The organism is Sphingomonadaceae bacterium OTU29LAMAA1 (genome assembly GCA_024072375.1).
Lineage (GTDB): Bacteria > Pseudomonadota > Alphaproteobacteria > Sphingomonadales > Sphingomonadaceae > Sphingomonas.
On record CP099617.1, the window covers coordinates 3077214 to 3192556 of the forward strand.

The window sequence follows — 115343 nt, forward strand, 5'->3', positions numbered from 1 at the left end:
CCGATCTTACGCCCAACGTCGCCATACAGCGCGACAATGCGCCGGCTGCCGGCGGCGGCCTGCAGATCACGATCCGTGGCGTGACCAGCACGGATGCCACCGAGAAGGGGGATCTCTCCGCAGCCTTCCTGCGCGATGGCATCTATATCGCACGTCCGCAGGCGCAGGACGTTTCGTTCTTCGACCTTGCGCGCGTCGAGGTGCTGCGCGGCCCGCAAGGCACGTTATACGGCCGGAATACGACGGCAGGCGTCGTTAACGTCATCTCCGCCCGACCCGCCCAACGCTTCGAAGTGTCTGGCCTGGTCGGCTATGGCAGCTTCGGCAGCCTTCAGGCGACCGGCGTCGTCAATCTGCCTTTATCCGATTGGCTCGCCGTCCGGGCTGCGGTCAATCTGGAACGGCGTGACAACGTCGTCGAGACATCCGTCAGCCGGATCGATATCGATCCGTCGCGAAACAATCGGTCGATCCGTCTCTCGGCGCTGGCCGACCTGGCGTCCAACGTCTCCTTGTACCTGCAAGCCGATTATTCGGTAATCAAGGGATCACCATTTGCGGTGGTGCCGGTGACCAACTTCTTCCGCGGTCCGTTCACCGCCGATACGACACCGATCTATTTCGACTCCTCGACACGGGCGCAGCGCACGACCAGCCGGATCATCCCCTGGCGGGAATATCGCGACAATCGCGATCGCGGTGTCATGGCCGAATTCAACTGGGATTTCGGCCCGGCCAAGCTGACATGGCTCGCATCCTATCGCGAATTCGAACGCGACGAGCGGCGGCACGCAGGCCCGACGGCGTCGTTCCGCAGCACGTTCGACGGCACGTACCGGCAGCATTCCGAAGAGGCGCGGCTCGCCTTCGGCGGCAGCGGGTGGTGGCGCGCTCAAGTGGGCGCCTTCTACTTCCGGGAAACATCGAAGATCGACACGACCGTGATCGAAGCCAACCGTCGGTTCGTCCAGAATCCCACGGTGTCGGAGAGCAAGGCCGCGTTCGGACAGACCACGCTGACCCTTGCCGAAGGACTGAACCTGACCGGCGGCGTCCGCTACTCTCACGACGACAAATCCCGCACGGGCGCGATCACGGCCGATACCCCCGTCAGAACGATTGTTCAGGTCAATGATGCGAAACGATCGTTCAGCCGGGTGACGTGGCGCGGCGGCGTCGACTATGATGTTCGTGATCTGGGCCTCGTCTACGGCAGCATGTCCACCGGGTACAAGGCGGGCGGCTTCAACGACGGCTGTCAGGTTGGCTCAGGCCCCACCTGCACGCTGTCGGAACAGCAGCTTTACTACGAGCCCGAAACGCTGACGGCCTATGAAGTGGGTTTCAAATGGCGGCTGGGCGGTCGTGCCCTTCGGCTGAATGGTGCGGCGTTCCATTACGATTACAACAACCTGCAGCTCAGTCAGGCGAGCTTTTGCGCAGGAATCAACTGTTCGATCACATCCAATGCCGCCCGCGCCAAGATCGATGGCGTCGAACTCGAGGCAATCATCCGACCAGCCGATGCGCATCAGGTCGATCTGGGTCTCAACTGGCTCGATGCCCGGTATGCCGACTTCATGCCGACCGCCACCGTCAGCTTCGCCGGACAGGCGTTGTCGCGTGCCCCACGCTGGTCATGGTTCGCCGGCTATACATACACGCGGGTGCTTGGAGGCGGACAGCAACTCTCGGCCAATGTCCGCACACGCTTTTCCGATCGGTATGACCTGACGGATCTGGCGACACGGATTCACTTCTATCAGCCGAGCTTCACCAAGACCGACGCGACGATCACGTTCGCGCCCGCGGACGAAGCGTGGAACCTGCAACTGTTCGCCAAGAATCTGGAGAACGCGATGGTGCTCACCTTCGCCCGCAACTCGGCGGGAGCCGAGGCGGCGTTCGAGGATCCGCGCACGCTTGGCGTGCGCGCGACGTTCAAGTTCTGATCGGGGCCATGCGCGGCGTGGTGACGTCGAACGCTGGTGGAGAGGCGAGATGATCCGGGAAACTGTCGGCGCTGCGTTGCTGCTGGCCACGACGGGCGCCAGCGCGGCGGCCGACAGGCGTGGCGACGACTGGCCGCGCGCGACCGAAGCCGCCATGACGGACGCAGAGCGCGTCGTCCTGACGAGCAGCATGATGCCGCTGCCCGATGGTCCGCTCGGCGACCAGATTCCGGAAGGCGCGGTGAAGGGCGCCGGCTATGTCGCGCCTATTCCCCGTCTGGGTATCCCCGCGCTGACCATCAGCGACGCCAGCCTGGGCGTGTCATGGGCACTGGGCGCCCGTGGATCGCAGGGTGCGACGCCGCTGCCCTCCGGCACCGCAATGGCCGCAACCTGGAATGCCGTCCTCGTCCGCAAGGCCGGTGCGATGATCGGTGCGGAGGCGCGTGCGAAAGGATTCAACGTACTGCTGGCAGGGGGCATCAATCTGATACGCGATCCACGCGGTGGCAGGAGCTTCGAGTATCTGAGCGAGGATCCGCTGCTGTCGGGCGTTCTGGGCGGTGAGGCGATCGCCGGCGTCCAGTCGAACGCGATCATGTCCACGGTCAAGCACTTCGCCTTCAACAATCAGGAAACCGGGCGTCACTTCGCGAACGTACGGATCAGCGAGGCCGCAGCGCGCGAAAGCGAATTGCTCGCATTTCAGATCGCGATCGAGCGCGGCAAGCCGGGCGCCGTCATGTGCGCCTATAACCGGGTCAACGGGCCATATGCCTGCGGAAGCGACTGGCTGCTCAACACGGTGCTGAAGCAGGACTGGAAATATCCCGGCTTCGTCATGTCCGACTGGAATGCGGTCCATTCGGTGGAATATGCCATGCATGGTCTGGATCAGCAGTCGGCTGGCGAGCTCGACGCCCAACGCTACTTTCAAACGCCGTTGCAACAGGCGGCCGCACGGGATGCTGCCTATCGCGCGCGGCTCGCGGACATGAACCGTCGCGTGCTTTACGCGATCGACGCGAATGGCCTGCGCAGCCGGCCCGTACGACCCGGCGGTTCCATCGACAAGGCCGCCAATGCGGCGATCGCGGAGGAGGTGGAGCGTCAGGCGATCGTCCTGCTGCGCAACCGCGGGCATGTGTTGCCGCTGGCGTCGAAAGTGGCGTCGATCGCGGTCATCGGCGGCTATGCGGACGTCGGCGTGCTCTCGGGCGGGGGGTCGAGTCAGGTTCACGTCGATGGCGGTCCAGCCGCAGCTCTCCCCGGTGGCGGCAAGGGCCTGTTCAACGGTTATGAACAATATCAGCGCGTAACCCCGCCGTTGGCGGCAATTCGAAGCCGGGCGGGAGAGAAGGTGTCGGTGACCTTCCGCACCGGCGCGTATGTCGGCCAGGCAGTCGCCGCTGCGCGCAAGGCCGACGTCGCGATCGTGTTCGCCAATCAATGGCAGACGGAAGGGTTCGACCAGCCCGATCTGTCATTGCCCCGCGGTCAGGACGCTCTCATCGAGGCTGTCGCTGCCGCCAATCCCAACACCATCGTCGTGCTCCAGACCGGCAGCGCCGTGGCCATGCCCTGGCTGGATCGCACGGCGGCGGTGATCGAGGCCTGGTATCCCGGCGCTCGCGGAGGCGAGGCTATCGTCGCCGTATTGTTCGGCGATGTGAACCCCTCCGGACGATTGCCCGTGACCTTCCCGGCAGACACGGCGCAGCTGGCACGCCCGCTGATCGACGGCAGCGATACGCTCGAACCGCTCGACGCCGGCAAGCCGCAGCCCGGCAAGTCCATGACCATCGACTATAGCGTCGATGGCGCCGATGTCGGTTATCGCTGGTTTGCGCGCATGGGCCACAAGCCCTTGTTCCCCTTCGGGTTCGGCCTGTCCTACACCGGCTTTTCGACATCGCGGACGGTCGTTCGGAACGAGACCGCGGAAGTCACCGTTCGGAACACGGGCTCCCGGTCCGGCGCTACCGTCGTGCAACTCTATCTCATCCGTCGCGCCGGTGTGCCGATGCGCCGGCTGATCGGCTTCCAGCGCGTGAATCTCAAGCCCGACGAGCAACGTCGCGTCGTCGTGCCGCTGGATCGCCGCGTCATGGCGGATTGGCGGCAGGGCGCATGGCACTTGCCGGCGGGCCGCTACGAAATCGCGGCGGGTGATAATGCCGAGGCGCTGGGCGACAGATACACGCTCGATCTTCCTGCGCGATCATGGTCGGTCGGCCATTGAAGAGCTGAACTGGCTTGAACATGCCGGGGGCGTGAGGCGGTGGAGTGCCTTGCTGAAGTTGAGATATAGGTGTCGACGTAGCGGATTTGCGCCTTGTTAGCCTAGGGTCCGGACTTATCGGTTATAGCCAGACGACGACGGTGGCTGCGAGCGCGACGATGGCTAGGCAATGCCGAACGCCAGGAGATCGGACGCTTGGCCAACAATCGGTGGAGAATTCTCATCTGCCGTTCTGACGACGAGAGCGGTCGATGCTTCGCTTCAGACAATTGAAGACGCTACAGAAGTTCGCCTTCGTACACGCCAACATCCACAATAACTTCAGTCTGAAGCGCCGTCTCACCGATCGACAGGCCTGCGGGAAACGACGCCCCGCGGCTTGGCGGCGTGGCAGATCCTTGCGAGCCAGGCCGCCAGCGTCAAGGAACCAAGTGCATCATGTGGAGAGTGGTTCGTGTTGGACTGACAGCATTTTACCGAGGACAGGCGATCGTTGGCCAACGCCGCGTCGTCAGAGACAGGCAGACAGCGCCGTCACTGCATCTCCGCTGGTCGTGGTAACATTGAAACGCATATAGGACTGCGCGTTCTGCAAAGGCGTGAAATGCTTCGCCGGTGCCGTGAGAAACCCTCGCACTGACATGCGCGTGCCCACGGCGGCCGCTTCGACGTTTTCCCCGAGCGGGAGCCACAGGAACATGCCTGGCCGGCTGGGGGGGAGGGGCAGCCCGATCGACGCGATATGCTGCCGCAGCGCGACCATCTGGCACGCCAGGCTAGCCCGGATGCGCTCGCACCGCCGTCGATACGACCCCTCGTTTAACAAGCGATACACGGTCCGTTCGGCGACGATCATGTTACCCAGGCCCGCTACGGGGCGATAGGCACGGATATAGCGCATGTGCGCCTCGCCAGCGACGACATATCCGGAGCCGATCGCCGGTGAGACGGTGCGCGAAAAACCAGTGATGTGGATTACCCAGCGCAGCCGATCGAGCAGGATCAACGGCACCATCGACTGGTTTTCAGTTCGGGGCAGCAAGTCGGCGTAGCTGCAGTCGTCAATGAGCACCATTCCGAATTCGGCGGCCATCTCGATCAGCGTCTGTGCTTTATGCAACGTGATCGTGGTGCCAGTAGGATTGTGCAGCAGCGAACTCAGGACGAACAGCTTTGGACGGTATCGTTCGCACAGTTCGCGCAGGACATCCATGTCCGGTCCATCCACGAGCCGGGGTACGCGGCGGATCTCTGCGCCTTGTGCCATCAGCGTGTTCATGTGGATGAACGAACAGGGGTCTTCGACCAGTGCTACACTCCCTGCCCGTAACAGCGCCCGTACTACCAGACTGATCCCGGCAGTAGCGCCGGGAACGGTGACGATATTGTCGATCGCAAAATCGACGCCGCCTTGTCGTAGCGCGCTCTGGAGCTGTTGGCGCAGAGGCAGATAGCCCAGCGGATCGCCATAGCCGCTATCGAGGCCAAAACCATTAGCCACGACACTGCGCAGCACACGGGCGACCTCCACCTGTGCAGCGCCTCCATGACGAAGGATGCCGCTGCCCGGTTGATGATCGAGCGAGAATTCCGAGTGCAGGAGCCACGTCGGATCCTGGGGATGCCGCTCGTCGATCGATCCAATGGAGGATGGGGACGGATCCAGTTCCGCCACGAAATACCCCGACCCCCGAACCACATGCGCACGCCCGCTGGACACAAGCCGGTCATAGGCACGAAGAACGGTATCGCGACTGACACTACGGCGCTGTGCCATATCGCGAACCGACGGCAGTCGCTGACCGACCGCGAACGAACCGTCGATGATCATCCCCGCCACATCCCTGTAAAGACGGTCGGACAGAGTCATTGTCGTATTGTTGCGCAATAGACCGTTCAAACAACTGTCAGGCTCAGTAGAGTGGAACGGGTCGGTCATATTATTGCAAATTGTACTGGCGCCTTTGTGATAGCAATAGGTCATGAGATCATCATGACGGTTCGATGGCGCCTATTATTCACTGTCTCGATGCTGATCGGATCGGCTGCGGCTCCTGCATGGTCGCAGCAGACCCGGCCGGCTTTGAACGGTGGAAACGCCGGCATCATTCCCGTCGGAGTGCAACGCGCGACGACCTTCACCCTGCTCAATGGGTTGAAGGTCGTCGTCCAGCCCGACCGTCGGCTGCCCATCGTCACCGCGATCGTGATTTACGACGTCGGAGCGAAGGACGAGAAGCCCGGCCAGTACGGCTATGCCCATCTGTTCGAACACCTCATGCTCGGCGGCAGCCGACATTGGGATGAGGATGCGGTGCGTGCGCTGACCGGCTTGGGTGCGTCGGAACTGAACGCCACGACGACAGAGGACCGGACGATCTTCTACGAAACCGTGCCGCGTGCCGCGCTGGAACGGACGCTGTTCCTGGAAGCCGACCGCATGGGCTATCTGGCCGCGGCGCTGACCCCGGCCAAGGTGGCGCGCGAAGTGAATGTCGTGCTGAACGAGAAGCGGCAGCGCGGGGGTGCTCCTTATGGCACCGACTGGATCGCGATCGCGGCGGATATGTATCCGGTAGACCATCCGTATCACCACGGCGTGATCGGCAGCGAGGCCGATCTGCGCGCGATTACGGTGAAGGACGCGAGCGACTGGTTCGACGTCTATTACGGCCCTGCCAACGCATCCCTGATCCTGACCGGCGACATCGCGCCGGACGAAGCCCGTGCGCTGGTCGAGAGATATTTCGGCAGCCTGTCGCCGCGCGCGCCGCTGAATCGCGTGCTGACGCGCGTCTCACCCTTGCCGGGCGCATTGCGCCGAGAGACGTTCGAGGCGGTGCCGGGGGCCAGGATCTATGCGACCTATGCCGCACCGCCCGCCGGCACGCCCGATATCGCGAACCTCGACCTTATCGCGCAGATCATGGCCAATGGTGCGACATCGCGATTGAACCATCGGCTGGTCGACGAGCTGGGCATCGCAACGGTTGCGATGGTCACGTTCGACGAACGGCGGCTGTCGAGTCAGATGGGTTTCGTCGTCGAGGTGAAATCGCCCGACCAAGTCCGGCGCGCGGAGGCCGAACTCGAATCCGCAATCGCCCGGTTCGTCGCCGACGGCCCGACGCTCGAGGAACTGACGCGGGCCCGCGATGCGCGGATCGGCTATGTCCGCCGGTCGCAGGACAGCACGTTCGGCAAGGCATTCCTGCTGATGCGCGGCGCGTCGATGACCGACGATCCCGATTATGCAGCCACCTATGTGCGCCAGTTGCGCGCGGCAACGCCGGAGAGCGTGCGACGGACGGCGGCGGCGGTCTATGGGCGGCCGGGTCACCGCCTGATCGTCCGGCCGCTGCCGGGTTGGAAGGCGACGGCCGGCGGCTACGACCTGGCGCAGGGCCCACCGGCGATGGGTCCGATGGTGCCGATCGCCTTCCCGAAGGTGGAACGCGCCCGGCTATCGAATGGGCTTGAGGTCGTGCTCGTGCCGCGACCCGGCACCGCGATGGCGGAAATGTTGCTGCGGTTCGATGCCGGTGCGGCGAGCGCGCCGGGTCCGGTGGACCGCATGGCCATGGCGATGTTGGCGGACGCCACCGGACCGCTGGCACCACGGGTCGAGGCGCTGGGTGGTAACCTGCGTACCAACGTTCGGCTCGACGACTCCGACGTGTCGCTGTCGATGGATACGGCGAAACTGGCGTCGGGTGTCGCGCTTTTGGGAGATATCGCTCGCCAGCCGAGCCTGACTGCCACCGCGCTGGCCAGGGTCCGGGACACTGCGCTGGCTGAGGCCCGCGCGGAAATGCTCGGTAGGCCATCGGCCCAGCGGATGGTGCGCAACGCCATCTACGGAGCGGCGCATCCCTATGGCGCGAACGCTGACGCCGCGGCTGACATTCCGGCGATCACGGCGGTCGATCTGTCGGCGGTCCACGGTTGGCTGCGCGGGCATGTGCGACCCGATCGGGCCCGGCTGTATATCGCGGGTGATACCAGCATGGCCGTACTGCGCCCTTTACTGGAAACGGCACTGGGTGGGTGGACAGGCGTCGGGCTCGCAGCGACCGACCCGCCGATCCCGACGGCGGTCGCGACGGTAGCGCCCCGCCTGATCGTCATCGACAAGCCTGGCGCCGTCCAGTCCTACATTCAGGTCGCACGGACGATCTCGCCGACGTCGGCCGACGACGATCTGGCGCTCGATGGTGCGAACGAAGTCTATGGCGGCACGTCCAGCGCGCGGATCGGCACGACGCTGCGCCAGGACAAGGGCTGGACCTATGGCATCGGGTCGGGGACCGGCGACGCGCGGGGGCAGCGGATCTGGGAGATTGCCGGGTCGGTAGACCGCGACCACACCGGCGAAACGATCGCCGAGCTGATCCGCGAGATGCGCGCAATGACCGGCGACGCACCGCCCACCCAGGCTGAGCTCGACCGTATCGCCAATGCCAGCATCAACCGCATCGCCGCGCGCCTGGAAGGCAATGCCGACGTGCTGACGGCGATGGCAGACAGCGAAACCTATGGCCGGCCCCATGACGCGATCATCCGCGATCCGATGAAATTGCGCGCGCTGACCGTCGCGGGCGTGCGCCAAGCCGCGGTCGACCTGCTCGATCCGGGCAGCATGCACTGGGTGGTGGTGGGCGACTGGGACCGGATCAAGGGGCAGTTTGGCGGGCTGGGATTGGGAGAACCACTCGTCCGTCGCGCACCGGACTAGCCCGGAATTCGATGTTCAAGATTTAAAAGGGGGAACGACAACCATGAACTACCGGGTTTCACCACTGGTGCACGCCGCGGCTATCGCCTTGACGTCGTCGGCGGCAGCGTTCGCATCGCCGGGCGTCGTGCAGGCGCAGACCGCCGCGCTCTCGCTGCCCGCCATGCCGCTCGACCAGGCGCTGCAACGGATCACTTCCTGGTCGGGGCAGTCGCTCAACATCGATCCCGACGCCGTGCGGACCCTGACGTCCAAGCCGGTCGTGGATGCGAAGTCCGCCGAGGATGCCGTCCGCCAAGCGACCGACGGGCTGCCGATCGCACGGCAGCGTGGGGACGACGGCAGCCTGACGATCGCCAACGACATCGTCGTCATCGCCTCTCGTGACGAAGCAGAAACGAACGTCCTCGTTCGCGGGGCCACCACCTCATCGCGGCTGGGCCAGTCGCTGCGCGATCAGGCACGCAATACCCAGGTCATCTCGTCCAAGCTGCTCGAACAGCAGCAGGCGCGAACCCTATCGGAAGCGCTCGCCAACGCCGGCGGCGTCACCGTCAATGCGACGACGATCCAGAGCGGCGTCAGCTATACGATCCGCGGCTTCAGCTCGAATGGATCAGTCAACGGCTTGCCAACCCCGTCGGGCAGCAGCTTTGCCGCCGGCACGAGCCAGCCAATGGCCAATATCGAGCGGCTGGAGGTGCTGAAGGGGCCGGATGCGATCCTGCTCGGTGGCGACAATCTGGGCGGCACCGTCAACATCGTCACGAAGCGTCCGAGTGCGGACGAGCGGCTGTACGTGTCCGCTGAAACCGGATCGTTCGGGATGGTGCGTGGCACAGTGGACGCCAATCGCGCGATCAGCGCTGACAAGCGCTGGAGCGCGCGCATCGTCGCGACCGCCGCGACGGCCAGCCGCAATTTCGGGGGCTATCGCGGCAACGAGGATTATCTGTTCGCCCCGTCGCTGCGCTTCAAGAACGGCGACACCGATGCGGTCGTGTCGGCGACGATCGGCAACCAGATCTTCGGTTCCGTGCCCTACGCCATCATCAATCCTGCGACGAAGCGGCCGTTTGCCCTGCCGACCGGTCGGCCCGTCATCGGCCCGAAGAACCAGTTCGTCCAGATCGAAGCGACACAGTTCAGTGGCGAGGTGACGCAGAATGTAACCGACTGGCTGACCGTCGTAGTCCGCGGGCAGCACCAGGAAACCAGTTTCGGCCTGACGCAATATTCGCCGTTCGTGTTGCTGGCCCCGACCGGCCTGTTGCTGGTGTCGTCGCAGGGCGTGCGTCAGAAATCAAATGTCGACGCGATAGACGCGTACGCGCGTGCAACGTTTCAGACGGGGCCGCTGTCGCACAAGATCGTCGCGGGCCATTCTCGAATGTATGAAAATATCGTGGCGCAGAACGGCCAGAACGGCGGCTTCCGTCCGTACAACCTGTTTACCGGCGCGCCACCGTTACCCACGCTGGCGAGCGTCTACAGCTTCTCCAACGCGCTCGATAACGAACGAATGGGATATTACGCCCAGTATCTGCTCGGCTTCGGGCGGCTGCACCTGCTGGCCGGTGTCCGGCACAACCGGACTCGTATCAGGTCGGAAGTTTTCCGTGCCGGCAAGACCGACGATCGCTCCAATGCCACGACACCCAATTACGGCGCGGTGGTCGACGTGACGAAGACCCTGTCGGTGTTCGGGACGCTGGCCTACGGCTTCCTGCCGACGTTCAACCTCGACCGGGCGGGCAATCGCCTGCCCGATGTCAAGACACGCAATGCCGAGGCGGGCATCAAATGGGATCTGTTCGGCGAGCGCGCATTGCTCAACGCGTCGTGGTTCAACATCCGCGAAAGCAACCGCATCGTGTCCGATCCGACCAACCAGCAATTCCAGATCGCACTGCCGGGCCAGCAGGGTCGCGGCATCGACATCAACCTGAGCGGCGAGCCGTTGCGCGGGCTGTCGGTCGTCGCCGCCTATACCCGGACCAATTATCGCTATCTCCGCCCGGTCGCCACGCTAGGCAATATCGTCAACGGCCAGCCGCGCGACGTCTACAGCCTCTATACCTCGTATCGGCAAACGCTGGCGCCGGAGGTTACCGCAGGTCTGGGCGCCGGGGTCAGCGGTCGGTCGCGATCGGCGATCGACCGAAGCGGCATCCTCTACGTCCCGGCATCGGTCCAGGCCGACCTTAATGCCTTCGCGACGGCGGGCAAGTTCGACATCAACCTGGGCGTGCGGAACCTGTTCGACCGCAACAACCTGTTGCCGACGATCGCCAGTTCCTTCGTGCCGATCGGCGAGCCGCGCAACTGGCGGTTGACCGTCGGTTACAAGTTCCGCTGACGGCACGGCCTGGTCGACAGATGATTCCGCAACCCACCCAAAGCGGGGAGGTCCGCCGCGAGGCGGGCCTCGCCGACCCGCAGCCGGCGGGCCTGCGCTGGCGTCACGCCTGGCGGCTGGCCAGCAGCTACTGGGCGTCGAAGGACTGGAAGTTTGCCTGGTTCGCGCTGCTGACGCTGCTCGTCCTCCAGTTCGGCACCGCCTATATCCTGGTCTCGGCCAACAGGTGGGAGCGGAGTTTCTTCGACAGCATCGAACAGCGCAATGTCGCGGTGTTCGGGTCGCTGATCTTCGTGTTTTTGGGCATCCTGGCGATGCAGGTCGGCCTGATCCTGGTGGAGGGGTTCGTCGAGCGGCTGCTGTCGATCCGCTGGCGCACCTATCTGACCGAACGTTACGTCGATCGCTGGATGGCCCATAACCGCTATGCCGAGATCGAGCGGCTGCGGATCATCGACAACCCCGACCAGCGTATCGCCGACGATCTGGAGCGGATCACCAGTTCCTCGGCCGGCGTGCTCAGCATCTCGCTGCGCATGGTCGGATCGATCGTGACCGGCATCAGCTTCGCGATGATCCTGCTGGAGACCGCTGCACCAATCCGGTTCACCGCATTCGGTATCGCGGTGGCGATCCCCGGCAGCACGGTCTGGTACGCTGTCACCTTCGTGCTGATCAGCTCATGGCTGACCGCCAAGATCGGATCGCCCTTCATCCGGGCATCGATGCGGCAACAGCACCGTGAGGCGGATTTTCGATCCGGCCTGATCCACGTCCGGCGGAACGCGCCTCAGATCGGGCTGGCCGGCGCGGTGTCGGTCGAACGCGAATCGCTGCGCCAGTCGTTCGATGCGGTGCGGCGCAACTTCCGGACCGTGATCTATACCTCGCTGGGCATCACCGCGACGCAGAGCGTGTACGAGCGGCTGGTTACCGTCCTGCCGCTGTTCCTGCTGTTGCCGCGCTATTTCGCCGGTGCATTCAGTTTCGGTCAGCTGATGGGCGCGCGCGATGCGTTCCAGCGGCTGGCATTCGCGCTGGGATACTTCATCCAGGCGTTCGAACGGATCGGCCTGCAGGTCAGTTATTTCAACCGCGTCAAGGGCTTGGACGACGCGATCGAGACCGAGCGGCCTGCCGGCATCACTGTCGGCATCGGTTCGGCAGCGGGCGTCGCGGTCGCCGCGACCGGCCTTATCCTGCGCCGGCCGCACGGCGAACATCTGGTCGAGGTCGGCGACTGGACCGCGCGCACCGGTGAACGTTGGGCGCTGCGCGGCGTGTCGGGTGCGGGCAAATCGATCCTCGTCCGCGCGCTCGCCGGCTTATGGCCCGATGGCCACGGTCACGTGGCCGTGGCAGGGAACACCCAGGCGATGTTCGTGCCGCAGCGGCTGTACCTGCCGCTCGGCGCGCTGAAGGCCGCGATCTGTTTCCCCGACCGGTCCGAGGCGCACGGCGACGCCGCGATCCTCGCACTGCTCGATCGCGTGCGGCTCGAACATCTGGCCGACGACCTCCACGCCGTGCGGATGTGGCAGGAGGAATTGTCGCCGGGCGAACAGCAACGAGTGGCGCTGGCCCGCATCCTGCTGCACCGACCGGCGTTGCTGGTGCTCGACGAGGCGACGAGCGCGCTCGATGGCGACAACGCCCGTCACTTCTACGACTGCATCCGCGAAACGCTGCCCGATGCGACGATCCTCAGCGTGATCCATGATGCGACGTTGATCGATCGTCACACCCACGTGCTGACCATCGCCGAAGGAGTCGCCGTGGCGGCCGTGGTTTCCGGAGATCGGCCAAACCGCTGATCGTCGCCTTGCCCCCAACTTCGAAGATACAGGACGGGCAGCGCCGCATGCCCGCGAGAGAGGACGTGCCATGACGAAAATCACCGATGTGACCGCCGCGACGTTCGATACAGCGGTCGCCGCCCGGGCCGGGCTGGTTCTGATCGACCTGTGGTCGCCGGGATGCGTACCCTGCCGGGCGCTGGCCCCGATCGTCGACGATCTGGCCGCGGACTTCGTCGGCCAGGTCGCGGTGTGCAAGATCGACGTCGATGCCGAACCGTCCCTGTCCGAGCGGCTGGCCGTCCGCGGCGTGCCGACGCTGGCGCTCTATCGCGACGGCAGGGAAATCGATCGCGTGCTGGGCATCCGTACGCGTTCGCATCTGTCGCAGTGGATCGAGGAGCATCTGTGATCCGCGCCTTTCATGGCGACCCGGCGATCCGGTCCGACGTGATCGCCCGGCTGGAACGGCATGCCGATGCGGGGACGCTGTCGTTCGGTGCCAGCCACTGGGACGGCACATCCGGCACCCCCCTGGGCGTCGCGGCGGAAAGCGCTGCGACCGAGGATTATGCCGCGCGGTTTGGCTATCCGCTGGCGCTGGCCGGGCTGCTCGACCCGATCGCTGCAAGCGTTCCTGCCTCCGCCTGCGACACCGCGATTGCGTGGCACCGCTGCGTAAGGCCGGGGACCGATCTGTCAGATGTCCCGCTGCGCATCCTGATTGATTTGCTGGAGCGGCTCGGCGCACCCGATCTGGCGCCGCGCCGCTTCGCCGTGGTGGTCGCCCAGCACCGTCGCGAGGCAGCCGGCTATATCGCGGATCGCGCCACCTGGACGCCGCTGCGCACCGCGATCGAGACTGAGGAAGCCGCCGCCGATGACGCTATTCGGGCGGCATTGCGAGCCTGCGCGCTGGCCTGTTGGCCGTTGGCGACCAGTCGTTCGGTTCTGGTCGGTCTGATCCACGACTGGGCGACCGCCATCCCCGTAGTGCCGGACCCCGATTTCGACGCTGTCCAGAAACAGGCGGCCGATGCGGCCCTCCACGCGCTGTGGGAGGAAACCCAGCCGCAGCGCGACTCTGGCGATGCAGTCCACCTTCCCGACCTGTTCCGCACCCGCCATCCCGAGCTGGCCCGGCGGTTCGAGGCTAATCTGTCATCGACCAACGCCGCCTATGCGGCGCGCGCCACCCAGCTGCCGACCATGATCCTGGCACACCTCGCCGCCGCCAGCGCGGCCTGATACAGCAATCCGCGTCTTCGAAGGACCATCATGACAGACCTGCTCTGCGACGTCACACGGTTGCCGCCCTTTGCCGCCATCGTGCCCGATGCGATTGCGCCCGCGCTCGACGCCGTGCTGCGCGCGCATGAGGCGACGGTCGCCCGGCTCAAACAGGCGCAGCCCACCGCCTTTGCCGACGCATGGCTGCCGCTGGAGCGCAGCACTACCGCGATCCAGGCGTTATGGTCGTCGGTCTCGCACCTCCACGCCGTCGCCGACACCGCCGAGCTGCGCGCTGCCCATGCCGCGGGAGAGGCGCGGCTGGTCGCGGCGACAATGGCCGTGCAGCAGGATCGCGCGCTATACGACGTACTCGCCGTACTGGCCGCCAGCGCCGATTTCGCGACACTTCCGCTTGCCGACCGCGGAGCGGTGGAGCACGCGATCCGTGACTTCACTCTCTCGGGGGTCGCGCTGGAACCGGATGCGCGTGCACGCTTCTCCACTATCTCGGTCGAGCTGTCCGAATTGTCGAACGGCTTTGCCAGCGCGGTGCTCGACGCGACGGAGGCCTGGACCGAGCACGTCACCGACGCGGGGCTGCTCGCCGGCCTGTCCGAGGCCGACCGCGCGATGCTGGCCGCCGCTGCCCGCGCGCGGGGGCTGGACGGCTGGGTCGTGACGCTCCACCAGCCGAGCGTGGCGGCGGTGCTGACCTTCGCCGAGGATCGCGGTTTGCGCGCCCGCGTCTACGAAGCGTTCGGCACGCGCGCGTCGGATCGCGGGCCCGATGCCGGACGGTTCGACAATTCGGATCGGATCGCCCGCATCGTGGCGCTGCGGCGCGAGGCGGCGGGGCTGCTCGGCTTCGCCGACCCGGTCGAATGGTCGCTGGCGACGAAGATGGCCCCCAATGCCGGCGAAGTGCTGGCGTTCCTGCGCAATCTGGCGGGGCGTGCGCGGGCCCCGGCGGAACGCGAAATGGCGGACCTGCGCGCTTTCGCCGCCGCCGATCTGGGCATCGACGACCTCCAGCCCTGGGACGTCGGTTTCGCGTCGGACCGGCTGCGCCGAGCCCGGCACGCGATCGACGAGGCGGAAGTGCGCGGATATTTCCCGGTCGATCGGGTCATGGCCGGCTGGCATAGTCTGCTGGAACGCCTCTACGGCATCCGTTTCGTCGCGCGCGACGACGTGGATCTGTGGCATCCCGATGCCAGATATTTCGACGCGATCGATGCCGACGGCACGGTCTTTGCCGGCCTCTACCTCGATCTCTACGCCCGACCGGGCAAGCGAGGCGGGGCGTGGGTGGCGAACGCGCGCCCGCGGCTGGACGATGGAGCGGCGCAGAGCCTGCCGGTCGCCTATCTGGTGTGCAACTTCGCTCCGCCCAGCGATACGACGCCGGCGCTGCTGTCGCACCGCGAGGTCGTGACGCTACTCCACGAAACCGGTCATTGCCTGCACAATATCTTCACGCGCGTCGATCGGCCGAGCATCGGCGGGATAAACGGCGTCGAATGGGACGCGGTCGAGCTCCCCAGCCAGCTTATGGAGGATTTCGCATGGGATCGCGGTGTCCTGACCGGCATGTCGGGGCATCACCCGACGAGTGCGCCGCTGCCACCCGACCTGTTCGATCGGATGATCGCAGCGCGTCATTTCCAGTCGGGCATGATGCTGCTTCGCCAGGTAGAGTTTGCGCTTTTCGACCTGTTATTTCATCTTGGCACGCTGGGCCACGATCCGATCACCGTGTTGGAAACGGTGCGAGACGAGATCGCTGTCGTCCGCCCTCCGGAATGGCATCGTTTTCCACATGCCTTCACCCATATCTTCGCTGGCGGCTATGCGTCGGGTTATTACAGCTACCTCTGGGCGGAAGTGCTGTCAGCCGATGGTTTTGGCCGGTTCACCGAGGCAGGACTTGTTGATCGCCTCACCGGCGAAGCGTTCCGGGACGAGGTACTGGCTCGCGGTGCGACCCGGTCCTCGGCCGACAATTTTCACGCTTTCCGGCGACGGGGCCCCGATTTGGGTGCCCTGTTGGCGAGGCACGGGCTGGCGTGATGGCGAACGACCGTCTCCATTGCCCGGGCGGGATACGGCGGATCGAGCCCGATTGTACCCGCAGCGCCGACACCCATTCAATGAGATTGCAGCTACCACGGTATCCGGGCACTACCCCCGCACTTGAAGGATAAACGCCTTGATCCGACGAGCAGCCTCAAGCTAGCCTGGCGCGACCGTTCTCTCTGTAAGCATTTCGCAAAACCGCATTGGCTCCGATGCCGTGGTGATCGAGGCGTCATCGGGATCGACGGCGGTGCCGGAGGCATATTTTCCCGGATACCGGGTTTGCGCTTCGTCGCGGTAGTACCGGCTCCCTGCGAGGCCGCAACTCGACGCGATCCGCTCTTATAGTGGCGGCACTCATGTGGCCGACGATCTGCGTACCGTCGAACATGCAGCCGTATGTTTGGCCGATACTGGATGCCTGTCTCTGGCGAATCATCGTGGCAATGTCCGCCGGAGCGGGCGATACACCACGCTCAACGTCGGACGACGCTCAAGCTTGGCCGAAGGCTTGAAACGGGGCTTCGCGGGCAATACTCACAACACAGACGCACCTGCTCATCTTGAGCGCCGCGCATCAAAGATAGTGCAGATCTGAACTGCTACGACTTGCACATCGGCCGCCCGTCGGATGCAAGGCGTGGTGTCATCGCTCCCCTCTGTCGGCGTTCCCATAACAGATACTGGCAACCGGTTCCGGGGTCTCGCCAAACGCGAACTTCCTCGCCGCCGGCTCTTTCGCCGCGAACCTTGCCCTCAACGGTGGTCGCGTTGATCGGCGCCGACTCCAACCTGTCACATGCGGCCACGCCAACCGCACCGAGGATACAGAATGCCAGCGCTGATCTCTGCACGTCCAAGGCTCCCATCGACTTGATCCGGGTGAGCCTAAGATACACGTCCCATTATGCAAGCGCTACGCTCTTCCGCCGATCCGCACGTGGTGATGACGATTGTTGTCCACCAGCTTTCCGGCAGGGCATAGGCCGTTTCGAGCGTCAGCTTGAAAGTCTTCGCATCGCGGCTGACGGGGCGACGAACGCTCAATTCGCGCGTTGGCCCATCGGCTCGCCCAGGCGTACGGTCCGTTCTGGCGCCCAGTCTTCGTCGAACGCGATGGCCCCCTGTTTCCACAGCATCACGATCGTCGAGCCGAGCAGAAATCGGCCCATTTCCTCCCCCTTCTTCAGCACGATATTCCGGTCGGCATAGGTCCACTCCGACGTCCTGTTGGTGCGCTTCGGATTGACCACACCGTGCCATACGGTCGCCATGCTTCCGACGATGGTGGCGCCGACCAGCACCATGACGAACGGGCCATGCTCCACCGAGTCGAAGGCGCAAATTACGCGTTCGTTGCGCGCAAACAGGTTCGGCACACCGCGCGCCGTGACAGGGTTCACCGAGAAGAGCGTCCCCGGCACATAGATCATGCGCGTGAGCTTGCCATCACAGGGCATGTGCAGGCGGTGGTAATCCCTGGGGGAGAGGTACAGGTTTGCGAAGCTGCCGTGGCGAAACTGATCGGCCAGTGCAGCGTCGCCGCCAACGAGCTGCGTCGTGGTGAAACGATGCCCCTTCGCTTGCAGGATGTGATGATCATCGATCGAGCCGAACTGGCTGATCGCGCCGTCGACCGGACAGACGAAGTCGGCAGCCGCGACCGCGCGCGAACCCGCTTTGAGGGGACGGGTGAAGAAGTCGTTGAAGCTCTTGTAGCTGCCGATGTCGGCATCCGCGGCTTCGCTCATGTCGACGGAATATTTGCCGACGAACCAGCGGATGAGCTGCGTTGTCATCGCACCCCCATGCGCCCTCGCGACGCGACCTGCGAACGTGGTGAGAAGCTGCTTGGGCAGCATATATTGAAGCAGGACCGGCAGGCGATCGGACATTGGAACCTCGAGACGTCGATACCATCCCTTTAGGGCATGAACCGTCAGGTCGACCTATGGAATGCGTGCTGGATGATGACGGGCGATCGATTGGGGGTCTTCGCGACGCGTATTGCGCCGACAAGCGTCGGTGTGCGGGAAGCAGCGCGTATGTCAGCCTAACGTGCCGCCCACCGAATAGCGTTGGTGAGAATGAGCCGGTAATTCGGGTCTTTATACGCATCCGATGTGTGGCCGAGCGCCGAATACAAGACGCGGCCTTTGGTTGATGGATTGGCCCAGACGATCGGATGCACGCCCATCGTCAGTTTCACGCCGGGACGGTAACTTGCCTCGTCGATCCTCGCGAGAACGGTCATTCCACGAGCTGCGGGATTCACATCGAACGAATACCACTCGTCTACGGGCGACCAGGGCAGCGTCACGCCAGCCATGACAGGATGATCGGGTTGTTCGACGACGATCCGGGCCGGCTGCAGCTGATCGGTGCCGCCGGGATGGCCGATGAACGTGGTGCCGATCACCGTGTTCTTGTACCAGGACGCGGTGTGACTGTTGTCGCCGGCCGCGTGTAACGCCACGACGCCACCGCCCCGCGCGACGAAGCGGGCGAATGCGGCGCGCTGATCGTCCGTAAGGAAGTCGCCACTGGCGCTATTGAGGACAACAACGGAAAAGCGGCGCAGTTGATCGTCGTTGAAGATCGCGGCGTTTTCGGTGGTGTAGCTCGCGCGGCCCAGACGTTTTGCGATATCGGCAAGTATGGCGCTCGAACTCGGGATATGCTCGATGTGCCGCCAGCCATTGGTCTTCGACACGATCAAAACCGCACCACGCAAGCCCTTCGGGAGCTCGGGTACAGCGGTATCGTACGTGGCCGTCGGCCGATGGGGATCAGGCGCTGCCTGAGCCATGGTCAACAGGGCCACCAACGCCAGCATTTTGTACATCACACGATCTCCCGCGCCGAAAGATGGCCGTTGCATCAGCGCCGCGAGCATACACCTGCGAAGTTGATCAATTAAAAGCAAAATCGGAAGCGGCAGAACCGCCGCGTGAACCGGCGGCCGGTGGCGATAATGCGGAAACCTGTGGTGAATGATCGGTAGGGGGTCGATCGTCACGGACGTGGTTGGACGGGTCGACCTTGACGTTGGGCGTGCAGCTCTTGCCATGTCAGATCGAATTGCTGCAGATACTTGTGCAGGCGATCGGCATCGTTGGACGACACGCGCTTTGGCCAGTGACGCTGCGAACAGCGAGCGGCTGCAGCGGCAGGTATTCACGATCTGGGAGAATTGGACGCGGTCGAACAGGTCAAGCGCGGCGACGCGGTCCGGCGGCACGAGGCCGCCAGCCGTCGTCCGCCGCCGGTCCTGCGTCGGTGAGCTCGCTTTGCTTGTGCCCGGGACGGAGGCACTTGCCCTAATCTGCCGCATGGGTGGACCACCGGAGGCGCGGCAAGGCGCTGTTATGGTGGTCTGGATGTCACGTGAGCGGCGATCGATCCTGCCGCGGCCTGCGTGGCGAGAAGCCCCTATCGAGCAGCGTGCAACGTCGGCGCGTGACTGGAAGGTGGCGCCTGGACCGGCAGGTTGCCGATGATCCGCGCCGCCATCGCGCGACCGTTGTCCGAGAACCACACCGCCGGGTCCTCCTGGCTCACCGCCTGATCGTCGCTCAGTCGGTCGCTGAGGATCACATCCTCATAGTCGACGAAATGCGATCCGACGGTGGCGTAGAAGGCGCGCACGACTGGCAGGCGGTCGGCGTGCGCGGACGGCAAAACGATGGCGAGGCGGTTGGAGCGCAGGCGCAGCAGCTTGCCGGGTGGAAACACCGCGATGCTGCGCATGAACCGGAACAGCAGGTCCTGATCGAAATGCCCATCCAGACCGGCCATCTCGGTGATCGCATCGATCGGCGACATGCCTTTCTTGTATGGGCGGTCCGAGGTCATCGCATCATAGACGTCGCAGATCGCCGCCATTCTGGCAGCGGGCGTGATCTGGTCGCCGGAAAGCCCGAAGGGATAGCCCGAGCCATCGACCCGTTCGTGATGATGCAGGCAGATATCGAGCGCGACGGCGGGCAGGCCGGTTTCCGCCGACAGGATCGCGTGGCCGAGTTCGGGATGCAGGGCGATGTGCGCACGTTCCGCATCGGTCAGGGGGCCTACCTTTTGCAGGACGGCATCGTCGATCTGCAGCTTGCCGATATCGTGCAGCAGGCCTGCGATACCATAATCCTGCACCGCTTCCGGCGATGCTCCAATCTCCCGCGCCAGGCTGATGAGCAGCGCACAGACGGCAACGGAATGCGTGTAGGTGCCATCGTCCTTTGCCTTCAACCGGGTGACGCTGGCGAAGGCTGCGCTGTTCTGTTCGAGCGTATCGGCGATGTCGCGGACGACGCCGATGATCTGGGGCGCCGCGATCTCCCGGCCCAGGCGGCAATCCTCGAACAGTGCCTTCACCACCTTCGTCGATCGCTGCGCCAGCGCCGCTGCCCGCGCCTTGTCGGCCTTGCCGAAAGCGGCCGGCGGGACGATGCGCCTTGGCGCGGGTCGCGGTGGCAGGGGCTTCGTCGGCACGGAAGAGATGTCGTGCCATCGCGAAGACGTTTTGGGGCCGATCGTGGCTACGGCCTGCCGCCTATCAAGTGCCTGGTCGCCGGCGATGACCGGGGTCAAACCGCGTGCGGGATCGATCACGATACTGGCGCGACTGTGTCGTATCTTCACCAGTTCGTCCTGCGTGGTGACGACGAAATTCGCGCGCCAGAACGGGTGGGACAGCCAGTTCCCTTCAAAGCCGCACACGTACATTCCCAGGCAGGCGTCTTCAGGCTTTACGATCATATGCAGGCCCACTCAATTTCCTCGACCGGCACGCTTCCTGCCGGCTCATGAAACCGTTATGGACATAAATTGCTAACATAAGTTGCATCCAATGTGGCTTTTTTTCAAAGCTTTCTCCGATGATGAGGCGACCATGCTGCCTTGCTCCGGTATCGCTGCTCTTACGAAGACAGCGCCCACGCCTTCAGGTTTGCGTGAGAGTTTCAGCAAATCCATTCCGCCTGGATGAGCAGCGGGAATACATTGCCAGAATGATCTGGCTCACCCGGTTACGGCGCCATAACTCCTTGTAACCGGGTGGGACTATAGAAGAGCTTATCCGTCGCAAAGTTTCACTACAGTATATCGCCATGATCGGTGTTACCGCGCCGGCGGTGGATGACGATCACTATCGTGTCGGAATCCCTGGCTAGCGTGACTGGCCGACGATATGGACGCCGAGGAGATCACCACAATTACGAAGGGCTGAGCAGGCGGGTGGCTGATTCGGGTAAGGTAAAGCCGACTGATCGACTCGCCGAGCTGGTACGCAATCATCGATCGCTGCTGGCGCGTTTTTTCGCGCGTCATGCTCCGGATCAAAGCGAAGTGCCCGACCTCGTTCAGGATGTTTTCCTGAAGCTGAGCAAGTCCGTCGTTCCCGCAACCCTCGAAAGCCCCAAAGGATATGTGATTTCGGTCGCCCGGTCGGTGTTGATCGATCATCATCGGCGTCGCGGCGTACGGCACGTCTCCGATCATGCCGATCTGGACGATATCGAATTGGAAAGCACAGAATTATCGGTAGACCGGGTGCTCGACAGCAAGGCCATGGCCGCGCGGATGGAAGAGGCGCTGCTCCAACTGCCGGAACGCACGCGGGACGTGTTCGCGTTGAAGACTCTGCGAGGAATGAAGATGGCCGAAGTCGCCCGGACGATGCAGATATCGCTGAGTTCGGTAGAGAAGCATCATGCGCGCGCGTTGAGCCATCTTGCCACCCGGCTCGCGGAGTTCCGTTGATGACCCGGGAGCAACTGGAGCAAGCCGCGTGGTGGCACGCCCGATTGAACGATGTGGCCGACGGCCCCGCCCGCGCGGCCGCGGATGCCGGATTCGGGGCGTGGTACAGCGCTGGCGACGCCCATCAGCAGGCCTATGCCGCGATCGTCGAGGCAGACGGCATCGCCCGAGCCTGTTCCGCGGAACAGGTGTCGCAGGATCTGGGCGATGCCGCGCTTTGGCGTGCCGCCAACCGTCGCCGTCGTCGCCGTCACGTCGCGATCGCCGGACTGTGCGGTGCGATCGTGGTGATGCCCGTCGCGGCACTGACGATACGTCACTTCACGCAGCCGGCACCCGTAGTAGTCGCCGCACCGCCGCGCGTGTTCTCGACCGCAACAGGCGAGCGCAAAACGTTCGCCATCGACGCGCCTGTGGATGTGATGCTGGATACGGCGAGCCGGGTCACGGTCGAGGGAACGACGTTGACGATCCAGGGGCAAGCGTATGTCAGCACGACGGGCAAGCCGATCCGGCTAAGGGTTCCGGGTGGCGTCATCCGGCTGCGGTCGGGCGGGCTGAATGTGAGGAAGACGGCAACCGGGGTCACGGTCTTTGCCGATGACGCCTCTCTGAACGCCGACTATGATCCGGACACGGCGGCTTCCGTACGACTGCAACCCGGTCGTTTGCTGACGCTGGCGAACGATCGGGTGCGCATCACCGTGCCTGCGGATGCCGGGGCGATCGTCGGATGGCGCGATGGCTGGCTGTTGTTCGACGACGTTCCGCTCGCCCGCGCGGTCGCCGAGGTCAATCGCTATCGGCGGGTTCCGATCCGCATCTCGCCCGATGTAAGCGACTGGCGGATCAGCGGATCGTTCCGCGCAGACCAGAGCGCCAGCTTCCTCGACGCCGTCGCCAGTTCCCTGCCCGCGGCGCTCGTCCGACCGGGCGATGCGCCGTCGATTTCGGTCCGTCACACAAAACACTAAAATAAGTTAGTCCTACTATTACGGGTTTCAGCGCCCGCCACGTCTTCACTCATACTCGGCTCGGCACAGATCGGAGCGGAGCATGGGAGCAGGGAGGGTGACGCGCCTGATGGGCAAGCTGCTGGGCATGACGGGTCTACTGACGGTCGCGGCCGTCGATAAGGCAACGGCCCAGCGTGCGTCGCAGGCCTTGCCGCAGCCGTCCTCACGCGTCCGGCAGCTTCCGCGGTTGCTCCGCATTCCGCAAACGAACCTGGTCGATGCCTTGCGGACGTTCTCGCGCCAGACCGGGCGCTCGGTCGGCTTTGCCCCGAAACTGGTTCGCAACAAGCTGGGAACGGCACTCGACGGCCGGTTCGATCCCGATCTGGGCCTTGCCCGCCTGCTGACGGGCACCGGGCTGACATTCCGGGCGATCGACGGGGGCTATGTGCTGGCCGCGGCGTCCGCGGACAGGCCGGTGCCGATCGTCGCACGCGCGCTGGTCGCGCACAACGACACCGTCGATATCGTCATTGTCGGGACGCGCCTCGACCAGGGCGAGGCGACCGAGGTCAAGCGCCGGTCGCTGCAATCGGTCAGCGGCCTCAGCGACGCAGACATTCGCAAGGTCGCCGACACGTCGCTGGCCGACGTGTTGCGGCGCGTCCCAGGGGTGCAATCGTCCGTGCGTGCCGCGGGCGCTCTGATCACGGTCAGGGGTCTGAGCCAGACGGAATATCGTCTCAACGGCCGCAATCTGACGAGCACGTTGTTCCGCGGCTTCGACATCGCGGCCCTGCCATCCGACATCGTCTCCAGCATCGATGTCTACAAGACGCCATCTGCCAGCCAGATCGAGGGCGGGATCGGCGGCGTTGTCGATTTCCACACGCGTCGCCCGTTCGACGCCGCGACGCCGGAGGCGACGGCGACCGTCAAGGGCGTGTACGGCGATCTGGACGGCCGGGTCCGCCCCTATGTTTCGGGACATGTCAGCGGGCGGTGGACAACGAGCGCGGGCGAGATCGGTCTGTTGATCGGTGCCAGCCACCAGTCCCAGGATGTCGCGGGCGACATCTTCCGCATCGACACCAACGCGTTGCGGCCGATCGAAACCGGTCAAATCGTCGATGCGCCGGTCGACGCGATCAAGCGATATCTCCGCGGCACGAAGACCCTGGATGCAGTCTATGCGTCGGCGCAATGGCGACCGGCGACGACATTCGAGATCACCGGCGACGTTCTCTACAATCGCAGCACGCTGGACTTCACGACGACATCGCTGCTGGCGTCGCTGGTTGATGGCGTGGCGAGCGGCCCCTTCGATCTGCATCCCGATACGATGGCGGTGCGGAGCGGCCGCTGGACTGCAGTGCCGCTGGAGTCGAGTACGACCTATGGGCAAGGTTATTTCGAAACCCGCCAATATGGCCTGAGCGGGCGCTACGAACACGGTCCGCTCAGCCTGCTGGTCAATGTTGCGAACACGGCGACCCGCTTTCGATATCGCGCGCCCACCGCCACGCTGGGCGCCTCGGCGCCGCAGCTCGACTATGGCATCGATCGCGACCTGCCGCGATTCACGGTGTCGGGTATCGATCCGACCGCGACCGACACCTGGCGCCTCGCCGCCTACAGCGAATTCGATGTTGGTGACAATAATCGGGAAACGAACGTTCGGCTGGACGGCGTCCACGCGTTCGACGGGACGATGAAGGCGCTGAAATTCGGCGGACGCTTCGCCCGGCGGAACGTCGATCGTAATTCAGGCCTGACGCTGGCGGACGTATCCGGCGGTACGGTTACGATGGCCGGCGACAATTTCACCGGGACCGGGCTCGATCGATTGTTCACGTCGGCCTATCCGCAGGCGCAGTGGATCGCCCCCACCAGGCAGGCACTTGCGGTCGAACGGCTGGGCACATTGCGCAGCGTGTTCGGGCTTCAGTCCGGCGCGCCAGCGTTCGATCCCGAATCGGGCTTTCGGGCGCGGGAGACGATCACCAACGCCTATGTCGAGGCGACCTTCGGCATGGCTGCGGGAGGCATGCCGATCGATGGCAATGCGGGGCTTCGCTATGCCGCCACGCATCTGTCGATCGGCAGCCCACCGATGGTGTCGGGCGCCATCCGGGACTTCGATCGCTCGTATGACCATTGGTTACCCAGCATCAACCTGCGGGCGGAGCTCGATCGCCGCCTTTATTTGCGTCTGGCGTGGTCGCGGCAGATCACGCGCCCGTCGTTCACGCTGCTGTCGCCGACTGTAATACTCGACTTCGTGAATGCCGTCGGAGACGCCGGTAATCCGCGCCTCGATGCACTGCGCGCATCGCAATATGACGCGGCGCTGGAATGGTATTCCGCCAACGGCGGCAACGTGTACGCCGCAGCCTTCTACAAGCAGGTGCAGGGCTTCATTCGCACGCAGGCGGCAGCGGAGCAGATCGACGGACGATCATTCCTCATCAGCCGGCCCGTGAACTTGGATAGCGGCTGGATCGGCGGCGTCGAGCTTGGTTTTACGCAAGCCTTGCGCTTCATGCCCGGGCTGCTGGCCGGACTGGGATTACAGGCGGGCTATACCCGCATCGGCAGCTTCACGCAGGACAATGGCGCAGGCTTTCGCGTGCCGCTGGAGCAGATGTCGCGCCACAATCACATGATCGGCGTGACTTACGATCGCGCTGGCGTTTCGGCCGGCGTGACCTGGATCTGGCGCAGTCGCATCGTGGAGCTGTCGCGCGGCGATGCGCTCGGCCGGCCACTTTTCCGCAACCCTTACGGGCAGCTGGACGCCACCTTCGCCGTGCCCGTGACGGCGCGGATCAGCCTGACCGCGAGCGCACTCAACGTGCTGCAACGACGGACGCAGGAGTATTTCCAGGATCGCCGGTTCATCAATCAGACGTTCGACGAAAGCCGACGATTTTTCGTCGGTGCCAGCGTCGGGTTGGGAAAGCGACGATGACCGCCATGCGCCATGATCGCGAGCCACATCCTGCCTGAGCGGCGGGGGGGGGCGATCACCGCCAGATACGAAGAACATAACACGATGCGCAGCATCGAAGGGGAGGGCTTTATGAAAACGAATCGCTATAATCACTGGCTTTACAATGGCCTGATGATGTCCGCCGCCGGTCTGGCCGCTATCGGCAGCGCGCAGGCGCAAACGACCGGCGCGGAGAAGAAGGACGAGCCGGTCGCACAGAGCGAACCGGCGGTTCCCGCGGAATCGGACGTCGCGGATATCGTCGTCACCGGCCAGCGACTGGGCTTCAGCACGACCAGCCAGATCAAGCGCGATGCGCCACAGTCCGTCAGCGTGCTGACGACGAGCGACCTGCGCAACATTCCCGATACCATTCTGATCGACATCGTCCGGCGTGTACCGGGCATGCAGGTGTCACAGGGCGGCGGCGGCGGCATCGTATCGATCCGCGGTCTCAGCCAGACGGAAAATCGCCTGAACGGCCGCAATTTTCCGAGCGGTATCGGTCGTAATTTCGATATCGCCACCCTTCCCGGTGATCTGGTGTCCGGCGTCGCGGTCTACAAGACGCCGACGGCCGATCAGATCGAGGGCGGCATCGCCGGCATCGTCGACTTCCGCAGCCGCCGTCCGTTCGACTTCGACGGGTTCGCCGCATCCGCTACGGTCAAGGGCGTTCATACCAATCTGGACGGCAAGATCGATCCGATCGTGTCGGGCTATGCGTCCAATCGCTGGGATACCGGCATGGGCGACATCGGCATCCTGGTCGGCGGCAGTTTCCAGCGGCAGCGCAATGCGCTCGATCTGCTGACCACCAACGGCAACAGGCTCCAGACCGGCCCGGGCGGCACCAACATCGATGCGCCCACATCGGTCTACAAGCGATACTTCTTCAATAACAAGGAGCTGGCGACGGGGTACGGTTCGCTGCAGTGGCGGCCGAACGATGCGCTCGAAATGGTGGTCGACGTGTTGTACAATAGCACGTCGAACGTCGGCGGTTTGCAGAACCTCAGCGTCGCGCTGACGCAGCCGACCCGCGATCCGGTAACCGGGGTCACCCCGGCGGGTGCAACGGCAACGGGACCGTTCAGCCTCTATCCCAACAGCAACATCTTCCGTTCCGGCAACTATCGCGACGTACCGATCGAGTCGGGGCTCGACCTGTTCGGTGGCAAGCTGGCTGCGTTCCAGGCAGGCTATAACGCCACGTACAAGCAGGAGGCTGCAACGATCAGCTTCGATGCGGCCTATACCCGTTCCACGTTCAGGGGGCCGGGCGGCGGCATTGCGATGACCTCCACTGCGCCGACCGTGGCATATAACGCCGACGTGACATATCCGTCCTTCGTGATCGGTGGTGTCGATCAGGCCAACCAGAACAGCTACAAGTTCTCGAACTTCTTCGAGTACATCAACCGTGACGAGAGCGACGACATCGCGCTGCGGCTCGACGGCAAGTACGATTTCGACGGAACGCTGCGCAATATTCAGGTCGGTCTGCGCTACGACAGCCGGACCATCGGTCACAGCGGCGGTTCGCGCAACGGACTTGTCCCGGCAACGATCGGCAGCGTGGCATCAAGCCAGCTGAGCGAATTGACCGCCAACGACCTGTACGACAACACCCCGGTCACCCAGCGTCAATGGGCCAGTTTCGGCCCACGTGTGCTGACACGCTATGTCGACCGGACCCGTGGTTTCTTCGGAGTCAGCGGAGACGTTCCCGACAGCCCTGCATCGGCATACAGCGGCAAGGAAAAGGTGATCTCCGCTTACGGCATGGCATCGTTCGCGGTGCCGATCCTGGGCATTCCGGTGGACGGCAACGTCGGCCTTCGCGTGACGCAGACCGATTTCACGCTGAACGGCACGCAGGCGAACACCACGCTGATCGGCGGTGTGCCGACGACCACGCTGGTGCCGCAGACGTCCGGCAGCAACTACGTCAACGTCCTGCCCAGCGCCAACATGCGCCTGACGCTGGCCCAAAATCTGTTCCTGCGTCTCAGCTATTCCAAGCAGGTATCGCGGCCCGGATTCGCGCAGCTGGCCCCGGTAACCACGCTCAACTTCCAGGATCGTATCGGCTCGTCGGGCAATCCCAACCTGAAGCCGCTGCGCGCCGATCAGCTGGATGCGTCGCTGGAATATTATTTCGGATCGGACAACAGCGTCTACGCCGCCGGCTTCTACAAGGACGTGAGCGGCTTTATCCGGAACGAGACGATCGGCACCGCGGTCGCAGGCTTTCAGGTTACCCGACCGGCCAACGCGATCGATGGATACGTGGCTGGCGCGGAAGTCGGCTACCGGCAAAGCTTCAGCTTCCTGCCGGGACCGTTGTCGGGCCTCGGCGTGCAGGGAAGCTATACATATGTCGATGGCTCCAGGTCGCCGAACGACGCCGGTTACATCGTGCCGTACGAGCAGATCACGCGGCACAATTACCAATTGTCCGGCACCTATCGGAAGTACGGGATCAGCGCGAACGTCAACTGGGTCTGGCGCAGCCTGCTGCTGGAAGCGACCAGCAACGATCCGCGCGGCCGGCCTGATTACCGGACGCCGTTCGGCCAGCTCGATGCCAACCTGACCTATGCATTGACCCCGCGGGTCAACCTGATCGTCAGCGGCGTCAACCTGACGCAGTCGCTGATCCGCCGTTCGTTCGAGGACGACCGCTTCTTCGCGCAGGATGCTCTGGAGAACCGCCGCATCTACGCCGGCTTCCAGATCAAGCTGGGCGGCGGCCTCTAACCGCCGGGGCCACCCGGTCGTTCGCGTCCGGGTGGCCATTTGAAGGACTAGACAGGAATGCGCATGACCGACGACAGCATTGTTTCGCGCCGAACCCTGTTGGCGGGCGCTGCGGCGGCGGGTGGTACAGCGGTGCTGGCCCCCGGGGCGGCTGCAGCGCAGGCATCTGGCGCCAATCCCGCGGGGCTGCGCCTGCTGACATCCGTCGACGGGATCAACACACCGCCGCGCGGGCCGGGGGTGATGAAGTTCAGCTTTGCCAACCCGGAGCCGTCCGTGGCGTTCGGCAATCTGCTGTTCGGCTTTGAAATCATCACGTTCGAGAACAATTACGGCATCGATCCGACGAGGGTGTCGGTCGAGCGAAGCAGCGATACGCTGCGCCTGACCGCGACGGGCCTGACATGGGCCGGGGGACAGCGACGCCGCGAGGGAAAGCTCGTCGCCGCATTGACCCGCGCCGCCGACGGCGCGATCGAATGGACCGTATCCGCCGGCATGGATATTCCGATCAAGGCGGTGAAGACGATCGTGCGTGGATTGCCGCGCGGGCGCGTATCCATGACCGCGGACGACTGGCAGGATCTCGGCGAGGCCGAGCGGGTGTTCGAATATCCCATGCTGACGGGGGGAATGGCGACGCCCTTCATGGCGATCGAGGGCCGCGATGGCCGGGTCTGGGGCTTGTCCGCACTCCAGAAAGAGGTGCGGCCGGCGCGTTTTGCGTTCCTGCCGGGTGCCGACGGGTACAAGATCGAACTGTTGTACGAACAGGCCGGCTGGGACCGGCGCGGAGACGTCACCACTTGCGGCTGGCGTATCGCGCCGGATGCCGACATCGCGACCGCGGCACGGCGACATTTCACCTCGGTCGAACAAGCGTGGTCGATCCCCGATCTTGCGAGCAGAACCGATGCGCCCGACTGGATGAAACACATCGCCTGTGTCATCGCGCTGCACGGCGAACACTGGACCGGCTACGTCTTCAACGACTTTGCGCAGCAGCTCGAAATCCTCCGGTGGATCGCGCGCCAGATCGATCCCGCAACCGTGATGGTCTTCCTGACCGGCTGGGATGCCCGATATTACTGGGACTATCCCGCCTTTGCGACCGGTGCGAAGCCCGGTGGGCAGGCCGGACTGGACCGGCTGGTCACGGAAGGGCGCAAGCTCGGGTTCCGCTTCGCGCTCATGTTCGGCTCGAACGTCGCCAATCCTGCATCGCCGTCCTTCGCCGCGGTTGCCGATGCCCGGCTGGACGATGTCTACGGCGCACCGTTCCCGGCGAATTACGTGGATTGGGACGGCGATCGCAAGGGTGACGGGTCCATGGTCTTCATGAACCTCGCGGTGAAAAGCTGGCGCGACCATCTGGCAGGCCGCATTTCGACGATGATCGACCGGCTGAAGGTCGACGCGTATTTCCTCGATATCTGCGGCTTGTGGGAAAACAATACGCAGGGCGACATGCTGGTCGGCACGCGCGATCTGGTGGATCAGCTCGCCCATCGCCATCCCGGCATCCCCGCCGTCGCCGAGATGCAATATGATGCGCTGATGGGATTCATCCCGATGAACCACGTCGCTCGTTACGCACTCTACCCCCGCGCCAACGATGACAAGGTCGCATCCTTCCATCATCTCAGCTGGCCGGCAGCGGGCCGTGGATCGACGGGCGTCCACGAATATGGCTTCAACACCTATCGTCCGGTGACCATCGAGCAGCGGCAGATTCCCACCATCACCTTCGTCGACGACACGTTCGCGACGCAGCGCGATGCCGTGGCGAAGGACATCGCCACCGCGCGTGCCAGATACGCCAGGCGAGGCAATCGAACGTGACGGTGAGGCAGCCTACCACAGTCGGCGATGACGACCTCGCGCCGGATGGCGCCGAGGCCGGCGACCCGGCAGTCATCCCCGAAGCACGCGGCACGGGACGGCGGTTACGCGGAGCCGTCGCCTATCATCTGGGTACCGCGATCGTGTCGGGCGATCATGCCCCGGGCGATGTGCTGATGAGCGAGGCGGACGGATCGGTAGCCCTGAACGTGTCGCGCGGGGTCTATCGGGAGGCGATCCGGACGCTGGTCGCGAAAGGGCTGGTCGCAAGCCGCCCGCGCACCGGAACGGTGGTGCAGCCGCGCCATCGCTGGAACCTGCTCGATCCGGATGTCCTCACCTGGACCTTTTCCGGTCAGCCCGACATGGCGGTCGTGCGCAGCCTGTTCGAATTGCGGGTCATGGTGGAACCATGGGCGGCATCGATGGCGGCGGAGCGCCGCACGCGTGCCGACATCAAGGCGATGCGGACGGCCCTTGCGGCCATGGCCCGCCACGGGCTCGATCATCTCGCCGGGCAGGCAGCGGATTGCGCGTTCCACGACGCGATCCTGCGGGCGACGGGCAACGATTACCTCGCCGTGCTGACTACCAGCATCGGCACGGCGGTGACCATGACGACACAGTTCAAGCAGCGATCGCGCGCATTGCCGCGCGATCCGATCCCCGAACATCGCCGCGTGCTCGATGCGATCGTCGCAGGGGATGGCGTCGCAGCGGCGGCGGCAATGCACGTTCTGGTCGACAAGGCATTGGAAGACACACGACAGGCGATGGAATGACGGCGATCCCCGGCGGGGGACTGCCCGCCGATCGAGAATATTGGTGCAAACAGCCAAAGGCCGGACATCCGGCAGGAGAGAATGCGATGAGCGATTATCACGACAGCACCACCTGCAGCCATCACTGCGACCCTGCCGCCCAGACCGGGCCGAGCCGTCGCAACCTGCTGCTCGGCGGGGCAGGGGTGGGCGCCCTCGCACTCATTCCCGGGCGTGCCATCGCCGGGAGCGGTGCCATCGATCTCGCGCCCGTCGCGGTGCCCACCGCGTCGACAGTGGGCGAGGACCCGCGCCTGCTGACGCTGTTCGACACCCGGCTGCCCTCCGCCTCCACGGACACGTTGAAGGGTGCGTGGAGCAGCTGGCCGCATCGCGATATGCAGTGGATCGACCTGCGCTGGTCCGAACCGGTCACCGCGTCCCGGGTCGAGGTGTACTGGGCTATCGACGGAAGCGAGGTGTTGTTGCCGCGTAGCGCCAGATTGCTGCGCTGGGACGGCGGCAAGTATGTTCCCGTCACGCTGCGTACGTCGCCGACGCTGGGCAAGGACATGTTCGACGGGTTCGACTTCGCGCCCCTCAGCACCGACCGCCTCCGGCTGGAGGTCGAGCCCGCGGCGGGCAAGTCCGCCGGCGTGTTGCGCTGGCGGGTGCTGAGCGCCGGCGCGTTGCCGTCGCTGGCTCCCGCGATCGCCGCGGGGATCGACCGCAGCGTGATCGTCGGTGGCAAGACCTATCTTACCGCCGACGCGCGCTGGGTAAGCCGGGCGCCGGGCGACAGCCTGCGCTGGACCAAGGCGAGCGGGCCGGGCACCGTCAGCTTCGCCGATCCCACCGCATCGGACACGCTGGCGGGGTTTTCGGCGCCGGGCGACTATGTGTTGCGGCTGACCGGTAATGCGGGTGCCAAGAACGGTGCATCGACGCTGCACGTCCGCGCCGTCGCGCCGCCGCCTGCCCAGCGTCTCGACGTCGTCTACACCACGCCATGGTCGGTCGATAATCCGATGTGGAACGCGCGGGTGAAGTCGCTGATCGTCAACTGGATCCCCCATTGCGTCGCCTATTGCGAGCGGACCGACCTGCCGACGGGGCAGGGCGGGATCGACAATTTCATCGAGGCGGCCAAGGCACTGCGCGGCGAAGCGCACGGTACGCACAAGGGCTATGTCTTCTCCAACGCATGGATTTACCAGACCGTCGAGTCGATGTGCCTCGCGCTGATGGTGGATGCGGCCGGCGATAAGGAGATCACACAGGCGCAGGACAAGATGCGCGCGACGCTGGATCGCTGGATCCCGATCATCCTCGCCGCGCAGGAGAGCGATGGTTATCTCCAGACCGCATTCACGCTTGCCGATCGCAAGGAATGGCCACGCCGCTGGTCGCCCGCGCAGCGCGGCAATCACGAAGGTTATGTGGCCGGTTACTTCCTGGAATCGGCGATCAATCACCACACGCTGACGGGCGGCAAGGACCTGCGGCTGTATAATGCCGCCAAGAAGCTGGCGGATTGCTGGGTGGCACATATCGGACCGGACAAGCAGGCCTGGTTCGACGGGCATCAGGAGATGGAGCAGGCGCTGGTCCGCTTTGGCCGGTTCGTCAACGATGTCGAGGGCGGCAAGCGCGGCGACGCCTATGTCCGCCTAGCGCGCTTTCTGCTCGACTCTCGGGAGGGCGGGTCGGAGTACGACCAGAGCCACGTGCCGCCGGTTCGCCAGTATGAAGCGGTCGGCCACGCGGTGCGTGCCGTGTATTTCTATTCCGGCATGGCGGACGTCGCCGCCGAGACCGGCGACATCGATTACCAGAGCGCGGTGATGTCGCTCTGGGACAATATGGTGAACCGCAAATATTACGTCACCGGCGGCGTCGGCAGCGGCGACACCGCGGAAGGGTTCGGGGTCGATTACGCGCTGAAGAACGATGCCTATTGCGAGTCATGCTCCAGCTGCGGCCTCATCTTCTTCCAGTACAAGATGAACCTCGCCTATCACGACGCCAAATACGCCGATCTTCTCGAAGAGACGATGTACAACGCGCTGCTCGGATCGGTCGACATCACGGGCAAGAGCTTCTGCTACACCAATCCGCTCGACGGGACGGAGCGGGCGAAGTGGCATTCGTGCCCGTGCTGCGTCGGCAACATCCCCCGCACGCTGCTGATGGCGCCGACCTGGGCCTACGCCAAGGCCAGCGACGCCCTGTTCGTGAACCTGTTCATCGGCAGCCGCGTCAATGTCGGCAAGGTGGCGGGCACCGAGGTCGAGATGGTGCAGCAGACGGATTATCCGTGGAAGGAAGCCGTGGCGATCACCGTCAACCCGGCGGTACCCAGCCGTTTCGCCGTGCACGTCCGCGTGCCGGACCGCGCGACCAGCACCCTGTACGCGGCGAGCCCGGCCGTGGCCGGCATCAAGCGGCTGTTGGTGAACGGTCAGTCGACCCCGATCCTGATGGAGAATGGCTATGCGGTCATCCGTCGGGAGTGGAAGGCAGGCGATCGCATCAGCTTCGATGTCCCGCTGGCGGTGCAACGCATCGTGGCAAGCGACAAGATCGCGGTCACCCGCGGGCATGAGGCGTTCCGATACGGTCCGCTCGTCTATGCCGTCGAAAGCATCGACCAGCCCAATATCGATCGACCCGTCGCCGGCTTACCGGTGCCATCATGGCAGCCCGGCCTGTTGGGTGGCATCGTTACGCTGGACGGCAAATGGCAGGATGGCAGCAAGCTGCGCGCCGTGCCCTATTATCAACGGGCCAACCGCAACGGTGGTCCCATCCCCGAATTCCCGCTGGCGGATGGCTCGGTAAGCTATGCGCCGGGTGGATCGTCGCTGGTCGCCACGTCGGTCGTCACCGACGCCCCTGCGCAGACATCGCGCGTGTGGATAACGTCACGACAGAAAACCTGAGCGTAGACGTCGTTGCCGGATGGCCGTCGAACCCATGTGGCAAGCAGCATGCCTTGGGGAGACGTGCCATTCGGATACCGCAGTCGAAACACGATCCGCCGCCGGTTTCAGTCGATCCGACCGCTTCCCCGATGCAGCGCGCGGATCGGCCTCGTGCTGGTCATGACCGCATCAGCACGATCGATGGGGTTGTCGCAGGCGCAATCACGCGTGCGACGACAGGATGACCTGCATGTCATCCCTATCCTGCGCCCCGTGTCCTGTGCCCCGTGTCCTGCGCCCCGTGTCCTGCGCCCCGTGTCCTGCGCCCCGTGTCCTGCGGACGTGGCGGCGGGACAAGGCGGCGACATCGTTGATCCCCGCCAGTGTCAGGGTCCGCTCGAATTCCGTGCGCAACAGTGTCAGGAGATGATCGACGCCGGGCTCGCCGCCTGCGGCCAGGCCATACAGATAGGGTCGTCCGATCGAGCAGGCGGTGGCGCCCAGGGCGATGGCCTTCACGACGTCCGAGCCGCGTCTGATGCCACCGTCGCAGATCACATCCGGTGCATCGCCGACGGCATTCCGTACCGCTTCGATCTGGTCGATAGGGGCGGGGGCACCGTCCAGCTGACGGCCGCCATGGTTGGAGATCATGACGCCGGTCGCTCCGGATGCGATCGAGCGGCGTGCGTCCTCGGGGGTCATCACGCCCTTGATCGCGAGCGGGCCGTTCCATTCGCGCGCGAGCCATTCGACGTCGCGCCAACCGACCGACCGATCGAACTGACCGCCGATATAATCGAACAGGCTCATCGGCCCCGATGCCAGCGCGTCGATCCTGTGGCTGACGTTGGCAAGATCGAACCTGGAGCCGGTCAACGCCGGCAGCGACCATGAGGGATGGAGCGCGAAGCTGAGCAGCGACCGCAGCGTCAGCTTCGGCGGCAGGGACAGGCCGCTGACCCTGTCGCGTTCGCGATTGCCGGCCACGGGCGTGTCGACCGTCAGCGCAAGGCCATGATACCCTGACTCCCGACAGCGTGCCACGAACTCGGCGGTAAGGCCGCGATCCTTGAAGATGTAGATCTGGAACACCTTCGGGCCGGCAAATGCCTGCGCCAGATCCTCCAGCCGCGTCGTACCCATGGTCGACAGGCTGTAGAGCAGCCCGTGCCGCGCCGCCGCGCGGGCGACGGCGAGTTCGGCCTGTCCGTGGAACATCCGCGTGAGGCCGGTCGGCGACAGCATGAGCGGCCAGCGCGACGACTGCCCGAAGATCCTGGTCTCTGTCTTGATGTGCGACACGTCGTTGAGGACGTCGGGAACGATCTCGTAGTCCGCGAATGCGGTGACGTTCCGACGCAGCGACACCTCGTCGTCGGCGCCGCCATCGATATAGTCGAAGATCGGTCGCGGCAGCCGGCGGCGCGCGATCAGGCGCAGGTCGGCAACGTTGTTCGCACGGCCCAGTGGCGTCATGTCGAAGTCCGGCTCCCCGCCTCGACCGCACTTAGCGGTCCGCATTCTCGTAGAACATGTCGCTGATCGTCTGATCGAAATGCGCATCCATCAATCGCGCCGCGGCGGCGGGATCGCGATCGGCGATGGCATTGGCGAGATCGCGATGCACCGCGATCACGGCATCGCGCTGGACCGATGTTTCCCGCGTATGCCACGCGCTCGGCACCGCCACCCGCATCAGCTGTTCGAAGGATCGCACGATCTGGTGGAACAGGACGTTGCCACCGGCATGGGCGATCGCCTGATGAAAGGCGATGTCGTGGCCGATGAGGGTGCCGAGGTCGTTCTGATGCGTCGCCATGCCTTGTGCGTGGTTCAGGATGACGCGGGCGTCCCCATCGCTGCGATGGTCGGCCGCGAGCGCCGCGGTGCGCAATTCCAGCGTGCGACGGACGTCCCAGACCTGTGCCGTTGTGATTTGCGCGGTGGCGACGGCGTGATCGATCGAGGCGGCCATCACCGATCCGTCGATCGCGCCCACGCGCGCCTTGCGGCCGTTGCCGACGTCGATCACCCGCAGTGCGGCCAGCGCGCCGAACGCCTCGCGCATCACCGCGCGGCTGACGCCCATCTGGGTAGCGAAATGTCCTTCGCCGGGCAGGGTGTCGCCGACCTTCAGGTCCGAATCGCGGATATGGTCGCGGATGCGTCGTACGGCGTGATCGACCAGCGAGCCGGAAATCTGGCCGGATAGAGGAGCGGTCATGCCGCGATCTGCCGGCTGCGAAATTGCGTCGGCGCCTGACCGAAGCGGCGTGAGAAGGCGCGGGTGAAGCTGGCGTTGTTGAGATAGCCGCAGCGATAGCCGATTGACGATACCGGCAGATCGGTCGCCAGCAGCAGATCGCGCGCGCCGCCCAGCCGGCGGTCGGCGATCGCGTCGGCGACGCTCATGGCGAACACCGAACGGAACCCGCGGGTCAGCTTGGCGCGATTGAGGCCGCAGGCACGCGAGATCGAATCGAGCGTCAGCTTTTCGTGCCAGCGTTCGTCGATCAGACGGCGGGCGTCGGCGATCCGCTGCGCCTCGGCCGCGGACAAGGCGCCGGCGCCGTCGGCGGGGATCAGGGTGGCGTCGCCGAGCCGCTCGAAGGTCACGCAGAGCAATTCGATGCATTTGGCGACGCGCAGGGTCGTGGCGGCGTTGCCCGGGAGGCGCGCCTGCTGGATCGCCAGCGCGATGGCGCGCAGATCGCTGGGAAGATGCCACGCACCGGCATGGTCGGGCGCACCGCCGAAGATACGCCCGCACGCCTGCGCGGTGACGACGAAGACGATGTCGGCCGGGACCAGTTCCACAGTCCGCGGTTCGGGATGAAAGGCGAAGGTCGCCGGTGCGAAGCGATAGCCGAAGGCGACCGCATCGGCTGGCCATTCCCCAGCGGGTAACGGACCGTCACCGGTGAAGGCCAGCATTTCCGGCGATACGTCGATCCGCGCTTTCATCCGTCCTCACCTTTATATCGTTGCAGGCAAGATGAACCTGTCCGATAGCTTATGCAAGAGCTTTCAGATAGGTTCTGCCAGAGCGGATGACGGCGCGCGGCGCATCGCGAAGAAGAAGGCGATCAACGAGAGTGCGCTGGTGACGGCCCCGACCGTGGCAAGCCCCTGATCAAGGTGCGATTCGCCGCCGAACAGGCTGCTCGCCGCGGCGACCAGGGTCGGCGCGAGGCCGAAGCCGATCAGCCCGGCGATGGCGATGAACGCGCCGATGCACAGCCCGCGAAGCTCGTTGGGGATCAGCACGGTGAGCGCGACCGAGGTGACGACACCGGTGATCGAGCCGCAAAGAATCAGCGTGCCGAGCGCGACGGCGAAGACCGGCACCGATGGCGCGATCGGGAACAGCGCGGCGGGGATGCCGATCGCGGCGGCGACCACCGCGCCGATCAGCAGGCCGCCCTGACGACCGCTCTTCTGCCCCCAATCGGCGGAGAAGCCACCGACGATCGCGCCGAGCAGGCCGGCGACGAAGATCAGCGGTCCCATCCAGCCGGCGAATTGATCGGGCTGCAATCCGAAGCTGCGCGACAGCACCGGCGCGGCCCAGATCGCTGCGGCGGCATCGGCCATGACCACGCTGACCTGGCCCATGAACAGCGGGATCAGGAAGGCGCGTCGTGCCCAGAGTTCGGCGGTGACGATGCGGAAAGGTGCATGTGTGCTTGCCGCGACTTCGCGGCGGGCGGGTTCGCGAAGAAGGAAAAGCGGGATCACGAATATTGCACCGAGGATCGCGAGCGCGAGGTGGGCGCTGCGCCACGGTGTCGCCTGCCAGAACCAGTCGGGCGCGCCGCCATGCACGAAGATGCCGAACAACGCGCCGGTGAGGCCGAAGGCGAGCGCCTGACCCAGCGACTTGCCGAGGTTGACGATCAGCAACGCCCGTCCGCGCTGCGCCGGCGCGCACAGGTCGGCGCAGAGTGAGAGGGCGGCGGTGAGCGCGCCAGTGGTGCCGATCCCGGTCAGCATGCGCGCGACGAACAGCAGCAAGACGCTTTGCGCAAATGCGGTGAGCAATGTGCCGAGGACGAACGTCGCGACCAGCAGCAGCATGATGCGGACGCGATTGTGGCGATCGACCCAGATGCCAATCGGGATCGAAAATAGCGCGAGCGGCAAGGCGGCGCTGAGGCCCTGGATCAAGCTGAGGGTATAGTCGCTGAGGTGCAGTTCGGCCTTCGCGCCTTCCTGCACGGTGCCGAACGACGCCATCATGGTGAAGCCGATCGCCATCGCCAGCGCGAGCGCGAGCAGCGGCGGGAGCGAGCGGGCGAAGGGACGGGTGTCGGACATGATGGTTCCTCGTGGGGGAGGGGGGCGGAAAGATCGCGTGTCGTCCTCACCCTCCCGCGGCTACGCCGCTCCTTCCCTCTCCCGACGGGAGAGGGAGAGACGCCGAAGGCGGCGAAGGGTGAGGGCAGGGCAGGCCGGCGTTACAGGCTGAAGATCTTGCCGGGGTTGAACAGGTCTTTCGGGTCCATCGCCCGCTTCAGCGTGCGCATCACGTCGACGGCGTCGCCGAGTTCCTCGACCAGCCATTCCTGCTTACCAATACCGATCCCGTGTTCGCCGGTGCAGGTGCCGTCCATCGCCAGCGCACGGGCGACGAGGCGGCGGTTGATCGCCTGTACCTCCGCTAGTTCGTCCGCCGAGGCCGGGTCCATCGCGAAGATGACGTGGAAATTGCCGTCGCCGACATGGCCGAGGATCGTCGCGGGGACGCTCGCGGTCGCAAGGTCCGCCTTGGTCGCGGTGATGCATTCGGGTAGGCGGCTGATCGGCACGCAGACGTCGGTCGCCCAGCCGACCGCACCGGGGCGCAACGCGACGGCGGCATAATAGGCCTCATGCCGCGCCTTCCACAGCTTGGCGCGCTCTTCGGGCCGGTTGGACCAATCGAAGGTGCCGCCGCCGTTCTCTGCGGCCAGCATGCTGACCATCTCGACCTGTTCGGCGACGCTGCCGGGTGATCCGTGAAATTCGAAAAACAGCGTCGTCACCTCCGGCAGCGCGAGCTTCGACCATGCGTTCACGGCCCGGATCTGCATGTCGTCGAGGATTTCCACGCGCGCGAGCGGCACGCCCGACTGGATCGACTGGACGACGGTGTTGACCGCGCCTTCCAGTGTTTCGAACCCGCAGACGGCCGCGGAGATCGTCTCGGGGATCGGATGCAGCCGCAGCGTCACTTCGGTGATGATGCCGAGCGTCCCCTCGCTGCCGACGTAGAGGCGGGTCAGGTCGTAGCCCGCCGCCGATTTGCGCGCGCGGCGGGCGGTGGTGATGACGGTGCCGTCGGGGGTGACGACCTTCAGGCTCAGCACCGCCTCGCGCATCGTACCGTAACGGACCGCGTTGGTGCCGCTGGCGCGGGTCGAGGCCATGCCGCCGATCGTCGCGTTGGCGCCGGGATCGATCGGAAAGAACAGGCCGGTGTCGCGCAGATGCTCGTTCAGTTGCTCGCGCCGGCACCCGGCCTGAACGACGCAGTCGAAATCCTCCGGGTTGACCGCGACGATCTGGTCCATCTGGCCGAGGTTGACGCTGACCCCGCCGCGCACCGGCACCGCGTTGCCCTCGATCGAGGTGCCGGCGCCGAAGGGTACGATCGGCACGTTGGCGGCGACGCACAGCTTCACGAGATCGACGACGTCCTCCGTCGACCGTGCGAACACGACCGCGTCGGGCAGCACGACGTCGAAATGCGCCTCGTTCGACCCGTGCTGTTCCAGCATCGATGCCGACATGTTGAGGCTGGCGCCGAACCGTTCGCGAAGCCGTCCGACGAACGCCGGGTCCAGTTCCGCACGGATGAAGGACGTCTCGATATGCATGGGATCAGAACCTGAAGCCGAGGCGGGCGCCGATGCGGCGCCGATCGCCGATGATGCCGAGGTCGGACGCGGGCAGCCCGGCGAGCTGCAACGTCGTCTTTTCGATGTAAGCGTCGAAATAATCCTTCTGGAGCAGGTTGTTGGCGAAGATCGCCAGCTCCAGCGGGCCGCTGCGGTACGTGATCGCGGTGTTGACCAGCGCATAGCCTTTCAGGATCGTCGGCGTCGTCTCGTTGAGCGTGCCGGCAAGGCGGCTGCCCTTGAAGGTGACGCCGCCGGTCAGCATCAGGCTGTCGGTGTTGCCGATCGGGATGGTGTAATCGCTGTACAGATTGCCGGACCAGTCGGGCTGGAAGGTCAGCCGATCCGACGACAGCCGGCGTCCCGTCACCAGCGTGTAGGGCGAGGAATCGGTCAGGCGGGCGTGGACGTAGGTGACGCTGCCGTTGATCGACCAGTTGCTGACCGGGCGGAGCGTCGCTTCCAGTTCGGCGCCATAGCTTTCGACATCGCCGGAATTGAGGTCGACGGTGACGAGGCCGCCACCCGCTGCGGGAGCGATCGAGTTGAGGCCGATATAGTCGCTATAATCGTTGTAGAAGACGTCGCCTGACAGGCTGAACTTGCGATCGGGCGAGACGTATTTGCTGCCGACCTCGTACGTCCAGGCACTGTCGCCCTTGTACTGGCGGATCGGTGCGGTCGGCGCGTTGAAGCCGCCGCCGCGATAGCCGCGCGCGACCGAGGCATAGGTCATCAGCTGGCTCGACCAGTGCCGGGTGACCGACAGGCGGGGCTGGACCTGATCGGACTTCAGCTGCGCGGTGGTGACGGTGGTCGGCAGCGACGCCGCGCCGACGCTGATCGAAACGTTGCCGTTGGCGCGGCGATCCTCGTGATCGTACCGCAGGCCCAGCGCGACCTCCCATGCGGTGCTCGGCTTCCAGAACAGCGTGCCGAACGCGGCATATGTGTCCGCCTTGGTCGCATTGTTGGTCAACCGCGTCAGGTTGGCGGGAAGAATGCGGGTGCGATCGAACGCGCCGGTTTCCTCGCGGCTGTAGAACAGGCCGATCAGCGAGCTGAGCGTGGTGCCGATCTCGGTATCGAGCCGGGTCTCGACGGTCTTGGTGCGGAGCATGTCGGTGCCGTTCGCGCGCGCGAGATCAACGGGGCCGAAGTCGGCGTCGGTGTTGGGCGACACCCCGTTGCGCGCGTCATACGACCCGACGAGCGTGAACTTGGAGTTGATCGCGTCGATCGGTGTTTCCAGCCGGGCGTTGACGCCGCGATAGCGATATTCGACGCGGCTTGGCACGTTGAACTGGACGCTGCGCGAATAATTGGTCGGCCCGGTGACGCGGGCATAGGGCGTGTTCGCGCCCTTCACCCAGTCGTAATAGCCGTTGATCGTCAGCACGACATCGCCGGTCGGCACGAAGCGGATCGTGCCGTTCAGGGAGTCGGTCTTGAACGGGCTGGCGTCGATGCCGAGCAGGGTGTTGCGGAGGAACCCGTCCTGCTGACGGTGGCCGGCGGCGAGGCGGACCTGAAGCACGTCCTTGATGATCGGACCGCTGACCGAGGCGGAGGCGAGGAAGCTGTCGTCCGGGCCGGCGAAGCTGAAGTTGCCGCGCGCCTCGACCTCGTTCGAGGGCTGGCGAGTGATGACGTTGATCGCACCGCCCAGGGTATTCTTGCCATAGAGCGTACCCTGCGGCCCGCGCAGGACCTCGATCCGGTCGATGTCGAGCAGCGGGTTGTTCAAATAGGACGTGTTCGGCTGGTAGATGCCGTTGATGAACAGGCCGACGCCGGGCTGCACCGACTGGACCAACGTGACGCCGACGCCGCGGATCGAGACGAAGGCGCGGCCCGACCCGTCGCTGGTAATATTGAGGCCGGGCGTGAGGGTGGCGGCTTCGCGTACCGAATTGATGCCGCGCTCGGTCAGCGTATTGCCGCTGATTGCGGTGGCGGCGATCGGCACGTCGAGCAGGGTTTCGGCGCGCTTGCGGGCGGTGACGACGATCTCCTGATCGCCGGTCTGCGGGGCGGGGCCGGTGGCCTTGCCGGGTGCGGTATCGGTGGCGTCGGGGGCTTCGGCGACCTGCGCATGGGTAACGGCAGGCAGGGCCAAAGCCAGCGCGGTGGAGGCGGCAAACAGGGTACGAAGGCGCATCTTTAATCCTCTCTACAGCCGGTGAGTCTTCGCCCACCTGTCAGAAAGGTTGTGCGCCCCTTTGAACCTATCGGAAAGGTTCGGCGGCTGTGCCGATCGGCATTTCGAGTGTACCGATCACCAGCAGGTATAGCCGCCGTCCGCGAGTACGATGCTGCCGGTCATCAGGCTGGCCGCGTCGGAGCTGAGGAAGTGGACGATCGACGCGACCTCTTCGGGTTCACCGAGCCGGCCCTGCGGGGTGCCATCGATCCAGCGCCTGTACATCTCGCCGCTCTTGTCGGCGAAGGCGTTGAGTGGGGTGCCGATATAGGTCGGCGCGACGGCGTTGACGCGCACGCCGCGCGGTGCCCATTCGGCGGCGAGGCTTCTGGTCAACTGGTGCACCGCGGCCTTGCTGGCGTTGTAATAGCTCTGTGGCTGCGGGCGGTTGACGATGACGCCGGACATGGAACCGATGTTGACGATGCTGCCTCGGCCGCGCGCGAGCATGTGACGGCCGAAGGCGCGGGCGCACCAGAAGGTGCCGTTCAGATTGACGTCGAGGACGTTGAGCCAATGCTCGTCCGCGATATCCTCGGCCGCGGTTTCGCTGCGCGCGATGCCGGCGTTATTAACCAATATGTCGACCACGCCGGCGGCATCTGCAACCTGCGTCACGCGGGCGCTGTCGGTGACGTCGAGGATGACGCCATCGACGTGATGCCCCTTCACCTTCAGCGATTCCATCGCCTGGCCGATCGCGTCGGAATCACGGTCGGCGATGGTGACGTGCGCGCCGGCCTCGGCCAGTGCATCGGCGCAGGCATATCCGATGCCCTGCGCGCCGCCGGTGACGAAGGCGGTGCGCCCGTCGAGACGCAGGCGGTCGAAATACATAGTCGGTTCCGATTCAGGGAAGGAAGGCGGCGGCAGGCATCTTCGGTTCGGCCACCGCTTCGCCGGCGGCAAGCCTGTAGACGGTGCGCGTCTCGCGATCGAACGGCGCCCATGGCAGCGATCCGTCGCGGGCGAACTGCACCCAGATCGCGTGGATGCGGGTGGCGAGCTCCTGCGGCGGGGCGGTGCCGCACAGGCCCTCTTCGCCTGTACAGGTGGCGAGGCTGTCGAAGACGAACGGCAGCTCCATGCCGTGCGACGCGCCGAGTTGGCCATCGTAGCGCGGCGATCGCCATTCGAATTCGTACATATGCGTGCGGCCGCGATGTTCCTCGGCGAAGCGGCGGGCGGGCCAGCGGAAGACGAGGTCGGACATCGCATCGGTCAGCGCCTGACCCGCGCTTTTGCCGCGACCCATGCCATATGCCTTGAGCACTGCCCATGCCCGCGGCTGCGATTTGCGGAGCACGAACCACGCGAGCAGCTTGCCCAGCTTGTCGCGCACACCGCTGGGGATGAGGTAGAGGTTCATCTCCTCGGCATTGCTGCCGATCAGCAGTTGCACCTCGGCGCCGGCTCCCTGTTTCAGCGCCTCGAGCGGTTCCAGCGGCAGCACGTCGTCGCCGTGCACGGGGACGAAACGGCTGATCCCGAATACCGGTTCGCGGCCGTCGGCCCCGCGCAGGTCGAGCCGCGTGGTGGGGAGCGACACCTGTTCCACCGCATCCAGCAAGGCATCGCCCGGCAGCACGCTGTCGTAGCCGGCGCGGTCGGGGGTGATATCGAGCAGCTTGGCGAGTTTGCGGACGAGCCGCTGCGCGACGCCTACGTCGCGCGTCATGCCGCCATGGCCGCTCTGGACGATAGCCCGCGCGAACAGGCCCTTTGCAAGCGGCGAGGCGATCAGGTCCGCGATCGCCATTGCGCCTGCGCTTTCGCCGAAGACGGTGACGTTGCGGGGATCGCCGCCGAATGCCGCGATCTCGTCGCGCACCCATTGCAGCCCCGCGATCATGTCGCGCAGGCCGAGGTTGGTCGGCACGCCGGGGATCGGCAGAAAGCCGTCGACGCCCATGCGATAGTTGATTGCGACATACAGGATGCCGTCGCGGGCAAAGGTCGCGCCGTCCTGCACCGCTGCGTTCTTGCTGCCGACGACGAAACCGCCGCCGTGGATGAAGACCATCACCGGCAATCCGGTCCGTTCGCCTGCCGGTTGCCAGATGTCCAGTGCGAGATAGTCGTCACCCTTCGCCCAGCCGCGGCCGATCAGTGGTGCGGCATCGAGGCCGGGTACGACCCGCGTGCGCTGCGGCACATTCGGCCCCGGCTCGACCGCTTCCCGGATCCCGTCCCACGATTCGGCCGGCGCAGGCGCGGCGAAACGCCGTCGGCCGACCGGGGCCGCGGCATAGGGAATGCCCCGATAGACGGTGAGATCACCGACCCTGTGCCCCCGCAGCCTGCCTGCCCGGACTGCGACCAATTCCGATTGCGACGATTCCATGCGGTATCATTGCTGATGTCGGGTGCGACCGTAACCGGTCACGCTTTGCCCGGCGGATCACATGCCATGCCGATGGCGCATCGCGCGGTCCGGTCACGTCGACCGGCAATCCGCCGCCGGCCACCCGAAATCGTGGTTGGTGCCGTCGATCGAGATCCGTCAATACCGCACGTGCGCTCGCAAATTCCGGTCATCGGTTAGGACTGGATCACAGTGTGCACTGCCCTTTATGCAGGGGGCATGAAAACCGAGGCCGCCGGGATAGTATGACTGCGCCGGATATCGCTGTCCGGCGGATCGGTCGCGAGGGCCAGCCGATCGCGATCATCGACGCGTTCCACCCCGATCCCGACACGCTGAGGCGACTGGCGGCGGCGACGGCGTTCCGGCCGGGCGTCCACCATTATCCGGGGATCCGCGCCGATCTGCCGGCGGATTATCTCACGGATGTCGCGCCGGTGCTGGAGACGGCGCTGGCCGACGCGTTCGGTCACGACGACGGGATGGCGTGGATAGACGCCAGTTATTCGATCGTGACGACGCTGCCCGATCGCCTGACCCTGCCGCAGCGATTGCCGCATATGGATGCGGTCGATCTTCGCCGGATCGCGCTGGTCCATTATCTGTCGCCGGAGGATCGCGACGGCACCGCCTTTTTCCGCCATCGTTCGACCGGGTTCGAAACGGTCGATCAGGCGCGCTCGCCGATCTATTTCGGGCAGCTCAACGCCGAATTGCGTCATGGCGGGGCACCGGACCCCGGCTATGTCGCCGGATCGACGCGATTGTTCGAGGAGATCGACCGGATCGACGCACGCTACAATCGCGCCTTGGTCTATCGTAGCGCGCTGCTGCACAGCGGCGCGATCGCGCCGGATGCGGTGCTGAGCGCCGATCCCGTGCGCGGTCGACTGACGGTGACCGCCTTCCTCTCACTGACGTAGCACCTCACCGACCTTATCCGGCGCTTGCGGGAACGGACGACATCGTTACGTCGATATCCGGGAAGAAAATGCCGGGAGAGCAAGAGGATGGCATATCCATCGCACGACATGCAGCCGGATCGCCGCACGGTGTTGGGCGGACTGGCGGCGGCGACCGTGGGACTGGCCGGGATCGGTGAGGCGGACGCCGCGACGGCATCGGAACCCGATCTGGGACCCAATGTGCTGGTGTTCGATCCTGCGATGTCCGCCGCCGCGATCCAGGCGAAGCTCGACACGGTGTTCCGTGCACAGGAGCGTGCGCATTTCACCGACGCACGCCATGCCATCCTGTTCAAGCCCGGCCGCTATGCCGTCGACGTCAACGTCGGCTTCTTCACGCAGGTCGCGGGCCTTGGCATCCGTCCCGACGACGTGACGATTGAGGGCCATATCCATGCCGAGGCGGATTGGGCGGACGGCATGGCGCTGGTCAACTTCTGGCGCAGCGTCGAGAATTGCGCGGTCCGGCCGCCCGACGGGCGCGATCGCTGGGCGGTGTCGCAGGCCGCGCCATATCGCCGCATGCACCTGTACGGCGACCTCGCACTCGACGACGGCGGCTGGTCGAGCGGCGGGTTCATGGCCGACTGCCGGATCGATGGCACCGTACGGTCGGGCAGCCAGCAGCAATGGTTCACCCGCAACAGCCATCTGGGGGCATGGGTGGGATCGAACTGGAACATGATGTTCATGGGTGTCGCGGGTGCGCCGCCATCGCGCTTTCCGGAACCGCCGCACACGACACTGCCGACCGTGCCGTTGATCCGCGAGAAGCCGTTCCTCGCGATCGACGCGGCGGGATCGTGGCAGGTCATGGTCCCCCGGCTGCGCCACGATGCGACCGGGGTAAGCTGGGACGCATCCGATGGCACGCCGGACGCCGTGCCGCTGTCGCGTTTCCTGATCGCGCGGGCCGGCATGCCAACCGCGACGATCAACGCCGCGCTCGCCGCCGGCCGGCACGTGCTGTTCACCCCGGGCATCTACCGGCTTCGCGAGCCGATCCGTGTCGTTCGTCCCGGCACGATCCTGCTCGGCCTTGGCCTCGCGACGCTGCTGGCCGAAGGGGGTACGCAGGCGATCCGGGTCGCCGACGTCGGCGGGGTCACGATCGCCGGCCTGCTGATCGACGCGGGTCCGACAATGTCGCCGGTGCTGGTCGAGATCGGCCCGCGCGGATCGGCGCGCGATCACCGCGTCGCGCCGACATTGCTCGCCGACCTGTTCTTCCGCGTCGGTGGCGCTTCCGTGGGCAATGCCGACACCTGTCTGGAGATCAACAGCCACCATGTCATTGGCGACCACCTGTGGATCTGGCGTGCGGACCACGGCGATCGGGCGGGCGGGCGCGTTCACGTCGGCTGGTCGGAGAGCGTCGGCAACCAGGGACTGGTGGTGAACGGCAGCGACGTTACACTCTACGGCCTGTTCGTCGAGCATTTCCGCCGGTACCAGACGATATGGAACGGCGAGCGGGGGCGCACCTATTTCTACCAGAACGAACTCCCCTACGATCCGCCCAATCAGGCCGCCTATATGGCCGGCAGAACGCGCGGCTGGGCGGCGTACAAGGTGGCCGACACGGTACGGACGCATCAGGCGACGGGGATGGGCATCTACGCCAATTTCACGGCCGACCCGGGCATCGTGCTGGAGAGCGCGGTCGAGGTGCCCCATACGCCCGGCGTACGGATCGCGAATGTCACCACCATCTCGCTCGGCGGCGGCAAGGGGACCATCGCGCATCTGGTCAATGACGCGGGTGCCGCGGCGCGACCGGGCGCGATCCGCCAGACGCTGACGCATTATCCTGCCACCACGCAGGCGCCGTGATGCTGCTGTTCGCCCTTGCCGCGCAGTTGGCGCAGCCCGCGCCGCAGACACTCGGCGCGTCCGACCATCACGTCGACGTGCCGATGACGCAACCCGCCGTGCGTCCGAGCTTTGCGGACGAGTTCGACGGCGTGCGCGTCGACCGCTCGCAATGGACGTTCGACCGATCGCGTAACGCAGCAGGCTGGTACAATCACGAGCGGCAATATTACGGGCCGGACAACGCGAGGGTCGCCGGCGGATCGCTGGTGATCGAGGCGCGCAAGGAAACCCTGTCGAGGGCGCGCGCGGCGGATTGGAGCGGCCAGAGCTATACCTCGGCCAAGCTCGTCAGCCGCAAGGCCTTCGGCTACGGTTTCTACGCGATCCGTGCGCGCCTGCCCTGTGGGCGCGGGACATGGCCGGCGATCTGGCTGCTGCCGTCCAGCGGTGTATGGCCTGCGGCGGGCGAGATCGACATCATGGAGATGGTCGGATGGGACCCGAACGTCGTCCATGCGACGCTGCACAGCGAAGCCTACAATCACGCCAAGGGCACGCAGCGCGGTGCGCAGGTGAGGGTGTCGACGGCCTGTACCGCCTTCCACACCTATCAGCTCGACTGGCGGCGCGATGCGATCCTGATCGGCGTCGACGGACGCGGCTACATGCGTGTGGTCAACGATCGGCCGGGTGGCACCGCGGCATGGCCTTTCAACCGGCCGTACCAGCTGATCCTCAACCTCGCCGTGGGCGGCGACTGGGGTGGGGCGGAGGGTATCGACGACGCGGTTCTGCCGCAGCGGATGAGCGTCGACTACGTCCGCTACTGGGCTAGCGCCACGCCCTGACGCACAGCATCCCCAGGCCACCGCCCAGCGTCAGCACGGCCAGCGTCAGCAGCACCGCGCTGAAATCATGCGGCGTCGCCAGCATCCACGTCAGCGGCGGCCCGAGCAGCGACGGCAGCGTATTGGCGAGATTGAGCAGGCCCAGATCGCGGCCGCGGTGCGCCGGGCTGGGCAGCAATTGCATCGCGAAGGCGGCGTGGAGCGCGACGAACACCGACGATCCGATCGCGTAGACGACGAAGCCGGCGGCACCGCTGGCCCAATCGGTCGCGCCCGCCATGCCGATCAGCCCGGCCGACGCCACGCCGGCGGCGATCAGCAGGAACGGTTTGCGCCGCCGCGTCAGGTCCGACAGTCGGCCGAGCACCAGCGCTATTGGCAGCGGCAGCAGGAATGCCAGCGTCAGCAGATGGCCGATCCGCGCGGGCAGATCGGCCCGCGACCCGTCCGTCGGGATGCTTTCGAAATAATACAGCAGATAGGCCTGCGTCACCACGCCCGCGATCTGCACGAGCAATCGCGACATGCCGGCCACGGCGAGATCGCGGCGAGGAAGCGGCCGGCTGGTGGCCTCGCCGTCATCGGGGCAGGGGGAGTGGACCACAAGGTGCCGGCGGCTGACCAGCAGCGGACACAGGCAGGCGGCCACTGCGACGGGGATCAGCGCGAACCGTGCCGCCTCCGGCAGCATCGCCTGTCCGACCAGCAAGGCCGATACGCCCGAGGCGACCGGGCTGCCGAGCGACAGCAGGCCGCCCGCGACCCCCTTTTGTGCGTCCGGTATCTCTTCGGACATGATCGCCATCATCGGCGCGAGCAGCGCGTTTACCGCCAGCTGGAACGCGACCACCGCCAGTACGATCTGCACCGGAGTTGTCGCCAGCGCGACCAGCGCATAGCTGGCGGCGGTCGCGATCAGGCCGGCCGTGATCCAGCCACGTCGACCGATGCCGCCGTGCATCGACCGGTCCGACAGCCAGCCGAACAGGATGCCCGATCCGCTGGCGGCGATCGCCCCGGCGGTGACGCAGGCGGTGAAGACGCCGATCCGCGCGGGTCCGCTCAGCAGCTCGATCTTCAGCGGCAGCAGCAGCGTCAGCAGCGGCAGGTATGCGATGACGCCGCCGACGTTCGCCAGCGCGAACACGAGCAGGAAGACGGGTGATCGGCGCGGTGGAGACGGCAAGGTCATCGGCCCGCGACCCTGCCCGCGTTGTGCCGTCGCGGCAACTGCTGCTCCGGCGGAGTGAACCCCGTCAGGGTTTCATCGTCGCGGCCTCCACCGTGGCGGCGGACACCATCGTCCGGTCGGCGGCGTTGCGACCCAGCGCGACGCGATAGCGGCCGGCATCGATCCGCCAGCCGGGCAGCTTCACGTCGTAATCGGCGACGATGCGCGGTTCCGCGGTCAGCGTCACGCGCCGCGTCTCGCCGGGTTTCAGCGTGACGCGGGTGAACGCCGCCAGTCGCATCGGTGCGCCGCCTGCCTCTTTCGCGACGTACATCTGCGGCACGTCGGCACCCGCACGCGCGCCGGTGTTGATCACGTCGAAGGTCACGCTGAGCGTCCGGCCGCCGGTGACGACCGGGTTGCGATAGGCGAAGCTGGTATAGGTGAGGCCGTGACCGAACGGGAACAGCGGCGTCATCCGCTTCCGGTCGTACCAGCGATAGCCGACATCGGCCCCCTCGACGTAATCGACCGGGAAGCTTTCTAGCACATGCGTCGATGCGGCACCCGGATCGGCCGCGGCGGCGGCGTCCAGCCCGGTCAGGCGATCGAGGCCGACCGGACGGGGGCGCACCGGCTGCGATGCATCGGCGGGAAAGGTGATCGGCAGACGGCCCGACGGATTGACCTTGCCGGTCAGGATATTGGCGATCGCCTCGCCTCCGCGCTGGCCGGGATACCACGCCTCCACGACCGCCGGGACCTTGTCGATCCACGGCATCAGTACCGGCCCGCCCGTCTCCAGCACCGCGACCGTGCGGGGCTGCACCGCGACAATGGCGGCGATCAGCGCGTCCTGATGGTCGGGCAGGCGCAGGTTGGGCACGTCGTCCGCCTCGCTCGTCCATTGCGTGGCGAAGACGATCGCCATGTCGGCGCCCCTGGCGGCATCGACGGTCGCGTTGAAGTTGCGGCCGTCCATCCACGTCACCTGTGCGCCGGGCAATGCCTTGCGCAACGCGGCGAGCGGCGAGGAGGCATGATAGGTGATGCGCGCGAACGATGCCGATCCGCCATAGGCGAGCGGGGTCTCGACGGGTGCACCGCCGACCGAGCGGACCTGCGACGATCCGCCGCCAGACAATACGCCGACATCGGCATTGCCGCCGATCACCACGACCCGTTTTGCGGTGCGTGCGATCGGCAGCACGTTGCCCTGATTCTTCAGAAGCACGATTCCGGCCTCTGCGGCGCGCTGCGCGACCTCGGCGTTGCGGGCGTAGAGCGGTGTCACTGCGACGGCGGGCATCGGCGCGTCATAGGCCCCGGTCTGGATCAGCCCGGTGAGATAGCGGGCGACCATGTCGTCGAGACGACGCTGCGACACATTGCCCTTTGCCACCGCGGCCTTCAGCGGCGCATCGAAATAGGGTGCCTTGTCCAGTTCCTGTCCCGATTGCTGGTCGAGTCCGGCATTCGCCGCCTTCACGGTGGAATGCACCGCGCCCCAGTCGCTCATGACCCAGCCGGGATAGCCCCAGTCGCGCTTCAGCACATCGTTCAACAGGTGGGCGTTCTCGCACGCCCAGTCGCCGTTGACCTTGTTGTAGGCGCACATGACCGATCCGGGCTGGCCGCGCTCGATCGCGATCTCGAACGCCAGCAGGTCGCTCATCCGCAGCGCGGCCTCGCCGATCCGCGCATCGACGACCATACGTCCGGTCTCCTGCGCGTTGAGGGCGAGGTGTTTGACCGTAGAGACGATGCGATTGCTCTGCACGCCGGCGATATGCGCGCCCGCGAGCGTACCCGCCAGCAGCGGGTCCTCGCCCAGATACTCGAAGTTGCGCCCGTTCCAGGGGTCGCGCGTCAGGTTGACGCCACCCGCCAGCAATACGTTGAACCGTTTGTCCCGCGCCTCCGATCCGATCATCGCGCCACCGGCCCGCGCCACTGCAGGATCGAAGCTCGCCGCGGTGGCAAGGCTGGACGGCAGCGCGGTCGCTACATCGCCCTTCCGCTGTTCTACCTGATTGGCGACCCCGAGCGAGGCGTCGCTTTCACGGACCAGTGGCACGCCGAGGCGCGGAATGCCGTCGATGTGGCCGGCAGAGGGAATCAGTTCGTTACGGCTCTTACCCGCCGCCATCGGCGGGAACAGGCCGTGGACCAGCAGCAGTTTTTCGTCCTGCGTCATCCGCGCGACGATCGTATCGGCGCGGGCGCGGGCCTCGGCCGCAGAAACGGTGGACGGCGACGTCGCGGTTTGCGCGCCCGCGCCGGTGTGGATCAACGCCATCGTGGCGGCACCCGCCAGGGCGACTTGCAGCAGTCTGGACATCGTCTCTCCTCTCGATCCCGATCGCCGGGTTTGCCGGCAGTCGAGCGGTGCAGATTTGTCACACCGTTCCATCATCAACAGCATATCCGGTGAACGTTCACAATAGCAGCGACATCCGCTTGACAAATTTCGGCAAAGAATGAAGTGAACGTTCACAGGAGCAGGCACGAGCTATGCGTGCCGCAAAGGGAGGATACAGGATGCGTGGCTTCACGGCTCGCTCGCTTTCGCGTTTGATCATCGGCACCTCGGTCGTCGCCCTCGCCGGCGTACCCGCTGCCGCTTTGGCACAGGACGCTGCCGCAACGGTCGGCAACACCGGTCCTTCGGAAATCGCTCCGCAGCCTGCCCAGGCCGCCACCGATCCGGCGGAATCGGATGACATCGTCGTCACCGGCATCCGCGCCTCGCTGCGTGCCTCCGCCGACATCAAGCGCGACGCGCAGGGTATCGTCGATGCGATCTCGGCCGAGGACATCGGCAAGTTCCCCGACACCAACCTCGCTGAATCGCTCCAGCGCATCACCGGCGTGTCGATCGACCGGTCCAACGGCGAAGGCTCGTTCGTCACCGTCCGCGGCCTCGGGCCGGAATACAACCTGGTAGTGCTCAACGGTCGCCAGCTGCCGACCTCAGTCATCGGCGACGGCAACGGCGCGCCGGGTTCGCGCGCGTTCGACTTCGCCAATCTGGCATCGGAAGGCATCGCGGCGCTGGAGGTCTACAAGTCCGGTCGTGCCTCGGTGCCGTCGGGCGGCATTGGCGCGACGATCAATATCCGCACGCCGCGCCCGCTCGACAAGGTCGGCACGCGCGGCTCGATCGCGGCACGCGGCGTGATCGACACCTCGCAGAACGGCAAGAACGACATCACGCCGGAAGTGTCCGGCATCTTCTCGACCACCTTCGCCGACGATCGTATCGGCATCCTGGTGAACGGCGTATACCAGAAGCGGCGTGCCTCGGTGAACCAGGCGAACGTCGGCTGGCGCGACGGTTATCTGGGGTCGGAGAACAATTGGGGTTCGCTGGCGCAGCCGGGCGATCCGCGCGCGCGGAACATCACCAATCGGCCCGATCCGACCGACGTCTACGAAGTGCCGCAGAACGCGTCTTACGACGTCAACAACATCAGCCGCGAACGCATCAACGGCCAGCTGGTGTTACAGGCGAAGCCGACCGACGCGCTGACCGCGACCGTAGACTACACCTATTCGCGCAACGAGGTGAAGACGCGCAACGCCAACGTCGGCATCTGGTTCAACCACAACGACACGTCGTCCGCATGGACCGATGGCCCTGTCGCCGGCCCGCTGTTCTACACCGAGCGGTTCACCGCGGCGGAAGCCAAGGATCTGTCCTATTCCAGCGCGCTGACCGCCTATCGCACCGAGAACAAGTCGCTCGGCGGCAACTTGACGTGGGAGGCGCCGGGCGGCGTCACGATCACGCTTGATGCGCATCATTCGACCGCGGAATCGAAGCCGACCAACAAATACGGCAACAGCAACTCGCTCGGCGCCGCCGTGTTCGGTGTCGCCAACCAGACGATCAATTTCGAGAACGACCTGCCGGTCATCTCGTACCAGATGCAGCCGGGGATCGACCCGCTCAACGCGGCGCTGATCGTGCCGACGGGCAATGCGTTCCGCAATGCCTACTTCCGCGACCGGATCAATCAGGTCCAGTTGAAGGGCCATTACGATCACGACGGCAGCTTCCTCGACTCGCTCGACTGGGGCTTCACCTTCACCGACAACAAGGTGCGCTCGGCCTATGGCGTGCTCCAGAACGATACCTGGGGCGGCACCGGCGGTGACAGCGCAGCGCAGCGTGCGGCGGCGGCGGCGCTGCTGCCCGACGATATCTTCAAGGCGATCGATATCCCCGGCAAGTTCAAGGGCGTCAGCGGCGTCGGCAGCGCGGATATCGCCAAGACGTTCTACGGCTACAGCTTCGAACAGGTCGTCGGTCTGCTCGACCAGACGTACAAGATCTGCGGCGGGGACGGGAATTGCCTGACTCCCTACACCACCGATCGCCGTATCCGTGAAAAGACGGTGGCGCCGTATCTGCAGATCAACAACACGTTCGATCTGTTCGACAATCCGGCACACCTGATCGCCGGCCTGCGCTACGAGAACACGACGGTGAAATCGTCGGCGCTGGTGCCGATCCCGACCGGCACGCGCCAGAATTCGCAGAACGAATTCAACATCGTCTATTCGGGCAACAGCGACTTCACGACCTTCTCGGGCAGCTATGACGAATGGTTGCCGTCGGTCGACTTCGACGTCCAGCCGATCCGCAACGTCAAGCTGCGCGCATCGTACAGCCACACCATCACGCGCGCCGATTACGGTTCGCTGCAGGGCGGTCTGACGCTCGACCAGCTGTTCCGCGTCGGCGGCGGCACGGGCGCGCAGGGCAACCCTAATCTTGTGCCCTACAAGTCCAAGAACATCGATCTGTCGGCGGAATGGTATTACACCCCCGAAAGCTACATGTCGGTCGGCTATTTCCGCAAGAACGTCTCGAACTACATCGGCAGCACGCAGGTCAACGGCCCGGCATTCGGCCTGACCAATCCGGCGAACGGTCCGCGGTACCGGGCGGCGCTGGCGGCACTGGGTGCGGGGGCGACCTTCGCGCAGATCCGCGACTATATCGGCGCGAACTTTCCGGGCAGCGTCGTCAACGGCACCATCCTCGGTCGAGCCGACGATGCCCCGGTCAATTTCGTGATCTCGACACCGTTCAACAGCGACGAGACCGCGACGATCAACGGCTTCGAATTCGCGATCCAGCACAGCTTCTGGAACACCGGGTTCGGTACGCAGCTGAACTACACGCTCGTCAACGGCAACCGCGACTATAACAATGCGCTGCCTGCCAGCGTGTCGCAATTCGCGGTCAACGGCCTGTCCGACAGCGCCAATGCCAGCGCCTATTACGACAAGAACGGTATCCAGGCGCGCGTGTCGTACAACTGGCGCGCCGAATTCCTCGCCGGGGGCGGCATCAACCCATTCTACACCGAGGATTACGGGCAAGTCGATGCGAGTGCCAGTGTCGAGGTGGTGCCGGGCCTGACCGTCTTTGCCGAGGCGATCAACCTGCTGGGTGCTGACCGCCGCGGTCATCGCCGGTCGGATCGCAACGTGACGTTCGTGGTGAAGCAGGACGCGCGGTATTCGGGCGGCGTCCGGTTCAGCTTCTGATTCCGTCCGCCGCGGCGGACGAAAGGAGCCATGGTTTCCGAACGCATGGCGCTTTTCGTCTTGCCGCGGCGGTGACAAGGGATAGGTCTGCCCGCGCGGCATGGCCGTGTCCGCGTGGGACAGGCGGGCCAACGACGACTGGATAGGAACGACATGCCGGACCACGCCATTCTGACCGCTGCGATGCACGGCGAGACGCGTGTCCGGCACGATCGCGGCGCCGCCTTCGGCGATGCGATCATGAGCTGCCTGATCGTTCCCGACGAATTCCGACGCGTGCAGAGCGATTACCTGATCCTGTTCCGCCGCAATATCGAAGATGGCTCGACCGTCGCCCTCGCGTTGTTCGGGTTCGAGAATGGCGAGAACCTGTATCTTTCCGCCGACGGCTGGAACGCGCGCTATATTCCGCTGGCGATCGAGATCCAGCCGCTGCTGATCGGCGGCTCGCCATCGGGCGGCGAAGGCGCGCAGGTGCATATCGACATGGCCAGCCCGCGGATCGGCACGAGCGAGGGATCGCGACTGTTCGAAGACGATGGCGCCCCCTCCGCCTTCCTCGAAGACCGGATCGAAAAACTGGGCGCGCTCGATACGGGCTACCGGGGCAGCGCCGCGTTCTTCGCCGCGCTCGATCGGCACGACCTGCTCGAACCGCTGATGCTCGAAGTGCCACTGGACGACGGGTCGATCAACAACCTCGTCGGCTTTCACGTCATCGACGAGGATCGGCTGCGCGGGCTCGATGCCAGCGCGCTGGACGACCTGCATCGGGGCGGGCATCTGATGCCGATCTTCATGGCGCTGGCATCGCAGGGCAATCTGCCGGGGCTGATCGCGCGCAAGAACCAGATGCTGGGCAGTGACTGACCGGAACACCGATATTTTCGCAGGCTTGCCCCACGTTCCCGAACGCGTGGTGGCGGATGCCGCGGATCTCGATGCGGCGCTGCGGACCGCCGACCGCCCGTTCGTCGTCCGCGGGCTGGCCGCCGACTGGCCGCTGGTGCAGGCCGGGCGGCGATCCGCAGCGGAGGCGCGCCGCTACCTCCTCGATCACCGCCGCGATGTGCCGTTCACCGTCTCCGTGGGCGCGAGCGGCAGCGACGGCCGACTATTCTACGACGAGGCGATGGCGATGAACTTCGCCACCTTCAAGACGAAGCTGGACGAGGTGTTCGCGCATATCGACGCGAGCGAGCAGAGCGGCGACCCCCGGCCGATCTATCTCGCCTCGATCGATATGCAGGGCTATTTCTACGGGCTGCAAGAGGCGAACCATATCGATCTCGGCGACCGCGCGCCGCTCGCCAGCATCTGGATGGGCACGCGGACGCGGATCGCCGCGCACAACGACGTGCCCGATAACCTCGCCTGCGTCGCGGTCGGCCGGCGGCGCTTCACGCTCTTCCCGCGCGAACAGTTCCGCAACCTGTATCTGGGGCCGATCGACAACACGCCGGCTGGGCGTGCGGTGAGTATGGTTGATTTCCACGCGCCCGACTTCACCGCCCACCCGAAGTTCCACGATGCGCTGGCCCACGCGCAGGTCGCCGAACTGGAGGCGGGGGACGCACTCTATATTCCGGCGATGTGGTGGCATCACGTCGAGGGGCAGGCGACGTTCAACGTGCTGGTGAATTACTGGTGGCGGACGACGCCGCGCTGGCTGGGGCAACCGCAGGACGCGCTCAACCACGCGATCCTCGCGGTGCGCGACCTGCCGGAGGATCAGAAGAGGCATTGGCGCGAGATGTTCGACTATTACGTGTTCGACAATGATGCGGCAGCAGTCGCGCATATTCCCGAACAGGCGCGGAGCATCCTGTCGACGCTCACCGCCGAAAGCGCAGGCCGGCTGCGCGCCTTCCTGTTGCGGGCGCTCAGCCGATGAGCGGCGCGGCACCCGCCCGTCGCATCGTCATCGCCGGCGGCGGCACCGCCGGCTGGATGGCGGCCGCGGCGATCGCCCGGACGATGGGGCGCACCGTCGATCTGACGTTGGTGGAATCCGACGCGATCGGGACCGTCGGCGTGGGCGAATCGACCATTCCGCCGCTCGTCACCTACAACCGCCTGCTCGGCATCAACGAAGCCGATTTCATGCGGGCGACGCAGGCGACGTTCAAGCTCGGCATCATGTTCGACGGCTGGAAGACCGCGGGCGAGAGCTATTTCCATTCCTTCGGCCTGACCGGCAAGGATCATTGGTCGGCGGGGTTCCAGCACTTCTGGCTCCATGGCCGGGAGAAGGGGCATACCGAGCCCTACGACGATTATTGCCTCGAACTGCTGGCGGCGGCGGAAGGGCGGTTCGCGCACCTGCCCGACGAGGGCATGAACTATGCCTATCAGCTGGACTCCACGTTATACGGCCAGTTCCTGCGCAAGATGGCGGAAGCGGACGGGACGCGCCGGGTCGAGGGTCGGATCGCCCGCGTCGAGCTGCACGGCGAGAGCGGCGACATCGCAGCGCTGGTGCTCGATTCCGGCACGCGGATCGAGGGCGACCTGTTCCTCGACTGCACCGGCTTCCGCGCGTTGCTGATCGAACAGGCGCTGCACACCGGTTTCGACGACTGGACGCACTATCTGCCCTGCGACGCCGCGATCGCGGTGCAGACCGAGAATGCCGGGCCGCCGCCGCCCTTCACCCGCGCGATGGCGCACGATGCGGGCTGGCAGTGGCGTATCCCGTTGCAGCATCGCACCGGCAACGGCATCGTCTATTGCAGCCGCTACCTCGATCACGACGCGGCGCTGGAACGCCTGCTCGGCAATTTGACCGGCCCGGTGCTGACCCAGCCCAACAAATTGCGTTTCGTCACCGGCGCGCGGCGCAAGCAATGGCATCGCAATTGTATCGCCATCGGCCTGTCCGGCGGGTTCATGGAGCCGCTGGAATCGACCAGCATCCATCTGATCCAGCGCGCGATCCTGCGGTTGATCCGGATGATGCCGGCGGGTCCGGTGTCGCCGCGCGACATCGCCGAATTCAACGACCAGCAGCATCAGGACATGCTGCAGATCCGCGACTTCCTGATCCTGCATTACAAGGTAACCGAACGCCGCGACAGCCCGTTCTGGCGGCAATGCGCGGCGATGGAGATCCCGGACACGCTGGCGCAGAAGATCGAGCTGTTCCGCGACACGGGCCGCGTCTTTCGCCGCAACGAGGAACTGTTCGCCGAAAACAGCTGGGTGCAGGTGATGATGGGGCAGGGAATCATGCCGCAGAGCTGGCACCCGATCGCCGGCAAGCTGCGCGACGACGAGCTGGCGACGTTGTTGCAGACGCTGCGCGACACGGCGCGGCGAACGGTGGCGAGGCTGCCCGGACACGGCGCCTATGTCGCGCGCTATTGCGGCGCGTCGCGCTAGCCGATGGTCGTATCGAAACGGCGGCAGTCGGTCACCATCAAGCACGTCGCCGCCGATGCGGGCGTGTCGTTGCAGACGGTCAGCCGCGTCGTCAACAAGGCGCCGAACGTCCGGCCGGAAATGGCGCTCCGGGTACAGGAATCGATCGATCGTCTGGGCTATGTGCCGTCGCTGGCGGCGCAGCGGATGGCCGGTGCGCATTCCTATTTCATTCTCGCACTCAACGACCGCGAACGCACGATCGCCGACTGGCGGCTGCGGCAGGGCACCGACTGGGTCGACCAGATGCTGTTGGGCGGCATGCTGACCTGCGCCGAGCACGGCTATCGCATGATCATCGAACTGGTCGACACGCATAGCGACCAGCTGGAACGCGAACTGCTCGCCGCGATCGCCGCCGTGCAGCCGGACGGCATCGTCCTGACCCCGCCGCATTCGGGCAATCGCCAGATCGTCGATCTGCTGGCGACGCAGGGGATCAGCTTCGCGCGGATCGGCTCGGTGCGGCCCGGCGGCGGCATCAAGCTGACGATGGACGACGAACGCGCGGCAAGGATCGCGACCGAACATCTGATCGAACTGGGGCATCGCCGGATCGGCTTCGTCGCCGGTCCCGCCGATTACGAGCTGAGCGGCTGGCGGATCGACGGCTGGCGTGCGGCGATGGAACGTGCGGGGCTGCGCACGGACGATCTGCTCGCCACCGGCGACTTCAGTCATGCATCGGGCCGGTCCGCCGCAGAACATCTGCTCGCGCTGAAGGACCGCGTGACGGCGCTGGTGGTGAGCAACGACCAGATGACGCTCGGCACATTGCTCGTCGCCGAAGAGCGCGGCCTGTGCGTGCCGGCGGACCTGTCGCTCATCAGCTTCGACGATACCCCGTCCATGCGGTACGCCAATCCGCCGGTGACGGCGATCGTCCAGCCGATCGCGGCCGTCACCGCCCGCGCGGTGCAGCTCATCATCGAACAGCGGCGCACCGGCGATGCTCCCGCCGCGCCGGTGGTGGTGCCTGCCGAACTCGTGTTGCGGAAGACCACTGGACCGGCGCCCGCGCCGCATTGATCGCGTCGCTCCCGGCGTCCGCAGGCCGGGGCCGACGCGTCATGCGAACTGCCGTCGCTCCGCTGCACGATCCGTGTCATGGTCCGGGCAGGGCCAACTGTTCGCGCTGGAGTTTGCATGAGCGAGACCGAGACCGACACGCCGGCCCCACCGCGGTTTCCGCTTCACTTCCAGATGCTCGCGGGCTTTGCCATCGGTCTTGTCGGCGGCCTCGTCGTCAACCTGACGGCGGGGGACGCGACATGGGTGAAGACGATTACTACCTATGTCACCGGCCCGGCGGGGCAGGTGTTCCTGCGCCTGCTGTTCATGCTGGTGATACCCCTGTTGTTCTCGGCTCTGGTTACCGGCGTCGCCGAAATGGGGGATATCGCCTCGCTCAAGCGGGTGGGGCTGCGCACGCTCGCATTCACGCTCGTCCTGTCCACGATCTCGGTGATCGTCGCGCTGGTGCTGGTCAACGTGATCCGGCCGGGCGGCGGGGTCGACCCCGCGCTGGCCCGGGCCATGCTGGCGCAGGCCGGCAACGGCGCCGGTGCGATCGTCGGGTCGAGCCGTAATCAGCCGGGCGGGGTCGAGGCCGTGCTCGGCATCATCCCGTCGAATGCCGTCAAGGCCGCGGCGGACGACGACATTCTCGCGCTGATGGTGTTCGCACTCGCGATCGGCATCGGGCTGGTGCTCGTCCGCACCGACAAGACGCATGTCTTCCAGAATGCGGTGGAAGGCTTGCTGGAGGTGGCCATGGCGTTGATCGGCCTCGTCATCCGGCTGGCCCCGATCGCCGTGGCCTGCTTCATGTTCAACCTCGCCGCGCTGTTTGGCTTCGACATCCTCATCCGGCTGAGCTGGTATGTGGCGACCGTGCTCGCCGCGATCACCTTCCAGCTGGTGATCGTCTATGGTGCCGGGGTGTGGTTCGCGGCGGGCATGAGTCCGCGAACCTTTTTCGGCGGCGCGCGCGAGGCGATGGTGATGGCGTTCTCGACCGCAAGTTCGAACGCCACTCTGCCCACGTCGCTGAGCATCGCCGAGACCGAACTCAAGCTGCCGCGCAAGATCGCACGCTTCGTGCTGACGATCGGCGCCACCGCCAACCAGAACGGCACGGCGATCTTCGAGGGCGTCACCGTGATCTTCCTCGCGCAATTCTTCGGTGTGGAGCTTTCGCTCGGCCAGCAGGGAATGGTGATGCTGGTGTGCATCCTGGGCGGAATCGGCACCGCCGGGGTTCCGGCAGGCTCGCTGCCGGTGATCGCGTTGATCCTCGGCATGGTCGGTGTGCCGCCGGCCGCGATCGGGATCGTGCTCGGCGTCGATCGTCTGCTGGATATGTGCCGCACGATGCTCAACGTCACCGGCGATCTCGCGATCGCGACCATGGTCAACGGGCGTGTGCGCAGCGGGGCGTCTACGGGGTAATCCGGCATCGCTTCCCCCTCACGCCAGCCGCTCCCGATCGACCGGCGTGTAGCGCGGGATCAGCAGATGAACGACCAGCAGGGCGGCGAAATAGGCGCAGCCCGCCACCGCGAATATCGGACCATAGCTGCCGACCCCGGCAAGGATCGTACCGGCGAACTTCGCCATCAGCATGCCGCCGATCGCTCCGGCAAGCCCGCCGAGACCGATGACCGATCCGCCCATCCCGCGTGGAAACAGATCGCCGGGAATGGCGTAGACGTTGGCGGAGAAACCCTGGTGACAGGCGCAGGCCATGCCGATCGCCACGACCGCCCACCACAGGCCGGGCGCCTGCGCGGCAAAGATGATCGGCAAGGCGAACACCGCGCATGCCGCCATTGCGGTCTTGCGCGCCCGGTTGGCGCTGGCACCGCGCGCCAGCAGACGCGACGATCCCCAGCCACCTGCGATCGATCCGACATCGGCCAGCACATAGACCGCGACGAGGGGCGGCCCGAAATCCAGCATTCGGACGCCATATTGGCGATTGAAGAAATCCGGCAGCCAGAACAGGAAGGTCCACCAGATCGGATCGATCATGAACCGCGCGAGCATATAGGCCCAGGTCTGCCTCAGCCGCAGCAGCGTCCGCCAGCGCACGGGCTGCGCCGCCGGGACCGGGTCGCTCTCGATCCACGCCAGTTCTTCCGGCGTCACACGGGGGTGCCGCCGTGGGCTGCGATAGAAGATCAGCCACGCCGCCAGCCACAGCGCGGTGAGCGCGCCCGTCGCCACGAACGCCATCCGCCAGCCGAAGGCGACGGCGATCGCCGGCACGATCAGCGGGGTCAGGATCGCGCCGACGTTGGACCCGGCGTTGAAGATGCCGATCGCCAGCGCGCGCTCGCGCTGCGGGAACCATTCGTTCGCCGCCGCCAGCGCCGCCGGAAACGCTCCCGCTTCGCCGATCGCCAGCGGCAGCCTTGCCCAGATCATTCCGCTCGCGCTGGTGAACAACACATGCGCGACATGCCCGATCGTCCAGATCGTCACCGCCACCGCATAACCAATTTTCGCACCGAACCGGTCGACGAACCGGCCGAACAGCACGTACGCAATGCCGTACGCCGCCTGGAATGCGATCGCCAGGTCGGCGTAGCCCTGTTCGCTCCACCGGTATCGCGCCTGCAGCTCGGGCTTGAGCGTCGGCAGCACCAGCCGATCGATGTAGCTCAGCGCGACTGCCGCGAACAGCAGCGCACAGACGATCCAGCGGGTACGACCGCGCGGCCTTGCGGCATCCCCGGCGGGCAGGGTCGTCATCCCTACCAGCTCCACATCGTGCCGTCCTGCAGACGGTTCACCGGCAGATAGGCGCGGCTATAGGGATATTCCCCAGCCAGTGCCTCGTCGATGTCCACGCCCAGACCCGGCGCATCGCCCGGATGCATGAGGCCGTCGGCGAAGCGATAGGCGTGCGGGAAGACGGCATCGGTCTCTGCGGTATGCGGCATGTGTTCCTGTATGCCGAAATTGGGCACCGACAGGCCGAAATGGAGCGCCGCCGCCATCGCGACCGGACTGAGGTCGGTCGCGCCGTGGCAGCCGGTGCGGATCTGGTACAGATCGGCCAGCGCCGCGATCCGGCGCAGGTGGGTGATGCCGCCTGCATGCACCACGGTCGCGCGGATGTAATCGATCAGCTGGTTCTCGATCAGCGCCTTGCAGTCCCAGATCGAATTGAACACCTCGCCGGCGGCGAGCGGGGTGGTGGTGTGGTGACGGACGAGACGGAAGGCGTCCTGATCCTCGGCCGGCGTGGGATCTTCCAGCCAGAAGGGGCGACAGGGTTCCAGATCGCGGCCCAGCCGCCCCGCCTCGATCGGGGTCAGGCGGTGGTGGATGTCGTGCAGCAGGTGGACGTCCCAGCCCAATTCCTCACGCGCGGCCCGGAACAGCTCCGGCACGATGCGCAGATATTGCGGCGTCGACCAGACGCTCTCGGTCGGCAACGCGCCATCGGCCGGCTCGTAGCGCTCGCCGGGCCTGGCGACGCCATAGGTCGACGGCAGTCCCGGGACGCCGCATTGCAGCCGTACCGCGCGATAGCCGTCGCCGATCGCGGTTTTGGCGGCGGCGATCGTGTCCCCGATCGTCACGCCGCTGGCATGGGCGTAGACGAGACAGCCGTCGCGCGATGCGCCGCCCAGCAACTGATAGACCGGCAGGCCGGCGATCTTGCCCTTGATGTCCCACAATGCGGTATCGACCGCGGCGATCGCGGTCATGGTCACGGGGCCGCGCCGCCAATAGGCACCCTTGTAGAGATACTGCCAGACATCCTCGATCCGGTGCGCGTCGCGGCCGATCAGGCACGGCACGGCATGTTCGGTCAGGTAGCTGACGACGGCCATCTCGCGGCCGTTGAGCGTCGCATCGCCGAGGCCGGTCGTGCCGTCGTCGCAGGTGATCTTCAGCGTGACGAAATTGCGGCCGGGTCCGGTGACGATGACGCTGGCGTCGGTGATGCGTGGCATCAGCGCGGCTCCGCCTTGACGCAGGGCGTGAACGAGACTGACGTCATACGGGACCATGTCCTCTCATCGGATTTCATCGGGTCAGCGGCGCGCCATAGGAGTCGGGTGCGCCATCCAGCCTGAGGTCGATGCGGTCGAGCAGGAAGCCGGGGTCGAGCGCATACAGGCGCAGTTGATGCCTGCCGGGCGCCAGCGTCGCGAGGCGCAGCGACCGGACCGCGCTGTTCGACAGGACGTTCCGTTTCCACTCCTCGCTCCGTCCGTGCGTTTCGTAGTCGAGCACCTGCAATGCCCCGTCGTCCACGCGCACGCCGATGCGCAGCCGGGTGTCCGACGTGAGCGGGTGCACCGGCAACCCGACGATCCGCAATTCGGCATCCGCTTCCGCACCGGTCGTGAAGCTGTAGCGCAGCGGCGTGCGGGTATCGTCGGGCCCGGCCGACGTCAGCGTCAGTCGCGTGCGCAACGCCGTGCCGCGGGATCCGAGACCGGGGACCTGCTCCCAGCCGCCGGGCACGGGTCCGTCCGCATCGGTCGGCGCGAGCGAGATGACGCGCTGGTAGGCGACCGGCGCACCCGCCGGAGCGGCGGGCATGAGGCGGGGCGTCAAGCGGTAGGTCTTGCCCTGACAGCGAACGGTCGCAGGTCCGATCGACCCCTTGCCGTCATAGCGGAACATCACCCTCCGCTCGAACCCGTTACCCGCCTCCAGCCGCCCCGAGGAGGCGTCCGCCACCAGCCCGGGGGCGGCGCCGATCGACCAGTCCGCCGGCTGACCGTTGCTCCGGATCGTCGCCGGGTGACTGGCCGCCATTCCGGTGACGAAGACGAGCTCGCTTGCGTCCACGACGCAGCCGGGCGCGGCGGGCAGGTCGATCTTCGGATAGGGCGGTTCGGCGAATACCGGCAGGCGCCGCGGCGCCATGTCCATGATATGCCGCCATTTGCCGTTGCTCTGCTCGTTATAGGCGCGGGTATCCGCGACGATCCCCGCATGCGCCGCGCGCGCCCGATCGGACAGGGCGTTGACGTTCGTCCGGCCCTGCCGGGCGTAGAGCGCGGCAAGATCGAGCGTCAGGTTGCGCGTGTTGAGGTTGGCCGCGGACCGGACCGGATAGAGGACGATCTGGAAGAAGGCGTCGCGCCGGTCGGCGGGTAGCCCCGCGCCAATCGCTTCCGCCCGTGCGACGAGGGCGGCGTAACGATCGATCCGCCGGTACGCTTCCTCGCCACCGCTGCGCGTGTAATCGCCGATTTGGATGGGGGTAACCGGTTCGACCTGGCTGAAGCCCATGAATTCCGGACGGCGCTCGAATGCCAGATCGTAATAATCGGTCATCACCCCGGCGATCGCGTCCGCCTGTGCGGCGCCGAACTGGTCGCGCGCCCAGCCGGCGAGATGCGCACGGGGGGTGTCGGTGAAGGCGCGGTGATCGAACGCGAGATCGAGGAAATATTGCGTCAAATATTCGGCTGGCTTGATATCCCCCACATTGACCACCCACAGCCGACGCGCGTCCGTCTGCCAGGCGCGGTCCAGCTGTTCGCGGATCAGCGCGGGATGGGTCGTCGCCAGCCAGAGATAATCGTGCGGACGGCCCCAGTACGAGATGTGGTAATAAACGCCCGACCCGCCGGACCGGGTGCGTTCCGCCATATTCGGCAGCTGGCTGACATAGCCGTAATTGTCCTCAGGCCAGACGATCGTCACGTCGTCCGGCACCTTCAGCCCGGTCGCATAGACGTCGAGGACTTCCTTGTAGAGCGTCAGGGCCTGAGGCACCTGTTCGGCCGGACGGCGCTGAGCCCTGGCCAGGATGTCGCGCTGCAACCGGATCGCGTCGGCCATCGCGCCGCGTGCGTCCGCGGGTGTGGCGGCACCCTCCATGCCGGAATCGTGCTTGCCGCGCAGGCCGATGGTATAGACGTTCTCGAAATCCTTCACGCCCTCCGCCCGGCGGCGCCAGTATTCGACCATCGCGTCGCGGTTGGAGAAAAAGTTGAATGCGCCGTCGGATGCGTCGTCCCATTCGCGCACATTGTTGCGCATCATCGGTTCGGCGTGCGATGTGCCGACTACGATATCGTGGGCGCGAGCGGCCTCGGCGTTGCCCGGCACCTGATAGAAGGGGCGGGTGCTGTCGTGCATCGCCGGCCAGATCAGATTGGCCTTCAGCCGCCATAGCAGCTCGAAGATACGGCTATAGGTCTTCGGCCCGATGTCGCCGACCGCGGGCTCGTGCGTCTTCGCCGCCCAGGGTTGCAGCCCCCAGTCCTCGTCGTTGAGGAAGATGCCGCGATAGCGGACCGACGGGGCGTTCGACAGACGGCGTGTGCCGTCTACCGCCAGCCGGGCAACCCGGCGCGGTGTCACGTCGGCCCACCATTCCCACGCCGATACGCCGATCTCGCGGGTCAGATCGGTCACGCCCCAGATCGCGCCGCGCCGGTCTGACCCGGCGATCAGCAGGTAGCGGCGCGAGCGCACGCTGCGCGATCGGGTTTCCAGTCGCAGATACCGTTCCCACTGGCCGGCCAGCGCATCCAGTGCGACCCCGCCGTCGTTGGCGACGGCGCGGACCAATGCGGTGTCCGCCGCGCCGACGACCACGCACAGGCGGCGGCATTGCGCCACGTCGGTCAGCACGCGCGGCGTGCGCCCGGTGACCCGGGTCAGATCGCGCGCCAGCATATCGCTGGCGAGCCGTGCGGATTCGTCGGCGGCATGGACGATGTCCGCGACCTCGCGGCCATCGAACAGCGTCGTGCCTTGTGCGCGAGCGGCGGCAGGCATGACGATCAGCGCCGAAGCCGCGAGGACGACCCATCGCATCACCGTGCCGCCCCAAATGCGGTGCGACGGATCGCCAGCGAATATGGCTCGACGCGGCGCCCGCCGAGCAGGAAAGGGCCGGTATCGGCGGGTGCGGCGGGGAAAGGGGCGCAGATCGCAAGCGTGGCGTTCCGGGCCATCGGGCAGTGTATCGGGCAGTGTATCGGGCAGGTCATCGGGCGGTCAGGCGCACGGTCGTGTCGGGTACGCCCGCGGCATGGACGGTCAGCGTAATCGGGCCGCGCTGTCCGGGTTTCGCCCGCACGATGGCGAGCGCCTTGCCATTGAACAGGCGGCGCCGGATCGACGGGAAAGCGGTGAAGTCGGTCGGGTCGCCGTTGTCGGTCGCGACGACCTCTCCCGGACCATCGATGGCGAACTGCAGCTCGCGTTTGTCGGCGGGTACCGGATTGCCGGCGGCATCGTGCAGGGCCACACTGACGAACGACAGGTCCCGACCATCGGCGGCGATAGTCCCGCGATCGGCGAGCGCAGCGATCGTCGCGGCGGTGCCGGCAGTCCGGACGACCTGCTCGGCCCACGTCTTGCCGGCCTTGTACGTCACCACCCGGATGGTGCCGGGCGCATAGCGGACGTAATCCCAGCGAAAGCGATATTGATAGGGCAGCTTCTTTTGCCGGCCCTGCGACACCCCGTTGACGAACAGCTCCGCCTCATCCGCCGAACTGAACGCATGGACCGGTGTCACCTGTCCTTCGCGTCCCGGAAACGTCCAGTGCGGCAGGACGTGGACGAAGCGCTCGTCCGGCCGCCACCGTGCCTTGTAGAGCCAGTAGCGATCCTTCGGAAAACCGGCGAGGTCGACGATGCCGAAATAGGAGCTGCGCGATTCGTAGAACGGCGCCGGTTCGCCTAGATAGTCGAACCCCGTCCAGACGAACTCGCCGGCGACGAAGGGGTTCTGGTCCTGCGCCGACCATGTGCGGTCGGCCGACCCGCCGAAGTCGCTGGCGAAGATCTCATAGGCGCTGATCTGGCGCGTGTCCCAGTCGGCACCGACCCCAGGGCGCACCGGATTGCTGTTCGCGCCGGGGACCGGAAACTGATATTCGCCGCGGCTGCTATAGGCGGCGGCGCTCTCCGAACTGAAGATGACCTTGTCGGGATGCCGCGCGCGGAAGATCGGAAAGGTCGGCGCGCGGGTCCGGACCCCGGCACCCTGGTAATTCAGCGCGACCACATCGAAGGCGGAGGCATAGGCCGAGCCTGCTGCTCCGGTGTTCATCGCGGCGAAGACCGGGCGGGTGGCGTCCTCGTCATGGGCGATGCCGACCAGCCGGCGTGCGATCGCTGCGCCCTTGCCGTCGTCATTCTGTTCGGGAACCTCGTTGCCCACGCCCCACAGGATCACCGACGGGTGATTGGCGTCGCGCCGGATCATCGCACGCAGATCCTGCTCCGACCAGTCGTCGAAGATCAAATGGCTGTCGAGCGGGGTCTTGCGGCGTTGCCAGGCGTCGAAAATCTCGCTGGCGACCAGCATGCCCATCCGGTCGGTCATGTCGAGCAGTTCGGGCGCGACGGGATTGTGGCTGGTGCGGATCGCGTTGACGCCCATCGCCGCGAGGATATCCAGCTGTCGCTGCGCCGCGCGCGCGTTGAACGCGGCACCCAGCGCGCCGAGATCGTGATGCTGGTTGACCCCGTTCAGCATGACGTGTTCGCCGTTGACGATGACGCCGCGATTCGGATCGAAGGTGATCGACCGGACGCCGAAGCGCGTCTCGCAGGTGTCGATCACCCGGCCGTTCCGCTCAAGACTGGTCACCGCGACGTAGCGGTGGGGCCGCTGCATCGGCGGCGGCCCCCACAAGCGCGGGTTCGGCAGTGTCGCGCTGCGTGAGATCGTCTCACGCCCTGCGGGCGCGATCGTCACATCGGCGGCGGGAATCCGTGCGACCGCAGCGCCGATGCGACGATCGTTGCCGTCGATTGCGAAGATGGCGGTGCGTGCGGTGACCTGCGCGGGCGTCGTACCATTGTTCTCGACCGCCACGGCCAGTTCGATGCGGGCGGCCGCGGCGGACACCTGCGGCGTCTTTACCCGGCTGCCCCATTGTGCCACCCTCACGGGGTCGGCGGTGGTCAGCCACACGTTGCGGTAGATCCCGCCGCCCGGATACCAGCGCGAGGATTCCATCGGGTTGTCGAGCCGGATCGCCAGCTGGTTGACCCCGCCGGGTACCACATACGGCGTCAGGTCGACCTGCCAGCTGTTGTACCCATAGGGCCAGCCGCCGGCGAGCTTGCCGTTGATCCAGACCGCCGCGTGCGACATCGCGCCGTCGACCTCCAATATGATGGCCTTGCCGCGCGAGGCGGCGGGGATCGCGAGCGACCGGCGATACCAGCCGACGCCCCAGCTGGTCAGTCGCCCCATGCCGCCGAACGGCCCTTTGCGCAGGAACGGTCCGCCGATCGCCCAGTCGTGTGGCAGGGTGACACGCTGCCACACGCTGTCGTCGAAGCGCGCCGCGACATAGGGGTGGTCGCTGCCCGGATGGCCCGCGGGGCGGACGTGGCGTCGCGCCGGATCGCTCAGGAAGGCGTTGCCGCTGGGCAGGATATAAGGACGCAGGATGCCGGCGCCGCGCGCCTGCTCGCCACCCATGCCACCGGCATCGAAATCCGCGCCATCGGGACGCAACCGAAGCTCCGGCCGCACCTCGTAGCGCAGGTCGACCTTGCTGCCGGCCGGGTCGCCCATGTGGAAATGCCAGCCGTCGTTGATCGACACGCGGCTGCGCTGCGCATGCGCCGGTTGCTGGACGACGATCGCGATCAGCATCGCCAGCGCTGCCCGCGACCACGCATATCCATGACCCGGCCGCGATGCGCGCTCCCGGAGAACGGTGAAAAGCGCATTGGAGATCGTGAGCGTACCGGCGATACCCGGCATCGCTGCGGACGCGTTCCGCAGGATGTTCATTCGCTACACTCCCCCTAGACGGATCATTGGTAGGTTCAATAACGCCGCGATGTTGGACCAATATGCTTGAGGACCCCCCCCCAAGTCAACAGAGCTTGCCTGCAAAGGCAAGCTAATGGCATCAATCGTCGCGAGGCCAGACGATCGCAATTGATCTTTGGCGAATTGGACCTACCAATCTCCGCATAACCGATGCTCACGAATGGGCGTCGTGTCCGGGACGGCGGTGATCATGGCGAGCGGCAACAAACTGTATAAGACGATAGCCCAGCAACTCCTCGCGCAGTTGCAATCGGGGCGTTACGCGGTCGGGCAACGACTGCCGACGGAGCGCGATCTCGCCACCGAATATCAGGTCAGTCGCAACACGGTGCGTGAGGCCCTGATCGTGCTGGAGGCGCGGGGCTGGATCGATATCGCGCATGGCCGGGGCGTAGAAGTGCTGCGAATCACCAGCGAAAATCCGATCGGCTTCCAGGATTCGGAGATCGGATCGTTCAAGCTGATCGAGGCGCGGCGCGTGATCGAGGGCGAGGTCTGTGCGCTGGCCGCGTCGGGAACCACCCCGGGCGATCTCGAACGGCTCGAGGACCTGCTGCAATCGATGACGGATGCCAATCGCGAAACCGCCGAGCGGGCGGATCGCGAGTTCCATCTGACGATCGCCAGGGCGACCGACAACGAGGCCATCGTCGCCATCGTTCAGAGCCTGTGGGACTGGCGTTACTGGTCCGCTTCGGCGAAGCAGCTGCTCGTCGATGTGGCGGACAACGGGATGCAGGACCGCATCGTCGAACATCGTGCCATCGTCGATGCCCTGAAGTCCGCATCTGCCGGGGCGGCGCGAACGGCGATGCGCAACCATCTCGATCGTGTTCGCGACCATCTGCTCGCCTCCATCGAAATGGCCGAGATCAGGAAAATCCAGAGCGCCAGTTCGCAGCGCGGGCTCAGCCTGAAGGAGCGGGCACGCAATATCGACGGCTGACGATTTGCGTCGATATCGAACCGATAGTTCTTGACTGGACGAACTGCATCCTCTTAGTTTGGTCGGACCACGATGATAATGTGGACCAACCAATAAATGTTCAGAAGACAGGGGCGATCGTCAGGTTCGGTTGATGTACCGGAGCAAAGGACCCGACGCGCCATCGTCCCCGTCACCGGCAACGCACACCTGCGGCCGGCCACACCCTGAACGATCAGAACGGGAGAGGGGCGGATGGCGAAGGATAACAGGGGTCGGTGCCGGATGGCGGCGACATCGTCATGGGCGGTGCTGGGTCTGATGCTGGCAAGCAGTGCCGGCGAGGCGGCAGCGGCGCCGCTGCAACAATCGGGCACGATCGACGCGCGAACGTCACCGGGCGTCTCCCGATCCACGCCGAAACCCACGACCGGTTCGGCCGAGCAGGGTGTCGAGATCGACGACATCGTGGTCGTCGGCGCCCGCGCCAGCCAGCAGTCGGCGATCGCACGCAAGCGCAACGCCCGCACCGCGACGGATTCCATCGTCGCCGACGACATCGGCTCCTTCCCGGATCGCAACGTCAACGAAGCGATCTCGCGCATTCCCGGCGTCGCGCTCAGCCGCAACGGGTTCGGTGAGGGTACCGAAGTCGCCGTCCGCGGCAACGGACCTGACCTGACCCGCGTCGAACTGGACGGTCTGGGCGTGCTGGGCACCAATATCCCCGGCGGCAACGGCGGCGCGCGCAGTGCCGATCTTCGCGAACTGCCCGCCGAACTCATCAAGAGCGTGGACGTCGTCAAGGGATCCACCGCCGACATGACCGAAGGATCGCTCGGCGGCACGATCCAGATCAAGACGCGCTCGGGCCTCGACTTCAAGAAGCCGTATTTTTCGGTTCGGGCGGGTGGGCAACGGACCACGCTGGGGGACCGCTGGTCCCCCGACGTCAACGTCGTGGCCACGCGCAAGTTCTTCAACGATCGGCTGGGCGTCATCGGCAGCGTCAACCGCACCGATATCCAGCTTCAACAGCATTTTCAGGAAAACGTCAGCTCGGGTGCCCGTGGCTATCTGCGCCGGTTCGATTTCGACAATTCGCCCGCCAAGACGTTCGCGTTCAACCTCGATACGCTTTCGGCTGACCGGGAGTCGGACACCGTGTTCGGCAACAGCCTCGAAACGCCGCGCACCCTGCTCACCAAATCCGCCGGTGCCACTTCCAAGGCGCAGTGCCTGCAATTGTTTCCGGATCTCGCGCAGGTCGGCAGCAACAACAACCAGCGGATCCAGCGCATCTTGGAGCAGAGAACGTGCCTCAACCAGTGGAACGACTATCTCCCTGAGAATTTTCGTCAGCTGGTGACGAGCAACGACGAGATCCGCACGTCGGTCGATCTGCGTGCCGATTATCAGGTGACGGACGATTTCGTCGTCTACGGCAAGGTGAACCAGAGCAGCCGATCGGGTAACGACCGGCAGCGCGCCTTTTCGTCGGGCGGCATACCCGCCGCACAGGCTGCCGGCACCTTCTCTCCGACCGGCACCTATCCGCAGCTGAATGCGATCAACCCCACCGCACCGGGCGGGCCGGGCGCCTATCTGCTGGTCGATCCGGTGTTCGGCACCACGCAATACAATATCAGCACCACGTCGGTCGCCAATATCGTGCCGCTTCGTGGCGATGTCCTCAACGTCCTGCCCGGCAGCGTCGCGGTCGATTCGATGCACAATGTGACGCGGTTCACGACGACCAACAACAGGGCGGGCGTCGACCAGATCGACAACAATACCGAAATCAGGACCCGCTACGCGCAGCTCGGCGGCGACTATGTCGGCGAGCGGCTTGAGATCAACGCGATGGCCGGCATCTCGCTGGCCGATTCGACGCGGGAGGATTTTCGCACCAGCCGTTCGACGTTCGTGGGCGACGTGACCGCATCGATCACGCCGAGCGGCCTGTGGTCGTTGACACTGCCGGAGGGGGTGGATCTCAACGATCCGCAGCGATACGTGCAAATATCCCCGGCCACCTGTCTGGCGACGCAGCCTGCCGGGTTCCCGCGCACGGCACCGGGCTGCGCCGCGGTGAACCCGGTCGATCCGGCATTCGGGGTCAATGCCAACCCCAATCGCTACACGGTCGGGCAATTGCCGCTGACGTCGGCCAACACCCAGCTCACCTACACGCCGCAGATCCTGGAAACGTCGGAAAGGAACGGCAGGTTCGACGCCGCCTACCGCACTGACGACATCCTGCCGTTCATCAAGCGGGTGAAGGCCGGCTTGCAATATCGCGATCGCCGGATCGAACGGTGGGGCGGCGGTGGATATGAGGCGACGGGACCGCGTGGAACCTTCGGCACCGCCGGCTATGTCGCGCCGGTGCGGGTGCCGACCGCCAACGTCCGTGGCCAGCTGTTCGCCTGCGAAGATACCGCGGGATCGCGTGCTCCGGGCGGGCGGCCCTGCGTGTTCGGCTTCACGCCCTCCGCCGATCCGACAGCCTCCCGTTCGGGTAACGAGGTGGTGACGCCGCAACAGCTGCGCGATCTGTTCGCAGGCTCGGTTGAACCCGCGACCGTCGGCTTCTTCAACGGCTATCCGGGCGCGTCGGTCGGCAGCACCCGCGACGGCGTCCTGCCGCAGAAGATCTTTCAGCAACTCGATGCCTACAAGTTCATGAATCTCGACTGCGTCAAAGTGTGCGCGGGCAGCGACGGCCAGCAGTACGACCAGCCGAAGACCGAGACGATGGAGGTTACCAGGAACGTCTATGTCATGGCGGACGCGGAACAGGACCTGCCGATCGGGCTGCGCTTCACCGGCAACGCCGGCGTGCGCGGCGTTTTCACCGACGTTCGCGGCACCGGCTTTCTCACCTTGCGGGTCCGGACGTATGCGGATCCTGCCACCAATGCGTTTCAGGACGCCGTTTTCCGACAGAACGTGACGTTCAGGAACAGGACGACCGACTGGCTGCCGACGTACAACGCCAATCTGTGGGCGTTCGACGACAAGCTGGTGGTCCGCACCTATGGCGGCAAGACCGTGGCGCGCCCGAACGTCGGCACACTGCTGCCGGCGGGCGAATGCATCCTCGACGAACGCATCCTTCAGGACGATTCGCTCCCGAGCGGATGCACCGGCCGGATCGGCAATCCGGGGCTCAGCCCGTTCACGTCGTGGAACTACAATTACAGCCTAGAATATTATCCCAACCGCGACACGTCGATTTCCTTCGCCTATTTCGTTCAGGACGTGAAGATCGGCAACCCGGTCGCCTCGACGGCGGACCGGGCGGTGTTCGCCGAAAGCGACCAGATCAACCCGATCACCGGTCAGCCGGTCGCCGCCACGGTCTTCAGCATCCCGACCTTCGAGAATGGCCCCGGCTACAAGCGCAAGGGCTGGGAAGTGGCGATTCGCACCGCCTTCACCTTCCTGCCGTGGATCTTGCGCCATACCGGCGCCGACTTCAACATCTCGTCCGCCAAGTCCGATACCGAGATCGGTGGTATCCGCGCACCGCTGACCGGCGCCGTACAATTGCCGACCAACGAATCGAAATACTTCATCAATGCGTCGATCTGGTATGACGACAGCAAGTTCAACGCGCGCCTCGCCTACCAGCGGCGGACGAGCCAGTTCACCTGCATCACACCGTGTGGCGGCAACACGGTCGACTTCAACTATCCCGGCGACGGCTATACCAACGTCCGCAATCCGCTTGCCGGCGACGGCTATAATCCGGGGTCGCCATCCTACACCGACGCCACGACCTATATCGACGCCAAGGTCGCCTATAACTTCACCCGTAATTTCCAGATCTATGCTGAAGGCCGCAACCTGAAGAGGCAGGGGGTGATCAAGGTTCTCGACGCCAGTCAGAACTTTGCGGACGGAACGCCCAAGGTCCAGCGCCTGTCCTATGGCGGTGTCCGCGTGCTGGTCGGCGGCCGGATGCAGTTCGGAAACTAGTGGCCGGCACCGGACGGGCCGCCTGTCATGACAGGCGGCCCGTTGTCGGCCTCTTCCGGCGAAGGCCGACGGCGGAGATGCAGACGAGCGCCACCGCGTTGCTCGCGACGAGACGCCGGAAATCCATGGCGCGGAGCATTTGCTGTACGCGCGGTCCGATGCGACGACCGCCGCCAGGTTGCGGGCCAGACTGGAATGGTGGGAGGACTACACCCGCCGCCACGATGCGGAGATGGACAACAACCCCTCACCGGGCAACAAGGCGGGCGGGCTGACCACCATTCTGGAGAAATCGCTTGGTGCCGTGTCGAAGGGCGGCAGCGCACCGTTGGCCGACGTGATCGGCTATGCGGAGCCGGTGGTGACGCCGGGGCTGGCGTTTATGGACAGTCCGGGGTTCGACCCGTGTTCCGCCACCGGGCAGGTGGCGTCCGGCGCGACGCTGATCGTCTTCACCACGGGGCGCGGATCGGCGTTGGGCTACAAACCCTCGCCGTCGATCAAGCTGGGGTCGAACACCGCATTGTTCGAGCGGACGGCGGAGGACATCGACCTCGATCGCGGCACGATCGTATCCGGCGGTGCGAGTGTCGAGGATATGGGAACGGAGATACTGGACCTGATGCTGCCGTCGCATCCGGGCAACAGACGTGCAGCGAGGCGCTGGGATATGGCGGCGCCGAATTCGTGCCGTGGCAGATCGGAGCGGTGATGTGACGGCGGGCCTGGCCATGACCCGGCCGAGCGGGGCGGCGACGTCCATGCCGTTCGTCACCCGCCATGCCGCGCGCATCGACCTGACCCGGATCGGCTTCGGCGCGGCGCCGATCGGCAACATGGGCCGGCCGATGGCGTATGCGGATGCGATCGCGACCGTTACCACGGCGCTCGACCTCGGGTTACGGCATGTCGACGTCGCGCCGCTCTATGGCCATGGGCTGGCGGAATGCCGGGTCGGCGAGGCGTTGAGCGGGCGGACCGACGTGATGCTGTCGACCAAGGTCGGCGGGCTGCTGATATCGTGCGCATCCGGCGCACAGGACAGCGGCATCTACGTCGACGTGCCGGATGTAAGGGTTGCGTTCGACTATAGCTACGATGGCGTGATGCGGTCGTACGAGGCGAGCCTGAAGCGGCTGGGCCGGGCTGTCGACATCCTTTACGTCCATGACATCGACGCATCCGCGCACGGTGATAGCACGGGCGCGGATGCCCGCATCGCCGAACTGGTCGATGGCGGCGGCTGGCGGGCGCTGACCGAATTGCGCGCCGCCGGCGATGTGCGGGCGATCGGTGCGGGCGTCACGAGGTGCGGGCCTGCCGGCGCCTGCTCGAGGTTGCGGACCCGGATCTGTTCCTGCTCGCCGGGCGCTATACGTTGCTCGACCAGCAGGCGCAGGACGACCTGTTGCCGCGCTGTCTGACGGACGGGGTGGGGATCGTGATCGGCGGACCATTCAACAGCGGTATTCTGGCGACCGGTACGGTTGCCGGCGCATGGTACGATTGCGTCGGCAGGCGAGGCGGTGATGGAGCGCACGCGAAGGCTCGACGCGGTACGCGTCGCCTGTGGCGTGCCGCTCGCCGCGGCGGGGCTCGCCTTTCCGTTGCGGCATCCCGCTGTCGTGTCCGTCATCCCGGCGGATGGACTCCGGATGAGGTCCGCCGCAACGTCGCACTGCTCGATCATCCGATCCCGCCCGCCCTGTGGCGCGATCTGGCCGGAGAAAGACTGATGCACCCGGACGTAACATGCTGATCGGTCTCGATCCCCTGCTGGGTCCCGATCTGCTCGCTGCGCTGCGGGCGATGGGCCATGGCGATGAGATCGCACTGGTCGATGCGAACTTTCCTGCCGCGGCGCGGGCACGGCGGCTGGTGCGCTGCGACGGGCATACGCTGATCCGCATGCTGTCCGCGATCGTCGGCGTGTTGCCGCTGGACGACTTCGACGATGCCGTCTTTTCGATGGCGGTGGTGGGCGATTCCGATCGCATGCCCGAAACGGTGGCCGACATGGCGGATGTGCTGCACGGGTCCGGTTACGACCGGCCGATCGTTCCGCTCGAACGCCATGCCTTTTACGATCGTGCGGCGGAATGCTTCGCGATCGTCGCGACGGGCGAAACGCGGCTGTATGGCAATGTTATCCTGCGCAAGGGCGTCATCCGCACGCCAGGCGCTGCGAAGGGAGTCGATGCATGACCTGTCGATGGCTGGTGATCGCGCTGTTGGCGTTCGCGCCCTCCACGGTTCCGACGGGGGTGGCGGCGATGCAGGCCGGTCCGGTGGCCGACCCCGCCCGGTTCGCGATCCGGACGATGGAGTTCGTCTACGACACCGCACCCTATCCGCAGAGCCATGCATCGACGATCGTGCAGACGCGCGGCGGGACGATCGCCGCGGCGTGGTTCGGCGGCACGTACGAACGTCATCCGGACGTCGAAATCTGGTTCGCGAGGCGTGGCCCGGCCAAATGGGATACGCCCAGGTCCGTCGCAACCGGCATCCAGCCGGACGGTACGCGACTGCCGACGTGGAATCCCGTGCTGTTCCAGGATCCGAAGGGGCCGCTCCACCTGTTCTACAAGGTCGGGCCCAGCCCCCAGCAATGGTGGGGCATGGTCATCAGCTCGATCGACGAGGGTCGCAGCTGGAGCCGCCCGCGCCGCTTGCCCGACGGAGTGTTGGGTCCGATCAAGAACAAGCCGGTGGTTCTCGCCGACGGCGACTGGCTGTCCCCGTCCAGTACGGAGCAGGCGGACGGCGGCGGCTGGTCGCTGCATTTCGAGCGTAGCCGCGATGCCGGCAAGACGTGGACTGCCACGCCGCCGGTCGATCCGGGGTCCAGATTCGACGCGATCCAGCCGAGCGTGCTGATGTTGCGCGATGGCCAGCTTGAGGCGGTTGCGCGTACGCGGCAGGGCGTCGTCGCCGCGACCTTCTCCCGCGACGGCGGGCGGAGCTGGGGGCCGCTGATGCCGGTCGATCTGCCCAACCCCAATTCCGGCACCGATGCGATCACGTTGCGCGATGGACGGCAGCTGATCGTCTACAATCATGCCGCGCATTCGCCCGCGATGCCGGGCAAGGGGGTGCGCTATCCGATCAACATCGGCCTGTCCGATGACGGCGTGCGCTGGCGCAACGTCCTGACGCTGGAGGACAAACCGCTGAAGGACGGCTACGCCTATCCTGCGGTGATCCAGTCGGCGGACAATCTGGTCCACATCACCTACACCTACGATCGGCGACGCATCCGCCATATCGTGATCGACCCCGCCCGGCTGTGACCGTGGTGGCAAACGACCGGCCGGTCATATGCGACAGCCATGTGCATCTATGGTCGCTGGCGTCGCGGTTTCATCAGTGGCCAGGCGCCGATCTGGCGGATATCCATCGTGACTTCGGCCTCGCCGATCTCGCCGCCCTGCCGCTGGACCGCGCCGTGTTGGTGCAGGCACAGCCCGATCCGCGCGAGACGGACTGGCTGCTCGACATCGGCGCGCGGGCGCCGAACGTCGCCGGCATGGTCGGCTGGACCGCACTGGATGCGGCGGACGCTCCCGATGCCATCGCACGCCTTGCCGCACGACCGGGATTACTGGGCTTGCGTCCGATGCTGCAGGACATGCCCGACGCGCGCTGGATCCTGCGCCGCGAACAGGATGCCGCAATCGAGGCCATGGTGACGCACGACCTGTGTTTCGATGCGCTGGTCCGGCCCCGGCATCTGCCCGCGATCCACCTGTTGGCCCGGCGCTGGCCGGACTTGCGTATCGTGATCGATCATGCCGCCAAACCCGATCCGGTGAACGGAGACCTCGATCGATGGCGGCTCGACATGGCGGAACTCGCGGCACTGCCCAACGTGTGGTGCAAGCTGTCCGGGCTGCTGACGGAACTGCCGGCGCCAGCATCGGAAGTCCTGCTATCCGGCTGCATGGACCACGTCATCGGGGTGTTCCCGGACCGGCTGATGTGGGGCAGCGACTGGCCGGTGCTGCTGCTAAGCGGATGGAATTACAGCGACTGGCTGGATCATTCCCTGCGTTTCATACAGGACCGTGTGCCAGAGCGGGTGCAGGGCATATTCCGCTCGTCTGCGGAATCCTTCTACGGATTATGATGATGTCCGGAGTCGGCTTATCCGATTCCGGTGCGGCGCTGGCCGATGGGGCGGATGAAGGTCGCGGCGGCGTCATGCCGCCGCTCGCGACTATTCTCCGTTTGCCGGGATCGCGGTCAGGCCGAAAGCTCTCGCCGCACGATCGCCGCAGCCGCACCCAATGCCCTCAGTTTTCCTCTCGCGACATCGCGAGACAAGGGCGCCATGCCGCAGTTCGTGGCGGGATAGAGCTTGTCCGCATCGACGAAACTGAGTGCTGCGCGCAGGGTATCCGCCACCTGTTCCGGCGTTTCGATCGTATCCGTCGCCACGTCGATGGCACCGACCATCACCTTCTTGCCCCGGACCAGCTCGATCAGGTCCATCGGCACCCGTGAATTCTGACATTCCAGCGAGATGATGTCGATTCGGGACTTTTGCAGGTTGGGAAAGGTTTGCTCATACTGGCGCCACTCCGATCCCAGGGTTTTCTTCCAGTCGGTGTTGGCCTTGATGCCGTAGCCATAGCAGATATGCACGGCGGTCTCGGCCTTGAGTCCCTCGGCCGCCTTTTCCAGCGTAGCGATCCCCCAGTCGTTCGCTTCGTCGAAGAAGACGTTGAACGCGGGCTCGTCGAACTGGATGATGTCGACGCCGGCCGCTTCCAGTTCCCTGGCTTCCGCGTTCAAAATCCTGGCGAACTCCCAGGCCAGCTTCTCGCGGCTCCTGTAATGGCCATCGAAAAGAGTATCGATCATCGTCATCGGACCCGGCAGCGTCCATTTGATCGGCCGGTCGGTCTGCGCGCGCAGGAACTTCGCATCGTCGACGAAGACCGGCTTCGGCCGCGATACGGCACCGACTACCGTCGGCACGCTCGCATCGTAGCGATTGCGAATCCTGACGACCTCGCGCTTGTTGAAATCGACTCCGCTGAGATGTTCGACGAAGGTCGTGACGAAATGCTGGCGCGTCTGTTCGCCGTCTCCGACGATATCGATCCCGGCCTGCCGTTGATCATCGACGGCCAGTCGCAAGGCATCCTGCTTGCCGGCCGCCAGCTCATCACCCTCCAGCTTCCACGGCGACCAGAGCGTCCCGGGCTCCGCAAGCCAGGAAGGTTTGGGCAGACTGCCCGCGGTGGTGGTCGGTAACAACGTCGTCATAATGATTTCGCCTGTATTGTTCGTGGTGTTCAAAGACCGCAGGTCGCCGCCCATCGCGTCAGCATCGCGCCATGCGGCTTGATGAAATGGTCTTCGGCGAACTTGCCCTGCTCGACGGCCAGCCTGCTGCGCTCGTCGCGATCGTAGACGATCCGGGTCAGGGAATAATCCTGGGACCCGAGGCTCGGCTGATAAAGCTCGGCCGCAACCGAATTTGCGTTGTAGATTTCGGGACGATAGATCTTCTGGAACGTTTCCATCGTGGCAATTGTACTGGCGAGCTCGATATCGCCATAGTCACCGGCCAGATCGCCGATGTGGTAGAACGCCAACGGTGCAACGCCATGACGTGGCATGAAATAGCGCACCTTCATCCCCATTTTCGCGAAATACTCGTCGGTCGGGGAAAACTTGCCGTTCGTATATTCGAACCCGAGAACGGAATGTTCGCCGGCGACCCGGCAGTAGGATTCCTTGCTCGAAACGCTCAGACAGATGACCGGCGCTTTGCTGAAGGTGTTTCGATAGGCGCTGGAATGCAGAAAGTGCCTGAACAGGCTGCCGTGCAGATCGCCGAAGTCCTTCGGTGCACCACCGTCAGGATTCCGCCCGAGATGCTCCGGCAGGCGGACGCTGAAGTCGTAATCTCGAATGTAGGATGAAAAGTTGTTGCCGACCATGCCGTCGATGCGTTCGCCGGTGGCTGTGTCGATAACGGTCGTCTGCAGGATTTCGATCAGCGGGAACGTGTCGACGCTGCCCTGCGCACGCATCTGCAAGGCGGCGGAAATGATCGTGAGCGCGACCGAATAACGATCGCCTGCGGGGTTATCCCGATGCATCAAGGAGTTGAAGCGATTGTCGATCATCCTCAACGTGTTGCGTAAATTCGCCCGACGGCTTTCGCCGCGGGCCAGATTCGCGAAGTTGGTGGTGATGCGGGTATTGTCGGCCGGACGATAATCCTCATCGAACGGGATGCTGCTGATCGTGAACGTGAACTCGCTATCCGTCATGCTTCACCTGCATTTGCCGGGCAGGGTCTGAGGAAGAGCGCGCAGGGCCGCACAGGCCCGAATGGCGGAAGCCACGGAACGTGCATCGAGCGCGATCCACCGGAGGAACCCCCGTCCGAGGAACGTTTTGGCGTCGGAGGCAGGTCTCCTGGCTCACGGGTCAATGCGGTGGTTCCGGCCTTCCCGGGCTTTGTGCAAAGCCCAGTGACACGAATTGGAACCGCCGCTCGCCGCTTACAGTTGCGGGGGCAGCGCCGGATTATGTCCGCAGGACATCACCGGCTTCCCGTCTTAGCCTCATCGCCATGCCTGGGATGAGGAACCTCGACGAGCCGGTTCAACACCATCCGCGAGACTCTGTCAATAACGATATAAAGATATCTTTATATCGTTATATCCTGTGACGATCGAAATGCGGGGTGACAAGGGGCCGGGAGCCGGCACGCCAGGCCGTTCGTGGCCGGCAGATGGTCGATTGGTGCCGACCCCGAGCGGCCGATCGAGGATGTGTTGCGTCTGCGGAGGGTGGCCCGATTTGCGCGAGAGCGCGCACCGCATCCGTTCCGGATCCGCGGACCCGACCCGCTGACGCCGCCGATCACGTCATCCTGCCGCCGCGTGCATCAGAGCACCCACCCGCTCGAGCCGCGCTTCCGGATCATCAATGGCTTCGGCAAGCAAGACCCGCCCCTTCTTTTCCGGCAATCCCAGTTTCGCGGCGAGCGCGGCGACGTCGCCACGCGGGGTAAAGGCGATCGCCGCAGGCCCCGCGTCGATCCGCGCGACGTCCGCCACCCGCATGTGCAGGCGCAGCCGCGCGATTGTCAGCAGGCGGCGTGCCTCGACCGGAGCCTCGCCGAAGCGGTCGGTCAGCTCCTCCTCGAACCCGTCGAGTTCGTCGGCCGACACGATCCGCGCCAGTCGCGCATACAGCGCGACCCGCATGTTCACGTCGGGGATCCATTCCGCAGGCAGACGGCCATCAATGCCGAGGTGCAGCACCGGGGTCCATCGTTCGACGCTCTCCCCCCGCGCCTCGCGCAACGCGCCTTCCAGCAGTTGCTGGTACAACTCGACGCCGATCAGGCGCATATGCCCGGCCTGCGTGTCGCCGATCAGGTCGCCGGCACCGCGCAGGTCGAGATCGCGGGCGCTGATCGCGAACCCCGCGCCGAGCCGGTCGAACGCTTCCAGCGTGCGTAGCCGCTTGATCGTGCGGGGCGCGATCGCGTCGTCTGCGTCTGTGAACAGCAATACCTGTCCGCGTCGGCTGCCGCGCCCGACGCGCCCGCGCAACTGATGCAATTGCGCCAGACCGAAGCGGTCGGCATGCATGATGGCCATGGTGTTGGCGCGCGGGACGTCCAGCCCGGCCTCAATGATGTTGGTCGCCAGCAGGACGTCGCCGTCGCCGCGTCCGAACCGCACCATCGATGCATCGATATCCGCCGCCGGCATCTTGCCGTGCGCGGATAGCACGTCCAGCTCGGGCACCAGACGGTCGAGCAAGGCCGCGAGCGGCGCCATGTCGGCAATGCGCGGCACCACCACGAAGCTCTGCCCGCCCCGGCTGTGCTCGCGCAGCAGCGCCGCCCGCAACGTCGCGTCGGCGAACGCACTGACGGCGGTGCGGATCGGCTGACGCCGCGCCGGCGGGGTCGCGATGATCGACAGCTGGCGCAGGCCGACCATCGCGGCCTGTAGCGTCCGCGGGATCGGCGTCGCCGACAGGGTGAGGACATGGCCGCTGGACAGCTGTTGCAGCCGGTTCTTGTCCGCGGCGCCGAAGCGCTGCTCCTCGTCGACGATGACGAGCGCGAGGTCCTTGTAGACGACACCCTTGCCGGCAATCGCGCCGGTGCCGACTACGATGCGGATGGTTCCGTCGGCGAGACCGGCCTTTACGGCCTTGCGTTCGGCCGCGCCGGAGGTGCGGGACAGGCTGGCGACGGTGATGTCCGTATCGGCGAACCGGTTGGTAAAGGTTTCGAAATGCTGCCTCGCCAGCACGGTCGTAGGCGCAGCGATCGCCACCTGACGACCCGACAATGCCGCGACCGCGGCGGCCCGTAGCGCCACTTCGGTCTTGCCGAACCCGACATCGCCGACCACCAGCCGGTCCATCGGCCGTCCGCTGGCAAGGTCGGAACGCACCGCCTCGATCGCCGCCAGCTGGTCCGGCGTTTCCGAAAAGGGGAAGCCGGCCGCGAAACGCTCGTAATCGGCCGGTGCCGCATCCAGCACCGGCGCAGTGTGGTTCGCCCGCTCTTCCGCGAGCGCGGTCAGTGCCTTGGCGGTTTCGGCGATGGCCGCGTCGATCTCGCCGCGGCGCTTGTGCCACGTCGATCCGTCGAGCTTGTCGAGCCGAACCGCATCATCTTCCGCCCCGTAGCGCCAGATGCGATCCGCTTCCGACACCGGCACCAGACGCACCGCCTCGTCGGCATAGGTCAGCGCGATCGCGTCGCCGCCATCGCCTTCATCGACGGGCAGCGCCTGCAAGCCGGTGATCACGGCAAGTCCATGATCCTCGTGGATCACCACATCGTCGACGCGCAGTTCGGTGCCGGCGTCTAACGCGGGCGTGGCGACCGCCACCGCCTGTCCGCTCCGCTCGGCCCGACTGCCGATCAGATCGGCTGCGGTGACCGCGAGCACATCCTCGTGGCGAAACCCGCGATCGGCACAGACCGGTAGCGACAACAGGGTGCCGGGTTTCGCCGCAGCCACTTGCGCCCAGGATCCGACATCCTGCATGTCACGTTTGACGGCATTGGCGAGGCGCGGCGCAAGAAACCGGAGATCGCGTCGGCTGGCAAGCAGGACCACACGCCCGCCCGTGTCGAGCACCTCCCTCGCCAATTGCGCGCAGGCACGCAGCGGCGACGGATTTTCGACGAACCGCGGTGGTGGATCGGCGGCGGGCGCCAACGTCACGACGTCACGCGCCTTCAGCGTCTTGCGCCATGTGGCGTCGTCGATCACATCGCTGGACGTGCGTTTCGACCCGCGCCGCGTCGCATCCTTCACCAGCTTCAGGAAACGCTCGCGACGGTCGTCCGCGGCCGGATCGATCGTCACGCGTGCGCCCGGAAACTGATCGAGCAGCGTCGTCGGCGTGTCGCTGACCGCCGGTTCGGTGACGCGCCCCAAATCGCGGCGATCGATATCCTCGATACTGCGCTGGTCGGCGGCATCGTAACTGCGGATGGCGGCGATCCGGCCGTCGGCGGCCTCGATCCGCAGCGGCAGCGTGGCATCGGCGGGGAAGACGTCCAGCACCTGCCCGCGCAACCCGATTTCACCGGGTTCATCCACGCGCTCGTCCGCGACATAGCCGATCGCCAGCAGGCTTTCCTGGAGCGCGGCGAGATCGACCTCGTCTCCGACCGCAACAGCCGGGGGTTCGGCCGCATAGGTTTCGGGTTTCGGATACGCCCGCGCCGCCGCCTCGCCCGTGCTGATCAGCGCGATTCTGGGGCGCTGCGGTGTCGCCAGCAGCCGTTGCAGCCTGTGCAGGCTCGCAACCCGCTGTCCCACGTTGCCTGGCGAGGGCGGCGCGGCGTCGCCGGGCAGGGCATCGCTGCCGGGGCAGAACAGGATCGTGTTGTCCGGACACAAGGCGGCCAGCGTGTCTGCCAGCCCGGCCGCCGCGACTTCATCCCGCGCGATCGCGATGAGATCGTCGTCGTCGAGCAGGGGGGCAAGGGATGCGGCGTGTTCGGCCGTGCTGCGGTGGACGCTCCTGGACGGCGGGTTTGCTGGCATGGGGAACCTAAAAAGTGAGCTGCGCAAACGTGTTAGCCGATGGGTGCGTTCCAGCGCGTGATGACGATCCCCGCGATTCAGCCGACCGCCCGACCGCACGCCTGCTCACATCGATCCCGATCTGACGAGCATCCACACAGCCATGGCGATCATACCGAGGTTCTCGGTCAGCGACACGAAGCCGAGCGGAACGTTGGCAGAACCCCCGACGCAGGCGCATTTGAGTTCGCGCCGGTCGACATAGACGGCCTTGAAGACCGAGGCGGCGCCGATGATGCCGATAAACAGGGCGATCGGGATCGACAGCCAGTCCAGCACGCCCGCGGTCATCAGGACCCCGGCGAGTGCCTCCGCGAACGGGTAGACGTAGCCGTAGCGCACCCAACGACGGGCGAGCAGGTCGTAGTTGAGGAACATCGTCGAAAACGTCTGGATGTTCTGCAACTTGAGCAGCGCGAGCGTCGCCATGCTGAAGCCGCCGAACCATTGGAGGGCCTGAGGCGTGAACGGCGCGCCGAGGGTGCCAAGGCTCACCGCCATCGCCAGCAGCGCGGTCATCGCGAACAGCGCCGCGACCGGGCGATAGCTGGTGGTGCCGGGTTTGGCGACGCGGCTGCCGAAATGGCGGCGCAGATCGTCATAGCCACCGATGCGTTCGCCGGCGATGAACACCTGCGGCGTCGTCTTCACGCCGTGCCCGGCCTTGAAGGCGTCGGTCCGCGCGCGATCGGTGAGGTGGTGGTCCTCCACCTCGAAGCCCTTGCGCCGCAACAGGTCGAGCGCCTTCAACCCATAGGGACAAACGTGTTCGGGCATGACCATGCGATAGAGTATGGCGACGGGACGGCGGGACATGGGTGCACTCCTGATTGCCTGCGGTGGCACCCTGTCGATATAGGGTCCGGACCATGGTCCGGAGTCAAGCGCCGATGTCGAGAATGACCATAGCAGGGCTGGCGCAAGCCGGCGGCGTGGGCGTGGAGACCGTCCGCTATTACCAGCGGCGGCAGCTGCTGGCCGAACCGGAACGGCCCGATGGCGGGTTCCGAAGCTATGGCGACGACGACGTGCGACGCTTGCGCTTCATCCGGCAGGCGCAGGCGGCGGGGTTCACGCTGGAGGAAATCCGCGAGCTTCTGGCACTCGATGCAACCGAGGATCGCGCCCGCGTCCGGGATCTCGCGCGATCGCGGATCGCAGCGCTCGATGCGAGGATCACGGAGATGCAGCAGGCGAGGGCGGCATTGGCACGGCTTGCCGACGATTGCGGCGCCGGGACCGGCGGCCCGTGCCCCATTCTGCTCGCGTTCGAGCGGTGACATCGGTCCTTCCGTCGCGCCGCCACCGCGCCGACCGATCGATCATCCCGCGGGCCAGGTAACGTTCGCAGACAGGTTGCCCGATGCCAATCCCGTTCGATCCTGCTAGCGGACATCCATGCTCAAAACACGAATGAAGCGCATGGCGACCGAAACGGAGCGCGCGCTCGACCGTCTCGCCGCGGTGGAAGCGTCGGTGGTGGCGCTGGCCGACGAGGACCTGCTCGATCTCGCCGACATTTTCGCCGCGGGCGATCCGACCCCGTTGCGCAATATGGCAGAGGCGGAGATGCGCCGAAGGAACCTCAGCCTGTGAAGCGGTTGCCGTCGCGCTTCCGCCGGCTGGATGGCGCGCTCGCCGATCTGCCCGTCGAGGAGCCGATGCTGCTGACCGAGCTCGACGGGTTTCTCACCGGGCTGGTGATCTGCCCGGATGCGATCCCGCCGGCCGAGTGGATGACCGTGGTCTGGGGAGCCGAGGCCGATGGCATCCCGCCCTTCGATGATCCACTGGATGTGCAATGGTTCGCCAATGCAGTGGCGGCGCGGCGCGACGAGATCGCACGCGATCTCGCCCGCGGCAAGCTTCAGCCGATCCTCGACATCGACGAGCGCGATGGCGAACCCCTGTGGGAATATTGGATCGACGGTTTCGCCGAGATGATCGCGCTGCGTCCGGATGCCTGGGCGATGCTGGCGAACGATCCGGACACGATGGCCTCGCGGTCGCCACTGGACATGCTGATCGCGGTCGCGCGCAACGAAAGCGACCTCGACAGCATGGCGGTCAACGCGCTTCAGGACCGCGCTGTGGCCGAGCTGACGGAGGCCGTCGAGCATCTGTACGCCGCGCGCGCGCAATCCGCCGGACGGATGCCGGTCGCCGCACCCGCCACCATGGCGGCCAAGGTCGGTCGCAACGATCCGTGCCCCTGCGGATCGGGGAAAAAGCACAAGCGCTGCTGTAGCTGAGCGACCGGCGGCTTCTGTCTTCCGTCGCATCTGGCGCGTCGGCGGTTCGCATCGTCCCGACGACGGAGGAGGAAGCAGCGGCATCCTCCCACGGGCTGATGAGCGGCGGGACCGTGGTCCTTTCGCGAACCCCCGTTACGCCTGCCCCTGCAGCCTGTCCTGCGTACGCGTCGTGAAATCGTCCGCGGCATGGCGTTCGTGCAGCTGGCTCGCCAGGTCCCCGGTCACCCGGTTCACCATCCGGCCGCGCCGCACGGCGGGACGATCCGCCAGCTGCTCCGTCCAGCGCCGAAGGTTGCGATAATCCTGCACCTTCAGGAATTCTGCCGCACCATACAATTCGCCCTGCACGAGCTGGCCGTACCATGGCCAGATCGCCATATCCGCGATCGTATAGTCCGGTCCGGCAACGAACGCGCTGTCCGCCAGCCGGCGATCGAGCACGTCGAGCTGCCGCTTCGTCTCCATGGCGTAGCGATCGATCGGATATTCGAACTTCTCGGGCGCATAGGCATAGAAATGGCCGAAACCGCCGCCGAAGAACGGCGCGCTGCCCATCTGCCAGAACAGCCACGACAGGCATTCGGCGCGTGCCGGTCCGGACGGCGGCAGAAACGCACCGAAAGCCTCGGCAAGATAGACCAGGATGGCGCCGGATTCGAACACGCGCACCGGTGTGTCGCCACTATGGTCGACCAGCGCGGGAATCTTGGAATTCGGATTGGCGTCGACGAAGCCGCTGCCGAACTGGTCGCCCTCGCCGATGCGGATCAGCCACGCATCGTATTCGGCACCGGCATGGCCGGCCGCGAGCAGCTCCTCGAGCATGATCGTCACCTTCACGCCGTTCGGCGTTCCCAGCGAATAGAGCTGGAGCGGGTGCTCGCCGACGGGCAGCGGCGCATCATGCGTCGCGCCGGCGACGGGGCGATTGATGCTCGCGAAGCGGCCGCCGCTCTCCTTGTTCCAGGTCCAGACGGCGGGCGGCGTGTAGTGATCGTTGCTCATCGTCGATCTCTCGTAGGGGAAGGGCGCAAGACGCGTGCGATCATAGCTGCCGATCGTCTCTCAGGATGCGGCAGGCTGGCGGAAACAGGCGACCATATGCGCGACATAATCGGCCTTCCCCAGCGCGATGCCTTGCGCCCGCAGGATCGAATAGGCCGTCACGACGTGGAAATAGAATTGCGGCAACGCCCAGTCGCGCGCGTACTGCCCGGCCGTCAGGTCGAGAACCATGCCATTCGGTAGTGCGTGCGCGATCGGCGCGGACGCGTCCATCGTGATCCCGGCCGCGGCAGCCTCGATTACGCCGAGCGTCTCGACGATCCGGGCCCGTGCGTCTGCAAGCGTACCGGGCGCGTCTCCGGCATTGCGCGCTTCGTCGAGCAGGACCTGTAGCGAAGGTGGAAATTCCCGGTCCGACAGTCGAAAGACGCACTCCTGCGCCTGCCGGCAGGCGAAGCGGATCTGCGTCGCCAGCGAAAACATGTCGGGGGCGAGCCGGGCGACCAGCAATGCTTCCGCGCCGCCGTCGGGCTGCTGGGCCTCGGCCTTGTCCAGCCATCGCGACAGCGTCCCCAGCATCTGCACATAGGTCGGCACGACAAGATCTTGCAGCGTCATGGGATAAGGGCTTTCCGTGGCTGATCCGCGAGCCGATCCAAGCCGGGATGGCCGCAGGCGTCAAGCGTGCCGACACCGTGCGTTCGGCTCACCCTGCGCGAATTTGCCTAGCGCCGCGCCCGTGCCGACAGGTCGATCAGCATGATCGGAACCAGCACGGCCATTCCCAATATCGCCGTCACCAGCGCCTGCTGGGCGCGGTCGGGCGAGGAAAGCATGTTCACCGGCAGGAGCCATGGAATATAGACGCCCTGTCTGGCCGATGCGGTGACCACCCCGATCAGGGTGCCGCCGATGCCCAGCACCAGCGGCGGCACGAAGCTGCGTGCGCGCAGGGCGAGCCATAACTGCAGAAGGGCAAGCAATCCGCCGGCGACCCACATGCGCGCGATCAGCGCCGCAAGATGCCCGAGTGGCGCCTCGCCACTCAGCATCTTGCCGCCGGTGATCGCATCGGCGACGGACCCGGCCGCAGCCATCCCGGCGACCATCAGCACGCTCATCGCCGCCAGCAGCAGCAGCAGGATGAGCAGCTTGGCGAGGAAGAAGCGACCGCGCCAGCCGGGCAGGGCGAGAAGATGGTCCCAGCCGCGGGCGGCCTGCTCCACCTGCGCCAGCAGCACCGACAGCGCCGTCGCTGCCATCGGCAGCATCAGATAGGCCCAGATCGCCGCCGTCCCGTCGGCGAACATGCGCCATGGCAGCGACTTGTCGCGATCCATCAGGATCACGAACGCCAGTACGCTGAGGCTCAGCGGCGCCGCGATCACCAGCCCGAGCGTCAGCGACCGTCGCAGGCGCAGCAGTTCGACCGCCAATACCGTGATCATGCCATCGCTCCCTGTACGGTCCGGTCGAACGCGATCCGGTCGAATGCGGTCCGGTCGAAAAGGTGTTCCAGTCGACGTTCGCGCCGTACCAGATGCGAGACGGGGTGACCGGCAGCGATCAGCAGCGCCGCCAGCCGGTCGGCGGCGTCGGTGCGGACGAGCAGCCGGCAACCATCCGCCGTGAAGCCGAAGCCGGCCGCGGCCAGCGTGTCGCCGGCACCGGCGTCGCTTTCCACTTCCACCACCGGATCGACCGATCCGCGGACCTGCGCGATCGGTCCTTCCGCCACCATCCGGCCATGCGCGACCAGGCCGACATGCGTGGCCACGCGTTCGACCTCGTCGAGCAGGTGGCTCGAGACGATCACCGTCACATCGTCTTCGGCGACCAGCCGGGCGAGCAGATGCCGGACGTCCGCGATCCCGTCCGGATCGAGGCCATTGGTCGGCTCGTCCAGCACCAGCAGGCGCGGTCCCCCGATCAGTGCGCGGGCGATGCCGAGCCGCTGGCGCATACCCAGCGAATAACCGCCCGCGCGCCGATCAGCGACGTCGGCGATCCCTGCCACGGCAAGGACGCGATCGACCTCGCCGCGGTCGGCCCCGAGCAGCCGACGGGTGACCTCCAGGTTTTCGCGTCCCGTCAGATTGCCCCAGACGGTAGGCGCTTCGATCAGCGCTCCGACGACCGCGCCGCGCTGCCGCCGGTCGTCGCCGAACAGCGTAAGTCGCCCCGCATCAGGACGCACGAGTCCCAGCACCATGCGCATCGTGGTCGTCTTGCCGGCCCCGTTCCGACCGAGAAAGCCGTATATCGCGCGTCGGGGTACGGTGAGGTTCAGGCCATCCACGACCGGACGGCCGTCATAGCGCTTGACCAGCCCGGTGGCTGAAAGAGCTGTTTCCATCACAGGCGCCTTTAGCTAAGATTTAAATTCAGCCCGTGTTATTTAAGTGAAAGCTAAATGTCTACCATCTCATCACCCGCCCGTGCGGGCGTCATCCGGCAGGCACGCGCCCTGAGCCGCCTGACCGCGATCCTGATCGCGGGGACGTTTCTGTTGCTGGCCTGGCCGCTGGCATTGTCGTTGGCCTTGGGGCGGCCACCCGCGGGCTGGTCCAACCTGACCGAACTCGTGCCGCCGCTGGTGTATCTGCTGGGACTGGTGCAATTGCGCAGCGCGTTCGTGTCGATCGCCGCCGGCGAATTGTTCGGATCGGCGACGCGCCGCGCCTTGTCCCGGCTGGGCGCCGCCATGCTCCTCGGCGCGACGCTTCAGGTGGTCGTCATGCCCAATCTGATCTTCTGGCTGATGGAACGGGGCGAGGGTGGGGGATTGCTGCGGTTCGACGTCGCGGCCTTCAGCGTCGGTGCGATCGGGGCGGGGTTGTTGCTGATCGTCCGCCTGTTCGACGCTGCCGGCGAGATGGAAGCGGAACTGGACGGGATTCTCTGACGTGCCGGTCGAGATCACGTTGGACGCGGTGCTGTCGAAACGCAGGATGACCGGCAAGGAGCTTGCCCGCCGCGTGGGCCTGAGCGAGACGCAATTGTCACTGTTCCGGTCGGGCAAGGTGCGTGGGCTGCGCTTCTCCACTCTGTCGCGCATGTGTGCGGTGCTGGATTGCGCGCCGGGAGAGTTGCTCAGCTACGCGTTCGATCCCGCCGACCTCTCTCCGCTCGCAACCGACGACGAAGTGTAGCGGACGGGCATGAAGGCGCCCGCTACATCCATCTTTTCGGAACCGGTCTCGCTCGTCGGTGACGAGCGTCCGTCTGCGGATCGGATCAGACCAGCATGATCCGATCGCTCGACGTGGTCCGCCGTGCGGCCGGCTGTCCTGCGCCCCTCTCGATGGGCTGGGCCATCGCCTGACCGATCAGCAGCAATGCGGGATCGCGATCGCCGATCGTGCGGACCAGAAACGCCAGCGCATCCAGGCGACCGCGGATCAGTCGTTCGTCGGGAAGCGACACGTTGACCGCCACCATCACGGGCGTGTCCGGCGCTAGTCCGGCCTGTATCAGGTTGCGCGACACGTCACCCGCCGCCGCCCGGCCCATATAGACCGCCAGCGTCGCCTCCGGCCGGGCGAGGGCCGCCCAGTCGAGGTCCAGCGGTTCGTTCGCCCGCGCATGCGCGGTGACCAGCGTCAGCGACCGCGCCAGTCCGCGCAGCGTCAGCGATACCGCCCCCGACGCGGCAGCGGCGCTGGCGGCGGTGATGCCCGGGCACACCTGCACCGTAATGCCGTGCGCGGCGCAGGCGTCGATCTCCTCGGTCGACCTACCGAAGATCGACGGGTCGCCGCCTTTCAGCCGTACGACGCGCCGGCCCGCCAGCGCGGCGGCGACGATCATGTCGTCGATCGTGCCCTGATCCTTCGAATGGCGGCCGGAGCGCTTGCCGACGCCGACGCACTCGACGTTCGCCGGGATCAGGTCGAGTACGCCGGGGCCGACCAAGGCGTCGTAGAACACGACGTCGGCGGCGGCGATGAGGCGTTCGGCCTTGCGGGTGAGCAGGTCGGGATCGCCGGGGCCGGCGCCGACCAGCCAGACGGTGCCGGGGGCGATTGTGTCATGCGGCATGGGTCGATCCTTCGGCGAGGAGTTTGGCGAGCGCCGGCCGGCACGAGCCGCAATTGGTGCCCGCTTTCAACGCGGTGCCGATCGCGGCGACATCGGTCAGGCGTTGGGCGGCGATCGTCGTCAGGATGGTCTTCAGCCCGACATCGAAACAGGCGCAGACGATCGGACCGCGATCGACCTGAACGCCGGGCGCGCGACCCGCGAGCAGCGTCGGCGCGGCCTGCGGCTCGGCGAGTTGCTCCACCAGCCAGTCGCGCGGTGGCAGCGTGCCGTCGCGGGTGACGAACAGCGCCGCGGCCAGCCGCCCGTCGCGCAGGATCGCGATACGGCGCGTTCCCCGTGCCGCGTCGATCGCCTCCAGCCGCTGCCCCGCCGGCAACAGCGTGTCGAGCGCCGCGGCATCGCCATTTCCTGCAAGGTCCCACGCCGTGCCGCACGGAACCGCGACCCGCGTCGCCCACAGGCAATTCGGCCGGGCGGCCAGCTCACCCGCGACGATGACGAAGCCCCGCCACCCCGTCATGACCGCAGTGATCCGCGCCGGCGTCGCCTTGAAGCCCGGCTGCCCGGAAATCGGGTCGGCGAGCGGGCGCGGCAAAAGCCCGGTGCGGCCACCCGTCGCACTCCGGTCGGTCCAGTGGATCGGCGTGAACAGCTCGCCCGGCCGCTGCGTCGTCGCGATCCGCACGCGAAACAGGCTGTCCCCCTGCGGCGTCGCAACCCGGGCCAGTGCACCGTCGGCCAGTGCCAATGCGGCGGCATCGTCGGGATGCACCTCCACCAACGGCTCCTCGCGATGGCGCGCCAGCTTGGGCGACAGGCCGGTCCGCGACATCGTGTGCCACTGGTCGCGATACCGCCCGGTGTTGAGCGTCATCGGCCAGTCGGCGAGCGGCTTCGCGATCGGCTTCTGCACCACCGGCACCAGCCGTGCACGGCCGTCCGGCGTGGAATAGCGCCCGTCGGCGAACGGGATGCCGCCCCAGCGGAACGGCGTCATCGCGTCATAGGCGGCATTGCCGGTCGCCGCCTGACCCGGCAGCGCGAACAGGCGCTCGCCCTGATTTTCATAGGCCGACAGCCGGCAATGTTCGCGCCAGATTTCGGCGGGCCGATCGTAGGCGAAGGCGGTCTTCCACCCCATCCGCCGCGCCACCTGCGTGACGATCCACCAGTCGGGCTTCGCCTCGCCGGGCAGCGGCAGGAACGCGCGCTGGCGGCTGATCGTGCGGTCGGAATTGGTGACGGTGCCGTCCTTCTCGCCCCAGGCGGCGGCGGGCAGGCGGACGTGGGCGTGGACGCTGGTGTCGGTCTCCGCGATCACGTCGCTGACCACGACGAAGGGACACGCCGTCAGCGCCTCGCGCACCCGCCCCGCGTCGGGCATCGATACGGCAGGATTGGTCGCCATCACCCACAACGCCTTGATCCGCCCGTGGCCGAGTTCGCGGAACAGGTCGACCGCCTTCAGACCCGGCTTGGTCGCCATATTCGGCGCGGCCCAGAACCGCCCGACGCGCGCGACGTTCTCGGGCGCGAAGTCCATGTGGGCCGCCAGCGTTGACGCCAGCCCGCCGACCTCGCGCCCGCCCATCGCATTGGGCTGTCCCGTGATCGAGAACGGTGCGGCACCGGGCTTGCCGATGCGACCCGTCGCGAGGTGCAGGTTGATGATCGCGTTGACCTGATCCGTCCCGCTGAGCGACTGGTTCACGCCCTGGCTGAACATCGTCACCGTGCGCGGCGTCGCGGCGAACAGGTCGAAGAAGCGCCTGAGGTCGTCCGGCGCAACATCGCATGTGCGCGCCGTCGACCACAGGTCGCTCCCCTCTCCGAACCCGTTCCAGAAATCGTCGGGAGTCGCGACGTGGCGCTCCAGATAGGCGTCGTCGACGGCGCCGTTCGCGCGGCACCATGCCAGCAGGCCGTGCATCAGCGCGACATCGGTGCCGGGACGGATCGCGAGGTGCAGGTCCGCCTCGTCCGCAGTTTCAGTGCGGCGCGGGTCGATCACGACCAGCTTCGTGCCACGCGTCGCACGCGCAGCCATGATCCGCTGATAGACGACCGGATGGCACCATGCCGTATTGCTACCGACCAGCACGATCAGGTCGGCGGCGTCGAGATCCTCGTAGCTCGCCGGCACGATATCCTCGCCGAACGCCCGCATATGCCCCGCGACCGCGCTCGACATGCACAGCCGCGAATTGGTGTCGATGTTGGCGGAGCCGATGAAGCCCTTCATCAGCTTGTTGGCGACGTAATAGTCCTCGGTCAGGATCTGGCCCGAGACGTAGAAGGCGACGCTGTTCGGACCGTGTCTGGCGATGGTGTCGCGGAACCTGCGGGCGACGAGGTCGAGCGCCTTGTCCCATGTGGCGCGGCGCTGGCCGATCATCGGGTGGAGCAGGCGGCCTTCGGGGCCGATCGTCTCGCCGAGGTGGGTGCCCTTGGAGCAGAGCTTGCCGGCGTTGGCGGGGTGATCGGGGTCGCCGGCGATGGTGGCGGTGCGGTCACCGGTGGGGGTGGCGACGATGCCGCAGCCGACCCCGCAATAGGCGCAGGTGGTGCGGATCGCGCTCAAAGCCCCTCCCCTTCAGGAGCGTCGGGTGAACCGCGCCCCGCGCGGTTCAGGTCAGGCTGGGAGCCTGACCGACCCGACGCTGGGTTGGGGTGGGGGCTGTCCGCGAGCGCTGATCTCGGTGAGACACCGCCCCACCCCCAACCCCTCCCCTGAAGGGGAGGGGCTTCTCTTTGGAAGTCCCGGATCGTCACGCCGCCGCCGCCAACACGCTGGTCCGGCAGATCAGCACCCGCCCCGCCGACACCTTCACCGGCACCACCGGCGTACACCCCTTGTCCTCGCCCAGCGCCTCGCCCGTCGTCAGCGAGATCCGCCAATTGTGCAGCGGACACGCCACCGCGCCGCCATGCACGATCCCTTGGCTCAACCGCCCATGCTTGTGCGGACAGCGATCGAGCAATGCGAAGACCTTGCCGTCGCCGGTGCGGAACACCGCGATGTCATCACCGCCGGTGACCTGCACGGTGCGGCTGCCGCGCACCGGGATCTCGTCGACCCAGCCGATGTCGAGCCATTCGCCGATCATGCCATTTCCCTCGCTGCATCCAAAGGAGTGAACACCGCCATCGGCGCATGCTGCTCGCGCGCATCCCCGGCCGCCCGCGCAGCCCAGGGGTCGTCCTGCGAGAAGCTCTGCGAATAGCGGAACCGTGCGGCCAGCGCGTCGCGACCCTCCGCATCGTCGGCGATGCGTTCACGGATATACTCGACCCCGATCCGCTCGATCCACGGCGCGGTCCGCTCGAGATAGCGCGCCTCCTCGCGATACAATTGGATGAAGGCCGCGCAATAATGCATCGCCTCCTCCTCCGATCCGACCTTGCAGAGAAAGTCGGTGGCGCGAACCTTGATGCCGCCATTGCCGCCGACGTGCAGTTCGTACCCACTGTCGACGCACACCACGCCGAAGTCCTTGATCGTCGCCTCGGCGCAATTGCGCGGGCAGCCGCTGACCGCGATCTTGAACTTGTGCGGCATCCAGCTGCCCCACGTCATCCGCTCGACCTTCACGCCGAGGCCCGTCGAATCCTGCGTGCCAAACCGGCACCATTCGCTCCCGACACAGGTCTTCACCGTACGCAGCGACTTGCCATAGGCATGGCCGCTGACCATCCCGGCGGCATTGAGATCGGCCCAGACCGCGGGCAGATCCTCTTTCTTGATCCCGAAGATGTCGAGCCGCTGCCCGCCGGTGACCTTGACCATCGGCGCGTCGAACTTCTCGACGACATCAGCGATCGCACGCAGTTCGCGCGGGTTGGTCAGCCCACCCCACATCCGCGGCACCACCGAATAGGTGCCGTCCTTCTGGATGTTGGCATGCAGGCGCTCGTTGACGAAGCGGCTCTGCTGGTCGTCCTTATACTCGCCCGGCAGCGCGCAGAGCAGATAGTAATTCAGCGCCGGCCGGCATGACGAGCAGCCGTCGGGCGTATTCCACGTCAGCTTCTGCATCACCTCCGGAATCGATCGCATATCCTGCGCGACGATCTCTCGCCGCACGTCGTCGTGGCCGAAGCTGGTGCATTTGCACATCGTCTTGACGGTGCGCTCGCCCGAATACTCATCGCCCAGCGTGACGGCGAGCAACGTCTCGACCAGTCCGGTGCAGGAGCCGCAGGATGCCGACGCCTTGCAGGTGGCGCGCACCGCGTCGAGCGTCGTGTTGCCCGCGCCGATGCAGGCGACGACCTTGCCCTTGGTGACGCCGTTGCAGCCGCAGATCTCCGCCTCGTCGGAGAGCGCCGCAACGGCCGCCTTAGGGTCCGCCTGCCCCCCTCCCGAGGCGAAGGCCTGGCCGAAGATGAGCATGTCGCGGATCGCCGACACGTCCTCCTCGCGTTTCAGCAGGTCGAAATACCAGCCGCCATCCGCGGTATCGCCGTACAACACCGCGCCGACCACCTTGTCGCCGCGCACCACCACGCGCTTGTAGACGCCGCGCGAGGCGTCGCGCAGCACGATGTCTTCCGCGCCGTCGCCGCCCGAGAAATCGCCCGCCGAGAACACGTCCAGCCCCGCGACCTTCAGCTTGGTCGACGTCACCGATCCGCGATAGCCGCTATGCTTCTCGACCAGCCCGTCGGCGAGCGCGCGGCACATATCCCACAGCGGCGCGACGAGGCCATAGACGTTGCCGTCATGCTCGACGCATTCGCCCACCGCGAGGATCGACGGGTCGGACGTGACCATATGGTCGTCGACCTGAATGCCGCGACCGACCGCAAGACCGGCATCGCGCGCGAGCGCCACCGAAGGCCGGATGCCGACCGCCATCACGACGAGGCTGGCGGGGATGACGGTGCCGTCCTTCAGCGCGACGCCCTCGACTCTGCCGTCGCCGACGATCGCGGCGGTATGCGCCTCGGTCAGGATCGTCTGGCCGCGCGCTTCCAGCGCCGACTTCAGCAGCCAGCCCGCCGCCTCGTCCAGCTGCCGCTCCATCAGCGTCGGCATCAGGTGGATGACGGTGACCTTCATACCGCGCAGCGTCAGCCCGTGCGCCGCTTCCAGCCCCAGCAGTCCGCCGCCGATCACCACCGCATCGCCGCCGGCTCCGGCGGCCGCGAGCATGTGGTCGACATCCGCCATGTCGCGAAAGCTGATGACGCCGGGCAGGTCCTTGCCCGGCACCGGGATGATGAACGGATCGGAACCGGTCGCGATCAGCAACTTGTCGTACGACACGCTGCGCCCCGACCGCGCCGTCACCGTCTTTGCCGCGCGGTTGATCGCCTGCACCGGATCGCTCGATACCAACTCGATCGCGTTCGACGCGTACCAGGCGGCATCGTTGATGACGATCTCGTCGAAGGTCTTCTCGCCCGCGAGCACCGGCGACAGCATGATGCGGTTGTAGTTCACATGCGGTTCGGCACCGAAGATGGTGACGCGGTAGCGATGCGGATCGCGGGCGATCAGCTCCTCCACCGCACGGCAGCCGGCCATGCCGTTGCCGATGACGACCAGGTGTTCGCGGGTGTTAATCATAGGGTCCAGTCCAGTTGGAGCCAGAGTTTGCGGGTGTTTGTGGCGAACACGTCCGCGTCGTAATCGGCGTAGCGGACGCTCGCGACGGTGCGGCCGAGCTTCGCCTGCGCCAGCAGGTCGATCTCGTTGCCGTAATGGCGGACCAGACGATCGCTTTCGAACCGGTGGTAGATCGCCTGTACCGACACGTTCTTCAGCGTGCCGACCTGCTTCCAGCCCCAGCCGGCGCTGGCATACAGGTCGCGGATGCCGTCGGCGGGCGTCGTGGTGAACTTGTCCGCCCAGCCCTGAAACTTGAAGATCGACGACAGCGGCGTCTGGAAGCTGGTCAGCGCGGTGCCGCGATCGGCGCCGAGCACTTCGTACCCCGCGCCCAGCTTCGGTCCCGCCAGATCGACCGCGACGTCGGCGAGCCAGTAATCGGCGCGATAGTCGTTGGGGTTGCGGTGGTAATCGGACTGGCGCGCATGGCTCGCCTGCCATGCGACGGTCGCCTTGCCGACCTTCCGCGATCCCGCCAGCCGGACGCCATAGCTCTGGCTCGACAGGCGATAGCCCTGCACCGGCGCCTCGTCCTGATCGACCAGATAGGCGAAACCGCTCAATGTGCCGATCGGCGACGCCCAGCCGAGCGTCGCGAAGATGTTGTCGCCGCCCACCGCCTGCGGCCGTGCGCCGAATCCGTCGATGCCCCAGATCGTGCGGACGCCCCATGCATAGGTGACGTCCGCCTTCACGCCCGTCACCGGCACGATTTCGGCGCGCACCGCGTCGAAGGTCTGGCCGTTGTTGCGGATGCCGGCGGCGCCGACGAAGCGTTCGTCCTCCAGCTGGATGCGCTGGCGACCGGCCGTCACCGTCAGCGGCGCGCTGCGATATTGCAACTGCGCCCGGTAGAGCGCGATGCTCTGCGGATCGGCGATCTGCGGGCGCGACGTCGCGGATCCCTGAAGGCCGTCGTAATACTTCCCGACGATGGCGAGGTTGCCCTGCGCTTCGGCGAGCGCCGACCACGGGCCTTCGGTCACCTGCAGCCCGGCGCGGATACGGGCGGTCACGGCATCGGCATCGTCGCGAAGGCCGTTCTGTTCGACATGCTCGTGGCGCAGGCGGGTATCGATCAGCGGGGTGATCGTCTGCGCGGCGGCGGGCGCCGCGCAGATCAGGGTCAGTACAGGGAACGTAAGTGTATAGCGCATTTCAGATCCGGACTGTATCGGCGGCGCTCCAGCGCGCCCGCCATCCGGTCTTCACTAGCGTCAGGCCAGTTAAGGCGAGGATAGCGAGGCCGGCGAAGATCAGGAACCCGGACGAAAAGCTGCCGGTGAACTGCTTGGCGATGCCGAGCGACGAGGCGAGATAGAAGCCGCCGATACCCCCGGCGAACCCGACCAGCCCGGTCATCACGCCGATCTCCGCGGCGAAGCGCTGCGGCACCAGCTGGAACACCGCGCCATTGCCGGTGCCGAGCGCCAGCATCGCGCAGACGAACAGCCCCAATGCCGCTTCGACGCTACCGGCCATGCTCACGCCGCCCAGCGCCAGCGCCGCGACGATGAACACCGCGGTCAGCGCCTTCACGCCGCCGATCGCATCGGCCAGTGCGCCGCCCATCGGACGCACCAGCGATCCCGCCAGCACGCATGCGGCGGTGCAATAGCCGGCCTGGATCGTCGTCAGGCCAAAGCGATCGGTGAAATAGATCGGCAGGCTGGCGGCCAGCCCGACGAACCCGCCGAACGTCACGGCATAGAATCCCATCAGCGACCACGCATCGCCGGTCTTCAACGGGGTCAGATACTGGCCGAGGCTCTTGGGTGCGGGCGCGTCCGGCGCATCCTTCGCCATCACCATATAGGCGACGAACACGATCCCCAGCGGGATGCAGGCGAGGCCGAGTACCGCGTTCCAGCCGAACAGCTTGGCGAGGGCAGGGGCGAACAGCGCCGCGAGCACCGTGCCCGAATTGCCCATGCCGGCAAGGCCCATCGCCTTGCCCTGATGCTGCGGCGGATACCAGCGGCTGGCGAGCGGCAGCGCGATGGCGAAGCTGGCGCCGGCGAACCCCAGTATCACGCCGAGCGCGAGCGTACCGGCAAAGCTGTTCACGCCCAGCATCCAGGCGGAGAACAGCCCGATGATGACGATGATCTGACTGATCGCGCCCGCCTTTTTCGGTCCGATCCGATCGACGAGCAAGCCGTTGACCACGCGCAGGATCGCCCCCGCCAATGTCGGCGTGGCGACCATCAGCCCCTTTTCGGCCGGGGTCAGCGCCAGCGTCTTCGCGATCTCCGGCGCGAGCGGCCCGAGCAGCACCCACACCATGAACGCGAGGTCGAAATACAGGAACGCGGCGATCAGCGTCGGCGTATGCCCGCTCTGCCAGAAGCCCGTCTTTTCCGTCGTCGTATCGTCTTGCCAGAGTGCCGTGGCCATATGCCGTCCCCCATCTGCGATGGACAAAGAAAAAGCCGCCAGGACGGCGGCCATCGCTGGCTGCATCCTGGCGGCTTCGTTGCCGTGGACGGGTGGCGTCACCGCCGTCCCGTCGCCGCAGAGCCTGCCCCCCGTTGGAAAGGCGCTGCGTCTATTTCGTGTCCGGCATCATTGCCCGACGATTCGAAAGCTGCCTGATTCGCAGGGTCTGCGCAAGTGCATTTCGCACATGCAGCAAATCATCGGCCGCGCCGCTACCCCGCCAGCCCGGCGAGATAGGCCGGTATCTCGTCCGGATCGAACGCCCGTCCGTCGAAGAACCGGTCACTTCCCAGGATCAGCCGCCCCTGCGTCGCGCCCACTCCGGTCGCTTCCCCGATCGACCCTTCCATCTTCGAACTCGCGCCCGGCAGGGTCGCCGACGATCCCGCCAGCGCCGCCCGGTACAGGTCCGGCCGAAACACTCCTTCCGCCGCCTTCGCCTCCGCCGCGGAGAACGGCGTGCCGTCCCACCGCGTCATCTGCGAATAGAGCCACGCGGCCTGACTGCGCCACGGGAAGTTCGCCGCCTCCCGGTACTGGAACATGAAATCCGGAATGTGCAGCGCCTCCGCATCGCGCGTCAGCCGCACCCGGTCCGTAATCGCGCGCAGCACCGTCTCCGGCGGCGCATTGCAATATTCCGGACGCGACAGAATCGCCGCGCTGTCCTCCGCCGTGTCCGGCGCGACGAAATGTGCCGCGGCCCGGTGCAGCGCGCGGATCAGCGCCGCGACCTCCTCGCCCCGCTCCGCCACCGTATCGCTGCGCAGCGCCAGCACCTTCTCCACGCCCCGCCGCCAGATCTGCGCGGTGACCATCGCGATCCGCCCGACCCCGCGATCGACCGCGATGCTGTTCCACGGCTCGCCGACGCAGATGCCGTCGACCTCGCCCGCCGCCAGCGCATCGGCGGCGAAGGGCGGGCTGGTCACGACGATCTCGACGTCGCGATCGGGCTGGATACCCACCGCCGCCAGCCAATAGCGCAGCATGTAATTGTGGCTGGAATAGCGATGCACCACCCCGAACCGTAGCCGCGTTCCCGCCGCCGCCCGCTCCACCGCCACCGTCCGCAGCCGCGCGCCCAGCGCCACCGGATCCGCCAGCCCCCCGCCAAGCTCCACCGCCGCCGCCAGCGCCGTCGACAGCGTCACCGCATTCCCGTTCAGCCCCAGCACGAACGGCACGCTCAGCGACACCGCCGGCCGCCCCCGTCCCAGACTGGTCGCGATCGCCAGCGGCGCGATCAGGTGCGCGGCATCCGTATGCCCGTACAACAAGCGGTCGCGCACCGTCGCCCACGTCAGGTCGCGCACCAGCTCGATGCGCACGCCCTCGGCCGCGGCAAACCCCTGTTCGTGCGCCAGGATCGGCAGCGCGGCATCGACCAGCGGCAGGAAACCGATGCGGAACATCACAAATCTCCCATCAGCGCATCGCTGGTGACAATGGCGTCCGCGATCTCGGCGATCCGCCGGTTGGACTGCATCGCGTGACTGCGCAGCAGCGCATAGGCCGCCGGCTCGTCCAGCCCGCGCCGCTTCATCAGGATCGCCTTCGCCCGGTCCACCGCCTGCCGGTCCGCCAGCGCGCTCTTCGCCTCCGCCAGTTCGGTCTGCAACCGCGCGAAGGCCTGAAACCGGCGGATGGCGAGGTCGAGCACCGGCTTGATCCGCTGCTTGGCGAGCCCGTCGACGATATAGGCGGAAACGCCCGCATCGACCGCGGCCGCGGTGGATTCCGCGTCGCTCTGGTCGACGAACATCGCGATCGGCCGGGCCAGCGCGCGGCTCATCGCGAAATAATCCTCCAGCATGTCGCGACTGGGGTTTTCGAGGTTGACCAGCACCACCTCGGGCCGGGCCGCCTCGAGCTGCGCGAGCAGCGGGCCGGCGGGATCGATCAGCGCGAGATCGCCGAGCCCCGCCTCACGCAGGCCATCCGAGATGATGGCGGCACGGGTCGTGCTGGTATCGATGATCGCGATCCGCATGACACCTCATATGCGCAGGTGCCGTCCGCTGCCAACCGCGCCGGCGATGCGCGTCCGGCAGCGCGGGCGTTTTCAGGCCCGTGCTGCCGGAACGTGCGGTGCCTTATCGGGCGACCGAAAAGCCGCCATGGATCGGCCTGGCCTTCAGCGGCGTGGTGCGCAACATGCGGACAAGTGCCTGTTCGGGGGTCAGATTGCCCTTGGCCAGACCGGTCCTCATCGTACGGGTCGGCCGGCCCTTCACCATGTCCGTATCGATCGAAACCGGGCAGCGGGTGACGCTGGTGAACTTTGCGATCGCCTTGTCCAGCCGCATCGGCGCGATGGCGACCCGGACGCGATCGTTCTGGCAATTGTAGAAGCTGGCATCCTGCGCGCTGGCAGCATGGGGCAGGGTAGCGGCGAAACCGAACATGATCGGCAGCACGAACTTACGCATCAGATGATTCCTATGGCCGAAATGGCCCTTGTGCAGGTGCGACAGCAGGGATGAACAGGTGATGTCAACCCGACGTGTCCGTTCGCCGGTGCGCCCGTGTCCGCAGCTTCAGGAAGCCCAGCCCGCAAAGCATCCAGATGAGAAGCAGCGCATAGGGTCGCCAGTCCGCTTCCATCCCGACGAAGATCAGGACGGTGGCGCACCCCGCACCGGCGTAGCCCAGCGCGCGCATCGTCCGCCGGCCGAACTTGAACGCGGCCGCCTCGTACAGGTCGGGGTGGCGTTCGACGACGCGCGCGGCGGCAAGGCAGATGCTGCCGTATTTCAGCAGATTGGGGATGTTCACCGCCAGGAACAGGAAGGTCAGTTCCATCGGCAGCAGCAGGCCGACGCAGCCGAGCAGGAACACGGCGAACAGCGCCACATGCGGCGTCTGCCAGCGCGGATGAACCCGGCCGAGGGCGGAGGGCAGCATGCCGGACTGGCCCATGGCGTAGAGGCTGCGGCTGAACATCGCGAAGAGGGCATTGAGCGACTTGCCGATCGACAGCACCGCCGCCAGCACGATCAGCGGGGTCGCGGCAGGGCCCATGAAGCGTCTAGCGGCATCGAGGATCGGCGCCTCGCTGGCCCCCAGCGCGTCGCCACCGAGCACGCCCAGCGCGACGAAGCCCACCGCCAGATACAGCAAGGTCGCCGAACCGATCGACAGTGCGATCCCGAGCGGGATCGTCCGGCGGCTGTCCGCGACCTCCGATCCTGCCTCGGTCGCGGCCTCGATCCCGAAGAACAGGCCCATCAGCAAGGGAGTCGCGGCGATCATGCCGTGGACGCCGTGCGGGAAGACGGGTCGCAACCGTGCCGTGTCGACCGCCGTCGCGCCGCCCCAGACGACGAAGACGGCGAACAGGATCAGCATGCCGACGAGCAGGACCTTCTGCACCCGCGTGGCGATATGGACGCCGAACAGGTTCGCGAGGAGCGCGAGCAGCAGCACCGCGAGCATCGTCGGCTTCGTCGGCAGCGGCACCAGCATCGCGGCGTATTTGACGAGCACCAGCGCGAGGACGACGATCGCGCCGACGTTGGCGACGATGCGTGCCCAGCCGATATGGAAGCCCCAGGCGGGATGGAGGAAGCGCGCCGGCCAGACGAACGATGCGCCCGACACCGGATACGCCGAACCGAGGAACGCGTAGCTGACCGCGATCAGATACATCGGCAGCGCGGCGAGCAATGCCGACAGCAGCATCGCCGGACCCGCGATCCGGGCGGCGGGCGCGATCGCCGAAAAGATCGACACGCCGACCGCGGTGCCGAGCCCGAGCGCGACGACGCCCCACAGGTCGATTCCCCTCGCAAGCTTCGCGTCGGTCAATGCGCGGCTCCGGCGGCAAGGAACGCGCGCAGGTCGCGCATCAGCAGCCGCCAGCTCGCGTCGTCCGAATAGGCGACATGGCCGGCGGGGTAGCGCGCGTTGTGGTAGCGATCCGGCGTCAATGTGCTTTGCGCGAACAGGTAATCCGCCGCACCGACGGTGGTGGTGAGATCGTAGAGACCGGTGCCGACGAACAGCCGCAGGCCGGGCGTGGCGGTCATCGCCTGTTCCAGCCGGGCCATGAACGGCCAGTCGTTGAACGGCGAATCGCCCGACCCGTAGCGCCAGTCGTCACCGCCGCGCACGATCACGCGGTAGCCGGCGGCATCGGCGACGCCGATTCGCGTCAGCTGGCCGATCACCGCCTTGCCGTAGCGATCGGATACCGCGGAAAAGGCATCGGCACCGACGGTATCGCCGGCATCGGCGGCCCGCGCTGCGACGTAGCGGGCATCGTAGCGGCCCAGCACCGTCCCTTGCGCACGGAGCAGTTCGACGCGAAACTGCTCCTTCGAGATGCGCAGGTCGTGGGCGAGGTAATAGGTGCGGGGAATGCCGGTGAGCGCTTCCAGCTTCGTCGCGACCGCATCGCGGCTGGCGGCATCGAGCGCACGGCCGCGGAACAGCGCGGCGAGATAGGGTTCGGCATAGGCCGACGCCTCGCGTGCGCTGTCCTGCGGCGTGCACGGCGCGGGGCGGATGTGGTGATAGCAGGCGATGGCGGCCAGCGTCGGCAGCGACACCGGATAGGTGACGACATTGTCCGGCCGCTGCGATGTCTCGATCATGTTGAGCGCCTGCCCGAGCAACAGGACGCCGCGCAGAGTCAGCGCCGGATCCTGTTCGCGCAGGGCATCGACCATCGCGGCGGCGCGGATCGTGCCGTAGCTTTCGCCGAGGATGTAGATCGGCGCACGGTCGCGGCGATGCGCGGCGAGCCAGCCGCGGGCGAGTTGCGCCACCGCGTCCGCATCGCCCTTTACCGAACGATAGAAGGCGGTGTCGGCGTCGGCGGACAGCACGGAAAATCCGGTGCCGGGCGGATCGAGGAAGACGAGATCGGCGACGTCGAGCAACGTGTCGGGATTGGCGGTGACATCGACGGCGGCGGGCAGGGGAGCGGCCGGGTCCTGCGGAACGTGCGCGCGATAGGGGCCGAGCGCGCCCATCTGGAGGTAGGCGGAGGCCGCGCCGGGCCCGCCGTTGAAGACGAACAGGACCGGACGATCCGCACCGGCGGCGCGGCTGTACGAGATATAGCCGCCGGTCGCGTCCGGCCTGCCGGGTTTGCTGGCGACCGGAACCAGTCCGACTTCGGCGGTATAGGCGAACCGCTGCCCGTGGATGACGGCGATCTGTTCGCTGCGCGCCTTGATCGTCGGGGCCGGGGGTGAACCCTGGGCCGCAGCAATGGCCCCGGCGATCAGCATCGCCAATCCCAGCGCCGCCCGGACGATCATCCTATGCCTTCCCCCCGTCATGCCGATCGCGGTAGCGGATCAGGCCATCGGTCAGCGCCTGCAAGCCGTAATCGACATCCGCGGGCGCCCGCGCGAAGCCGATGCGGATATGGCCGGGCGCCCCGAAATACTCGCCCGGCGCGACGATGACGCCGCAGCGATCGGCCAGCCATTCGGAAAAATGTACGGTATCGTCGATCCCGACCAGTCGTGGAAAGGCGATGCAGCCGAACGGCGGCAGCGTGCCGGCGACCAGCCCCCGCTCGCGCCAATGCGCGTGATAGGAGGCCATGATCGGTCGGGCGCGGCGCATGATGTCGGCTCGATACGCCTCGAATATCCCGGGATGTTCGAGCACCAGGGCGGCGACGGCGTGCGACAGGTTCGAAACGCCGAAGTCGATCTCCTCGGCGAGCGCGCGGATCCTGGCGATCGGGCCGTCCGCCGCGACGATCCAGCCACAGCGCAGCGTACTCAGCCCGTGCGACTTGGTCAGGCTGCTGATGCTGATGAACGCGGGCGACGATTGCACCGCGGGCGGCGGGCGGAGCGACGCGTCGACGTAATCGCCATACACTTCGTCGGCGATGACGTGGATGCCGCGCGCCTGCGCCAATGCGCCGATCGCCGCCAGCGTGTCGGCGGACAGCGCCATGCCGGATGGATTGTGCAGGTTGGACAGGACGATCAGCCGCGTGCGCGGGGTGATCGCGGCGGCCAGCGCCTCCACGTCGATCGTGAAATCGTCGCCCCGACGCTGAAAGAAATCGACGCCATAGCCATAGGTTTCGGCGATCTTGTGGAACAGGTCGAATCCCGGATTTTCCACCAGCATGCGGTCGCCGGGTTCCAGCATCGCGCGATAGACCAGCGACAGCGCACCGGTCGCACCGGTGGTGCAGACGATCCGCTCCGCCGGCACCGCATAATGCCGCGCGAGCTGTGCGACGACATAGGGATTACCGCTGGTGAAGGCGCTGGTGTAGCGCGAGGTGATCGTCTCGCCGAACCCCTCCACCACGATCCGGCGCAGATGCTCGACGGGTTCGGGGACCGAGCTGTCGAACAGGCCGACCAGCAGCTTGCGTTCGGAGCGGACGGCACGGATCACCCGGCGGATCCAGGCCGAATAGCTTTCGGTCATCGCCGCAGCGGCAGGGGCAGGGTCGGGGGTATCCGGCCGGGTCATCGTGAGGGGTCCGTATCCGCTCGTCATGAGGCGCGATGGGCGGGTCGCCCGGCGCTGCGGCCGGGCGATACCGTCACTGCAATTTGATCCGCGCACCGGCGTAGAAGCGCCGGCCGACGATATCGCCATAGGCGATCTGCGGATAGGACGGGTCCTTGTCGGTCAGGTTGTCGACGCCGAGGCGCAGCGCGACGCTGCCGAGATCGACCTGCGCCGACACGTCGTGGACGATGTTGCGGGCAAGGACGGGATTGGGCGTGGTTTCGATCGACACGTTCGATCCCGCCGCGGTCCGGTCGCGATATTGCAGCTGATAGGTCAGGCGCAGCGGCCCCTTGCTATAGGCGGCGTTGAACCGCCCGACCCAGGTCGGCGACAGATAGGTGCCGTCGCTGCGCACGAAGGTGGTGCCGGTGACCGAGGTGGTCAGCAGCGTGTTGTGCGTCGCCGACGCGGTCAGTTGCAGGCGGCCGAGATCGCTGGTGCGCAAGAGGTCGCCGATCGCGAACTGGTAATCGACCATGTAGTTTTCACCGCGATAGCGGATGACACCGGCGTTGAAGGTGGTGGTGGTGCCCGTCGCGATGGTGCCGCCGGGGCTGAGCCCGTCGCTGGTGGCGATGCGGGTGAAGGCGCTGCACACGCCCGCCGCCGGATTGGGATCGTCATAGCAGGCGGCGGTGAAATCCTGCGTCGTGAAGGCGGACAGGCCGTCCTTCAGGTCGATCTCGATCCGGTCGGCGCTGATCGTCAGGCCGGGGATCATCCGCGGCTGGAGCAGGATGCCATAGGTCCAGGTGTTCGAGATTTCGTTGCGCAGCGCCGGATTGCCGCCGGTGGTCACCGTGGCGCGGGCGAAATTCTCGGACGGGTTCTGGAAGCGGGCGAGGCGGGCGGCGGCGCTCAAACCCCGGCCGGTGCCGTCGGCATCGACGCCATAGCCCGGATTGGCGGTGAACAGCGCAAGGCAGCTGGCGCGGCGCTGGGCGGGGTTGGGGCCGCCGGTGATGCGATCGGCGTCGCAGGGATCGAATCCCGTCGAGTCGAGGCCGCTGGCCGAGGGTGCGAGCAATTGCGTCAGCGTCGGCGCGCGGAAGTTGCGGCTGCGCGATCCGCGCAGCGTCACGCCGCGAACGACTTCCCAGCGCAGCCCGAGATCCCAGACGTTCTCATGCCCGGCATAGCTGTTGTCGACGTAGCGGAACGCGCCCTTCGCCTCGAGCAGGCGGACCAGCGGCAACTGGAAGTCCTTGCCGATCAGCGGGACGATCAGCTCGGCCGACATCTCGTCGGTGTTGTAGCCGCCGGACTGGCCGACCTGACGCACCCCCGTGCCGAAGCTGCCGAGCCGGTTGGCGGCGAGCGGGTCGAAGCGGGCGCGTTCGTCGCGGTGTTCGTAGGCGATGCTGAAGTCGGCATTGCCGGTCGGCAGTGTGGCGAGCGTGCCGCCGAGCGTGGCGAGCAGGTCCGCCTGTTCGTTGGTCCAGTCGGTGCCGGCGCGGGTGCTGACGTAATTGCGCGCCGCGGCGCTGACGTTGCCGTCGCCGAACGGGTTGATCGGTGCGCAGGCGGCATCGTTGTTCGACGGATTGGCGTCGGCATTGATCGCGCAGACGATCTGGCCACCGCTCGACACCGCGTTGATCGCGTTCTGGAAACGGCTGTTGACCACCTGCCAGCTCCGCTGCGCACCCTCGACACGCGCATAGCTGCCGGCGAGCGACCAGTAGAAGTTGCGGGCACCGACGTCGAAGTCGCCCTCCAGCGCCAATGCCGCGCGATACGTGTCCGTTCGCGTCGTCTGGTCGTTCGCCGGCGTCAGGTCGTAAAAATACTTGGACAGGTACAGCGGCGCGCCGCCGGCGAACGCCGGGTTGGCGGCGCCGAGCAGGGTGCGCGCCTGCGTCGACAGATAGGGGTTGGCGTTGGTGAAGACGACCGGACCGTTATACGCGCCGGCATTGAGCGTGGTATAGCTGTTGCCCTGCGGGATTTCCGTCCCGATGGTGCGGGCGTAGAGCAATTCGGTCGAAATGGAGATGCGATCGGTCAGGTCGTAATGGCCGACCAGATTGGCGGTGTAGCGCTCCACGCCGGTGCGCAGGCCCGCGAGCGCCTGATATTTGAAGCCGTCGCCGCCCGCGGCGAAGGGAATGCCCTGCAAGACGCCGGTGTTGTACGGGATGACGCTGCCGTCCGGCGAGAATTGCAGCGCGTTGCCGCCGCTGCGCGCCAGAAACTGGCTGACCGGCGCGGCGCGCGTGAAGATCACGCCGTTGCTGTTGAATGGCCAGAAGGCGGCGTTGAAGATTTCCTTCACCGCCGGGATGCCGTCCGCGGGACCGGTGTCCGCGGTGTTGCTGACGGTCAGCCGGCCGAGGTTGGAAAGCGGGCGGGCACCGAACAGCAGCGTCGGCGACTTCGAATAGCCGAGGTCGATCGCGACATTGCCGCGACCGCCGCCGAAGTTGACGCCGGCGGTGGCACGCAGGCTGTGCGTGGCATAATCGCCGCGGCTGGAAATGCCGTTCTGTGCATCGAGTTCGAGGCCCGAAAAGTCTTTCTTGACGATATAGTTGACGACGCCGGCGATGGCATCCGATCCATACACCGCCGCGCCGCCGCCCTGATAGACTTCGACCCGGTCGAGCAATCCGAGCGGGATGATGTTCGCATCGACGAAGGCATTGCCGACGCCATCCGCCGAGCCGATGCCCGATCCGGTGGTGACCATGCGGCGGCCGTTGAACAATGTCAGCGTGCGGCCCGGCCCGAGGTTGAACAGGTTGGGCGCCTGATAGCCCGGACCGCTGGCGTTGCCGCTGCCGTCCGCCTGGTTGAGGACCGGCGCGTTCGAGGGCAGGTTGTTGAGCGCATCGGCGGCGGTGATGAAGCCGCGATCGGTAATCGTCTGCGTGGTGATCTCCGCGACCGGAGCGGCATTGTCGAGGCCGGCGCGGCGGATTCGCGATCCGGTGACGACGATGGCGTCGTCGGCGTCGGGGGCGGCATCGGCACTGGTCGCGATCGATTGGTCGGCGGGTGCTTGCTGGGCGGCGGCTTGCTGGGCGAAGGCCGGCGTCGCGACCAGTGCGGCGAGAACCGCCGTCGATGCCATCAGTCCCCGGATCATCCCGTTATGTGCGTGCTGCATGAAGCCCCCTTCTTGTCGCGTGTTCGACGATCGGTGCGGCTTGGCCGTCTGCGATCGATCCGTGCCGGGAAGGATAGCGGGAATGACGGGGCAATTTTCGGCGTTGGTGAGGCCGATACGATGACCTGGGGTTCAAAATGGCAGGACTTCGCATCCGGCGCGCAAAATTTATGCGCCCTGCCCTAGAAAGGCGGAGAGTTCGTTGCCGAACCGGCGCGTTTCGCGCGGGTCTTCATACATCATGTGACCACCCGCATAGCAGCGCAGCGTAAACCGCTGTGGCAGCCCGGCGGGAAGGGCGGCCACGGTCGCGGCATTGCCGGCGCAGCTGTTGAGGGAATCGTACAGCCCGGTGGCGACCCAGACGCGCAAGGCCTGGTTCTTGGCCATCGCGCGCTGGATCCAGGGCTGCGAGGCGCTGGGCGGCCCTTCGCCAGCCATGGCGCGGGCGAGCGATGCCTTCGTGATCGGCGACTGGTCGTATCGCCACTGGCCGCCGACATCTGCGGCGGGATCGTCGATGCCGGCGTAGCTCCCGGCGGTGTAGCCGAGCTGGGTGCGGTAATAGGCTATGGCGATCGCGTCTTCGCCGGCGGTGTCGGGACTGGCGGACTGGCGCATGTCGAAGATGCCGAGCGTCTTGCCTTCCCCGGCGAGCAGGCGGGTGCGGAAGTCGCGGGGAGATACCCAGAGCGTCTTCGCATCGATCGTGGCGGGGGCTAGGCCCTGATAGCGGGCGAGCGCCGCGACGATCGCGGTCCGCTGTGCAGCGTCGAGGGCGGCAGGCGCGGCGAGGGCGGGGGCGTAAGTGGTCTCCGCCCAGCGTTGCACCTCGGCGAGGGTCTTCGCCTGATCGCGCTGGAGGTCGGGCGACAGCTTGCCGAGCGCGAAGGCGGTGGCGGTGCGGTTGACCAGCGACAGCGCGCGGCGGCGTTCTCCGTGTTTCTCCTCGCCCAGCGGGATACCGCCGGAGATCAGCGCGACGCCGCTGACGGGGATGCGCTGGTCGACCAGCGCTTCCGCGACGCCCGATGCGCGCCACGTGCCGAAGCTTTCGCCGACGAGGGCGAGCGGGCTGGCGCGGCGAGCGTACCGGTCGCGAAAGCCGCGCACGAAGTCGGCGGTGGCGGCAATGTCGGCGACGGTGCCGTAGAAGGCGCTGGCCTGCGCCGGGATGGCGGCGCGGCTGAAGCCGGTGCCGACCGGATCGACGAAGACGAGATCGGTGGTGGCGAGCGGGCTGGCGGGATTGTCGACGAGCTTGCCGTCACGGATGATACGCGGGCCGACGGCATGGAAATGGAGCGTGCGGGAATCGGCGCCCGGGCCGCCGTTCCAGACGAAGCTGAGCGGGCGCCTGTGACGGGGGATGCGACCGGGGACGAGATAGGCGGTATAGACGATCTGCGCTCTGGCCTCGCCGATCCGGACCGGCAGTGCGCCGACACAGGCGATATAGGCGATGCGCTTGCCGGCGATCATGGCGTCATGCCGGGTTTCCACCGCATCGGCGGCACAGGTGCGGGCGCTTGCAGGCATCGCCGTCGCGGCCAGAACCAGCATCGTCAAACCCCATCGCATCATCGCGCTACTCCCTCACCGCTGGGTAGCGGGTAAGTTGTGGAATGTTTATGCGCAGGAGGACGGTCGCGAACCGCGTCCCACCACCTCGGGCATCACGCGCCGCCGAGGACGCAATATCTATGCGAGCGGATTGCGCTACGCTGCCGTCGACGGGGGGAACGATGGCGGCCAACGGGGTGACACGGCGCGACATGCTGGCTGGGACTGCGGCCCTGCCGCTGGCGGCGCGCGGCGCGGCGGCGGTGCCAGCGACCTTGCCCGACCGGACGAGCTTCGCGCCGATGCCGGGCACCTACCTCGATAGCGGGACAATGCACCCCGTGCCGATCGGAGCACGTGACGCGGCGCGGGTCTATCTCGATCAGCGCGCGACGATGGACGGGTATTTCGCGACGGATGCGGTCGAGGAGCGGGTAAAGGCGAACTTCGCGAGGCTCATCAACGCGACGTCAGCGGAGATCGCCTTCGTCCAGAGCACCACGGCGGGCGAGCAGGCGATCATCGATGCGCTCGGCTTTCCACGCGAGACGGGGCGGATCGTCATCGATACGCTGCACTTCTTCGGGTCGTTCTACCTGTACGAGGAACTGGCCAGACAGGGCGTCGAGGTCGTCTGGCTCCGCCCCCGCGCGAACCGGATCGCGATCGACGACATCGAGCGCGCGATCGTGCCGGGCACGCGGCTGGTCGCGCTGTCGCTGGTGTCGACCTACAATGGCTTCGAGCACGACCTGAAGCAGGTGTGCGCGATCGCGCATGCCAAAGGCGCGCTGGTCTATGCCGACATCATCCATGCCGCGGGCACGGTGCCGATCGACGTGCGGGCGAGCAACGTCGATTTCGCCGCCTGCGCCAGCTATAAATGGCTGATGGGGGATTTCGGTCTGGGCTTCCTCTACGTCCGCGCTGACCTGCACGATCGATTGCGGCGGACACGCCACGGCTATTACCAGCTCGCCGGGTTCGACCCGCACGTCTATCCGTTCGATGCACCGGCAACGAAGGCGGATTATCCGATCGCCGACGTGACGCGTCGTCCCGATATGGAGGGGCTGTTCGCGGGCGGCACCCATGCGCATGCGGTATCTGCGATGCTCGACTATTCGCTGGAGCGTATCCTGACGCTGGGCGTCGATCGGATGACGGCATATCGCCAGCCCCTGTTGCAGCGCCTGCATACCGGACTGGCGAGCCGCGGCTATACCGTCGTGACGCCGCCGGAAAGCCGGACGCCGCTCGTCACCTGCGTGCTGGAGGGCGCGCGCGAGCGTCTGGCCACGCCGCTCAAGGCGGCCAAGGTGCAGATCACGCTGTCGCGCAATCGCTTCCGCATCAGTCCGTCGGTGTTCAACACCATGGACGATATCGAGCGCCTGCTCGCCGTGCTGCCCCGCGCGTGACCCCGAACGAAAGGCTCCTGCCGATGCGCCGTCTCGCTCCCCTTGCCGCGCTGCTGCTCACGCCGGATGCGCTGCATGCGCAGGACGAGGGCAATGCGCCGATGTCGCCGGCCTTCCTGCGGGCGATGGAGCCGATGGTTCCGCGCGATGCCACCAGCGCGCGGGTGGTGACGACGCGGCACCGCATCACGCTGGGCGGCAAGCCCTTCGCCTATCGTGCGATCGTCAGTGAACAGCCGATGCCGGGCGCGGACGGCACACCCGTCGCGGTCGGCGTCAGCTACGCCTATGTCGCCGAAGGTGGAGCGAAGCGGCCGGTGCTGTTCGTGTTCAACGGCGGACCGGGCGCGTCGTCGTCGCCGTTGCACATGCAGGCCTTCGGGCCGCGACGGATGGTCGGCAGCGGCGACGCGGCGCATCTGGAGGACAATCGCTTCACCCTGCTGGACATCGCCGATCTGGTGTTCATCGATCCGGTCGGCACCGGCGCGTCGATGCCGATCAAGGGCAAGGATGCATCCGCCTATTTCGGGGTCGGCGGCGATGCGCGGGGCGTCGGGTCGATGATCGAACGCTGGTTGGCGGCGAACGGGCGGACGGGCTCGCCGGTGCTGCTGGTCGGTGAAAGCTATGGCACGGCGCGCGCGCTCGCGATCCTCAACGAGACGATGGCGGCCAAGAAGGCGCTGCCCGATGGCATCGTGCTGTTGTCGCTGGCCGTCGGCGACAGCGACGGACCGGTGGTGTCCGACGTGGTGCTGTTCCCGACGCTGGCGGCGGTCGCCTGGTATCACGCCGCGATCGATCGCGGCGGCATGACCGTCGCGAAATATTACGATGCGGCGCTGCACTTTGCCCAGACCGATTATGCCGCGGCGTTGATGCAGGGGCCGGCGCTACCGATGACGGAAAAGCGGCGGGTGGCCGCGCGGATGGCGGCGCTGACCGGTATCCCCGCGGCGACGATCGAGGCGAAGGACCTGCGGCTGGAGCGGCGCGACTTCATGCTCGGGCTGCTCGCGGCAAAGGGGTTGCGGACCGGGCAGCTGGACGGGCGGGCGACGCGAGCCATCGCGGAGAGCAAGCTGCGACCGCCGTTCGACGATCCGTCGATGTCGCTGGGGTCGGGAACGGCGACGCTGATCGAGCGGTATCTGGGGCAGGAGCTCGGCTATACCGTGCCGGGTGCGTATCGCAGCCTGAACCTTGGCATCAACTTCAAATGGAGCTGGGACAAGGAATATGGCGGCAGCTATCGCGCCATGTCGTTCGCACCGTATCTGAAGGCGGCGATGGAAGCGAAGCCGACGCTGCGGATGTTCGCTGCCGGTGGCTATTACGACATCACCACGCCTGTCTACGCGGGGCAGTTCGCGGTGGAGCAGCATGGCGTGCCGGCGGACCGTGTGGCGTTTCATCGCTATGCGGCAGGCCATTCGGCGTTCGAGGATGCGGACGCGCTGGCGGCGCTGAGCGGGGATCTGCACCGGTTCGTGGCGGAGGTTGTCGCCGGGCGGTAATTCTGCCGGCGAGAGAGGGTCGTCGTTACGTCTCAAGCGCTTCGCGCCTCGCTTCCACTCCCGCCGGGAGAGGGAACGACGCCGGGGGCGGCGCAGGTGCGGGTGTTTGCAGGTCAGAAGAGGAATTCGTCCATCGCATCGTGCGCCGGGCCGGAGCCGGCGGCTTTGGCGGTTGCCTTCGGCAGCGCCAGCTTCGGCGCGGCGGCGAATGGCTTTACCCCGAACGCCGGGTAGATTTCCGAAGGGAAGTACAGCGTGCCGTCCTTCACCACCATCGCGATGCGGTGCAGTTCGCCCAGATCGCGCATCGGATCGCCGGGTAGCAGGATGAAATCCGCCAGTTTCCCCCGCGCAATCGAACCGAGTTGCTGGTCGCGGCCCATATAGTGTTCCGGCGCGAGCGTCGCCAACCGGAGCACGTCGGGGATCGGGATGCCGGCCTCGGCATAGATCTGCAATTCGCGGTGGACGGACAGGCCGGTCTGGTCATCGGTGCCGGGGAGCAGGAGGATGCCGCGGTCGTGGAGCAGTTTCAGCACCTGCTTCACCTTCGCCATCGCGCCGTCGTAGGCGGCGGTGTCGGTCGCGTTCGCGATCGGGGCGATCGCCTGCTGACGACGGCGTTGCAGGCCGATCGGCAGGTGGTCGATATAATCGGCGACTGCCGGATTGGGCTTGCCGTCACGGCCGCCCATCAGCAGTTCGAGCGTCACTGCGGTGGGATCGTGCGCGATCCTGCCGGAGGCCATCAGGTCGATCGTCCGCTGCACGGGTGGGCTGCGAAGGTCGAGCGTCGCGGTCCGCTTCATCGCGGTCAGGCGCAGCGGCGTGCGCGTGTCTTCCTTCGGATCGAGCACCCAGCCGAGCATCAGCTGGTTGATGTGCGTCACCTCGTCATAGCCGGCGCCGATCATCGCATCGGCGTTAGTGAAGGCAGGGATATGGCCGGTGACGGTCATCCCCAGCCGATGCGCCTCGCGCGTGATCGCCGGCACCCAGGCGGGGTTCATGCTGTTGTAGATCTTGATCTGCCAATGGCCGCGCGCGGCGTACCAGCGCACCGCGTCCAGCGCCGCGGCCTCGCTGTCGGCGACGATGCCGAGCCGCGCGGAATACGGACTGCGCCCTTCGAGGAAGCCGTTGGCGGTGATGCGCGGGCCGGCGACCTCGCCTGCGGCGATGCGGTGGATCAGGTCGGGCAGAAAGGCATTGTCGTTGCCCATGTCACGTACCGAGGTGACACCCGCGGCAAGATAGAGGAGCGCGGATTCGAGGCTGACGTGCGCATGCATGTCGTGCAGGCCCGGCATCAGCGTGCCGCCCGCGCCATCGATCAGCGCTTCACCGGGTGAGGCGGGGGCATCCAGCGGCTGGATGCCGGTGATCCTGCCATCGGCGAACACCACCGACACCGGATCGCCACGCTTGCCCGATACGGGATCGAACACG

80 protein-coding genes and 1 riboswitch (2 of these 81 cut by a window edge) are annotated in these 115343 nt (G+C 66.2%); of the genes, 38 read left to right on the forward strand and 42 right to left on the reverse strand.

Going from position 1 to position 115343, the window contains the following annotated elements; all coding sequences use genetic code 11:
• Both NF699_14960 and NF699_14965 read left to right on the forward strand, forming a co-directional pair.
• Positions 1 to 1952, forward strand: the 3' portion of a protein-coding gene (locus NF699_14960; GenBank protein USU04328.1) for a TonB-dependent receptor. 280 nt of this gene lie to the left of the window's left edge; 1952 of the gene's 2232 nt are visible here — the last part of the coding sequence; its start codon lies off the left edge, out of view; it ends in the stop codon at positions 1950 to 1952.
• Positions 1953 to 2001: 49 nt separating this feature from the next.
• Positions 2002 to 4194: a glycoside hydrolase family 3 C-terminal domain-containing protein gene (locus NF699_14965; GenBank protein USU04329.1), complete on the forward strand. Its 2193-nt coding sequence runs from the start codon at positions 2002 to 2004 to the stop codon at positions 4192 to 4194.
• A 511-nt stretch (positions 4195 to 4705) separates the two neighbouring features.
• Here the strand turns inward: NF699_14965 and NF699_14970 are convergent.
• Positions 4706 to 6133 (reverse strand): PLP-dependent aminotransferase family protein, encoded by a 1428-nt coding sequence (locus NF699_14970; GenBank protein ID USU04330.1) that lies wholly within the window; start codon positions 6131 to 6133, stop codon positions 4706 to 4708.
• Between the two features lie 54 nt (positions 6134 to 6187).
• On the opposite strand from NF699_14970, the gene NF699_14975 reads away from it, so the two are divergent.
• From NF699_14975 to NF699_15000, 6 genes are all read left to right on the forward strand, one after another.
• A complete protein-coding gene (locus NF699_14975) occupies positions 6188 to 8929 on the forward strand; it encodes an insulinase family protein (protein ID USU04331.1) in 2742 nt (913 codons plus the stop codon).
• A 43-nt stretch (positions 8930 to 8972) separates the two neighbouring features.
• Entirely contained in the window at positions 8973 to 11288 is a 2316-nt protein-coding gene (locus tag NF699_14980) for a TonB-dependent receptor (GenBank protein ID USU04332.1), read from the forward strand.
• A gap of 20 nt (positions 11289 to 11308) precedes the next feature.
• Positions 11309 to 13102 carry an ABC transporter ATP-binding protein/permease gene (locus NF699_14985; GenBank protein ID USU04333.1) on the forward strand — a complete coding sequence of 598 codons (1794 nt, stop codon included), beginning with the start codon at positions 11309 to 11311 and terminating at the stop codon, positions 13100 to 13102.
• Between the two features lie 70 nt (positions 13103 to 13172).
• Positions 13173 to 13496, forward strand: coding sequence for a thioredoxin family protein (locus NF699_14990; protein ID USU04334.1), 324 nt, complete (start codon positions 13173 to 13175; stop codon positions 13494 to 13496).
• Positions 13493 to 14332 carry a hypothetical protein gene (locus tag NF699_14995; protein USU04335.1) on the forward strand — a complete coding sequence of 280 codons (840 nt, stop codon included), beginning with the start codon at positions 13493 to 13495 and terminating at the stop codon, positions 14330 to 14332. Before NF699_14990 ends, NF699_14995 begins: the two co-directional genes overlap by 4 nt.
• A gap of 30 nt (positions 14333 to 14362) precedes the next feature.
• Positions 14363 to 16387, forward strand: a complete 2025-nt coding sequence (locus NF699_15000; GenBank protein ID USU04336.1) for a M3 family metallopeptidase — start codon at positions 14363 to 14365, stop codon at positions 16385 to 16387.
• A 1049-nt stretch (positions 16388 to 17436) separates the two neighbouring features.
• On the opposite strand, the gene asd is transcribed toward NF699_15000, so the two are convergent.
• From asd to NF699_15015, 3 genes are all read right to left on the reverse strand, one after another.
• Positions 17437 to 18144, reverse strand: coding sequence for an archaetidylserine decarboxylase (gene asd, locus NF699_15005; GenBank protein USU04337.1), 708 nt, complete (start codon positions 18142 to 18144; stop codon positions 17437 to 17439).
• 302 nt (positions 18145 to 18446) lie between these two features.
• Positions 18447 to 19412: a ThuA domain-containing protein gene (locus tag NF699_15010; GenBank protein ID USU04338.1), complete on the reverse strand. Its 966-nt coding sequence runs from the start codon at positions 19410 to 19412 to the stop codon at positions 18447 to 18449.
• Between the two features lie 413 nt (positions 19413 to 19825).
• The gene (locus tag NF699_15015) at positions 19826 to 21148 is read right to left on the reverse strand and encodes an HD-GYP domain-containing protein (protein USU04339.1); all 1323 of its coding nucleotides are present in this window, start codon (positions 21146 to 21148) and stop codon (positions 19826 to 19828) included.
• Between the two features lie 378 nt (positions 21149 to 21526).
• Between NF699_15015 and NF699_15020 the strand changes: the two genes are divergently transcribed.
• The 7 genes from NF699_15020 (at position 21527) to NF699_15050 (ending at position 34406) form a co-directional block, all read left to right on the forward strand.
• On the forward strand, positions 21527 to 22150 hold the full coding sequence (locus tag NF699_15020) for a sigma-70 family RNA polymerase sigma factor (GenBank protein ID USU04340.1): 624 nt from the start codon (positions 21527 to 21529) through the stop codon (positions 22148 to 22150).
• The gene (locus NF699_15025) at positions 22150 to 23124 is read left to right on the forward strand and encodes a hypothetical protein (protein USU04341.1); all 975 of its coding nucleotides are present in this window, start codon (positions 22150 to 22152) and stop codon (positions 23122 to 23124) included. Before NF699_15020 ends, NF699_15025 begins: the two co-directional genes overlap by 1 nt.
• Positions 23125 to 23221: 97 nt before the next feature.
• Positions 23222 to 26077 (forward strand): TonB-dependent receptor, encoded by a 2856-nt coding sequence (locus NF699_15030; protein ID USU04342.1) that lies wholly within the window; start codon positions 23222 to 23224, stop codon positions 26075 to 26077.
• A gap of 111 nt (positions 26078 to 26188) precedes the next feature.
• Complete coding sequence (locus NF699_15035; GenBank protein USU04343.1) at positions 26189 to 28861, forward strand: TonB-dependent receptor; 2673 nt, start codon at positions 26189 to 26191, stop codon at positions 28859 to 28861.
• Positions 28862 to 28924: 63 nt separating this feature from the next.
• Positions 28925 to 30703, forward strand: a complete 1779-nt coding sequence (locus NF699_15040) for a hypothetical protein (GenBank protein ID USU04344.1) — start codon at positions 28925 to 28927, stop codon at positions 30701 to 30703.
• Positions 30704 to 30777: 74 nt separating this feature from the next.
• Positions 30778 to 31485, forward strand: a complete 708-nt coding sequence (locus tag NF699_15045) for a FadR family transcriptional regulator (protein ID USU07115.1) — start codon at positions 30778 to 30780, stop codon at positions 31483 to 31485.
• Entirely contained in the window at positions 31482 to 34406 is a 2925-nt protein-coding gene (locus tag NF699_15050) for a glycoside hydrolase family 127 protein (protein ID USU04345.1), read from the forward strand. Before NF699_15045 ends, NF699_15050 begins: the two co-directional genes overlap by 4 nt.
• A 204-nt stretch (positions 34407 to 34610) precedes the next feature.
• Here the strand turns inward: NF699_15050 and NF699_15055 are convergent, their stop codons facing one another.
• From NF699_15055 to NF699_15090, 8 genes are all read right to left on the reverse strand, one after another.
• Positions 34611 to 35867 carry an alpha-hydroxy-acid oxidizing protein gene (locus NF699_15055; protein USU04346.1) on the reverse strand — a complete coding sequence of 419 codons (1257 nt, stop codon included), beginning with the start codon at positions 35865 to 35867 and terminating at the stop codon, positions 34611 to 34613.
• A 31-nt stretch (positions 35868 to 35898) separates the two neighbouring features.
• The gene (locus NF699_15060; protein ID USU04347.1) at positions 35899 to 36615 is read right to left on the reverse strand and encodes an FCD domain-containing protein; all 717 of its coding nucleotides are present in this window, start codon (positions 36613 to 36615) and stop codon (positions 35899 to 35901) included.
• Positions 36612 to 37355: an AraC family transcriptional regulator gene (locus tag NF699_15065; GenBank protein ID USU04348.1), complete on the reverse strand. Its 744-nt coding sequence runs from the start codon at positions 37353 to 37355 to the stop codon at positions 36612 to 36614. Before NF699_15065 ends, NF699_15060 begins: the two co-directional genes overlap by 4 nt.
• 63 nt (positions 37356 to 37418) lie before the next feature.
• Positions 37419 to 38708 (reverse strand): MFS transporter, encoded by a 1290-nt coding sequence (locus NF699_15070; protein USU04349.1) that lies wholly within the window; start codon positions 38706 to 38708, stop codon positions 37419 to 37421.
• 140 nt (positions 38709 to 38848) lie between these two features.
• The gene (locus tag NF699_15075) at positions 38849 to 40249 is read right to left on the reverse strand and encodes an FAD-binding protein (GenBank protein ID USU04350.1); all 1401 of its coding nucleotides are present in this window, start codon (positions 40247 to 40249) and stop codon (positions 38849 to 38851) included.
• 4 nt (positions 40250 to 40253) lie between these two features.
• Complete coding sequence (locus NF699_15080; GenBank protein USU04351.1) at positions 40254 to 42431, reverse strand: TonB-dependent receptor; 2178 nt, start codon at positions 42429 to 42431, stop codon at positions 40254 to 40256.
• A 117-nt stretch (positions 42432 to 42548) separates the two neighbouring features.
• Positions 42549 to 43310 (reverse strand): SDR family oxidoreductase, encoded by a 762-nt coding sequence (locus NF699_15085; GenBank protein ID USU04352.1) that lies wholly within the window; start codon positions 43308 to 43310, stop codon positions 42549 to 42551.
• Between the two features lie 13 nt (positions 43311 to 43323).
• Positions 43324 to 44817, reverse strand: coding sequence for a carboxylesterase family protein (locus tag NF699_15090; GenBank protein USU04353.1), 1494 nt, complete (start codon positions 44815 to 44817; stop codon positions 43324 to 43326).
• A 266-nt stretch (positions 44818 to 45083) separates the two neighbouring features.
• Here NF699_15090 and NF699_15095 point away from each other — a divergent pair, with 266 nt between their 5' ends.
• From NF699_15095 to NF699_15105, 3 genes are all read left to right on the forward strand, one after another.
• Positions 45084 to 45761, forward strand: a complete 678-nt coding sequence (locus tag NF699_15095; GenBank protein ID USU04354.1) for a DUF6445 family protein — start codon at positions 45084 to 45086, stop codon at positions 45759 to 45761.
• Between the two features lie 87 nt (positions 45762 to 45848).
• Positions 45849 to 47636, forward strand: a complete 1788-nt coding sequence (locus NF699_15100) for an adenylyl cyclase (GenBank protein ID USU04355.1) — start codon at positions 45849 to 45851, stop codon at positions 47634 to 47636.
• Positions 47636 to 48466: a glycoside hydrolase family 16 protein gene (locus tag NF699_15105; GenBank protein ID USU04356.1), complete on the forward strand. Its 831-nt coding sequence runs from the start codon at positions 47636 to 47638 to the stop codon at positions 48464 to 48466. Before NF699_15100 ends, NF699_15105 begins: the two co-directional genes overlap by 1 nt.
• Here NF699_15105 and NF699_15110 read toward each other — a convergent pair.
• Positions 48450 to 49658, reverse strand: a complete 1209-nt coding sequence (locus NF699_15110) for an MFS transporter (GenBank protein USU04357.1) — start codon at positions 49656 to 49658, stop codon at positions 48450 to 48452. The two genes, NF699_15105 and NF699_15110, sit on opposite strands and share 17 nt — an antisense overlap.
• 64 nt (positions 49659 to 49722) lie before the next feature.
• Entirely contained in the window at positions 49723 to 51978 is a 2256-nt protein-coding gene (locus tag NF699_15115; protein ID USU04358.1) for a beta-glucosidase, read from the reverse strand.
• A gap of 200 nt (positions 51979 to 52178) precedes the next feature.
• Between NF699_15115 and NF699_15120 the strand changes: the two genes are divergently transcribed.
• From NF699_15120 to NF699_15145, 6 genes are all read left to right on the forward strand, one after another.
• Positions 52179 to 55199 (forward strand): TonB-dependent receptor, encoded by a 3021-nt coding sequence (locus tag NF699_15120; protein ID USU04359.1) that lies wholly within the window; start codon positions 52179 to 52181, stop codon positions 55197 to 55199.
• A 153-nt stretch (positions 55200 to 55352) separates the two neighbouring features.
• The gene (locus NF699_15125; protein USU04360.1) at positions 55353 to 56069 is read left to right on the forward strand and encodes a SapC family protein; all 717 of its coding nucleotides are present in this window, start codon (positions 55353 to 55355) and stop codon (positions 56067 to 56069) included.
• Positions 56070 to 56094: 25 nt separating this feature from the next.
• On the forward strand, positions 56095 to 57093 hold the full coding sequence (locus NF699_15130; GenBank protein ID USU04361.1) for a cupin-like domain-containing protein: 999 nt from the start codon (positions 56095 to 56097) through the stop codon (positions 57091 to 57093).
• Positions 57090 to 58580: a tryptophan 7-halogenase gene (locus NF699_15135; GenBank protein USU04362.1), complete on the forward strand. Its 1491-nt coding sequence runs from the start codon at positions 57090 to 57092 to the stop codon at positions 58578 to 58580. The genes NF699_15130 and NF699_15135 overlap by 4 nt, the downstream gene beginning before the upstream one ends.
• 3 nt (positions 58581 to 58583) lie before the next feature.
• Positions 58584 to 59648, forward strand: a complete 1065-nt coding sequence (locus tag NF699_15140; protein USU04363.1) for a LacI family transcriptional regulator — start codon at positions 58584 to 58586, stop codon at positions 59646 to 59648.
• A gap of 117 nt (positions 59649 to 59765) precedes the next feature.
• On the forward strand, positions 59766 to 61070 hold the full coding sequence (locus NF699_15145; protein USU04364.1) for a dicarboxylate/amino acid:cation symporter: 1305 nt from the start codon (positions 59766 to 59768) through the stop codon (positions 61068 to 61070).
• Between the two features lie 18 nt (positions 61071 to 61088).
• Here the strand turns inward: NF699_15145 and NF699_15150 are convergent, their stop codons facing one another.
• The 5 genes from NF699_15150 to NF699_15170 all read right to left on the reverse strand — a co-directional run bounded on the left by NF699_15150 (position 61089) and on the right by NF699_15170 (position 69372).
• Positions 61089 to 62375 (reverse strand): MFS transporter, encoded by a 1287-nt coding sequence (locus NF699_15150; protein USU04365.1) that lies wholly within the window; start codon positions 62373 to 62375, stop codon positions 61089 to 61091.
• A 2-nt stretch (positions 62376 to 62377) separates the two neighbouring features.
• Entirely contained in the window at positions 62378 to 63589 is a 1212-nt protein-coding gene (locus tag NF699_15155) for a D-galactonate dehydratase family protein (protein ID USU04366.1), read from the reverse strand.
• Between the two features lie 73 nt (positions 63590 to 63662).
• Positions 63663 to 66422 carry a glycosyl hydrolase 115 family protein gene (locus tag NF699_15160; protein ID USU04367.1) on the reverse strand — a complete coding sequence of 920 codons (2760 nt, stop codon included), beginning with the start codon at positions 66420 to 66422 and terminating at the stop codon, positions 63663 to 63665.
• Positions 66422 to 66562: a hypothetical protein gene (locus NF699_15165; protein ID USU04368.1), complete on the reverse strand. Its 141-nt coding sequence runs from the start codon at positions 66560 to 66562 to the stop codon at positions 66422 to 66424. Before NF699_15165 ends, NF699_15160 begins: the two co-directional genes overlap by 1 nt.
• 32 nt (positions 66563 to 66594) lie before the next feature.
• Positions 66595 to 69372, reverse strand: coding sequence for a DUF4982 domain-containing protein (locus NF699_15170; protein USU04369.1), 2778 nt, complete (start codon positions 69370 to 69372; stop codon positions 66595 to 66597).
• Positions 69373 to 69574: 202 nt separating this feature from the next.
• Here NF699_15170 and NF699_15175 point away from each other — a divergent pair, with 202 nt between their 5' ends.
• From NF699_15175 to NF699_15205, 7 genes are all read left to right on the forward strand, one after another.
• A complete protein-coding gene (locus NF699_15175; GenBank protein USU04370.1) occupies positions 69575 to 70360 on the forward strand; it encodes a FadR family transcriptional regulator in 786 nt (261 codons plus the stop codon).
• A gap of 264 nt (positions 70361 to 70624) precedes the next feature.
• Entirely contained in the window at positions 70625 to 74323 is a 3699-nt protein-coding gene (locus tag NF699_15180; protein ID USU04371.1) for a TonB-dependent receptor, read from the forward strand.
• 139 nt (positions 74324 to 74462) lie between these two features.
• Positions 74463 to 75035: a UxaA family hydrolase gene (locus tag NF699_15185; protein USU04372.1), complete on the forward strand. Its 573-nt coding sequence runs from the start codon at positions 74463 to 74465 to the stop codon at positions 75033 to 75035.
• 19 nt (positions 75036 to 75054) lie between these two features.
• Positions 75055 to 75747, forward strand: a complete 693-nt coding sequence (locus tag NF699_15190) for an aldo/keto reductase (GenBank protein USU04373.1) — start codon at positions 75055 to 75057, stop codon at positions 75745 to 75747.
• A gap of 328 nt (positions 75748 to 76075) precedes the next feature.
• Positions 76076 to 76528, forward strand: a complete 453-nt coding sequence (locus NF699_15195; protein USU04374.1) for a fucose isomerase — start codon at positions 76076 to 76078, stop codon at positions 76526 to 76528.
• On the forward strand, positions 76525 to 77616 hold the full coding sequence (locus tag NF699_15200; GenBank protein ID USU04375.1) for an exo-alpha-sialidase: 1092 nt from the start codon (positions 76525 to 76527) through the stop codon (positions 77614 to 77616). The genes NF699_15195 and NF699_15200 overlap by 4 nt, the downstream gene beginning before the upstream one ends.
• Complete coding sequence (locus tag NF699_15205) at positions 77613 to 78452, forward strand: amidohydrolase family protein (protein USU04376.1); 840 nt, start codon at positions 77613 to 77615, stop codon at positions 78450 to 78452. Before NF699_15200 ends, NF699_15205 begins: the two co-directional genes overlap by 4 nt.
• A 116-nt stretch (positions 78453 to 78568) precedes the next feature.
• On the opposite strand, the gene NF699_15210 is transcribed toward NF699_15205, so the two are convergent.
• The 4 genes from NF699_15210 to NF699_15225 all read right to left on the reverse strand — a co-directional run bounded on the left by NF699_15210 (position 78569) and on the right by NF699_15225 (position 85236).
• Complete coding sequence (locus NF699_15210) at positions 78569 to 79651, reverse strand: methionine synthase (protein USU04377.1); 1083 nt, start codon at positions 79649 to 79651, stop codon at positions 78569 to 78571.
• Positions 79627 to 80613: a DUF1852 domain-containing protein gene (locus NF699_15215; protein USU04378.1), complete on the reverse strand. Its 987-nt coding sequence runs from the start codon at positions 80611 to 80613 to the stop codon at positions 79627 to 79629. Before NF699_15215 ends, NF699_15210 begins: the two co-directional genes overlap by 25 nt.
• A 120-nt stretch (positions 80614 to 80733) precedes the next feature.
• Positions 80734 to 80955, reverse strand: a riboswitch (cobalamin riboswitch).
• 261 nt (positions 80956 to 81216) lie between these two features.
• Positions 81217 to 84381, reverse strand: coding sequence for a DEAD/DEAH box helicase (locus tag NF699_15220; GenBank protein ID USU04379.1), 3165 nt, complete (start codon positions 84379 to 84381; stop codon positions 81217 to 81219).
• A gap of 105 nt (positions 84382 to 84486) precedes the next feature.
• Positions 84487 to 85236, reverse strand: a complete 750-nt coding sequence (locus tag NF699_15225; protein USU04380.1) for a glutaredoxin — start codon at positions 85234 to 85236, stop codon at positions 84487 to 84489.
• Positions 85237 to 85310: 74 nt separating this feature from the next.
• Between NF699_15225 and NF699_15230 the strand changes: the two genes are divergently transcribed.
• The 3 genes from NF699_15230 to NF699_15240 all read left to right on the forward strand — a co-directional run bounded on the left by NF699_15230 (position 85311) and on the right by NF699_15240 (position 86672).
• Positions 85311 to 85700, forward strand: a complete 390-nt coding sequence (locus NF699_15230) for a MerR family DNA-binding protein (protein ID USU04381.1) — start codon at positions 85311 to 85313, stop codon at positions 85698 to 85700.
• A 118-nt stretch (positions 85701 to 85818) separates the two neighbouring features.
• Positions 85819 to 86016: a hypothetical protein gene (locus NF699_15235; GenBank protein USU04382.1), complete on the forward strand. Its 198-nt coding sequence runs from the start codon at positions 85819 to 85821 to the stop codon at positions 86014 to 86016.
• Complete coding sequence (locus tag NF699_15240) at positions 86013 to 86672, forward strand: UPF0149 family protein (protein USU04383.1); 660 nt, start codon at positions 86013 to 86015, stop codon at positions 86670 to 86672. The genes NF699_15235 and NF699_15240 overlap by 4 nt, the downstream gene beginning before the upstream one ends.
• Positions 86673 to 86807: 135 nt before the next feature.
• Here NF699_15240 and yghU read toward each other — a convergent pair whose 3' ends face one another.
• From yghU to NF699_15260, 4 genes are all read right to left on the reverse strand, one after another.
• Positions 86808 to 87680 (reverse strand): glutathione-dependent disulfide-bond oxidoreductase, encoded by an 873-nt coding sequence (gene yghU / locus NF699_15245; protein ID USU04384.1) that lies wholly within the window; start codon positions 87678 to 87680, stop codon positions 86808 to 86810.
• A gap of 60 nt (positions 87681 to 87740) precedes the next feature.
• A complete protein-coding gene (locus tag NF699_15250) occupies positions 87741 to 88298 on the reverse strand; it encodes a DUF1993 domain-containing protein (protein USU04385.1) in 558 nt (185 codons plus the stop codon).
• 107 nt (positions 88299 to 88405) lie between these two features.
• Positions 88406 to 89128 (reverse strand): ABC transporter permease, encoded by a 723-nt coding sequence (locus NF699_15255; GenBank protein USU04386.1) that lies wholly within the window; start codon positions 89126 to 89128, stop codon positions 88406 to 88408.
• The gene (locus NF699_15260; GenBank protein USU04387.1) at positions 89125 to 90036 is read right to left on the reverse strand and encodes an ATP-binding cassette domain-containing protein; all 912 of its coding nucleotides are present in this window, start codon (positions 90034 to 90036) and stop codon (positions 89125 to 89127) included. The genes NF699_15255 and NF699_15260 overlap by 4 nt, the downstream gene beginning before the upstream one ends.
• 57 nt (positions 90037 to 90093) lie before the next feature.
• On the opposite strand from NF699_15260, the gene NF699_15265 reads away from it, so the two are divergent.
• Positions 90094 to 90585, forward strand: coding sequence for a DUF2975 domain-containing protein (locus NF699_15265; protein USU04388.1), 492 nt, complete (start codon positions 90094 to 90096; stop codon positions 90583 to 90585).
• Position 90586: 1 nt separating this feature from the next.
• A complete protein-coding gene (locus tag NF699_15270) occupies positions 90587 to 90832 on the forward strand; it encodes a helix-turn-helix transcriptional regulator (GenBank protein ID USU04389.1) in 246 nt (81 codons plus the stop codon).
• Positions 90833 to 90917: 85 nt separating this feature from the next.
• Here the strand turns inward: NF699_15270 and cobA are convergent, their stop codons facing one another.
• The 14 genes from cobA to NF699_15340 all read right to left on the reverse strand — a co-directional run bounded on the left by cobA (position 90918) and on the right by NF699_15340 (position 110974).
• A complete protein-coding gene (gene cobA / locus NF699_15275; protein USU04390.1) occupies positions 90918 to 91721 on the reverse strand; it encodes a uroporphyrinogen-III C-methyltransferase in 804 nt (267 codons plus the stop codon).
• Positions 91711 to 94305, reverse strand: a complete 2595-nt coding sequence (locus tag NF699_15280; GenBank protein USU04391.1) for a molybdopterin-dependent oxidoreductase — start codon at positions 94303 to 94305, stop codon at positions 91711 to 91713. The genes cobA and NF699_15280 overlap by 11 nt, the downstream gene beginning before the upstream one ends.
• A gap of 187 nt (positions 94306 to 94492) precedes the next feature.
• Complete coding sequence (gene nirD, locus NF699_15285; GenBank protein ID USU04392.1) at positions 94493 to 94831, reverse strand: nitrite reductase small subunit NirD; 339 nt, start codon at positions 94829 to 94831, stop codon at positions 94493 to 94495.
• The gene (nirB, locus tag NF699_15290) at positions 94828 to 97296 is read right to left on the reverse strand and encodes a nitrite reductase large subunit NirB (protein ID USU04393.1); all 2469 of its coding nucleotides are present in this window, start codon (positions 97294 to 97296) and stop codon (positions 94828 to 94830) included. The genes nirD and nirB overlap by 4 nt, the downstream gene beginning before the upstream one ends.
• Positions 97293 to 98495, reverse strand: a complete 1203-nt coding sequence (locus tag NF699_15295) for an alginate export family protein (GenBank protein USU04394.1) — start codon at positions 98493 to 98495, stop codon at positions 97293 to 97295. The genes nirB and NF699_15295 overlap by 4 nt, the downstream gene beginning before the upstream one ends.
• Position 98496: 1 nt before the next feature.
• Complete coding sequence (locus NF699_15300) at positions 98497 to 99735, reverse strand: NarK/NasA family nitrate transporter (GenBank protein USU04395.1); 1239 nt, start codon at positions 99733 to 99735, stop codon at positions 98497 to 98499.
• A 254-nt stretch (positions 99736 to 99989) separates the two neighbouring features.
• Complete coding sequence (locus NF699_15305; protein USU04396.1) at positions 99990 to 101192, reverse strand: ABC transporter substrate-binding protein; 1203 nt, start codon at positions 101190 to 101192, stop codon at positions 99990 to 99992.
• Positions 101192 to 101770, reverse strand: a complete 579-nt coding sequence (locus tag NF699_15310; protein USU04397.1) for an ANTAR domain-containing protein — start codon at positions 101768 to 101770, stop codon at positions 101192 to 101194. Before NF699_15310 ends, NF699_15305 begins: the two co-directional genes overlap by 1 nt.
• A 103-nt stretch (positions 101771 to 101873) precedes the next feature.
• A complete protein-coding gene (locus NF699_15315) occupies positions 101874 to 102209 on the reverse strand; it encodes an STN domain-containing protein (protein ID USU04398.1) in 336 nt (111 codons plus the stop codon).
• 64 nt (positions 102210 to 102273) lie between these two features.
• On the reverse strand, positions 102274 to 103587 hold the full coding sequence (locus tag NF699_15320) for an APC family permease (protein USU04399.1): 1314 nt from the start codon (positions 103585 to 103587) through the stop codon (positions 102274 to 102276).
• Complete coding sequence (locus tag NF699_15325) at positions 103584 to 105047, reverse strand: septum formation initiator (protein ID USU04400.1); 1464 nt, start codon at positions 105045 to 105047, stop codon at positions 103584 to 103586. The genes NF699_15320 and NF699_15325 overlap by 4 nt, the downstream gene beginning before the upstream one ends.
• A gap of 1 nt (position 105048) precedes the next feature.
• A complete protein-coding gene (locus NF699_15330; protein USU04401.1) occupies positions 105049 to 106236 on the reverse strand; it encodes a pyridoxal phosphate-dependent aminotransferase in 1188 nt (395 codons plus the stop codon).
• Positions 106237 to 106309: 73 nt separating this feature from the next.
• Entirely contained in the window at positions 106310 to 109390 is a 3081-nt protein-coding gene (locus tag NF699_15335) for a TonB-dependent receptor (protein USU04402.1), read from the reverse strand.
• Between the two features lie 168 nt (positions 109391 to 109558).
• Positions 109559 to 110974 carry a peptidase S10 gene (locus NF699_15340; protein USU04403.1) on the reverse strand — a complete coding sequence of 472 codons (1416 nt, stop codon included), beginning with the start codon at positions 110972 to 110974 and terminating at the stop codon, positions 109559 to 109561.
• A gap of 161 nt (positions 110975 to 111135) precedes the next feature.
• On the opposite strand from NF699_15340, the gene NF699_15345 reads away from it, so the two are divergent.
• Positions 111136 to 112374, forward strand: coding sequence for an aminotransferase class V-fold PLP-dependent enzyme (locus tag NF699_15345; protein ID USU04404.1), 1239 nt, complete (start codon positions 111136 to 111138; stop codon positions 112372 to 112374).
• Between the two features lie 23 nt (positions 112375 to 112397).
• Positions 112398 to 113894, forward strand: a complete 1497-nt coding sequence (locus NF699_15350) for a peptidase S10 (protein ID USU04405.1) — start codon at positions 112398 to 112400, stop codon at positions 113892 to 113894.
• Between the two features lie 113 nt (positions 113895 to 114007).
• On the opposite strand, the gene NF699_15355 is transcribed toward NF699_15350, so the two are convergent.
• Positions 114008 to 115343, reverse strand: partial view of an amidohydrolase family protein gene (locus tag NF699_15355; protein ID USU04406.1) — the 3' portion only. Its footprint extends 737 nt past the window's final position; only the last 1336 of its 2073 coding nucleotides appear in the window; its start codon lies beyond the right edge, outside the window; the stop codon is at positions 114008 to 114010.

Excerpts from the sequence above, each read along its gene's own strand:
- NF699_14965 (USU04329.1), top strand. The coding sequence starts at position 2,002 with ATGATCCGGGAAACTGTCGGCGCTGCGTTGCTGCTGGCCACGACGGGC.
- NF699_14970 (USU04330.1), bottom strand. The coding sequence starts at position 6,133 with ATGACCGACCCGTTCCACTCTACTGAGCCTGACAGTTGTTTGAACGGT.
- NF699_14975 (USU04331.1), top strand. The coding sequence starts at position 6,188 with ATGACGGTTCGATGGCGCCTATTATTCACTGTCTCGATGCTGATCGGA.
- NF699_14980 (USU04332.1), top strand. The coding sequence starts at position 8,973 with ATGAACTACCGGGTTTCACCACTGGTGCACGCCGCGGCTATCGCCTTG.
- NF699_14985 (USU04333.1), top strand. The coding sequence starts at position 11,309 with ATGATTCCGCAACCCACCCAAAGCGGGGAGGTCCGCCGCGAGGCGGGC.
- NF699_14990 (USU04334.1), top strand. The coding sequence starts at position 13,173 with ATGACGAAAATCACCGATGTGACCGCCGCGACGTTCGATACAGCGGTC.
- NF699_15000 (USU04336.1), top strand. The coding sequence starts at position 14,363 with ATGACAGACCTGCTCTGCGACGTCACACGGTTGCCGCCCTTTGCCGCC.
- asd (USU04337.1), bottom strand. The coding sequence starts at position 18,144 with ATGAGCGAAGCCGCGGATGCCGACATCGGCAGCTACAAGAGCTTCAAC.
- NF699_15015 (USU04339.1), bottom strand. The coding sequence starts at position 21,148 with ATGATCGTAAAGCCTGAAGACGCCTGCCTGGGAATGTACGTGTGCGGC.
- NF699_15020 (USU04340.1), top strand. The coding sequence starts at position 21,527 with ATGACGATCACTATCGTGTCGGAATCCCTGGCTAGCGTGACTGGCCGA.
- NF699_15025 (USU04341.1), top strand. The coding sequence starts at position 22,150 with ATGACCCGGGAGCAACTGGAGCAAGCCGCGTGGTGGCACGCCCGATTG.
- NF699_15035 (USU04343.1), top strand. The coding sequence starts at position 26,189 with ATGAAAACGAATCGCTATAATCACTGGCTTTACAATGGCCTGATGATG.
- NF699_15040 (USU04344.1), top strand. The coding sequence starts at position 28,925 with ATGACCGACGACAGCATTGTTTCGCGCCGAACCCTGTTGGCGGGCGCT.
- NF699_15050 (USU04345.1), top strand. The coding sequence starts at position 31,482 with ATGACGGCGATCCCCGGCGGGGGACTGCCCGCCGATCGAGAATATTGG.
- NF699_15055 (USU04346.1), bottom strand. The coding sequence starts at position 35,867 with ATGACGCCACTGGGCCGTGCGAACAACGTTGCCGACCTGCGCCTGATC.
- NF699_15060 (USU04347.1), bottom strand. The coding sequence starts at position 36,615 with ATGACCGCTCCTCTATCCGGCCAGATTTCCGGCTCGCTGGTCGATCAC.
- NF699_15065 (USU04348.1), bottom strand. The coding sequence starts at position 37,355 with ATGAAAGCGCGGATCGACGTATCGCCGGAAATGCTGGCCTTCACCGGT.
- NF699_15070 (USU04349.1), bottom strand. The coding sequence starts at position 38,708 with ATGTCCGACACCCGTCCCTTCGCCCGCTCGCTCCCGCCGCTGCTCGCG.
- NF699_15075 (USU04350.1), bottom strand. The coding sequence starts at position 40,249 with ATGCATATCGAGACGTCCTTCATCCGTGCGGAACTGGACCCGGCGTTC.
- NF699_15080 (USU04351.1), bottom strand. The coding sequence starts at position 42,431 with ATGCGCCTTCGTACCCTGTTTGCCGCCTCCACCGCGCTGGCTTTGGCC.
- NF699_15085 (USU04352.1), bottom strand. The coding sequence starts at position 43,310 with ATGTATTTCGACCGCCTGCGTCTCGACGGGCGCACCGCCTTCGTCACC.
- NF699_15090 (USU04353.1), bottom strand. The coding sequence starts at position 44,817 with ATGGAATCGTCGCAATCGGAATTGGTCGCAGTCCGGGCAGGCAGGCTG.
- NF699_15095 (USU04354.1), top strand. The coding sequence starts at position 45,084 with ATGACTGCGCCGGATATCGCTGTCCGGCGGATCGGTCGCGAGGGCCAG.
- NF699_15100 (USU04355.1), top strand. The coding sequence starts at position 45,849 with ATGGCATATCCATCGCACGACATGCAGCCGGATCGCCGCACGGTGTTG.
- NF699_15105 (USU04356.1), top strand. The coding sequence starts at position 47,636 with ATGCTGCTGTTCGCCCTTGCCGCGCAGTTGGCGCAGCCCGCGCCGCAG.
- NF699_15110 (USU04357.1), bottom strand. The coding sequence starts at position 49,658 with ATGACCTTGCCGTCTCCACCGCGCCGATCACCCGTCTTCCTGCTCGTG.
- NF699_15115 (USU04358.1), bottom strand. The coding sequence starts at position 51,978 with ATGTCCAGACTGCTGCAAGTCGCCCTGGCGGGTGCCGCCACGATGGCG.
- NF699_15120 (USU04359.1), top strand. The coding sequence starts at position 52,179 with ATGCGTGGCTTCACGGCTCGCTCGCTTTCGCGTTTGATCATCGGCACC.
- NF699_15125 (USU04360.1), top strand. The coding sequence starts at position 55,353 with ATGCCGGACCACGCCATTCTGACCGCTGCGATGCACGGCGAGACGCGT.
- NF699_15135 (USU04362.1), top strand. The coding sequence starts at position 57,090 with ATGAGCGGCGCGGCACCCGCCCGTCGCATCGTCATCGCCGGCGGCGGC.
- NF699_15140 (USU04363.1), top strand. The coding sequence starts at position 58,584 with ATGGTCGTATCGAAACGGCGGCAGTCGGTCACCATCAAGCACGTCGCC.
- NF699_15145 (USU04364.1), top strand. The coding sequence starts at position 59,766 with ATGAGCGAGACCGAGACCGACACGCCGGCCCCACCGCGGTTTCCGCTT.
- NF699_15150 (USU04365.1), bottom strand. The coding sequence starts at position 62,375 with ATGACGACCCTGCCCGCCGGGGATGCCGCAAGGCCGCGCGGTCGTACC.
- NF699_15155 (USU04366.1), bottom strand. The coding sequence starts at position 63,589 with ATGCCACGCATCACCGACGCCAGCGTCATCGTCACCGGACCCGGCCGC.
- NF699_15160 (USU04367.1), bottom strand. The coding sequence starts at position 66,422 with ATGCGATGGGTCGTCCTCGCGGCTTCGGCGCTGATCGTCATGCCTGCC.
- NF699_15165 (USU04368.1), bottom strand. The coding sequence starts at position 66,562 with ATGGCCCGGAACGCCACGCTTGCGATCTGCGCCCCTTTCCCCGCCGCA.
- NF699_15170 (USU04369.1), bottom strand. The coding sequence starts at position 69,372 with ATGAACATCCTGCGGAACGCGTCCGCAGCGATGCCGGGTATCGCCGGT.
- NF699_15175 (USU04370.1), top strand. The coding sequence starts at position 69,575 with ATGGGCGTCGTGTCCGGGACGGCGGTGATCATGGCGAGCGGCAACAAA.
- NF699_15180 (USU04371.1), top strand. The coding sequence starts at position 70,625 with ATGGCGGCGACATCGTCATGGGCGGTGCTGGGTCTGATGCTGGCAAGC.
- NF699_15190 (USU04373.1), top strand. The coding sequence starts at position 75,055 with ATGACCCGGCCGAGCGGGGCGGCGACGTCCATGCCGTTCGTCACCCGC.
- NF699_15195 (USU04374.1), top strand. The coding sequence starts at position 76,076 with ATGCTGATCGGTCTCGATCCCCTGCTGGGTCCCGATCTGCTCGCTGCG.
- NF699_15200 (USU04375.1), top strand. The coding sequence starts at position 76,525 with ATGACCTGTCGATGGCTGGTGATCGCGCTGTTGGCGTTCGCGCCCTCC.
- NF699_15210 (USU04377.1), bottom strand. The coding sequence starts at position 79,651 with ATGGGCGGCGACCTGCGGTCTTTGAACACCACGAACAATACAGGCGAA.
- NF699_15215 (USU04378.1), bottom strand. The coding sequence starts at position 80,613 with ATGACGGATAGCGAGTTCACGTTCACGATCAGCAGCATCCCGTTCGAT.
- NF699_15220 (USU04379.1), bottom strand. The coding sequence starts at position 84,381 with ATGCCAGCAAACCCGCCGTCCAGGAGCGTCCACCGCAGCACGGCCGAA.
- NF699_15225 (USU04380.1), bottom strand. The coding sequence starts at position 85,236 with ATGTCCCGCCGTCCCGTCGCCATACTCTATCGCATGGTCATGCCCGAA.
- NF699_15230 (USU04381.1), top strand. The coding sequence starts at position 85,311 with ATGTCGAGAATGACCATAGCAGGGCTGGCGCAAGCCGGCGGCGTGGGC.
- NF699_15235 (USU04382.1), top strand. The coding sequence starts at position 85,819 with ATGCTCAAAACACGAATGAAGCGCATGGCGACCGAAACGGAGCGCGCG.
- yghU (USU04384.1), bottom strand. The coding sequence starts at position 87,680 with ATGAGCAACGATCACTACACGCCGCCCGCCGTCTGGACCTGGAACAAG.
- NF699_15250 (USU04385.1), bottom strand. The coding sequence starts at position 88,298 with ATGACGCTGCAAGATCTTGTCGTGCCGACCTATGTGCAGATGCTGGGG.
- NF699_15255 (USU04386.1), bottom strand. The coding sequence starts at position 89,128 with ATGATCACGGTATTGGCGGTCGAACTGCTGCGCCTGCGACGGTCGCTG.
- NF699_15260 (USU04387.1), bottom strand. The coding sequence starts at position 90,036 with ATGGAAACAGCTCTTTCAGCCACCGGGCTGGTCAAGCGCTATGACGGC.
- NF699_15265 (USU04388.1), top strand. The coding sequence starts at position 90,094 with ATGTCTACCATCTCATCACCCGCCCGTGCGGGCGTCATCCGGCAGGCA.
- cobA (USU04390.1), bottom strand. The coding sequence starts at position 91,721 with ATGCCGCATGACACAATCGCCCCCGGCACCGTCTGGCTGGTCGGCGCC.
- nirD (USU04392.1), bottom strand. The coding sequence starts at position 94,831 with ATGATCGGCGAATGGCTCGACATCGGCTGGGTCGACGAGATCCCGGTG.
- nirB (USU04393.1), bottom strand. The coding sequence starts at position 97,296 with ATGATTAACACCCGCGAACACCTGGTCGTCATCGGCAACGGCATGGCC.
- NF699_15295 (USU04394.1), bottom strand. The coding sequence starts at position 98,495 with ATGCGCTATACACTTACGTTCCCTGTACTGACCCTGATCTGCGCGGCG.
- NF699_15300 (USU04395.1), bottom strand. The coding sequence starts at position 99,735 with ATGGCCACGGCACTCTGGCAAGACGATACGACGACGGAAAAGACGGGC.
- NF699_15305 (USU04396.1), bottom strand. The coding sequence starts at position 101,192 with ATGTTCCGCATCGGTTTCCTGCCGCTGGTCGATGCCGCGCTGCCGATC.
- NF699_15310 (USU04397.1), bottom strand. The coding sequence starts at position 101,770 with ATGCGGATCGCGATCATCGATACCAGCACGACCCGTGCCGCCATCATC.
- NF699_15315 (USU04398.1), bottom strand. The coding sequence starts at position 102,209 with ATGCGTAAGTTCGTGCTGCCGATCATGTTCGGTTTCGCCGCTACCCTG.
- NF699_15325 (USU04400.1), bottom strand. The coding sequence starts at position 105,047 with ATGATCGTCCGGGCGGCGCTGGGATTGGCGATGCTGATCGCCGGGGCC.
- NF699_15330 (USU04401.1), bottom strand. The coding sequence starts at position 106,236 with ATGACCCGGCCGGATACCCCCGACCCTGCCCCTGCCGCTGCGGCGATG.
- NF699_15335 (USU04402.1), bottom strand. The coding sequence starts at position 109,390 with ATGCAGCACGCACATAACGGGATGATCCGGGGACTGATGGCATCGACG.
- NF699_15340 (USU04403.1), bottom strand. The coding sequence starts at position 110,974 with ATGATGCGATGGGGTTTGACGATGCTGGTTCTGGCCGCGACGGCGATG.
- NF699_15345 (USU04404.1), top strand. The coding sequence starts at position 111,136 with ATGGCGGCCAACGGGGTGACACGGCGCGACATGCTGGCTGGGACTGCG.
- NF699_15350 (USU04405.1), top strand. The coding sequence starts at position 112,398 with ATGCGCCGTCTCGCTCCCCTTGCCGCGCTGCTGCTCACGCCGGATGCG.